Origin of the sequence: Mesorhizobium sp. M0626 (assembly GCF_040320665.1) — a bacterium.
GTDB lineage: Bacteria > Pseudomonadota > Alphaproteobacteria > Rhizobiales > Rhizobiaceae > Mesorhizobium.
The window spans coordinates 168,922-282,141 of sequence record NZ_JAMYQD010000002.1 but is presented as its reverse complement, the minus strand read 5'-3'; the positions used below and the strand labels follow the sequence as shown (position 1 = coordinate 282,141).

At 63.1% G+C, this 113,220-nt stretch carries 105 protein-coding genes, 1 other RNA gene and 3 pseudogenes (2 of these 109 cut by a window edge); 75 read left to right on the top strand and 34 right to left on the bottom strand.

The features are described from left to right. The 20 genes from rsmH to NKI37_RS03330 form a co-directional block, all read left to right on the top strand. Window positions 1–114, top strand: partial view of a 16S rRNA (cytosine(1402)-N(4))-methyltransferase RsmH gene (gene rsmH, locus NKI37_RS03425; RefSeq protein ID WP_023682143.1) — the end only. Its footprint begins 903 nt before the window's first position; the window shows 114 of its 1,017 coding nt (coding positions 904–1,017); its start codon lies beyond the left edge, outside the window; its stop codon occupies window positions 112–114. A gap of 4 nt (window positions 115–118) precedes the next feature. After that, window positions 119–511: a cell division protein FtsL gene (gene ftsL, locus NKI37_RS03420; protein ID WP_023682142.1), complete on the top strand. Its 393-nt coding sequence runs from the start codon at window positions 119–121 to the stop codon at window positions 509–511. Between the two features lie 14 nt (window positions 512–525). Further along, window positions 526–2,250, top strand: a complete 1,725-nt coding sequence (locus NKI37_RS03415) for a peptidoglycan D,D-transpeptidase FtsI family protein (protein WP_023690872.1) — start codon at window positions 526–528, stop codon at window positions 2,248–2,250. Window positions 2,251–2,304: 54 nt separating this feature from the next. Continuing rightward, window positions 2,305–3,759, top strand: coding sequence for a UDP-N-acetylmuramoyl-L-alanyl-D-glutamate--2,6-diaminopimelate ligase (locus NKI37_RS03410; protein ID WP_352794368.1), 1,455 nt, complete (start codon window positions 2,305–2,307; stop codon window positions 3,757–3,759). After that, window positions 3,756–5,189, top strand: a complete 1,434-nt coding sequence (locus NKI37_RS03405; protein WP_352790970.1) for a UDP-N-acetylmuramoylalanyl-D-glutamyl-2,6-diaminopimelate--D-alanyl-D-alanine ligase — start codon at window positions 3,756–3,758, stop codon at window positions 5,187–5,189. The genes NKI37_RS03410 and NKI37_RS03405 overlap by 4 nt, the downstream gene beginning before the upstream one ends. 18 nt (window positions 5,190–5,207) lie before the next feature. After that, window positions 5,208–6,290, top strand: coding sequence for a phospho-N-acetylmuramoyl-pentapeptide-transferase (mraY, locus tag NKI37_RS03400; RefSeq protein ID WP_023668273.1), 1,083 nt, complete (start codon window positions 5,208–5,210; stop codon window positions 6,288–6,290). 8 nt (window positions 6,291–6,298) lie between these two features. Continuing rightward, a complete protein-coding gene (gene murD, locus NKI37_RS03395; protein WP_023725358.1) occupies window positions 6,299–7,699 on the top strand; it encodes a UDP-N-acetylmuramoyl-L-alanine--D-glutamate ligase in 1,401 nt (466 codons plus the stop codon). After that, complete coding sequence (gene ftsW / locus NKI37_RS03390) at window positions 7,699–8,850, top strand: putative lipid II flippase FtsW (protein WP_023668275.1); 1,152 nt, start codon at window positions 7,699–7,701, stop codon at window positions 8,848–8,850. Before murD ends, ftsW begins: the two co-directional genes overlap by 1 nt. A gap of 1 nt (window position 8,851) precedes the next feature. After that, entirely contained in the window at window positions 8,852–9,976 is a 1,125-nt protein-coding gene (gene murG, locus NKI37_RS03385) for an undecaprenyldiphospho-muramoylpentapeptide beta-N-acetylglucosaminyltransferase (RefSeq protein ID WP_023705550.1), read from the top strand. Continuing rightward, the gene (gene murC, locus NKI37_RS03380) at window positions 9,976–11,382 is read left to right on the top strand and encodes a UDP-N-acetylmuramate--L-alanine ligase (protein ID WP_023668277.1); all 1,407 of its coding nucleotides are present in this window, start codon (window positions 9,976–9,978) and stop codon (window positions 11,380–11,382) included. Before murG ends, murC begins: the two co-directional genes overlap by 1 nt. Then, a complete protein-coding gene (gene murB / locus NKI37_RS03375) occupies window positions 11,379–12,344 on the top strand; it encodes a UDP-N-acetylmuramate dehydrogenase (protein WP_027050618.1) in 966 nt (321 codons plus the stop codon). The genes murC and murB overlap by 4 nt, the downstream gene beginning before the upstream one ends. A gap of 303 nt (window positions 12,345–12,647) precedes the next feature. Beyond that, complete coding sequence (locus NKI37_RS03370; RefSeq protein WP_023668279.1) at window positions 12,648–13,574, top strand: D-alanine--D-alanine ligase; 927 nt, start codon at window positions 12,648–12,650, stop codon at window positions 13,572–13,574. Further along, a complete protein-coding gene (locus tag NKI37_RS03365) occupies window positions 13,562–14,503 on the top strand; it encodes a cell division protein FtsQ/DivIB (protein WP_352790968.1) in 942 nt (313 codons plus the stop codon). The genes NKI37_RS03370 and NKI37_RS03365 overlap by 13 nt, the downstream gene beginning before the upstream one ends. Then, window positions 14,500–15,807, top strand: coding sequence for a cell division protein FtsA (gene ftsA, locus NKI37_RS03360; RefSeq protein WP_023682133.1), 1,308 nt, complete (start codon window positions 14,500–14,502; stop codon window positions 15,805–15,807). Before NKI37_RS03365 ends, ftsA begins: the two co-directional genes overlap by 4 nt. 66 nt (window positions 15,808–15,873) lie before the next feature. Further along, on the top strand, window positions 15,874–17,532 hold the full coding sequence (gene ftsZ / locus NKI37_RS03355) for a cell division protein FtsZ (RefSeq protein WP_023712437.1): 1,659 nt from the start codon (window positions 15,874–15,876) through the stop codon (window positions 17,530–17,532). A 271-nt stretch (window positions 17,533–17,803) separates the two neighbouring features. Beyond that, window positions 17,804–18,751: a UDP-3-O-acyl-N-acetylglucosamine deacetylase gene (gene lpxC, locus NKI37_RS03350; protein WP_023668283.1), complete on the top strand. Its 948-nt coding sequence runs from the start codon at window positions 17,804–17,806 to the stop codon at window positions 18,749–18,751. Window positions 18,752–19,013: 262 nt separating this feature from the next. Beyond that, window positions 19,014–19,883 (top strand): outer membrane protein assembly factor BamD, encoded by an 870-nt coding sequence (locus NKI37_RS03345; RefSeq protein WP_023668284.1) that lies wholly within the window; start codon window positions 19,014–19,016, stop codon window positions 19,881–19,883. Window positions 19,884–20,101: 218 nt separating this feature from the next. Beyond that, the gene (recN, locus tag NKI37_RS03340) at window positions 20,102–21,775 is read left to right on the top strand and encodes a DNA repair protein RecN (RefSeq protein WP_352522173.1); all 1,674 of its coding nucleotides are present in this window, start codon (window positions 20,102–20,104) and stop codon (window positions 21,773–21,775) included. 111 nt (window positions 21,776–21,886) lie between these two features. After that, window positions 21,887–24,091 (top strand): NAD-dependent DNA ligase LigA, encoded by a 2,205-nt coding sequence (gene ligA, locus NKI37_RS03335; protein ID WP_352790965.1) that lies wholly within the window; start codon window positions 21,887–21,889, stop codon window positions 24,089–24,091. Further along, entirely contained in the window at window positions 24,091–24,783 is a 693-nt protein-coding gene (locus NKI37_RS03330; RefSeq protein WP_023668287.1) for a DUF2461 domain-containing protein, read from the top strand. The genes ligA and NKI37_RS03330 overlap by 1 nt, the downstream gene beginning before the upstream one ends. Window positions 24,784–24,805: 22 nt before the next feature. On the opposite strand, the gene NKI37_RS03325 is transcribed toward NKI37_RS03330, so the two are convergent. After that, the gene (locus NKI37_RS03325; RefSeq protein ID WP_352761907.1) at window positions 24,806–25,564 is read right to left on the bottom strand and encodes an SDR family NAD(P)-dependent oxidoreductase; all 759 of its coding nucleotides are present in this window, start codon (window positions 25,562–25,564) and stop codon (window positions 24,806–24,808) included. A gap of 115 nt (window positions 25,565–25,679) precedes the next feature. On the opposite strand from NKI37_RS03325, the gene NKI37_RS03320 reads away from it, so the two are divergent. Further along, window positions 25,680–26,408 (top strand): AzlC family ABC transporter permease, encoded by a 729-nt coding sequence (locus NKI37_RS03320; RefSeq protein WP_023688041.1) that lies wholly within the window; start codon window positions 25,680–25,682, stop codon window positions 26,406–26,408. Then, window positions 26,405–26,701: an AzlD family protein gene (locus tag NKI37_RS03315; RefSeq protein ID WP_023688042.1), complete on the top strand. Its 297-nt coding sequence runs from the start codon at window positions 26,405–26,407 to the stop codon at window positions 26,699–26,701. The genes NKI37_RS03320 and NKI37_RS03315 overlap by 4 nt, the downstream gene beginning before the upstream one ends. A 155-nt stretch (window positions 26,702–26,856) precedes the next feature. Here NKI37_RS03315 and NKI37_RS03310 read toward each other — a convergent pair whose 3' ends face one another. From NKI37_RS03310 to NKI37_RS03300, 3 genes are all read right to left on the bottom strand, one after another. Beyond that, window positions 26,857–28,701, bottom strand: a complete 1,845-nt coding sequence (locus NKI37_RS03310; RefSeq protein ID WP_023688043.1) for an aminopeptidase P family protein — start codon at window positions 28,699–28,701, stop codon at window positions 26,857–26,859. 104 nt (window positions 28,702–28,805) lie between these two features. Further along, complete coding sequence (locus NKI37_RS03305) at window positions 28,806–29,678, bottom strand: 50S ribosomal protein L11 methyltransferase (protein ID WP_352790963.1); 873 nt, start codon at window positions 29,676–29,678, stop codon at window positions 28,806–28,808. Window positions 29,679–29,760: 82 nt separating this feature from the next. Continuing rightward, window positions 29,761–30,336, bottom strand: coding sequence for an SCO family protein (locus NKI37_RS03300; RefSeq protein WP_023682124.1), 576 nt, complete (start codon window positions 30,334–30,336; stop codon window positions 29,761–29,763). Between the two features lie 181 nt (window positions 30,337–30,517). Between NKI37_RS03300 and NKI37_RS03295 the strand changes: the two genes are divergently transcribed. The 4 genes from NKI37_RS03295 (at window position 30,518) to NKI37_RS03280 (ending at window position 32,580) form a co-directional block, all read left to right on the top strand. Continuing rightward, a complete protein-coding gene (locus tag NKI37_RS03295) occupies window positions 30,518–31,036 on the top strand; it encodes a CreA family protein (protein WP_352790961.1) in 519 nt (172 codons plus the stop codon). Window positions 31,037–31,127: 91 nt separating this feature from the next. Beyond that, complete coding sequence (locus tag NKI37_RS03290) at window positions 31,128–31,769, top strand: DapH/DapD/GlmU-related protein (RefSeq protein ID WP_023688044.1); 642 nt, start codon at window positions 31,128–31,130, stop codon at window positions 31,767–31,769. Window positions 31,770–31,919: 150 nt separating this feature from the next. Continuing rightward, on the top strand, window positions 31,920–32,102 hold the full coding sequence (locus NKI37_RS03285; protein WP_023688045.1) for a hypothetical protein: 183 nt from the start codon (window positions 31,920–31,922) through the stop codon (window positions 32,100–32,102). Window positions 32,103–32,148: 46 nt separating this feature from the next. After that, complete coding sequence (locus tag NKI37_RS03280) at window positions 32,149–32,580, top strand: low affinity iron permease family protein (protein WP_027050613.1); 432 nt, start codon at window positions 32,149–32,151, stop codon at window positions 32,578–32,580. 26 nt (window positions 32,581–32,606) lie between these two features. On the opposite strand, the gene NKI37_RS03275 is transcribed toward NKI37_RS03280, so the two are convergent. Further along, complete coding sequence (locus tag NKI37_RS03275; RefSeq protein WP_352794366.1) at window positions 32,607–33,473, bottom strand: SDR family NAD(P)-dependent oxidoreductase; 867 nt, start codon at window positions 33,471–33,473, stop codon at window positions 32,607–32,609. Between the two features lie 131 nt (window positions 33,474–33,604). On the opposite strand from NKI37_RS03275, the gene NKI37_RS03270 reads away from it, so the two are divergent. After that, entirely contained in the window at window positions 33,605–33,886 is a 282-nt protein-coding gene (locus NKI37_RS03270; protein ID WP_352790957.1) for a hypothetical protein, read from the top strand. 12 nt (window positions 33,887–33,898) lie between these two features. Here the strand turns inward: NKI37_RS03270 and NKI37_RS03265 are convergent, their stop codons facing one another. Beyond that, a complete protein-coding gene (locus NKI37_RS03265) occupies window positions 33,899–34,474 on the bottom strand; it encodes a TMEM175 family protein (protein ID WP_023668299.1) in 576 nt (191 codons plus the stop codon). 153 nt (window positions 34,475–34,627) lie between these two features. Here NKI37_RS03265 and NKI37_RS03260 point away from each other — a divergent pair, with 153 nt between their 5' ends. Beyond that, window positions 34,628–35,836 (top strand): MFS transporter, encoded by a 1,209-nt coding sequence (locus NKI37_RS03260; RefSeq protein WP_352790955.1) that lies wholly within the window; start codon window positions 34,628–34,630, stop codon window positions 35,834–35,836. Window positions 35,837–35,839: 3 nt separating this feature from the next. Here NKI37_RS03260 and NKI37_RS03255 read toward each other — a convergent pair whose 3' ends face one another. Beyond that, window positions 35,840–37,309, bottom strand: a complete 1,470-nt coding sequence (locus NKI37_RS03255) for an MATE family efflux transporter (protein ID WP_023817958.1) — start codon at window positions 37,307–37,309, stop codon at window positions 35,840–35,842. Between the two features lie 176 nt (window positions 37,310–37,485). On the opposite strand from NKI37_RS03255, the gene NKI37_RS03250 reads away from it, so the two are divergent. Continuing rightward, entirely contained in the window at window positions 37,486–38,280 is a 795-nt protein-coding gene (locus NKI37_RS03250; protein ID WP_023705536.1) for a L,D-transpeptidase, read from the top strand. 78 nt (window positions 38,281–38,358) lie between these two features. On the opposite strand, the gene NKI37_RS03245 is transcribed toward NKI37_RS03250, so the two are convergent. Both NKI37_RS03245 and NKI37_RS03240 read right to left on the bottom strand, forming a co-directional pair. Continuing rightward, the gene (locus NKI37_RS03245; protein ID WP_352791783.1) at window positions 38,359–39,834 is read right to left on the bottom strand and encodes an esterase-like activity of phytase family protein; all 1,476 of its coding nucleotides are present in this window, start codon (window positions 39,832–39,834) and stop codon (window positions 38,359–38,361) included. Between the two features lie 161 nt (window positions 39,835–39,995). Then, the gene (locus NKI37_RS03240; RefSeq protein WP_023746909.1) at window positions 39,996–41,021 is read right to left on the bottom strand and encodes a LacI family DNA-binding transcriptional regulator; all 1,026 of its coding nucleotides are present in this window, start codon (window positions 41,019–41,021) and stop codon (window positions 39,996–39,998) included. Between the two features lie 195 nt (window positions 41,022–41,216). On the opposite strand from NKI37_RS03240, the gene NKI37_RS03235 reads away from it, so the two are divergent. The 5 genes from NKI37_RS03235 (at window position 41,217) to NKI37_RS03215 (ending at window position 46,204) form a co-directional block, all read left to right on the top strand. After that, complete coding sequence (locus NKI37_RS03235) at window positions 41,217–42,248, top strand: Gfo/Idh/MocA family protein (protein WP_023833898.1); 1,032 nt, start codon at window positions 41,217–41,219, stop codon at window positions 42,246–42,248. Continuing rightward, window positions 42,245–43,153 carry a sugar phosphate isomerase/epimerase family protein gene (locus NKI37_RS03230; protein WP_027050609.1) on the top strand — a complete coding sequence of 303 codons (909 nt, stop codon included), beginning with the start codon at window positions 42,245–42,247 and terminating at the stop codon, window positions 43,151–43,153. Before NKI37_RS03235 ends, NKI37_RS03230 begins: the two co-directional genes overlap by 4 nt. A gap of 116 nt (window positions 43,154–43,269) precedes the next feature. After that, window positions 43,270–44,283: a substrate-binding domain-containing protein gene (locus tag NKI37_RS03225; RefSeq protein ID WP_027050608.1), complete on the top strand. Its 1,014-nt coding sequence runs from the start codon at window positions 43,270–43,272 to the stop codon at window positions 44,281–44,283. A gap of 86 nt (window positions 44,284–44,369) precedes the next feature. Further along, a complete protein-coding gene (locus tag NKI37_RS03220) occupies window positions 44,370–45,167 on the top strand; it encodes an ATP-binding cassette domain-containing protein (RefSeq protein ID WP_023668308.1) in 798 nt (265 codons plus the stop codon). Then, window positions 45,164–46,204: an ABC transporter permease gene (locus NKI37_RS03215; protein ID WP_023668309.1), complete on the top strand. Its 1,041-nt coding sequence runs from the start codon at window positions 45,164–45,166 to the stop codon at window positions 46,202–46,204. The genes NKI37_RS03220 and NKI37_RS03215 overlap by 4 nt, the downstream gene beginning before the upstream one ends. A 12-nt stretch (window positions 46,205–46,216) precedes the next feature. Here the strand turns inward: NKI37_RS03215 and NKI37_RS03210 are convergent, their stop codons facing one another. The 3 genes from NKI37_RS03210 to NKI37_RS03200 all read right to left on the bottom strand — a co-directional run bounded on the left by NKI37_RS03210 (window position 46,217) and on the right by NKI37_RS03200 (window position 50,425). Continuing rightward, window positions 46,217–46,543 carry a hypothetical protein gene (locus NKI37_RS03210; RefSeq protein WP_352791787.1) on the bottom strand — a complete coding sequence of 109 codons (327 nt, stop codon included), beginning with the start codon at window positions 46,541–46,543 and terminating at the stop codon, window positions 46,217–46,219. Between the two features lie 435 nt (window positions 46,544–46,978). Then, window positions 46,979–47,467, bottom strand: a complete 489-nt coding sequence (locus NKI37_RS03205; protein ID WP_352791789.1) for a Panacea domain-containing protein — start codon at window positions 47,465–47,467, stop codon at window positions 46,979–46,981. A gap of 54 nt (window positions 47,468–47,521) precedes the next feature. Next, entirely contained in the window at window positions 47,522–50,425 is a 2,904-nt protein-coding gene (locus NKI37_RS03200; protein ID WP_352794365.1) for an ATP-dependent helicase, read from the bottom strand. A gap of 284 nt (window positions 50,426–50,709) precedes the next feature. Between NKI37_RS03200 and NKI37_RS03195 the strand changes: the two genes are divergently transcribed. Continuing rightward, window positions 50,710–53,022 (top strand): glucose/quinate/shikimate family membrane-bound PQQ-dependent dehydrogenase, encoded by a 2,313-nt coding sequence (locus NKI37_RS03195; RefSeq protein WP_023682110.1) that lies wholly within the window; start codon window positions 50,710–50,712, stop codon window positions 53,020–53,022. A gap of 12 nt (window positions 53,023–53,034) precedes the next feature. On the opposite strand, the gene NKI37_RS03190 is transcribed toward NKI37_RS03195, so the two are convergent. Further along, entirely contained in the window at window positions 53,035–53,535 is a 501-nt protein-coding gene (locus tag NKI37_RS03190; RefSeq protein ID WP_155923825.1) for a hypothetical protein, read from the bottom strand. Window positions 53,536–53,671: 136 nt separating this feature from the next. Between NKI37_RS03190 and NKI37_RS03185 the strand changes: the two genes are divergently transcribed. Next, complete coding sequence (locus NKI37_RS03185) at window positions 53,672–54,583, top strand: dienelactone hydrolase family protein (protein ID WP_023714756.1); 912 nt, start codon at window positions 53,672–53,674, stop codon at window positions 54,581–54,583. Between the two features lie 3 nt (window positions 54,584–54,586). Here NKI37_RS03185 and NKI37_RS03180 read toward each other — a convergent pair whose 3' ends face one another. The 4 genes from NKI37_RS03180 to NKI37_RS03165 form a co-directional block, all read right to left on the bottom strand. Beyond that, the gene (locus tag NKI37_RS03180) at window positions 54,587–55,036 is read right to left on the bottom strand and encodes a response regulator (protein ID WP_023668313.1); all 450 of its coding nucleotides are present in this window, start codon (window positions 55,034–55,036) and stop codon (window positions 54,587–54,589) included. Then, entirely contained in the window at window positions 55,033–56,181 is a 1,149-nt protein-coding gene (locus NKI37_RS03175) for a histidine kinase dimerization/phosphoacceptor domain -containing protein (protein WP_023668314.1), read from the bottom strand. Before NKI37_RS03175 ends, NKI37_RS03180 begins: the two co-directional genes overlap by 4 nt. Before the next feature lie 259 nt (window positions 56,182–56,440). Further along, complete coding sequence (locus tag NKI37_RS03170) at window positions 56,441–56,638, bottom strand: hypothetical protein (protein WP_013531006.1); 198 nt, start codon at window positions 56,636–56,638, stop codon at window positions 56,441–56,443. A 146-nt stretch (window positions 56,639–56,784) separates the two neighbouring features. Beyond that, on the bottom strand, window positions 56,785–57,270 hold the full coding sequence (locus NKI37_RS03165) for a thioesterase family protein (RefSeq protein WP_023714755.1): 486 nt from the start codon (window positions 57,268–57,270) through the stop codon (window positions 56,785–56,787). 223 nt (window positions 57,271–57,493) lie between these two features. On the opposite strand from NKI37_RS03165, the gene NKI37_RS03160 reads away from it, so the two are divergent. From NKI37_RS03160 to NKI37_RS03145, 4 genes and pseudogenes are all read left to right on the top strand, one after another. Next, window positions 57,494–58,903 (top strand): FAD-binding oxidoreductase, encoded by a 1,410-nt coding sequence (locus NKI37_RS03160; protein ID WP_023714754.1) that lies wholly within the window; start codon window positions 57,494–57,496, stop codon window positions 58,901–58,903. Between the two features lie 65 nt (window positions 58,904–58,968). After that, complete coding sequence (locus tag NKI37_RS03155) at window positions 58,969–59,403, top strand: hypothetical protein (RefSeq protein ID WP_155927131.1); 435 nt, start codon at window positions 58,969–58,971, stop codon at window positions 59,401–59,403. A 157-nt stretch (window positions 59,404–59,560) separates the two neighbouring features. Beyond that, on the top strand, window positions 59,561–63,514 hold the full coding sequence (locus NKI37_RS03150; protein WP_352790008.1) for an AsmA family protein: 3,954 nt from the start codon (window positions 59,561–59,563) through the stop codon (window positions 63,512–63,514). Window positions 63,515–63,667: 153 nt separating this feature from the next. After that, window positions 63,668–64,303 (top strand): annotated as a pseudogene (locus NKI37_RS03145) (CBS domain-containing protein); the annotation flags it as partial. On the opposite strand, the gene NKI37_RS03140 reads toward NKI37_RS03145, so the two are convergent. The 4 genes from NKI37_RS03140 to NKI37_RS03125 form a co-directional block, all read right to left on the bottom strand. Continuing rightward, window positions 64,300–64,527: a ribbon-helix-helix domain-containing protein gene (locus NKI37_RS03140; protein ID WP_023729323.1), complete on the bottom strand. Its 228-nt coding sequence runs from the start codon at window positions 64,525–64,527 to the stop codon at window positions 64,300–64,302. The pseudogene NKI37_RS03145 and the gene NKI37_RS03140 sit on opposite strands and share 4 nt — an antisense overlap. A gap of 13 nt (window positions 64,528–64,540) precedes the next feature. Continuing rightward, entirely contained in the window at window positions 64,541–64,735 is a 195-nt protein-coding gene (locus NKI37_RS03135; protein WP_023667420.1) for a DUF4169 family protein, read from the bottom strand. An 18-nt stretch (window positions 64,736–64,753) separates the two neighbouring features. Next, complete coding sequence (locus NKI37_RS03130) at window positions 64,754–65,299, bottom strand: SspB family protein (protein ID WP_023667419.1); 546 nt, start codon at window positions 65,297–65,299, stop codon at window positions 64,754–64,756. A 130-nt stretch (window positions 65,300–65,429) separates the two neighbouring features. After that, the gene (locus tag NKI37_RS03125) at window positions 65,430–66,113 is read right to left on the bottom strand and encodes a TetR/AcrR family transcriptional regulator (RefSeq protein WP_023668320.1); all 684 of its coding nucleotides are present in this window, start codon (window positions 66,111–66,113) and stop codon (window positions 65,430–65,432) included. 187 nt (window positions 66,114–66,300) lie between these two features. Between NKI37_RS03125 and NKI37_RS03120 the strand changes: the two genes are divergently transcribed. Beyond that, window positions 66,301–67,506: a multidrug effflux MFS transporter gene (locus tag NKI37_RS03120; RefSeq protein WP_023682099.1), complete on the top strand. Its 1,206-nt coding sequence runs from the start codon at window positions 66,301–66,303 to the stop codon at window positions 67,504–67,506. 211 nt (window positions 67,507–67,717) lie between these two features. Here NKI37_RS03120 and ssrA read toward each other — a convergent pair. After that, window positions 67,718–68,076, bottom strand: a transfer-messenger RNA (tmRNA) gene (ssrA, locus tag NKI37_RS03115). A 168-nt stretch (window positions 68,077–68,244) separates the two neighbouring features. Between ssrA and NKI37_RS03110 the strand changes: the two genes are divergently transcribed. Then, on the top strand, window positions 68,245–68,556 hold the full coding sequence (locus NKI37_RS03110) for a DUF2853 family protein (protein WP_023668323.1): 312 nt from the start codon (window positions 68,245–68,247) through the stop codon (window positions 68,554–68,556). Window positions 68,557–68,897: 341 nt separating this feature from the next. Continuing rightward, complete coding sequence (locus NKI37_RS03105; RefSeq protein WP_023733849.1) at window positions 68,898–69,692, top strand: thymidylate synthase; 795 nt, start codon at window positions 68,898–68,900, stop codon at window positions 69,690–69,692. 28 nt (window positions 69,693–69,720) lie between these two features. Here NKI37_RS03105 and NKI37_RS03100 read toward each other — a convergent pair. After that, window positions 69,721–69,918 (bottom strand): annotated as a pseudogene (locus tag NKI37_RS03100) (TOBE domain-containing protein). Window positions 69,919–70,074: 156 nt separating this feature from the next. Here NKI37_RS03100 and modA point away from each other — a divergent pair. From modA to NKI37_RS03080, 4 genes are all read left to right on the top strand, one after another. Further along, on the top strand, window positions 70,075–70,872 hold the full coding sequence (gene modA / locus NKI37_RS03095) for a molybdate ABC transporter substrate-binding protein (protein WP_352741349.1): 798 nt from the start codon (window positions 70,075–70,077) through the stop codon (window positions 70,870–70,872). Between the two features lie 15 nt (window positions 70,873–70,887). Further along, a complete protein-coding gene (gene modB / locus NKI37_RS03090; RefSeq protein ID WP_023667413.1) occupies window positions 70,888–71,592 on the top strand; it encodes a molybdate ABC transporter permease subunit in 705 nt (234 codons plus the stop codon). Further along, window positions 71,589–72,701 (top strand): molybdenum ABC transporter ATP-binding protein, encoded by a 1,113-nt coding sequence (modC, locus tag NKI37_RS03085; protein ID WP_352790005.1) that lies wholly within the window; start codon window positions 71,589–71,591, stop codon window positions 72,699–72,701. The genes modB and modC overlap by 4 nt, the downstream gene beginning before the upstream one ends. Window positions 72,702–72,770: 69 nt before the next feature. Then, the gene (locus tag NKI37_RS03080; protein ID WP_023667411.1) at window positions 72,771–73,112 is read left to right on the top strand and encodes a winged helix-turn-helix domain-containing protein; all 342 of its coding nucleotides are present in this window, start codon (window positions 72,771–72,773) and stop codon (window positions 73,110–73,112) included. Between the two features lie 202 nt (window positions 73,113–73,314). Here the strand turns inward: NKI37_RS03080 and cobF are convergent, their stop codons facing one another. After that, window positions 73,315–74,088 (bottom strand): precorrin-6A synthase (deacetylating), encoded by a 774-nt coding sequence (gene cobF, locus NKI37_RS03075; RefSeq protein WP_352790002.1) that lies wholly within the window; start codon window positions 74,086–74,088, stop codon window positions 73,315–73,317. A gap of 147 nt (window positions 74,089–74,235) precedes the next feature. Between cobF and NKI37_RS03070 the strand changes: the two genes are divergently transcribed. The 6 genes from NKI37_RS03070 to NKI37_RS03045 all read left to right on the top strand — a co-directional run bounded on the left by NKI37_RS03070 (window position 74,236) and on the right by NKI37_RS03045 (window position 79,966). Next, window positions 74,236–75,258 carry a DUF4424 domain-containing protein gene (locus tag NKI37_RS03070; protein WP_352789999.1) on the top strand — a complete coding sequence of 341 codons (1,023 nt, stop codon included), beginning with the start codon at window positions 74,236–74,238 and terminating at the stop codon, window positions 75,256–75,258. Further along, window positions 75,258–75,776 (top strand): dihydrofolate reductase, encoded by a 519-nt coding sequence (locus NKI37_RS03065; RefSeq protein WP_352789996.1) that lies wholly within the window; start codon window positions 75,258–75,260, stop codon window positions 75,774–75,776. The genes NKI37_RS03070 and NKI37_RS03065 overlap by 1 nt, the downstream gene beginning before the upstream one ends. Window positions 75,777–75,921: 145 nt before the next feature. After that, on the top strand, window positions 75,922–77,043 hold the full coding sequence (hflK, locus tag NKI37_RS03060) for an FtsH protease activity modulator HflK (protein WP_023714743.1): 1,122 nt from the start codon (window positions 75,922–75,924) through the stop codon (window positions 77,041–77,043). Next, window positions 77,043–78,020 (top strand): protease modulator HflC, encoded by a 978-nt coding sequence (gene hflC / locus NKI37_RS03055; protein ID WP_023682089.1) that lies wholly within the window; start codon window positions 77,043–77,045, stop codon window positions 78,018–78,020. The genes hflK and hflC overlap by 1 nt, the downstream gene beginning before the upstream one ends. Window positions 78,021–78,024: 4 nt before the next feature. Continuing rightward, window positions 78,025–78,210 (top strand): DUF2065 domain-containing protein, encoded by a 186-nt coding sequence (locus tag NKI37_RS03050; protein ID WP_023668333.1) that lies wholly within the window; start codon window positions 78,025–78,027, stop codon window positions 78,208–78,210. 238 nt (window positions 78,211–78,448) lie between these two features. After that, window positions 78,449–79,966, top strand: coding sequence for a DegQ family serine endoprotease (locus NKI37_RS03045; RefSeq protein WP_023682088.1), 1,518 nt, complete (start codon window positions 78,449–78,451; stop codon window positions 79,964–79,966). A 43-nt stretch (window positions 79,967–80,009) separates the two neighbouring features. Here NKI37_RS03045 and NKI37_RS03040 read toward each other — a convergent pair. Together NKI37_RS03040 and serB are read right to left on the bottom strand one after the other, a co-directional pair. Then, window positions 80,010–80,581 (bottom strand): annotated as a pseudogene (locus tag NKI37_RS03040) (GNAT family N-acetyltransferase). Further along, window positions 80,578–81,465 (bottom strand): phosphoserine phosphatase SerB, encoded by an 888-nt coding sequence (gene serB / locus NKI37_RS03035; protein ID WP_352789994.1) that lies wholly within the window; start codon window positions 81,463–81,465, stop codon window positions 80,578–80,580. Before serB ends, NKI37_RS03040 begins: the two are co-directional and overlap by 4 nt. On the opposite strand from serB, the gene miaA reads away from it, so the two are divergent. Both miaA and NKI37_RS03025 read left to right on the top strand, forming a co-directional pair. After that, window positions 81,455–82,438 carry a tRNA (adenosine(37)-N6)-dimethylallyltransferase MiaA gene (gene miaA, locus NKI37_RS03030; RefSeq protein WP_352789992.1) on the top strand — a complete coding sequence of 328 codons (984 nt, stop codon included), beginning with the start codon at window positions 81,455–81,457 and terminating at the stop codon, window positions 82,436–82,438. The genes serB and miaA overlap by 11 nt on opposite strands. A 131-nt stretch (window positions 82,439–82,569) precedes the next feature. Next, window positions 82,570–83,361 (top strand): GGDEF domain-containing protein, encoded by a 792-nt coding sequence (locus tag NKI37_RS03025; protein WP_023690907.1) that lies wholly within the window; start codon window positions 82,570–82,572, stop codon window positions 83,359–83,361. A 225-nt stretch (window positions 83,362–83,586) separates the two neighbouring features. Here NKI37_RS03025 and NKI37_RS03020 read toward each other — a convergent pair whose 3' ends face one another. Further along, complete coding sequence (locus NKI37_RS03020; protein WP_023668338.1) at window positions 83,587–85,419, bottom strand: ATP-binding protein; 1,833 nt, start codon at window positions 85,417–85,419, stop codon at window positions 83,587–83,589. 152 nt (window positions 85,420–85,571) lie between these two features. On the opposite strand from NKI37_RS03020, the gene NKI37_RS03015 reads away from it, so the two are divergent. The 3 genes from NKI37_RS03015 to NKI37_RS03005 are packed head-to-tail and all read left to right on the top strand — an operon-like array spanning window position 85,572 to window position 86,988. Continuing rightward, the gene (locus NKI37_RS03015) at window positions 85,572–86,138 is read left to right on the top strand and encodes a helix-turn-helix domain-containing protein (protein WP_023668339.1); all 567 of its coding nucleotides are present in this window, start codon (window positions 85,572–85,574) and stop codon (window positions 86,136–86,138) included. Window positions 86,139–86,142: 4 nt separating this feature from the next. Then, entirely contained in the window at window positions 86,143–86,451 is a 309-nt protein-coding gene (locus tag NKI37_RS03010) for a hypothetical protein (RefSeq protein WP_352789989.1), read from the top strand. A gap of 15 nt (window positions 86,452–86,466) precedes the next feature. Beyond that, window positions 86,467–86,988, top strand: a complete 522-nt coding sequence (locus tag NKI37_RS03005) for a GNAT family N-acetyltransferase (RefSeq protein WP_023712474.1) — start codon at window positions 86,467–86,469, stop codon at window positions 86,986–86,988. Here the strand turns inward: NKI37_RS03005 and NKI37_RS03000 are convergent. Further along, window positions 86,985–88,787 carry an NAD(P)-binding domain-containing protein gene (locus NKI37_RS03000; protein WP_352789986.1) on the bottom strand — a complete coding sequence of 601 codons (1,803 nt, stop codon included), beginning with the start codon at window positions 88,785–88,787 and terminating at the stop codon, window positions 86,985–86,987. The two genes, NKI37_RS03005 and NKI37_RS03000, sit on opposite strands and share 4 nt — an antisense overlap. A 138-nt stretch (window positions 88,788–88,925) precedes the next feature. Further along, window positions 88,926–89,816: a LysR family transcriptional regulator gene (locus NKI37_RS02995; protein WP_023805523.1), complete on the bottom strand. Its 891-nt coding sequence runs from the start codon at window positions 89,814–89,816 to the stop codon at window positions 88,926–88,928. A 121-nt stretch (window positions 89,817–89,937) separates the two neighbouring features. On the opposite strand from NKI37_RS02995, the gene tmpA reads away from it, so the two are divergent. From tmpA to NKI37_RS02980, 3 genes are all read left to right on the top strand, one after another. Further along, entirely contained in the window at window positions 89,938–91,089 is a 1,152-nt protein-coding gene (gene tmpA, locus NKI37_RS02990) for a 2-trimethylaminoethylphosphonate dioxygenase (RefSeq protein ID WP_023805522.1), read from the top strand. After that, complete coding sequence (gene tmpB, locus NKI37_RS02985) at window positions 91,086–91,670, top strand: (R)-1-hydroxy-2-trimethylaminoethylphosphonate oxygenase (RefSeq protein ID WP_023805521.1); 585 nt, start codon at window positions 91,086–91,088, stop codon at window positions 91,668–91,670. The genes tmpA and tmpB overlap by 4 nt, the downstream gene beginning before the upstream one ends. A gap of 393 nt (window positions 91,671–92,063) precedes the next feature. Next, entirely contained in the window at window positions 92,064–92,492 is a 429-nt protein-coding gene (locus tag NKI37_RS02980) for a hypothetical protein (RefSeq protein ID WP_023750905.1), read from the top strand. Window positions 92,493–92,541: 49 nt separating this feature from the next. Here the strand turns inward: NKI37_RS02980 and NKI37_RS02975 are convergent, their stop codons facing one another. The 3 genes from NKI37_RS02975 to NKI37_RS02965 form a co-directional block, all read right to left on the bottom strand. Further along, window positions 92,542–93,189, bottom strand: a complete 648-nt coding sequence (locus NKI37_RS02975; protein ID WP_023805520.1) for a response regulator — start codon at window positions 93,187–93,189, stop codon at window positions 92,542–92,544. Further along, window positions 93,186–94,577 (bottom strand): sensor histidine kinase, encoded by a 1,392-nt coding sequence (locus tag NKI37_RS02970; protein ID WP_023690914.1) that lies wholly within the window; start codon window positions 94,575–94,577, stop codon window positions 93,186–93,188. Before NKI37_RS02970 ends, NKI37_RS02975 begins: the two co-directional genes overlap by 4 nt. A gap of 164 nt (window positions 94,578–94,741) precedes the next feature. Further along, window positions 94,742–95,044, bottom strand: coding sequence for a DUF1236 domain-containing protein (locus tag NKI37_RS02965; RefSeq protein ID WP_023731684.1), 303 nt, complete (start codon window positions 95,042–95,044; stop codon window positions 94,742–94,744). A gap of 583 nt (window positions 95,045–95,627) precedes the next feature. Between NKI37_RS02965 and NKI37_RS02960 the strand changes: the two genes are divergently transcribed. The 3 genes from NKI37_RS02960 (at window position 95,628) to ilvN (ending at window position 99,372) form a co-directional block, all read left to right on the top strand. After that, window positions 95,628–96,590 carry a DUF1236 domain-containing protein gene (locus NKI37_RS02960; RefSeq protein WP_023668350.1) on the top strand — a complete coding sequence of 321 codons (963 nt, stop codon included), beginning with the start codon at window positions 95,628–95,630 and terminating at the stop codon, window positions 96,588–96,590. 331 nt (window positions 96,591–96,921) lie between these two features. Next, entirely contained in the window at window positions 96,922–98,718 is a 1,797-nt protein-coding gene (locus tag NKI37_RS02955) for an acetolactate synthase 3 large subunit (RefSeq protein ID WP_023668351.1), read from the top strand. An 81-nt stretch (window positions 98,719–98,799) separates the two neighbouring features. Continuing rightward, window positions 98,800–99,372, top strand: a complete 573-nt coding sequence (ilvN, locus tag NKI37_RS02950; RefSeq protein WP_023668352.1) for an acetolactate synthase small subunit — start codon at window positions 98,800–98,802, stop codon at window positions 99,370–99,372. 11 nt (window positions 99,373–99,383) lie between these two features. On the opposite strand, the gene NKI37_RS02945 is transcribed toward ilvN, so the two are convergent. Continuing rightward, on the bottom strand, window positions 99,384–99,764 hold the full coding sequence (locus NKI37_RS02945; RefSeq protein WP_023702997.1) for a metalloregulator ArsR/SmtB family transcription factor: 381 nt from the start codon (window positions 99,762–99,764) through the stop codon (window positions 99,384–99,386). A gap of 156 nt (window positions 99,765–99,920) precedes the next feature. On the opposite strand from NKI37_RS02945, the gene NKI37_RS02940 reads away from it, so the two are divergent. From NKI37_RS02940 to NKI37_RS02905, 8 genes are all read left to right on the top strand, one after another. Further along, a complete protein-coding gene (locus tag NKI37_RS02940) occupies window positions 99,921–100,877 on the top strand; it encodes an acyl-CoA desaturase (RefSeq protein ID WP_023714739.1) in 957 nt (318 codons plus the stop codon). Window positions 100,878–101,000: 123 nt separating this feature from the next. Next, window positions 101,001–101,597: a LysE family translocator gene (locus NKI37_RS02935; protein ID WP_023688075.1), complete on the top strand. Its 597-nt coding sequence runs from the start codon at window positions 101,001–101,003 to the stop codon at window positions 101,595–101,597. A 225-nt stretch (window positions 101,598–101,822) separates the two neighbouring features. After that, window positions 101,823–103,112, top strand: coding sequence for an efflux RND transporter periplasmic adaptor subunit (locus NKI37_RS02930; RefSeq protein ID WP_023688076.1), 1,290 nt, complete (start codon window positions 101,823–101,825; stop codon window positions 103,110–103,112). Next, a complete protein-coding gene (locus tag NKI37_RS02925) occupies window positions 103,109–106,270 on the top strand; it encodes an efflux RND transporter permease subunit (protein ID WP_352789981.1) in 3,162 nt (1,053 codons plus the stop codon). The genes NKI37_RS02930 and NKI37_RS02925 overlap by 4 nt, the downstream gene beginning before the upstream one ends. A gap of 65 nt (window positions 106,271–106,335) precedes the next feature. After that, window positions 106,336–106,959 (top strand): nitrile hydratase subunit alpha, encoded by a 624-nt coding sequence (gene nthA / locus NKI37_RS02920; RefSeq protein WP_023690920.1) that lies wholly within the window; start codon window positions 106,336–106,338, stop codon window positions 106,957–106,959. After that, window positions 106,956–107,615: a nitrile hydratase subunit beta gene (nthB, locus tag NKI37_RS02915; RefSeq protein ID WP_023690921.1), complete on the top strand. Its 660-nt coding sequence runs from the start codon at window positions 106,956–106,958 to the stop codon at window positions 107,613–107,615. The genes nthA and nthB overlap by 4 nt, the downstream gene beginning before the upstream one ends. Beyond that, a complete protein-coding gene (locus NKI37_RS02910; RefSeq protein WP_023690922.1) occupies window positions 107,602–107,976 on the top strand; it encodes a nitrile hydratase accessory protein in 375 nt (124 codons plus the stop codon). The genes nthB and NKI37_RS02910 overlap by 14 nt, the downstream gene beginning before the upstream one ends. Before the next feature lie 583 nt (window positions 107,977–108,559). Further along, complete coding sequence (locus tag NKI37_RS02905) at window positions 108,560–109,687, top strand: ATP-dependent DNA helicase (RefSeq protein WP_023668361.1); 1,128 nt, start codon at window positions 108,560–108,562, stop codon at window positions 109,685–109,687. Window positions 109,688–109,721: 34 nt separating this feature from the next. Here the strand turns inward: NKI37_RS02905 and NKI37_RS02900 are convergent, their stop codons facing one another. After that, window positions 109,722–110,141: a SpoIIAA family protein gene (locus NKI37_RS02900; protein WP_023690925.1), complete on the bottom strand. Its 420-nt coding sequence runs from the start codon at window positions 110,139–110,141 to the stop codon at window positions 109,722–109,724. A gap of 112 nt (window positions 110,142–110,253) precedes the next feature. Between NKI37_RS02900 and NKI37_RS02895 the strand changes: the two genes are divergently transcribed. From NKI37_RS02895 to NKI37_RS02885, 3 genes are all read left to right on the top strand, one after another. Then, the gene (locus NKI37_RS02895) at window positions 110,254–110,994 is read left to right on the top strand and encodes a pyridoxine 5'-phosphate synthase (protein WP_023753499.1); all 741 of its coding nucleotides are present in this window, start codon (window positions 110,254–110,256) and stop codon (window positions 110,992–110,994) included. A 77-nt stretch (window positions 110,995–111,071) separates the two neighbouring features. Further along, the gene (locus NKI37_RS02890) at window positions 111,072–112,985 is read left to right on the top strand and encodes a potassium transporter Kup (RefSeq protein ID WP_023823130.1); all 1,914 of its coding nucleotides are present in this window, start codon (window positions 111,072–111,074) and stop codon (window positions 112,983–112,985) included. Window positions 112,986–113,020: 35 nt separating this feature from the next. Then, window positions 113,021–113,220: the 5' portion of an SDR family oxidoreductase gene (locus tag NKI37_RS02885; protein ID WP_352668956.1), read on the top strand. Its footprint extends 841 nt past the window's final position; 200 of the gene's 1,041 nt are visible here — the first part of the coding sequence; the start codon lies at window positions 113,021–113,023; the stop codon falls past the right edge of the window.

The following is a 113,220-nucleotide window of genomic DNA, read 5'->3' as shown; positions in this document are numbered from 1 at the left end:
CGCTCGGCCAGGCTGCGTACCGCCATCCGCACCGAGGCGCCGGCGCGCGCCGGTGATCTCACCATTTTCGGCCTTCCAAAGCTTCCCGGCATCCAGGCGCCGCGAGAGAGGTGAATACGTGTTTCGAACCAGCGACATAGTCCTGATCGCCGTCATGGTCTCGGCCGCGGCCCTGACCTACAAGGCCAAGCGCGAGGCCGAGGAACAGCTGGCTTCGGTGCAGAAGATCGAGGCGCAGATCCGCTATGAGGAGGACACGATCGACCTGCTCAAGGCCGACTGGAGCCTGCTGACCCAGCCGTCGCGCCTGCAGAAGCTGGCTGAAATCTACAAATCGCAGCTCGCACTCGAGCCGGTCAATGCGCGGCAGATCGTCGGGCTCGACGACCTGCCGGCAAAACCGCTCAACATCGAGGACCTGTCGTCGCAACGGCTTGGCGGCATGGCCGACAATTCCGGCAAAGGACCAGCCGACAAGGATCCCGTGGTCACCGGAGCCATCGTCCAATGATCGCTGGATTTCCAATGCGCGCCAAACTTCCGTCGGTCGGCAAATTGCTGAAGCGCCGCGCACGGACCGGCGAGGACGGCTCCATCGTGGTCGAAGGCGCGCGCAAGGCGACCGGCGGCAAGGCCAAGACCCGCATCGTGATGACGATGGCGGTGTTCTTCGGCATCTATTCGACCATCGCCGGGCGGCTGGTCTATCTCGGTTTCCAGTCCCCCGACATGTCGAATGGGCCGCAAAGCCGGGTGACGGCGTCGCGTCCCGACATCGTCGACCGCAACGGCGAGGTGCTGGCGACCGACATCAAGACGGCATCGCTGTTTGCCGAGCCGCGCCGCATCGTCGATGCCGACGAGGCGATCGAAAAGCTGTCGACCATTCTGCCAGATATCGACCCCGAGCAGACCTATCACAAGCTGAAGAGCGGCGCCGGCTTCGTCTGGCTGCAGCGGCAGCTGACACCCAAGCAGCAGGCCGACATCATGCAGCTCGGCATTCCCGGCATCGGCTTTCGCACCGAAAAGCGCCGCTTCTATCCTGCCGGCGTGACCTCGTCCTACATTGTCGGCCTCACCAACATCGACAATCAGGGCATCTCCGGCATGGAGAAGTACATTGACGAGCAGGGCCTGAGCGACCTGCAGGCCTCAGGCTTGGCGATCGCCAAGGATCTGAAGCCGGTTCAGCTGTCGATCGACCTGCGCGTCCAGCATGTGGTGCGCGACGAGATTGCCGCCGGCCTCGAGCGCTATCGCGCCATGGGCGCCGGCGCAGTCGTGCTCAACATCAAGACCGGCGAAGTGGTGGCGATGGCCTCGGTGCCGGATTTCGATCCGAACAATCCCTTCAATGCGCAGGACAAGGATCGGCTGAACCGCATGTCGGCCGGCCTCTACGAGATGGGATCGACCTTCAAGAGCTTCACCTCGGCCATGGCACTCGATTCCGGCAAGGCGAATATGAACAGCCGTTTCGACGCCTCGCACCCAATCCGGGTCGGCCATCAGGCCATCCACGATTTCCACGGCAAGAACCGCGTGCTGTCATTGCCGGAGGTGTTCCTTTACTCCTCCAATATCGGATCGGCGCGTGAGGCCGAAATGGTCGGCATCGAGGGGCACCGCGAATTCCTGCATCGCCTTGGCCTTCTGGACAGGATGCAGACCGAACTGCCTGAGGTCGCGCGCCCGACCGAACCGAAGGTCTGGAAGCAGGTCAACTCCTTCACCATCGCCTTCGGCCATGGCGTGTCGACGACGCCGCTGCAGGCGGCCGTCGGCTGCGCGGCGCTGATGCAGGGCTATTTGATCCCGCCGACTTTCCTGGTCCGCAGCGAGCAGGATGCCATGGCGGCGGCCAAGAGAGTGGTCAGCGAAAAGACTGTGGAGGGCATGCGCTACCTCTATACGCTCAATGCCGAGAAGGGCTCGGCCAGAAACGCCAGGGCCCCCGGCTACCGCGTTGGCGGCAAGACCGGAACCGCCGAGAAGGTCATCAATGGCCGCTACTCGAAGGAACTGAATTTCAACACCTTCGTCGCCGCCTTCCCGATGGACGATCCGCAATATCTGGTGTTTACGATCGCTGACGCTCCGCACCCGGAAAAGCCAGGAATGACCGACGTTGCCGCCAACAATGCGGGTGTCATGGCCGGAAACATCATCAGGCGGGCAGCCGCCATGCTTGGCGTGAAGCCAGATTTCAGCCATGAAAATGGCGCAACGCTGGTTTCCTATCAGTGATTCTTAGGGCGCGCCGGCAACTGCGCGCCATTTTGTTGAGATAAACGGGGTTCGATGCACCTGAGAGATTTAGCCGGTATCCTGCCTGTCGAGGGAACATCTTCCCGCGATGTGGAGGTAACCGGGATTTCGTCGGATTCCCGCACGGTCAAGACCGGCGCGGTCTTTTTCGCGCTCGCCGGCAGCAAGGCGGATGGTTCGGCCTATGCCGCCGATGCGGCAAAGCGCGGCGCAGCGGCGGTTGTCGTTGGCAACGCCAGCGCCGTTTCCGGCCTGTCCGTCCCGGTGCTCAGCGTCGACGACCCACGCCTGGCGCTGGCGCTGAGCGCGGCACGTTTCTTCGGCAGCCAGCCGGAGACCATGGTCGCGGTTACCGGCACCGCAGGCAAGACCTCGGTCGCCGCCTTCACCAGGCAGATCTGGGAGCAGGCCGGCTTTGCCGCCGCGTCCATTGGCACCACCGGCGTGGTGGCGCCGGGCCGCAACGATTACGGTTCGCTGACCACGCCCGATCCGGTGGCTTTGCACCAGTTGCTCAAGGAATTGGCGGAGGCCGGCGTCACACACGCCTCGATGGAGGCTTCCAGCCATGGTCTCGACCAGCGCCGTCTCGATGGCGTCAAGCTCGCCGCGGGCGGTTTCACCAATCTCGGCCGCGACCATATGGACTATCATCCGACGGTCGAGGACTACCATCGCGCCAAATTGCGCCTGTTCGACACGCTGCTGCCGAAAGGCGCGCCGGCGGTCATCTTTGCCGACGATCCGTGGTCGGCGCCGACCATCCAGGCTGCGCAGGCCGCGGGGCTCAATGTGCTGACTGTCGGCCGCCATGGCGATTTCCTGCGCCTGAAGCGGGTCGAGCACGAGCGCCACCGCCAGCGCGCCGAGGTCGAAGCTGACGGCGTGCTCTACGAGATCGACCTGCCGCTCGCCGGCGACTTCCAGATCGCCAATGCCCTGGTTTCGGCCGGGCTGGCCATTTCCACCGGAACGCCGGTCGCCAAAGCTTTGATGGCGTTGGAGAAACTTCAGGGGGCACCGGGACGGCTCGACCTTGTCGGCGCCACCGCCAATGGCGCGCCCGTCTATGTCGACTATGCCCACAAGCCGGATGCGCTGGAAAATGTACTGGCCGCCGTGCGCCCATTCACCACCGGGCGCGTCATCGTCGTGTTCGGCTGCGGCGGCGACCGCGACCGGGGCAAGCGGCCGATCATGGGCGAGATCGCCACGCGGCTCGCCGATGTCGTCATCGTCACCGACGACAATCCGCGCTCGGAAGTGCCGGAAACGATCCGTGCCGCGATCCTGGCGGCCGCGCCCGGCGCCATTGAAATCGGCGACCGCCGCAAGGCGATCCACGAAGCGGTCGCCATGCTGAAAGCGGGCGATACGCTGATCGTTGCCGGCAAGGGCCATGAAGAGGGCCAGACCACCGGCGCCGAGACTTTTCCGTTCTCCGACCACGAAGAAGTCCGCTCGGCGCTGCGGGAGCGGGCCGCATGAGCGTGCTCTGGACTTCCGAGGCGCTGGTCGACGCCATGGGCGGTCGGCCGCTCGGGCCGATGCCGGAGGGAATTTCGGGGATCTCGATCGACAGCCGCAGCCTGCAGCCGGGCGACGCCTTCTTCGCCATCAAGGGCGAGGCGATGGACGGCCATGACTTCGCGACCGCGGCGATCAAGGCCGGCGCCGGCGTGCTGGTCGTTGCTGAGGGCAAGTTGCCGTCGCTCGGGCGGCTGACGGCGCCGATGATCGTGGTGCAGGACGTGCTGGCGGCGCTGGAAAAACTCGGTGTCGCCGCCCGCGCGCGTTCCAGCGCAAAAATCATCGCGGTGACCGGATCGGCCGGCAAGACCACCACCAAGGAGGCGCTGCGTCATGTGCTGTCGGCCGTCGGCACGGTGCATGTTTCGGCGCAGTCCTTCAACAATCATTGGGGCGTGCCGCTGACGCTGGCGCGCATGCCGGATAATTGCAACTATGCTGTGTTCGAGATCGGCATGAACCATCCCGGCGAGATCCGGCCGTTGGTCAAGATGGTCCGGCCGCATGTCGCCATCGTCACGATGATTGCCGCGGCGCATCTCGGCTTCTTTAGAAATCTCGACGAGATCGCCAAGGCCAAGGCCGAGATTTTCGAAGGCATCGAGCCCGGCGGTGCGGCCTTGCTCAACCGCGACGATGCGCGCTGGAAGCTGCTCGACAAGATGGCGCGGACCGCCGGCGTCGAACATGTCTTTGGCTTCGGTGAGAATGCACGGTCGACCTACAAGCTGACCAAATGCGAGCTGCATGCCGATCATTCCGACATCACCGCCAGGATCGGCGGGCAGGATGTAGTTGCCCGGATCGGCGCGCCCGGCCGCCACATGGTGCAGAATGTGCTCGCCGTTCTTGGCGCGGCGCATCTCGTTGAAGCTGACATCGCAAAGGTGGCGGAAGCGCTGGCCGATCTCTCTGCGGAGCGTGGCCGCGGCAAGCGCCATATGCTTCGCCACCCCAAGGGACCGATCACACTGATCGACGAGAGCTACAACGCCAATCCGGCCTCGATGGCTGCTGCCATGGCGCTGCTCAACGCGACGCCTGTCACGGGCGAGGGCCGGCGCATCGCCGTGCTCGGCGACATGCTCGAGCTCGGCGACCATTCGGCCAAGCTCCATGCAGCCCTTGCCGAGTTGATCGTCGGCACCGGCACAAACACGGTCTTTCTCGGCGGTCCGGAAATGCGGGCGCTGGCAGACATCCTGCCCGACGAGATCAAAACGGAATACCGCGCCGGCGCCGAGGAATTGAAGCCGCTGCTTTTGTCGACGCTGAAGGCCGGCGACGTGGTGATGATCAAATCGTCGAAAGGCATCGGCTTTTCAAAGCTGGTCGAGGCCTTGCTCGGCAAATATCCGGCGGAAGCCGCAGGCACGAAACAGAACTAGTCCGGGGAACGGAATCGTATGTTTACATTGCTCGTCGATTTTGCGGACAAGGTCTCGGTCTTCAATGTCTTCCGCTACATAACTTTCCGCACCGGCGGTGCGCTGATCACCTCGGCGCTGATCGTCTTCATCTTCGGGCCGACCATCATCAATTCGCTTAGGCTGCGGCAAGGCAAGGGCCAGCCGATCCGCGCCGATGGCCCGCAGACGCATTTCAAGAAGGCCGGCACGCCGACGATGGGCGGGCTGATGATCCTGTGCGGCATCGTCGGCTCGTCGCTTCTATGGGCGAACCTCTCCTCGATCTATGTCTGGGTGGTGCTCTTGGTGACGCTGGGCTTCGGTTCGATCGGCTTTTACGACGACTATCTCAAGGTAACCAAGCAGTCGCATCTCGGCTTTTCCGGCAAGGCGCGGCTGGCGTTGGAATTCGTCATCGCCGGCATCGCCGCCTGGGCGATCATGCATAATGGCCAGGCGCCGTTCTCGTCGTCGCTGACTTTCCCCTTTGCCAAGGAATTCATCATCAATCTCGGCTGGTTCTTCGTGCCGTTCTCCTGCTTCGTCATTGTCGGCGCCGGCAATGCGGTGAATTTGACCGATGGCCTCGACGGGCTGGCGATCGTGCCGATCATGATTGCGGCGGCATCCTTTGGCGTCATCGCCTACCTCTCCGGCAATGCGGTGTTCGCCGAATATCTGCAGATCCATTTCGTGCCCGGCACCGGCGAGCTGGCTGTCGTGCTTGGCGCCGTCATCGGCGCCGGCCTCGGCTTCCTCTGGTTCAACGCCCCGCCGGCGGCGATCTTCATGGGCGACACCGGTTCGCTGGCCATGGGTGGCCTGATCGGCACGGTCGCGGTCGCCACCAAGCACGAGATCGTGCTGGTCATCGTCGGCGGATTGTTCGTCGTGGAAATCCTGTCGGTCATCATCCAGGTCGGCTACTTCAAGATGACCGGCAAGCGCGTCTTCCTGATGGCGCCTATCCATCATCATTTCGAAAAGCTCGGCTGGACCGAAAGCCAGGTGGTGATCCGCTTCTGGATCATCGCCGTCATCCTGGCGCTGGTCGGCCTGTCGACCCTCAAGCTGAGATAGGAACCCGCTTGATCCCCGCCGCATCCTTTTCGGGCAAACGCGTTTCGCTCTTCGGGCTCGGTGGCTCGGGGATCGCCACGGCGCGCGCGCTGATCGAGGGCGGCGCCGACGTGCTGGCGTGGGACGACAATCCCGATAGCGTCGCCAAGGCCGCTGACCAAGGCATTGCGACCGCCGATCTGCGCGGCGCCGACTGGTCGAAATTCTCAGCCTTCGTGCTCTCGCCCGGCGTGCCGCTGACGCATCCCAAGCCGCACTGGACGGTGGAGTTGGCGCGTGGCTCCGGCGTCGAGGTGATCGGCGATATCGAATTGTTCTGCCGCGAGCGGATTGCGCGCGCGCCTGATGCGCCGTTCATCGCTATCACCGGCACCAACGGCAAGTCGACGACCACGGCGCTGACCGCGCATATCCTCAAATCGGCAGGGCGCGACACGCAAATGGGCGGCAATATCGGCCGGGCCATCATGACGCTCGATCCACCGCAGGCTGACCGGGACTATGTCGTCGAGTGTTCGTCCTACCAGATCGATCTCGCGCCCTCGATCAACCCGACGGCCGGCATCCTGCTCAACCTGACGCCCGACCATCTCGACCGCCACGGCACCATGCAGCACTACGCTTCGATCAAGGAGCGGCTGGTCGCCGGCAGCGAGACAGCCATTGTCGGCGTCGACGATAGCTGGTGCGCGCAGATCGCCGACCGGCTGGAGAGGGCGGGCCGACAGGTGATCCGCATCTCCAAGCGGCTGCCGCTGACCGACGGTTATTTCGCCGATGGCTCCGATCTGATGGAAGCCGTGCATGGCCGTTACAGCCGCGTCGCCTTCCTCGAAGGCATCGGTTCGTTGCGCGGCCAGCACAATGCGCAGAACGCGCTTGCCGCCGTCGCCGCCTGCCTCAGGGTCGGCTTGAGCCTCGGCGAGATCCAGGCGGGACTGGAAAGCTTTCCCGGGTTGGCGCATCGCATGGAGCAGGTCGGCCGCAAGGATCATGTGCTGTTCGTCAACGATTCCAAGGCGACCAATGCCGATGCGGCGGCACCCGCGCTGTCGAGCTTCCCGCGCATCTACTGGATCGCCGGCGGACTGCCCAAGGAAGGCGGGATCGAGCCGCTGCGCGGTTTCTTCCCGCGCATCGCCAAGGCCTATCTGATCGGCGAGGCGGCGCCCGCGTTCTCGGCGACGCTTGGTGAAGCCGTGCCTTATGAAATCTCGGGCACGCTGGCCGCCGCGGTCGACCATGCCGCGAAAGACGCGGCCAAGGATGACAACGGCGAGGTCGTGGTGCTGCTGTCTCCGGCCTGCGCCAGTTTCGACCAGTTCAAGAATTTCGAAGTTCGCGGCGAAGCCTTCAGGCAAGCTGCGAATGCTATCGAGGGTGTCAAACCCATCGGAGGGGCACGATAATGCAAAGCCGTCTCGACAAAAGCCCGGTTGCAACCTGGTGGTGGACGATCGATCGCTGGTTCCTGGCGGCGTTCCTGTCGCTGATGGGGCTTGGCATTGTCTTGTCCTTTGCGGCAAGCCCGGCGGTGGCCGAGCGCATCGGCCTCGACAGTTTCCACTTTGCCACCAGGCAGATCATCTTCACCGTGCCGGCGCTCGGCGTGATGCTGGCGGTGTCCTTCCTGGAATCGCGGCAGATCCGGCGCATGGCGCTGATCATCCTGGGCATCATGCTGGTGCTGATGGTGGCCGTGCTCTATATCGGCGTCGAGGTGAAAGGCGCGCGGCGCTGGGTGTCGTTTGTCGGCATGTCGATCCAGCCGTCGGAATTCCTGAAACCCGCTTTCGTCATCGTCTGCGCCTGGCTGTTCGCCGAACACAAGCGCCAGCCCGACATTCCGGGCAATTTGTTTGCCATGCTGCTACTGATCCTGGTCATCTCGCTTCTGGTGGCGCAGCCCGATCTCGGCCAGACCATGCTGGTGACCGGCACCTGGGGCGTCATGTTCTTCATGGCCGGCCTGCCATGGCTATGGATCATCGCGCTTGGCGCCACCGGCGCCGGCGGCCTGTTTGCCGCCTATACGGTGTTCCCGCACGTCGCCGCCCGCATCGACAAATTCCTGACCGGCGAAGGCGACACGTTCCAGGTCGACATGGGCCGCGAGGCGCTGATCAACGGCCACTGGTTCGGCGTCGGCCCGGGCGAGGGCACGGTCAAGCGGGTCATTCCCGACGCGCATGCCGATTTCGTGTTTTCGGTCGCCGGCGAAGAGTTCGGGCTGATCATGTGCTTCTTCATCATGTCGATCTTCGCCTTCATCGTGCTGCGCGGCTTGAGCACGGCATTGAAGGAACATGATGATTTCACCCGCTACGCCGTCGGCGGTCTCGTCACCGTGTTCGGCCTGCAGTCGGTCATCAACATGTGCGTCAACCTGCAACTGATGCCGGCCAAGGGCATGACGCTGCCTTTCATCTCCTATGGCGGCTCCTCGCAGATCGCCATTGCCATCTCGATGGGCATGGTGCTGGCGCTGACGCGCAAGCGACCGGAAAAGCGCAAGCAGATGGGCTTTGCCCTGTCGCAGCGCGCCCTGCCGGCGGAGTGATATGGCGCGGGGTGTCATCCTTCTCGCGGCTGGCGGAACCGGCGGACATCTGTTTCCGGCCGAGGCGCTGGCGCATGAGCTGATCGAGCGCGGCTGGGGCGTGCATCTGGCGACGGACGACCGCGCCGAGCGCTTTGCCGGCCATTTCCCGGCCGCCGCCATCCATCCGATCCAGTCGGCGACGATGGGCTCGAAAAACCCCGCCGCTCTGCTCGGAGCGTTCTGGAAGATCTGGCGCGGCGTGCGCCAGGCCTCTGCCGTCATCGCCAGGATCAAGCCTGATGCGGTCGTCGGCTTTGGCGGTTATCCGACCTTGCCACCGCTCTATGCCGCGACGCGGCGCAAGCTGCCGACGCTGATCCATGAGCAGAACGCAGTGATGGGCCGCGCCAACCGGGCGCTGTCCGGGCGTGTCGATGCGATTGCCGGCGGCTTCCTGCCGCAAGATGAAAGTGCCACAGGCGCCAAGACGGTGACGACAGGCAATCCGGTCAGGCCGCCAATCCTGGAGGCGGCCAAGACGCCCTACACCGCATCCAAAGGGGCGGATCCGTTCAGGCTCCTGGTGTTCGGCGGCAGCCAGGGCGCGCAGTTCTTTTCCGACGCCATGCCGACGGCGATCGCACTTCTGCCGGAGGCGCAGCGCAAGCGGCTGGTGATCACCCAGCAGGCCCGCGCCGACGACGTGGCGCGGGTGAAGGCCGGCTATGCGGCACTCGGCGTCCATGTCGAGGTCTCGCCCTTCTTCACCGACATGGCACAGCGCATGGGCGCGGCGCATCTGGTGATCTCGCGCTCCGGCGCCTCGACGGTTTCGGAGATCGCCGTCATCGGCCGGCCGGCGCTGCTGGTGCCTTATCCCTATGCGCTGGATCACGATCAGGCGGCGAACGCAGCCGCCCTTGCCGCGGCGGGCGGCGGCGAGGTGCATCCGCAATCGTCACTGTCGCCGGAGCGCATCGCGGCTCTCATTGGCGGGCTGATGGACACTCCCGAGCGGCTGACGGCCATGGCTGCCGGAGCGAAGTCGGCTGGCCGGCCGAACGCGGCACGGTTGCTCGCTGATCTCACAGAGGCTATTGCGTCCAGAAAAACCGTTTCGGATTTCAGGAAAGGGACGCATTGATGAAGATGCCGCAGACCATCGGCCTTGTGCATTTCATCGGCATTGGCGGCATCGGCATGAGCGGCATCGCCGAGGTTCTGCACAATCTCGGCTACAAGGTGCAGGGTTCGGACCAGGCCGACAGCGCCAATGTCCAGCGGCTGCGCGACAAGGGCATCGAATGCTTTGTCGGCCACAAGGCCGAGAATATCGGCGCGGCCGAAGTGGTGGTCGTCTCCACCGCGATCAAGAAATCCAATCCCGAGCTGAAGGCCGCGCGCGAAAAACTGCTGCCGATCGTGCGCCGGGCCGAGATGCTGGCCGAACTGATGCGCTTCCGCCAGGCGGTCGCGATCGGTGGCACGCATGGCAAGACCACAACCACGTCGATGGTGGCGACGCTGCTCGATGCCGGCGGGCTCGACCCGACGGTGATCAATGGCGGCATCATCAATGCCTATGGCACCAATGCCCGTATGGGCGATGGCGAGTGGATGGTGGTCGAAGCCGACGAAAGCGACGGCACCTTCCTCAAGCTGCCGGCCGAGATCGCCGTCGTCACAAACATCGATCCCGAGCATCTGGACCATTATGGCAGTTTCGACAAGGTGCGCGAGGCGTTCCGGCAATTCGTCGAGAACGTGCCGTTCTACGGTTTTGGGGTGATGTGCACCGACCATCCGGAAGTACAGGCGCTGGTCAGCCGCATCGAGGACCGCCGCGTCATCACCTATGGCGAGAACGCGCAGGCCGATGTGCGTTTCACCAACCACCGGATGGCCGGTGCCGTCTCGGCATTCGACGTGGTGATCCGCGACCGCAAGACCGGCGGCCAGACGACCATATCGGATCTGCGGCTGCCGATGCCCGGCCGCCACAACGTCTCCAACGCCACCGCCGCAATTGCGGTCGCGCATGAACTCGGCCTATCGGCCGAAGCGATCAAGAAAGGGCTGTCGTCCTTTGCCGGCGTCAAGCGGCGCTTCACCCACACCGGCTCGTGGAACGGCGTCGACATCTTCGACGATTACGGCCACCACCCGGTCGAGATCACGGCGGTGTTGAAAGCGGCGCGCAGCGCCACCAAGGGCCGCGTCATCGCCATTGCGCAGCCGCACCGCTTCACCCGGCTGCACGATCTGTTCGACGAGTTTTCGGTCTGTTTCAACGATGCCGACACGGTGATGGTGGCGCCGGTCTATGCGGCGGGCGAGGAGCCGATCGACGGCGTGACCTCGGAGGCGCTGGTGTCGCGCATCCGCTCCGGGGGCCATCGCGATGCGCGCTACGTCGAAACCCCTGCCGCGATTTCGCCCGTCATCCGCGCGTTGGCGAAACCGGGCGACTTCGTCATCTTCCTGGGCGCCGGCAACATCACCCAATGGGCCTATGCGCTGCCTGGGGAACTCGGCGGTACCGTCTCATGATGCGCGGCCAGGACCTGCTCGACAAACTTGGCGACCGGCTTGCCGGCCTGCGCGGCCGCATCACGCCCAATGCCGAGATGGACAAGATCACCTGGTTCCGCGCCGGCGGTCTGGCGGACGCCCTGTTCCAGCCGGCCGACGAGGAGGATCTGGCTGCCTTCCTGCGCGCCGTGCCGGAGGACATCCCGCTCACCATCGTCGGTGTCGGCTCCAACCTCCTGGTGCGCGACGGCGGCATTCCGGGTTTCGTCATCCGGCTTTCGGCCAAGGGCTTTGGCGAAGCCGAGGTGGTTTCGCCGACCGTCATCAAGGCCGGTGCTGCGACGCCCGACAAGCGCGTCGCGGCCGTCGCTTATGAGGCCGGTATTGGCGGCTTTCATTTCTATCACGGCATTCCCGGCGCCATCGGCGGGGCGCTGAGGATGAATGCCGGCGCCAATGGCGTCGAGACGCGGGAACGTGTCGTCGAGGTTCGGGCGCTCGACCGCAAGGGCAATCTCCACACCCTCAGCAATGAAGACATGGGCTATGCCTATCGTCACTCGGCCGCACCTGCCGGGCTGATCTTCACCTCCGCCGTTTTCGAAGGTGTTCTGGAAGACCAGGAGGCGATCAAGGCGGCCATGGACGCCGTCCAGACGCATCGCGAGACGGTGCAGCCGATCCGCGAGAAGACCGGCGGCTCGACCTTCAAGAATCCGGAAGGCACCTCGGCCTGGAAGGAAATCGACAAGGCCGGCTGCCGCGGGCTGATGATCGGCGGCGCGCAGATGTCGCCGATGCACTGCAACTTCATGATCAACACCGGAACAGCGACCGGATACGACCTCGAATATCTCGGCGAGACGGTGCGCGCCCGCGTGCTTGAAAATTCAGGCATCCGCCTGCAGTGGGAAATCAAGCGGCTCGGCAATTTCCGCCCCGGCCATGCCGTGCAGGAATTCCTCGGACAGCTTCTTTAGCGCAAGCTGAAGTTCATGTAATGCTTGAACTTCAAACGGTCTGAAACAACAGCGCCACCGTTGCTCCAAAGACTCACAACACGCTTTTTCCGGCCGTTTTCGCGGAAAGTGAATCTGTCGGAATCATAAGCACTTGCCAGCGAATCAACTCTCTGATTCTCTGCCTTAAAGCGTTTCCTGATTTGAGTCGTTCGACGCGTCGACCGCGTTTTCCGTCTGGGGGGGCAACCTGCCGGGAGACTCGGACTCAATCTGGTCGCTGAATGCGTGGTTGCGGGCCCGCCGTGAGAGGGATGACGGGATATGAAGAACAAGCATGTGGCTGTCCTCCTGGGCGGATTCTCGTCCGAGCGGCCCGTGTCTCTGTCTTCGGGAAAGGCGTGTGCGGATGCGCTTGAGAATGAAGGCTACCAGGTTACCCGCGTCGATGTTGCGCGCGATGTCGGCGCCGTGCTCACCGAACTCAAGCCCGATGTCGTCTTCAACGCACTGCACGGCCCGTTCGGTGAAGACGGCACCATCCAGGGCATCCTCGAATATCTGGCCATTCCCTACACCCATTCGGGCGTGCTCGCCTCGGCGCTCGCCATGAACAAGGAGCAAGCCAAGAAGGTCGCCAAGGCTGCCGGCATCGCGGTGGCGGAATCGAAGGTTGCCAGCCGCTTTGCCATCCAGAACAAGCATCCGATGAAGCCGCCCTACGTGGTCAAGCCGGTCAATGAAGGCTCAAGCTTCGGCGTCGTCATCGTGCATGAAGGGCAGTCGCATCCGCCGCAGGTCATCGGCTCGTCCGAATGGAAATATGGCGAGACCGTCATGGTCGAGCGCTACATCCATGGGCGCGAGCTGACCTGCGCCGTCATGGGCGACGTGGCGCTCGGCGTCTGCGAGATCATTCCGACCGGCCATTCCTTCTACGACTATGATTCAAAATACGTCGCCGGCGGATCAAAACACGAAATCCCTGCTAAAATTTCATCAAATATTTACCAAAAAATACAGACACTGGCGCTCAAGGCACATCTGGCTATCGGCTGCCGGGGCGTTTCCCGATCGGACTTCCGCTATGACGACCGTCACTCCGAAAACGGCGAGATTGTCTGGCTCGAGATCAACACTCAGCCGGGCATGACGCCGACGTCTTTGGTGCCTGAAATCGCTGCCCAGGCCGGGCACTCGTTTGGCGAATTGTTGAGTTGGATGGTGGAGGACGCTTCGTGTCTGCGTTGAAATGGGGGCAGGACAAGGGCAGGGGCGGCGCCGGGCCGGCGCTGTTCGGCATGCCGTTGTCGTTCGACCATTTCGTGCTGCCGCGCGTGCTGCGCCGGCCGGTGCGCGTGCTGGCGCGCCTGGGCGGCGGCGACTTCGTCGCGCCGCGCTTTTCCGCGGCCATCCTGTCGGCTTCGCTCATTGCATCAAGCAGCCTCTATGGCGCCATTCTCGGCGGTCATGCCGACGACATCGTCCAGAGCATCACCGCCCGGACCGGCTTTGCCGTCGACCAGATCAAGGTGGTCGGCAACCGCCAGACTTCGGAGATCGACATACTGGACCGGCTCGAGCTCGACGGCTGGACGTCACTGATCGGCTTCGATGCCGAGGCCGCGCGTGAACGTATTGATACCTTGCCCTGGGTCGAAGTGGCGGCGGTGCGCAAGGTCTATCCACATACGCTGGAAGTGCGTGTCGAGGAGCGCGAGCCCTTCGCGCTCTGGCAGCAGGGCGCGGAGCTTTCGGTCGTCGAACGCTCCGGCGCGGTGATCGCGCCGTTCTCCGGCGGCAAGCAGGCGCTGCTGCCGCTGATCATCGGCACCGACGCACCGGCCAAGGCGCCCGACTTCGTGGCCAAGATCAAGAAATTTCCCGAGCTCGCGGCTCGGGTCAAAGGCTATATCCGCATCGGCGAACGGCGTTGGGACCTGAAGCTGGAAAACGGCATCACGATCAAGCTGCCCGAGGATGGCGAGGATCAGGCGATTGCCGACCTGGTTCGGATGGACCACGATAACGGCCTTCTGACGCGCGATATCGCCGCCGTCGACATGCGCATCTCCGATCGCCTGGTGGTGCAGCTGACGCCGGAAGCGGCGACGCAGCGCCAGGCCGCGCTCAATGAAAAGCCGCAAAATCTGAAGCGCAAGTCGGGGACGAAGATATGAGCTGGCTTGGCGGCAACAGCGATGCCTCTTCGCGGCGTTCCGGCACGCTCACAGTGCTGGATGTCGGCTCGAGCAAGGTTTGCTGCGTGGTGGCGAAACTGAAGCCGCGCGAGGACGGCAAGCTGTTGCGCGGCCGCTCGCACCGCATCCAGGTGATCGGCATCGGCCACCAGAAATCGCAAGGCGTGAAGTCGGGCGTGGTCGTCGATCTCGACCGCGCGGAGCACGCCATTCGCCTGTCCGTCGACGCAGCCGAACGCATGGCGGGACTGACCGTGGATTCGCTGATCGTCAACATGACGGCCGGCCGGCTGAAGAGCGAAACCTATTCGGCCACCATCAATCTCGGTGGCCATCAGGCCGACGAAGCCGACATCAAGCGCGTGCTTGCCGCCGGCGCCAAGCAGGCGCTCAAGGCCGAACGCGACGTGATCCATTCGCTGCCCGTCGGCTTTTCGCTGGACTCCGAGCGCGGCGTGCGCGATCCGCGCGGCATGGTCGGCGACCAACTCGGCGTCGATATGCATGTACTGACGGGCGATGCCGCGCCGCTGCGCAATCTGGAGCTCTGCATCAACCGCTCGCATCTTTCGGTCGAGCGCATGGTGGCGACGCCCTATGCCAGCGGGCTTGCGGCCCTGGTCGACGACGAACTGGAAATGGGTGCGGCCTGCATCGACATGGGCGGCGGCACGACGACCATCTCGGTGTTTTCGGAAGGCAAATTCGTCCACGCCGATGCCATTGCCATCGGCGGCAATCATGTGACGCTCGATATGGCCAAGGGCCTGTCGACCTCGCTCGACGCCGCGGAGCGGCTGAAGGTGATGCATGGTTCGGCGCTGCCTGGCAGTGCCGACGATCGCGACCTGGTCTCGATCCAGCCGATCGGCGAAGACGGCGAGATGCCGCTGCAGATCCCGCGCTCGGTGATGACGCGCGTCATCCGCGCCCGCATCGACGAGACGCTGGAACTGTTGCGCGACCGGCTGAACAAGTCGGGCTACGGCAATGCCGTGGGAAAACGCGTCGTGCTGACCGGCGGCGCCAGCCAGCTTGCGGGTCTCCCCGAGGCGGCGCGCCGCATTCTGGGACGCAATGTGCGCATCGGACGCCCGCTCGGCGTGGCGGGCCTGCCGGAAGCTGCCAAGGGGCCGGCTTTCTCGACGGCGGTCGGGCTGCTGATCTATCCGCAGATGGCGAGCTTCGAGAGCCATCCGGCGAAAGGAATTTCCGGTCTCAGGATGACCGGGACGGGCGGAAAACTGCATCGCATGAGTCAGTGGTTGAGAGACAGTTTCTAATTGACGGGGACAGCCCCATAGGCGGCCGCGGCGGCGAAGCGGCGGGAAAGGCAAAGGACGGAGACAATGACGATCAATCTGCAAAAGCCGGACATCACCGAGCTCAAGCCGCGGATCACCGTATTCGGTGTCGGCGGCGGCGGCGGCAATGCCGTCAACAACATGATCACCGCGGGCTTGCGCGGTGTCGAGTTCGTCGTGGCCAACACCGATGCACAGGCGCTGACCATGTCGAAGGCCGAGCGGCTGATCCAGCTCGGCGCGCATGTCACCGAGGGGCTCGGCGCCGGCTCGCAGCCTGAAGTGGGCCGTGCGGCGGCGGAAGAGTGCATCGATGAGATCATCGATCATCTCTCCAACACCCATATGTGCTTCGTCACCGCCGGTATGGGTGGCGGCACCGGAACCGGTGCGGCTCCCGTGGTTGCCCGCGCGGCGCGCGAACGGGGTATCCTCACCGTCGGCGTCGTCACCAAGCCGTTCCATTTCGAAGGCCAGCGCCGCATGAAGACGGCGGATCTCGGCATCGAGGAGCTGCAGAAATGTGTCGATACCCTGATCGTCATCCCCAACCAGAACCTGTTCCGGCTGGCCAATGACAAGACCACCTTTGCCGACGCCTTCGCCATGGCCGACCAGGTTCTCTACTCCGGTGTTGCCTGCATCACCGACCTGATGGTCAAGGAAGGTCTGATCAATCTCGACTTCGCCGACGTGCGTTCGGTGATGCGCGAAATGGGCAAGGCGATGATGGGCACCGGCGAAGCTTCGGGCGAGGGCCGCGCGATGGCCGCCGCCGAGGCGGCGATCGCCAATCCGTTGCTCGACGAGACCTCGATGAGGGGCGCCAAGGGCCTGCTGATCTCGATCACCGGCGGCCGCGACCTAACCCTGTTCGAAGTCGACGAGGCCGCGACCCGCATCCGCGAGGAAGTCGATCAGGACGCCAACATCATCCTCGGCGCCACCTTCGACGAGGAACTCGAAGGCGTCATCCGCGTCTCGGTGGTCGCCACCGGCATCGACAAATCGGCAGCTGAAATTGCCGCGGCGCCGATCTCGATCCGGGCCGTGCCGCCGCAGCAGAAGCCGGTCAGCCGCCCAGCGGCTCCGGGGGCGGAAGGCCGTCCGGCACCGGTCCAGCAGCAGACCTATGAGCAGCGCGCGGCCGATCCGGTGGCCGAGGCGATCCAACTTGCCGAGGCCAATGCGGCGGCAATGGCTCGTCCGACGCCGATGGCCCAGGCGGAAGATTTCCGCCCGCAGAGCAAGATCTTCCAGGCCCCGCCTGCCCAGCCGCAGCCTGTCGTGCAGCAGGTGATGCAACCGGCGCCGATGCGGGAAATGCCGCAGCCGGTGGCTGCCGCACCGCAGCGCATGCCGCGGGTGGAGGATTTTCCGCCGGTTGTGCGGGCCGAGGTGGAAGCCAAGGGCCGTCCGGCCGACCATGAAAACAGCGGGCCGATGGGGCTGCTCAAGCGGCTGACCAACGGACTGACGCGCCGCGAAGAAGAGCCGGCCCGGTTGCAGCCGGCACAGCCGCGCGAACCGAAACTGCGCCAGGCGGCGCCGGAAATGCGCCGCCTTGCCAGCCAGGATCCGCAGCTTTACGCGCCGCGCCGCGGCCAGCTCGACGATCAGGGCCGGTTGACGCCGCAGACCAGGTCGACCCAGGAAGACGACCAGCTGGAGATACCGGCTTTCCTGCGCCGCCAGGCCAACTGAGCCGTTAACGGTATGTAACACTTGTTAACAGGCAGACGAGAGGTTGTCTGCCTGTTAACGTTTAAAGGGGTTTAATAACAAGGCGTTACGATGTGACGCTCAAGGTCTGTCGCGGTTACACAGAGTAAGAAACCGTGATTTGGAGTCTCCCTGACAGACCATTATCTTTGCCGCAGCACTTTCGGTGTGCTGGGATTCGGGGAAGTGGCCCTGCCTGCCGATAAAAAAGAGCCGCGCCTTTTGGGTTAAAGCGGACTTAGGCGTTTGGGCTATGGGGTTTGTCTTGCAAGACTATCAGACGACACTGAAATCGCGTGCAACGCTGACCGGTACCGGCGTTCACAGCGGCAAACCGGTCACCGTCAATTTCCTCCCTGCGGACGCCGACACCGGCGTGCTCTTCCACCTTTCGAACGGAAGCGAGAGCCGCGAGTTCCGCGCGCTGGTTGCTGAAGTCGGCGCGACCGATCTCTGCACCATGCTCGGCGATCCGGCAGGCGAGCATATCGCCACCGTCGAACATCTGATGGCGACGCTTTTCGGGCTCGGCATCGACAACATCGTCATCGAGATCGACGGTCATGAGGTTCCGATCCTCGATGGCAGTGCGGTGGCGTTCGTGGAAGCCATCGACCAAGCCGGCATCGAGACGCTGGCGGTCAAGCGCCGCTACATCAGGGTGGTCAAGCCCGTCCGCATCGAGAATGGCGCGTCCTGGGCCGAGTTCAGGCCCTATAGCGGCACGCGCTTCGAGGTCGAGATCGATTTCGAAAGCCCGGCGATCGGCCGCCAGCTATTCGCCTCCGACATCAACCCCGACATCTTTCGCCAGGATATCGCGCGCGCCCGCACCTTCGGCTTCATGAAGGATGTCGAGCGGCTGTGGGCGGCCGGCTATGCGCTGGGCTCCTCGCTGGAGAACTCGCTGGTGATCGGCGACGACAACCGGGTGATCAACATGGGCGGCCTGCGCTACCCCAACGAGTTCGCTCGCCACAAGACGATGGACGCGATGGGCGATCTGGCGCTGGCCGGCGCCCGTTTCATCGGTTGTTTCCGCTCCTATCGCGGCGGTCACCGGATGAATGCGGCTGCTTTGCGGCGGCTTCTGTCCGACCGTTCGGCCTTCGAGGTCGTCGAGACCACGCGCCGCGAGCGCGGCCGCACCGCCGAGATGAGCGCCGTCACCGGCCCTGTCTTTGCACCTTGGGTGATCTGATTCTTAACGTATTTCTGGCTTTCTGAACGCTGGCCGGTGTTGCACGGATGCATCACCGGCCGTGAAAGTGCATAGCTTTCCGGGCAACACCAAGCCGCCACAAAAATGTGCGATTGGCTAGACATAGCGTTGCTGGGCAAGGCAGTTATGGTTTATGGCTGCTGCCGTCTGTTAGGCGCATGTCGCTCAAAAGTGGGGATCAGTTTTGAGGGAACGCCATGCGAAAGGCATTGAACTAACGCCGAAAGGGCGCAATCCAATCATGTTCTTCAAGCGAGTTGGTCAATCGAAAGCGCCGTATCGGGCTGTTTTCCTGGCGCTTTCGGTGGTTGTGCCATCGCTGTTCCTCTCGGCCTGCATGTCGTCCGAGAAAGACGTCGACCTGTCGACCTATGTCGACCAGACCGAACCGGCCGACGTCCTTTACAATCAAGGCCTTGCCAATCTCAATGCCGGCCGCCTGGATGAGGCGAGCAAGAAGTTCGACGCCGTCGACCGCCAGCACCCCTATTCGGAATTCGCCCGAAAGTCGATGGTGATGGGCGCCTTCGCCGACTACCGCGCCGGCCGTTATGACGAAGCGATCGGCTCGGCAAAGCGCTATCTGACGCTTTATCCGTCGACCGACGACGCGGCTTACGCCCAGTATATTATCGGGCTGAGCTACTACAAGCAGATCAAGGACGTCACCCAGGATCAGAAGGAAGCACGCCAGACCGTGCAGACGATGCAGGATCTGGTGACGCGCTGGCCGACGTCGGAATATGTCGACGACGCCAAGGAAAAGATCCGTTTCGCCAACGACCAGCTGGCCGGCAAAGAGATGCAGATCGGCCGCTATTATCTCGAGCGGCGCGAATACATTGCTGCCGTCAAGCGCTTCCGCAACGTTGTCGAGAACTATTCCAACACCCGCCATGTCGAAGAGGCGCTGGCGCGTCTGGCCGAAAGCTACTACGCGATGGGCTTGACCTCGGAAGCGCAAACCGCCGCTGCTGTGCTCGGCACCAATTATCCCGACAGCCAATGGTACAAGGATACCTACAAGCTGTTGCAGAGCAACGGGCTTGAGCCGCGCGAGAATGCCGGATCGTGGATATCCAAGGCCGGCAAGCTGATCACCGGCGCCTGACGCCCGAGCATCGACTGAGGCGGAACGCGCTTTTCGGATTGATCCGACGCTCAAACAAAAAGATAGTGCGGCGCTGCGACTCCATCGGTCGCATGCCGCTTCACAGCGGTTCAGTGGTTTGATTGAGGCGCTGAACCGTCCTAACTTTTTGTTCTACGCAATTCCGGACGGAAAACCGCTACGCACTTTTCCTGGAATTGCTTGAGGTCCGGGTTCTGATGCTTTCCAGACTGTCGATCCGCGATATCGTCCTGATCGAGAAGCTGGATATCGACTTCCAGCCCGGCCTTTCCGTGCTGACCGGTGAAACCGGCGCCGGCAAATCCATCCTGCTCGACGCGCTGTCGCTGGCGCTTGGCGCGCGCGGCGACGCCTCGCTGGTGCGCCACGGTGCTGCCCAGGGCCAGGTAATTGCCGTCTTCGATGTGCCGCGCAACCACCCGGTGCGCGCGCTGCTGGCCGAAAACGCCATCGAGGATGACGGCGACATCATCCTGCGCCGGCTGCAGACCGCGGATGGCCGCACCCGTGTCTTCGTCAACGACCAGCCGTCCAGCGTCACCCTGATGCGCGACATCGGCCACGCGCTGGTCGAGATCCACGGCCAACATGACGAGCGCGCTCTGGTCGATCCCGGCGCCCATCGCGAATTGCTGGACAGTTTTGGCGGCCATCTGGGCGCTGCCCGCGCGACCGGCGAGGCTTGGCGCTATTGGCGCGACGCCGAGCAGGAGTTTGCCAGGCACCGCGCCAAGGTCGAGGCAGCGGCGCGCGAGGCCGATTATCTCAGGGCCTCGGTGGCGGAACTGGCAAAGCTCGATCCGCAGCCCGGCGAAGAGACGCAACTGGCCGAATTGCGCGCCACGATGATGCGGGCCGAAAAGATCGCCTCGGAAATACACGATGCGCAGGATGTGCTGTCAGGCCCGTCCTCGCCACTGCCGCAACTGGCCAGTTTGCTCAGGCGCCTGCAGCGCAAGGCCAGCGAAGCGCCGGGCCTGCTCGAGGATGTGGTGAAGTCGCTGGATGAGGCGATGCTGTCGCTGGATGCCGCGCAATCGGGCGTCGAGGCGGCATTGCGCGCCACCGAATACGACCCGCAGCGGCTGGAGAAGGCGGAGGAGCGGCTGTTTTCGCTGCGTGCGGCCTCACGCAAGCACAGTGTGGCCGTCGACGATCTGGCGCAACTGCGCGACACCATGTCCGCCGATCTCGCCGATCTCGATGCCGGCGAGGGGCGCCTGCATCTCTTGGAAAAGCAGGCCTCAGCGGCGCGCGAAGCCTACGATATTTCCGCAGCCCAGCTCTCCGCGCTTCGCCACGCCGCGGCGGTCGGTCTGACCAAGGCTGTGATGGCCGAACTGCCGGCGCTGAAGCTCGAACGGGCCGAGTTCATCGTTGAACTGGCCAGCGATGGCGAGAACCGCATGGAAGAGGGCATCGACCAGGTCGAGTTCTGGGTGCGCACCAATCCCGGTACCAGGCCCGGCCCGATGATGAAGGTCGCTTCCGGCGGCGAGCTGTCGCGCTTCCTGCTGGCGCTCAAGGTGGCGCTGGCCGACCGTGGCTCGGCGCCGACATTGGTCTTCGACGAGATCGACACCGGCGTCGGCGGCGCCGTGGCCGATGCGATCGGCCAAAGGCTGGCCAGGCTGTCGAAGCGCGTGCAGGTGCTGTCGGTCACGCATGCTCCGCAAGTGGCGGCGCGCGCGGCAACGCATTTCCTGATTTCCAAATCCGGTGGCACCGACAGGGTCGCCACCGGCATTGCCGAGATGGACCGGGCGGCGCGCCAGGAAGAGATTGCGCGCATGCTGGCCGGCGCCACCATCACCGAAGAGGCGCGCGCAGCCGCCGAACGGCTGCTACGCGAGAATATTGCTGCAGCGTAGTCGTCGCAAGGCTTTCGGACTGAGTCAGGATATGGCTCCATCCCGCTGTTCAGGAATGCTTTTTCCGAAATCCTGATTTATGGTGTCGCGCCACTGTCCAGGGACCGCTGCATGTCTGAAAAACCAGTCGAATCGTTGAGCGAAAGCGAAGCCGCGGATGAGCTCCAGCGGCTGGCCGAGGAGATCGCCGGTCATGACAGGCGCTATCATGCCGAGGACGCGCCGACGATTACGGACGCGGAATATGACGCGCTGCGGCGGCGCAACCTTGCCATCGAGGAGCGGTTTCCCGGTCTGGTACGCGAGGATTCGCCCTCGCTGCGGGTCGGCGCCGCGCCGGCGGAAGGCTTTGCCAAGGTGCGCCATGCGGTGCCGATGCTCAGCCTCGCCAAGGCCTACACAGACGAGGACGTCACCGATTTCATCGAGCGTGGCCGGCGCTTCTTCGACCGCGACAAGGATCTCGACATCGCGTTTACGGCCGAGCCGAAGATCGACGGCCTGTCGGCGTCGCTGCGCTATGAACGCGGTGTGTTCGTGCAGGGTGCTACGCGTGGCGACGGCGCTGTCGGCGAAGACATCACCGCCAATCTCAGGACCATCGCCGACATCCCAGCCAAGCTGAAAGGATCGGGCTGGCCCGAGACCATCGAGATCCGCGGCGAAGTCTACATGACCTATGCGGAATTCGAGGCACTGAAGGCCCGCTCGGCGGCGGTGGGCGGCCAGGACTATGTCAATCCGCGCAACACGGCAGCGGGCTCCTTGCGACAGAAGGATGCGTCCGTCACCGCCAGCCGCAATCTTAAATTTTTTGCCTATGCCTGGGGCTACACGACAGCGGATCCGGCGCCGACCCAATACGATTCGGTGCAGAAATTCGCCGAATGGGGGTTCAAGGTCAGCCCGCTGATGGTGCGGGCGAAGTCTGTCGAGGAGCTGATCGCGCACTACCACAAGATCGAGGAGCTGCGTTCGTCGCTCGGCTACGACATCGACGGTGTCGTCTACAAGGTCGACCAGCTGGAATTGCAGCGTCGCTGGGGCTTTGTCACCGGTGAGCCGCGCTGGGCCGTTGCGCACAAATTCCCGGCCGAACAGGCGATGACGATGGTGCAGAAGATCGACATCCAGGTCGGCCGTACCGGCACGCTGGCGCCGGTGGCGCGGCTGGCGCCCGTCACGGTCGGCGGCGTGGTGGTCGAAAACGTCACGCTGCACAATGAGGACTACATCAAGGGCTTCGACAGCAACGGCCTGCCGATTCGCGACGGCATCGATGTCCGCATCGGTGACACGGTTGTCATACAACGGGCGGGCGATGTCATTCCGCAGATCGTCAGCGTGGTCGTCGACAAGCGGCCGGCTGATGCGGTGCCTTACGAATTCCCGCACATTTGTCCGGTCTGCGGCTCGCCGGCGACGCGCGAAATCAACGAAAAGACCGGCAAGGAGGATTCGCGCCGGCGCTGCACCGGCGAGCTGATCTGCGCCGCCCAGGCCGTGGAACGGCTGCGTCATTTCGTGTCGCGCGGCGCGCTCGACATCGAGGGGCTGGGCGCCGAGAATATCGACCTGTTCTTCAATTCGGGACTGGTCAAGACCGCCGCCGATATCTTTACCCTGAGGGATCGCCGCCCGGCCGTCACCAGGGCGCTGGCCGAGCGGCGCGAGGAGCAGGCGCGGCTGCGCGAGGCGGCATCGGGCAAGGCGCGCAAGAATGTGCGCGGTGTCGAGGACCGCAATTATGAAGGTCTCGACAAGCTGTTCGCGGCCATCGATTCGCGCCGCCAGCCGGAGCTCGACCGCTTCATCTTCGCACTCGGCATCCGCCATATCGGCGAAACGACGGCGGCCGTGCTTGCCCGGACGTTTTCGACCATCGAGGAGCTGATCCGCGTCGGCAAGGAAACGGCGGCGGCTGAGGATCCGCACAGCGTCTTCCCCTCCATCAACGGCATTGGCGATACAGTGATCGATGCGTTGCGCGATTTCTTCGGCAATGAACGCAATGACGACGTGCTCGACAGACTGCTCGAACAGGTCAAGCCGAAGCCGTATGTCGTCACCGTGTCGACCGACAGCGAGGTTGCCGGCAAGACCATCGTCTTCACCGGCACGCTGGAAAAGATGACACGCTCCGAAGCCAAGGCGATGGCCGAACGGCTCGGCGCCAAGGTGGCGGGTTCGGTGTCGGCGAAGACCGATCTGCTGGTGGCCGGGCCGGGCGCCGGCTCCAAACTGAAGCAGGCCAGCGAACTCGGCGTCGAAGTCATCGACGAGGACACCTGGCTGCAAAGGGTCGGCAAGGCGTGATGGCCGGTTCGTTCAAAGGGTTCGGGCAAAAAGCCATCCCGTTCCTCAAGGCGCTCGACTTCCACCAGAGCCGCGAATGGTTCCAGGAAAACCGCGCGCTTTACGACAGCGAGTTGCATGAGCCGTTCTGCGATCTGGTCGAGACGCTGACCGAGCGCTTCGCGGCGGCGGGTCTGGGCTTGCGCGGAGACCGCAAGAAATCGCTGTTTCGCATCAACCGCGACGTGCGCTTCGCCAAGGACAAACGGCCCTACAACCAGCATTTGTCGGCCATGCTGTCACCGGATGGCACCAAGATGGAGCAGGGCGTGTTCTTCGTCTATGTCGGGATCGACCGCTGCTTTGCCGATGTCGCCTGGTGGAATCCGGAGCCGTCCCTGCTGCTGGCGATGCGCAAGGCGATCATCGCCCGGCCGGCCGACTTCCGAAAACTGCTTTCAACCCTTAGGAAAAACGGCTTCGAACTCGAAACCGAGGGCCGCATGAAGCGCACGCCGCGCGGCTTCGAGCAGGTCAACGAACCCGATCTTGTCGACGCCATCCGCAACCGGCACTTCTATGTCCAGCACATGATCGATCCGGCTGGAATTCACGCGCCGACGCTGGTCGACGAGCTTGTCGATTTCGCCTTGCGCGCCAAGCCGCTGCTCGACTGGGGCAGGGCGATCCAGGGCACGGCACCGCGGAGCTAAATCAGCCCCGCGCGCTGCACGGCTACATCCGCATCAAAAGACCGCCGTCGACTGCCAGTTCGATGCCGGTGATGTAGCTTGCCGCATCGGAAAGCAGGAAGAGCGTGGCATTGGCCATGTCCTGCGGCGTGCCGATGCGGCCGAGCGGCGCATAATTGGCAACGGCCGCGCGTTTCTCCTCGGTATCCCAGCGCGCCTGCAACGGCGTCAACGCCATGCCCGGGCAGATCGAATTGGAGCGGATGCCATCGCCCGCCAACTGCATGGCGAGCGACTTCGACAGCGCACAGACGCCGGCCTTCGATGCCTGGTAGGCATCCTGCGGGGTCGGATCGCCGCGATACCACTGGATGGTGGAGAAGTGCACCATGGCGCCGCCGCGTCCGCCGGCCCGCATATGGGGAACCACCGCCCGCGCGGTGTGGACGAAGGATTTCAGATTGATGTTGAAGACCTGGTCCCAGACATCGAGGTCCATCTCGAGGGCCGATTTGTCGCGACCGAACCAGAGCACGCCTGCGACATTGGCGAGATAATCGATGCCGCCGCGCTTGCGGCCCGCGGCATTGATGGTCTGCTCGACAAAGGCGGCGTCGGTAAGGTCGCCCTGGGCAAAGGTGAGCCGGTCGTCATAGGCGGCAAGCGACGCCGGACGCGGCTTGACGTCGATGGCGGTGACCGAGGCGCCGGCCTCGAGCAGCGCCAGCGAGATCGCCTCGCCCATGCCGCCACCGGCGCCGGTGACGACTGCGTGCCTGCCGGTGAAATCATAAGCGATCATCCGAACCCCTTACCTGTTTTTACAACATCAGTTTCGCTGATTTGTTGGCTCAAGCGAATTCGTCTGACTTTTCAAACGCCGGCTCCTACATAGCAGCGCGAGATGGGAATGTGACATGTCGGCAGAGACCTTAAGCGAAAATTCCGTGGCCAGCGACTTCTGGGACGGCGTGCGGCTGTCGATGCCGGTGGTTGTCGCCGCGGCGCCATTTGGGCTGCTGTTCGGCGCCATCGCCGTCGACAACGGCTTTTCCGTTCTCGAAGCTTTCTTGATGAGCGCGCTGATCTTCGGCGGCGCCAGCCAGATGGTCGGCATCGAATTGTTCGGCCAGCATGTCGCGCCATGGCTGATCGTGCTGTCGATCTTCGCGGTAAACTTCCGTCACGTGCTTTACTCCGCCAGCATCGGCCGGCGAATCGCGCACTGGCCGGTTATCAGCCAAGCGCTGGGCTATTTCGTGCTCACCGATCCGCAGTTCGCGGTGGCGGAGCGCAAGGCCGAAGCCGGCGAGACCGTTGGCTTTGCCTGGTATATGGGCCTTGGCCTGCCGGTGTATGTGTTCTGGGGGATCGAAAGCGCGCTGGGCGCGGTTTTCGGCAAGCTGATCCCCGACACGCATGCGCTCGGCATCGATTTCCTGCTGCCGATCTATTTCCTCGGGCTGGTCATGGGCTTTCGCAAGCGGCCGCTCTGGCTGCCGGTGGTGATCGCCAGCGCCGCCGCGTCGATCATTGCCTACCAAACTGTGGGATCGCCCTGGCACGTCTCCGTCGGCGCCGCTGCCGGCGTGCTTCTGGCCGTCATCCTGCCGCCGCACCATAGCGGCGTGGAGGCAAAACGATGAGCGCGACTTTGTGGATCATCATTGCCGGCGCGCTCGCCACCTATCTCACCCGCGTCGGCGGCCATCTGGTGATCTCGCGTTTCGACCACATCCATCCACGCGTCGAGGCCGGCTTGAACGCAGTGCCGGCGGCGGTGCTGACGACGCTGGTGGCGCCCGCCGCACTCAGCGCCGGACCGGCGGAATGGGCGGCACTGGTCGTCGCCGCTGTGGTCTCGCTGCGCGGCGGCCTGATGGCGATGTTTCTGGCCGGGGCGGTGGTGCTGATCCTCGCCCGGCAGTTTGTGGCATAGGGCGCCTGCGCGCGGAACAGTTTCGAACTGTCGGCGCCGCCGCTCATTGCCCTGCCGGGCGTTCGTCACTCGAAAAGCCAAGCAATTGGCTTTTCGTCCGCTTCGCGGACCGCTCCTCACCTCCCCGTATAGTGACGGGGAGAAAGAAGCTCATTTCAGATCTTGGCATCATGCGGCAGTGGTGCCGTCGCCTTCTCCAGCCAGGCCAGCGTCTCGCCGTCGAGCATCGGGCCGATCTCGGCCAGCACCCAGGCATGGTAAATATCCAGCCAGTGCAACTCCTCGCGCGTCAACAGGTCGGTGCGGATCAGCCTGATATCGATCGGCGCCAGCGTCAGCGTCTCGAAACCGTGCATGGCGATGTCGCCGCCCTCCACCTGTTCAGCCGGTGTCACCAGGATCAGGTTCTCGATGCGGATGCCGTAGGAGCCTTCCTTGTAATAGCCGGGCTCGTTGGACAGCATCATGCCGGCCATCAGCTTTTCGGTGCCGGTGCGGGCGATGCGCTGCGGCCCTTCATGCACGGCCAGATAGGAGCCGACGCCGTGGCCGGTGCCGTGGGCAAAGTCGCAGCCATGCTTCCACAGCGCCATGCGCGCCACCGCGTCGATCTCCGAGCCGCGCGTGCCGGCGGGAAAGCGCAGCGTGGAAATGCCGATCATGCCCTTCAACACCAGCGTGAAGCGCTCGCGCATCTCCTCGGTCGGCTGGCCGATCGGCACGGTGCGGGTGATGTCGGTGGTGCCATCCTGATACTGGGCACCGGAATCGAGCAGGAACAGCTCGCCGTTTGCCAGCTCGCGGTTGGTGGCGCGCGAGACGCGGTAGTGCATGATGGCGCCGTTCGGGCCGCTGCCGGAAATGGTGTCGAAGGAGACGTCGCGCAGCGGCATCTGCGTTTCCTCGCCGGTCTGCCGGCGCACCTCCTCCAGCTTGGTGACAACGGTTATTTCGTCGAGCGTGCCCGGCTTCTGCCGTTCCAGCCAGCACAGCAGTTTCGCCACCGCCGCCCCGTCTCGGCGGTGCGCGGCGCGGCTGCCGGCGATTTCCGCCTGGTTCTTGGTGGCGCGCGGAATGCGGGCGGGATCGGCTGCTGAAACAAATGTGCCGCCATTGTCCTCGACCAGCATTCTCAGCTTTTCCGCCGCCAGTACCGGATCGAGCGCGATCTTGGCGCCGCCCTTGGCAAGGGCTGCGACCGCCGCCTCGAATTCGCCGGGCTCGTACAGATCGGCGAGTTGGGTGAGATAGGCGGCAACCGTGCGCGAAAACTTGCGCTGGTCCATGAACAGCTGGTGCTTGCCATCTGCTGCAAGGATCGCAAAGCCGAGCGCCAGCGGGGTGTGCGGCACGTCGCCGCCACGGATGTTGAAGGCCCAGGCGATCGAGGAGGGGTCGGTGAGCACGGCGTGTGACGCGCCCTCCTTGCCGATTACCGCCGCCAGCCGCGCCAGCTTGTCCTTGGCGAGTTCCCCGGCAAAGCCGATCGGGTGGATTTCGACTGGCGCCACGGGCGGCGCCGGCTGATCCTTCCAGATGATGTCGATCGGGTTCCTGTCGAGCGGCACCAGCGTCGCGCCGGATTGCTCGGCCGAGGTTTTCAGCGCCTTGACCTCAGCGATCGTGTGCAGCCAGGGGTCGAAGCCAAGCCTGGCGCCCTTGCCGAGATTGTCCTTGATCCAGGAGGCCGGCGGGTTGTCGACCAGGCTCTCGTTTGCAAAAATGTCGAGATCGACTTCGTGGCGCACTTGCAAGGTATAGCGGCCATCGACGAACATGAAGGCGCGGTCACGCTGCACAAGTGCTACGCCGGCCGAGCCGCTGAAGCCGGTCAACCATTTCAGCCGCGCCGAGCGATCGGCGACATACTCGCCCTGGTGCTCGTCCGCGCGCGGCACAAGGAAACCGTCGAGGCCATTATCCGCCAGCCATCGCCGTAGCAACGTCACGCGCGGCTTGCCGACGCTGGGGTCGCCTGCGGAATCGAAGGTCTGGAACATGGTATGCCTCCTGTATCGGGCGCGACCGTAGCGCATGACCCGGAAAACCGGAATCGATTTTCGCCAATCGCAACAGGCTCGGATTGTCCAAAGCGCGTTGCGTCTCAGTGCTTGAGGTGGATCGTCACCCAGCCTTCGCGGTGCAAGGTCCTGACATGGCGGAAATTCTGGCCGACATAGGCCGAGATCACCGCATTGCACTGGCGCTCGAGGATGCCGGACAGCACGATCGAGCCGCCGAGGCTGATGTGCCTCGCCATCTCAGGCGCCAGCCGCATCAGCGGCCGCGCCAATATGTTGGCGACGATGAGGTCGAAAGGCGCGCGCTTGCCGAAGATCGGGTGGTGGAAGCCGGGCGCCGTCACCGTTTCGACCAGTGCCTTGACGTGGTTGAGGCCGGCGTTGGCGGCGGCGACCCTGACGGCGATCGGATCGATGTCGGTCGCCAGCACCGGAATATGCGCCAGTTTGGCGACGGCGATCGCCAGCACCGCGCTGCCGGTGCCGAGGTCGAGGGCATTCCTGGGACGTTCGCGGCGCACGACCCGTTCCAGCATTTCGAGGCAGCCGGCAGTGGTCCCGTGATGGCCGGTGCCGAAGGCAAGGCCGGCCTCGATCTCGATGGCGAGTTCGCCGCTGTGGCGCTTCCGGCGGTCATGCGCGCCATGGACGAAGAAACGTCCGGCGCGCACCGGTTTCAGTCCCTCCAGCGAGCGCGCCACCCAGTCGATGTCGGGCAGAACCTCGCGCTCGATCGGCTTCGACAGGGACAGTCCGGCAAGGCTGTCCCTTAGCCGCGCCTCAACCGCGTCGACATTGCCGTCGGTGTAGAGCGAAACCTCGTAGATGTCGCGGTCTTCATCGACTTCGAGCACGGCGATCGGCAGGCCTTCATCCTCGAAAGCTGGCTCGAGCGCGGCAAAGATGCGGTCGGCCTCGATCTTCCCAGCGATGAAGTGGAGCCTGGTCTGACCCATCAGCTGTTCTCTTGCTTGAGCATGATCTCTGGACAACACTTTTCTGTCCGAGAAAACCGGATTCCACATTTCGGGATCATGCCTAGCCTGCCGCCAGCCGCTTCAGCTTGGCGATCGCGGTATCGGCGCTTTCGCCATAGGCTATGGTGCCCGAAAACTCGCCCTTGGCGTTGAGCAGCAGCGCGGAGGCGGTGTGGTCCATCGTGTAATCGCCGTCGCCGGTGTCGACCTTCTTCCAGTAGATGTTGAAGGACTTCGCCATGGCGTGCACCTTGTCGGGATCGCCCGATATGCCGACGATGCGGTCGGAGAAATTGCTGACGTAAGTGTTCATCACCGGCGGCGTGTCGCGCTCTGGATCGACGGTAACGAAGTAGGCGTTGAGGTTCTTGCCGTCGTCGCCCAGCGCCTTCAGCCAGCCGGCCATTTCGAACAAAGTGGTCGGGCAGACTTCCGGGCAATGGGTGAAGCCGAAGAAGACGATGCTGGGTTTTCCCCTGAAGGCGGCTTCGGTGATTGGCGCGCCTTTCTGGTCGACCAGCGTGAATGGCGCACCATACGGCTCGCCACCATAATGGCCGCGATAGAAGTCAAAGGTGAGCCAGCCGATGCCCGCCGCCATCAGAACCAGAATGCCGACCAGAATTGAACGCATCATCAGGAAGTGTCCGTCGCAGAAATCGAGCGCCGGATCGGCGCTCCTGTTGGCGAGCAGTCTTAGCCGGTCGCAGGGAGCAAGGCAAAGATGCCGCGTTGCCGCAACCGGGCTGGACGCTACCTTGCAAACAGCTGGCCCTTATCCCACCTGAGAGCGGCAAACCGAACCTGAGGAGGCTCCCTTGCAAAGACGGACTGGGCAGAGACGGATTGGGCAGAAACTGATCGGCGGCGCGCTGGCCGCATGCATTGCCCTTGGCGCCGGTGCCGCCGCGGCAGAGGAGGTCGGCAAGGTCGGCGTCGATTGGGTCGGCAACGACATCATCGTCGAGGCGATCAAGGACCCCAAGATCGACGGCGTGACCTGCCATGTCTCCTATTTCGACCGCAGCGTCATCGACCGGCTGCACAAGGGCAACTGGTTCGAGAATCCGTCTGATTCCTCGATCTCCTGCCGCCAGACCGGGCCGATCACCATCGGCGACATCGACATGAGCGAGGGCGGCGAAGAGGTGTTCAAGCAAGGCATCAGCCTGATCTGGAAGAAGCAGGTGGTGAACCGCATCTACGACAAGAAGAACGAGACGCTGATCTATCTCTCGCATTCGCGCCAGGTGCAGGACGGCTCGGCGAAAATGTCGGTGACGACCGTGCCGCTGTTCGGCCAGAACGTGGTGTGGACCGGCGGCAAGCCGAAATAGCCGGTCGGAGCCGACGCAAGATCGACCCGCCTGCGGGCCCGACGGCGACGCGACAATTGCTTCCGCAATTGCGCGGGGGTAAATCCGCCAGATGGACCGTACCGAAAACCTCGTCCTGAAAGATCCGGAGCCGCGCATCCATCCGACCGCGGAGCTGAAAGCGTGCAAGCTTGGCCGCTATGCCTCGATCGGCGAACGGGTGGTGCTGCGCGAGGTCAATGTCGGCGATTTCTCCTATTTCGAGCGCCACGCCGAGGCGATCTACACGACGATCGGAAAATTCTGCTCGATCGCCGCCAACAGCCGCATCAATGCCTTGGAGCATCCGATCGAGCGGATCACGCAGCACAAGCTCAGCTACCGGCCGAACGAGTATTTCCGCTGGCTGGGCGTCGACGCGGCGTTCCGCGCGCGGCGGCAGGCCAAGGCGGTCGGCATCGGCAACGATGTCTGGATCGGCCATGGCGCCGTCATCATGCCCGGCATCAGCATCGGGAATGGCGCGATCGTCGGCGCCAATTCGGTGGTGACGCGGAATGTACCGGCCTACACAATCGTCGCCGGCGTACCGGCGAAGCCGTTGCGCATGCGCTTTCCCTCCGAGATCGCGGCGCGGATCGAAAGCCTCGCCTGGTGGGACTGGCCGCCGGAGAAACTCGCCAAAGCGGTTCCCGACATGCAGGCCTTGCCGATTGAGGATTTCCTCGATCGCTGGGAGCAAGAGCATTCCTGAGAGCTCGCCGCGCGTGCGCGGTTTCATCGACTGGCTGGCCGAAATCCTGGCGCCAAAATTCTGAACGGCACGTGTCGGGAAGAGTTCCGCCGGTCTGCGGCAACGCAACGAACCCCTTCCGCCATGCGGGGGTGGCGCAGCGGAAGGGGCTTGGAGACAAATCCGCGTGAAGCGGAACGAACAGGTTTTGGCCTGCATGGCGACTATGGCAACAAACCGATAAGGCGGCTTTTCACGGCGCTGCGCCTTTGGCGTGCATTCAATTGCATCAAGGATGCCATCTGCGACAGGGAACCGGAAGCGGCTGCCGGTTGTTTATTGTTGGAGCGATGAATGCGGCCTTGGTCAGTTTATCGCGCTTGAGCCGTCGAGGATGTGAATGATCGAAAAGCTGTTTACCAGAATCGCCAACACCGTTTCGCACTTGGCGGGCCTGCCGCCGACTTTCATCGCCTGCTGCGCCATCGTTATCGTCTGGGCGGTAAGCGGGCCATTCTTCGGCTTTTCCGATACGTGGCAGCTCGTCATCAACACGGGAACGACGATCATCACCTTTCTGATGGTGTTCCTGATCCAGAACACCCAGAACCGCGACGGCGCCGCGGTTCAGGCCAAGCTCGACGAACTGATCCGCGTCAGCGAGGGCCACAATCATTTCATCGGCATCGAGCACCTGACCGAATCCGAGGTCGAGGAGATCAGAGACAAATGCGAGCGGGCGGCAAAACGCCATGACCACGAGCTCGCCGAACTCGCGGCCAAGAAGGCCGTCGCGCAAAAGCGCACCGCGAAAAAACGCGCGGCCGCCTGACTCTCGGCTTTGCCTGAGTTCGACGATCAGTTTCCCATAAAGGCCGCGAAAGCGTCCTTATGGTCGGGGTGCCAGCGCGAGAGAGCAGGCCGGTTCTCGATGATGTCGCCGATCGCCCAGGCCATGCGCTTTTCATCGGTCGGCCGCATCACCTCATTGTCGGGGCACAGGATGTAGAAGTCCCCACGCGCCAGCGAAGCCAGCATGAAGTCGACCACCTGCTCGCCGGTCCAGGCGCCAGCGGGTTTTTCGACCGCTCCTTCGGTGAGGCCGGTGAAGGTGAAGCCGGGAATGAGAAGATGCGCCGCGACCTTCGCGCCCGGCTCGTTGCGCAATGCGTGCGCCAGCCCTTCGGTGAACGTCTTCAATGCCGATTTGGAGACGTTGTAGGCGAGATTGCCGGGTGGCGTGGTGATGCCTTGCTTGGAGCCGGTGTTGATGATCAGGCCAGGCTCTCCGGAGGCCAGCATGGCCGGAGCGAAGGCATCGACGCCATGTACGACACCCCAGAAATTGATGTCGATCAGCCGCTTCCAGGCGTCGCCGTTCTCCCACGGTTTTCCCGGATTGTTGCCGACGCCGGCATTGTTCATCAGCAGCGATACGGCGCCGAAAGCGGCATGCGTCTTTTCCGCCAGCCGGCCGAGTTCGTCGGCCTTCGACACGTCGGTGGCGACGGCAAGCGCGGCATTCTCGCCGGTGATCGCGGCGACTGCCTGGCGGGCCGCATCGAGGCGCGCGCCGCCAATGTCGGCCAGCACCAGTCTCATGCCCATAGCCGCCAGCCTTTTGGCGGCGGCAAGCCCGATGCCGCTGGCGCCCCCGGTGACGACGGCGACGTTGCCTCGGCTGAGGGCGGGCAAAGCGGATTGGATTTCGGCGTCGGAGGTCATGATCTTTTTCCTAGGGTTCGGGTGGCGCCGAACTTAGCGCGGGACGCGCATCGTGCAAGGCCGTCCCGCGTGTTCGGGTTGACCGCATCAACGGCGGCCGTGCATGCTGCGGCCGAACAGGAGACTGCCGATTGACCGACTGGGTTGCGATCCTGAAGGAGCAGGCCGCCACCGGCGACCAGATGGGCCGCGAGGTGCCGCAGATGCTTGCCAATCCGGACATAAGCGAAGCGCAGGTGAAGACCTTGTTTTCGGCACTCGAAAAACAGGCCGAGTTCGTCGAGAAATTGCGCATGGCGCTGGAAAAATTCGGCCATGATTTTTCGATCATCAAGGCGGCCGAGCGGCTGGAGGAGCGCTATGCCGACCTTGCGGCGTCGGTTGCCGAAAAGCTGAAGGCGATGCGCAAGTAGAGACGTCCTACGCTACTTTTCCAGCACCCGCGAAAAACGCGTGTCCGGCACGAACCAGACGGCGGCCACCAGCACGAAGATCGCAACGCCGATCCATTGGTTGACGAAGGCAAGCGGGACGGCTGCGGCGTAGAGGGCCACCGAGATCTTGCCCTTGCGGTCATTGCCCAGCGCCTTGGCGAAGGCGGTGTCGTTGCCGTGCAAATGGTGCAGCTTGGTGGCGAGAAAGGTGTAGGCGACCGCGCACAGCACCAGGTCGATGCCATAGACCGCGACGGGGACGGGCGCGAAATGGTTCTCGCCCATGAAGGCCGTCGTTGCCGGCATCAGCGACAACCAGAACAGAAGGTTGAGGTTGGCCCACAGCACGCGGCCGTCGACCCTTTGGACGGTGTGGAACATGTTGTGCAGATTGTTCCAGTAGATGCCGACATTGATGAACGACAAGACATAGCTGAAAAAGATCGGCCACAGCGGCAGAAGCGCTGAAAAATCCTGGCCATGCGGCACTTTCAGCTCCAGCACCATGATGGTGATGATGATGGCGACCACCCCATCGGTGAATGCTTCGACTCTACCTTTTCCCATGGATTCTCCCTCTCGATGGAAAGACGTTAAGCGAGGACTTCGGGCAAGACCATCCTGACAAGGTTGTCAGGATGAAGTTCGGCGCGTGGAACGGCCATCCTTACATGGACGTTGGGGCGCAATTGGGCGTTGGGCGATTGGCCGGAGGTTGCCATGACCAGCTATGCCGAGACCACGACGCGCGACAACGGACTCGATGGCCGGCCCGCGATGGCCGCGGTTGCCGCCATGATCGCCGCGCTGTTCGCCGGCAGCACGGTGCTGACGCCGCTTTACGTCATCTACAAGCAGGCCTTCGGTTTCTCGCAGATCACGCTGACGCTGGTCTACGCCGTCTATGTCGTCGGCAATCTCGGCGCATTGCTGATGTTCGGGCGCTTGTCCGACGGCATTGGCCGCCGTCCTGCGGCGCTGGCGTCGATGGCCATAGCGGTGGTCAGCGCGGTGGTGTTCCTGCTGGCCGAGAATGTAGCATGGCTCGATGTCGCCCGCATATTGAGCGGCCTTGGCATCGGCGTCGGCGCGGGAACCGGCACGGCCTGGCTTGCCGAATTGATCGAAGGTAAGGACAAATCGCGCGCGGCAATCATCGCCACCAGCACCAACTTCGTTGGCCTTGGCCTCGGCGCGCTGGCATCGGGCCTGCTCGCCGAATATGCGCCCTGGCCGTTGAGACTAACGTTTGCGGTCTATCTTGCCTTGCTGGTGGTGGTGACGCTGCTGATCTGGCGTACCCGCGAAACCGTGTCCCGGCCGGGCAGGCTGACCGACGTTTCGTTGCGGCCACGGCTATCGGTGCCGAGCGATATCCGCGCTGCCTTCGTGGCGCCGGCGGTCACCGGTTTCGGCGCCATGGCGCTGGTCGGCTTCTATGCAGCCCTGGCGCCGAGCATCCTGGCGCAGCAGCTGCATGTGGCCAACCATGCCGAGGCCGGCGCGCTGTTCTTCGAACTGTCGATCGTTGCGGCCGCGACCATTCTGGCCACGACCCGACTGTCCAGTCGCGCCGGCATGCTGGCCGCGCCGGCGCTGATGATCCCTGCGGTGGGGCTGGTGGTTGCGGCGCAGTTTTTCGCCTCGATGTCGCTGATGATTGCCGCCACCGCTCTGTGCGGCGTGGCGGCTGCGCTCGGCTATCGCGGCGGCCTGCAGGTGGTGAACCAGATCGCACCTGCCGAGCGTCGCGCCGAATTGGTGTCGGCATTCTTCATCTGCTGCTTCTGCGGCAATGCGCTGCCGGTGATCGGCATTGGGCTGCTGTCGAGTTGGGCCACTCCGACGACGGCAAGCCTGGCCTTCGCCGGCATGATCACGCTGTTCTCGGTCGTAGCGTTGGGGTTCGGCGTCAAATATGCACGCTGAGCCTCACCCGTTTGGCGTCCCGGCCATGTTTGCCCGTCCGCGCGGGATGCCGAGGCCTGTGTCCGGCGGCTCGCCGGCGGCAGGCCGATCCTCGATCATGTGCATGGTGCGCCAGCGGCCGAAGCGGTAGTAGGCGGCGGCCAGCACCAGCGAGGTGATCGATCCCGCCGGAAAGCTCCACCACAGCGCCTCCTCGCCGATCACGCCGCGCATGAAATAGGCAAAGCCGGTGCGCACGACCAGCACCGAGATCACCAGAATGATCAGCGGCGGCATCACGGCACCGGTGGCGCGCACGGTGGCGAACAGCACGATGGTGACGCCGAACAGGATGAACGACCAGGACGCCACCTTGTTGATGTGGGCTGCAATGTCGATTGCGGTGCTGTCGCGGCTAAGGAACAGGCCGAGCACCGGCCTGTCGAAGAGGAACAGCAGCGCCACCAGGGCGCCGGTGAGCACCAGGTTGAAGCCGACGCCGGACGCCGCGATGCGACCGATGCGGTCCCAGCGCCCGGCGCCGACATTCTGGGCCGCCATCGACGAGACTGCGGCTCCGATCGCCAGTGCAGGCATCTGGATATAGGTCCACAGCTGCGCTGCGATGCCGTAGGCGGCGGCGACCTGCGAGCCGTAGGAGTTGACGATGCCCATGACGGTCAGCGCCGCCGCCGAAATGACGATCATCTGCAGGCCCATCGGCACGCCCTTGAAGACGACGATCCTGAGCAGCGCCGGATCCGGCCGCAGCAGAGCGAGGTTGGCGCCGGCGAGCCGCAGCGGATGCTTTCTGGCATAAAGCACGACGAGGATGGCGATCACGCTCACTGTCTGGCCGATCAGCGTCGAGGTGGCGGAGCCGGCGATGCCGAGCTCGGGGAAGGGGCCGATGCCGCGAATGAGCAGCGGATTGAGGATGATGTCGAGCACGACGGCGAGCGCCATGAAGAAGAATGGCGTGCGCGAATCACCCGCACCGCGCAGCACCGTCATGACGAAGGACAGAAGATTCATCATCGGCACGGCGACGAAGATGATACGCAGATAGGAGCGCGCCAGCGGCAGCGCATCGGGCGGGGTGCCCAGTGTGTTGAGGATGGCGTCGACCCAGATCCAGCCGCAGACGGCGAAGATAGCCGAGACGAGGAAGAAGAAGCTGGCGCTGGTGCCGACGATGCGCCGCGCCTCGGGCAGGTCGCGGGCGCCGACCGATTGCGCCACCAGGATGGTCGCGGCCATGCCGATCCCGAACACGGTGCCGAGAATCAGGAACAGCACCAGATTGGCGTTTGAGGTCGCCGTCAGCGCCGATTCACCGAGGAAGCGGCCGACCCAGACGGCGTTGATCGAACCGTTGAGCGACTGCAGCACATTGGAACCGAGCACCGGAAGCGCGAACAACAGCAGCGTGCGAGGGATTGGGCCGCTGGTGAGATCGCCGGTGCGCCGGCGCGGTGGTATTTTTTCGTCCATGGGCTGTTCGGCGAAGGTTCATCTCAAAGTCCGCCCGGCAATGATCGCCGATTTAACGGACAAGGTCGATGCGGCATCGGAACATCAAGCTTAACGCGGCTGAGGCGATCAGGTTCTCAAAGCTTGCGTAATGGGCTATGGGTCATCGCCGCGAGGGGCCGCAAACCGGGGGGATCATGTCCGACAATCCATTATTTTCCGAGCGCCTGAATAGGCGCGCGTTTCTGGGAGCATCCGCTTTGGGTGCCGCTGCCATGGCACTTTCGGCCTGCACAACCACTGATGTGGCAGTACCGCCGACGCCGGCGCCGGCACCCGCACCCGAGCCCGCTTTCGGCGATGCCGCCACCATGTATTCGGCGCGCGTCGATGAGGGCTTTTCATTGCCGGCAATCCCCGTGGCCAAGCTCGATCCGAAGTTCGTGCGCCAGATCGTGGACGATCCGACCGGCGAAAAACCCGGCACGATCGTCGTCGATACATCCGAGCATTTTCTCTATCTGGTGCGCGACGGCGGCAAGGCAATGCGCTATGGCGTCAGCCTCGGCAAGGCCGGGTTTGGCTGGACCGGCAGCGCCGTGATCCAGGCGCGCAAGAAATGGCCGGTGTGGACGCCGCCGCCGGAAATGATCCAGCGCCGGCCGGAACTGGCGAAATATAAGGACGGCATGCCGCCGGGACCGCAGAGCCCGCTCGGCGCGCGTGCGCTCTATCTGTTCCGCGACGGCAAGGACACGATGTACCGGCTGCACGGCACGCCGGAATGGGATTCCATCGGCAAGAACGCGTCGTCGGGCTGCGTGCGCTTCATGAACCAGGACATCATCGACCTCTACAGCCGGGTCAACGGCGTAGCCCAGGTCTATGTGCGCCCGAACCTGTCGGCCGCGGGCAAGATCATGGCTGTGTCGAGCCGGACCGCCGAGCCGATCGATGCCGGCGTGCCAAGGGATGCGGAGATTTTGAAATAGGTGCCTTCACGGCATCGCTGATCGCCGACAGACGGTTAGAGGCGGACGCGCCGGGCGCGTCCGCCTTTCCGTATACGGCTACTTGTTGGCGAGGCCCGGAAGCGTGACCTGATAGACCAGGAACATGGTGTCGACATCGGCGCCGTCGTCGGCCTTGTAGGGCGCGCCGACCTGAAAACCGTCTTGGGTGAGAAAATCGTTATCGTTGCCGACGAACAGGAAATAGTCGTCGGGCAGCGCCGGATCGAGCAGGCTGACCACAGACATTGCTTCCCACTTCTCCGAGAGATTGTTCTTGTCGTTCGGCTTGCCGTCATGCAGACCGAAACGGCCGAGTTCCTTGTTGTCGTTGATGTCGATGAACGGCGTCAGCTTGGCCGGCGTCACCGAGGGGTCGAGCACGCCCTTGGGCGCCAGCGGCTTGTCGGCGGCATCGAAGGCGCCGCCGGCAATGTCGGTGGCGCCAGAGACGTCGACGACGAAAATCTGGCGCAGCAGCGAAGTATCGCCCTTCACCCCCTGGCCGTTTCCGCTGTCGCGCGCCAGCATCAGGAAGGTCTTGTCGGACAGCGCCACGATTTCGCTCTGCGCGGCGACCTTGGTCTTGTCCTTGGCGTCCTTGAACACCGGCAGCGGCACGGCATATTCATGCACCAGCTTGAGATGGGCCGGGTCGGAGGCGTCGTAGACCAGCGCGCGGGTGTTCTGGCGCGTCGCGGGCGAATCGCCGCCATCCTGGCGGGGCGCCGACTGCAGCACAGCGATCAGCGACTTGCCGTCCGGCGTCAGCGCCATGCCTTCGAGGCCTTGATTGTTCTGGCGGCCGGTTTCGGGATCCTTCGGATCGGGTTCGGCTGCACCGGGGCCCGGATTGTCGGAGGCGAAGTTCGGCGCGCCCTTGCGCATCGGCACCAAAGCGGCGGGCGGCTGCGTTGCCGACAACAGATGGCCGTCGGCCGAGAAGCGGTAGATGTTGGGGCCGTATTCGTCAGAGATGAACATGGTGCCGTCGGGCAGCCGCGCGATCGCCTCATTGTCGAGCGCCAGCTTGCCATTGGCCTCGGGCAGGATCGGCAGGTCGCCATTGGCCGCGCGCACGCCGTTGAGCGGATCGAGGCCGGTGGCGTCAGCGCCCTTGTCGTCGGTGAGGAGCAGGGAATCGGCAAGCGTCGCCTTGACGCCTGTCTGTTCCTGGCCGGAGGTGGGCGTGGCGCCTAGTGCTACCGGCGTGAACTCGATGCGAATAGTGTTGAGGCGCGGCCGGTAATCGGTGGTGCCGACGACATTGTAGCCACGGTCCGGCAGCAACCAGAGCGAGCCCTTGTAGCCGTCCGCGCCACGGGTCCAGCTTGCGGCGTCGATCGACATGCCGGAGCCGGAGCCGAAGGTCTCGCCGAACTTGTCCTTCTGATCGGCCGGGATGCGGCCGACGCCGACCAGGCCCTTGTTGACGAAGCCACCAACGGTGGCTGTGCTGTCGGCAAGGGCAGGGGTCAGGGCGGTAAACAGCGCCAGCGCGGCGCCGAGCGACACGGTTCGGTGCGAGATTTTCATGGAGATCCTCTTTGTGACAAGCCTTGAGCGGCGCAAAGGGGCCACCGCATCGCATCGACGATGTCGCCCTCTCGCAAAGCGGTCTAGGACGCGAACATGATACTTGCGTGACAGAGCGGGCCTCTTCCTTCTCCCTTGTGGGAGAAGGGAGAGACGCACTATCAATCGCTGTCGCGGGCGATCAGCTCCAGCGGCCAGACTTCGCGGATGATGCGCGGACCTTCCGGGCCGGCAAAGGCGGGAAGCGAGGCCAGCAACATTTCGGCCAGCCGCCGGCCCATCGGCTCCAGCGACGGACGGAAGGCGGTCAGCGCCGGCGAGAAATAACGGCAGAGCGGCGTGTCGACGATGACGATCACCGCGATGTCGTGGCCGGGCCTGATGCCCATCTCGGCCAGTGCTTTGCAGCCGCCGAGCGCCATTGCGTCATTGTTGAAGATGATGGCTGTGGGCCGGTCCTTGGAGAGCATCACGCGCGGCGTCACCTGGTAGCCTCCGGCCTCGTTGATGAAGCCGTCGGCGATCAGGCCGGGGTCGACTTCGATACCATGCCGCTTCAGCGCCTTGCGGTAGCCGTCGAGGAACAGGTAGCCGAAGTTGAGATCAAGCGAAGGGCGGATGGCGGCAATGCGGCGGTGGCCGCGCGCGACCAGCCGGTCGACGGCTTCATCACCCGCCCTCTCGAAATCGATATCGAGCGAAGGATAGGTGTCGTCGCCGGATTGACTTCGGCCAAGCGTGGCGAAGGGAAAGCCGGCCTTGCTGAGATAGTCGATCCGATCGTCTTCCCGCCGTGTGTTGGCCAACACGACCGCGTCGGCCCGGCGCGTCTCAACCACTCGGCGCAGCCTGTCCTGCTGATATTGACCGGGCTCACCCATGACGACCATCAGATCCAGGCCATACTCGGCAAGCCGGCCTTGCAGACCGATCAGGAACGGGATGAAGAACGGTTCGCCATATTGCTGGTCCCCCGGATGCGGTTGCAGCATGAAGGCGATCGAATGGGTGGCGCCTTGCCGCAGGCTGCGGCCGGACTGGTTGGGCGAATAGTTCAGCTGCTTGGCGGCGGCGAGCACGCGCTGGCGGGTGTCGGCATTGACGTCGGCGCGGCCGTTCAGCGCCCGCGACACGGTGCCGATCGAAATGTTCAGGTGACGCGCGAGGTCATGGATGCTGGACGCCAAGGACTTCTCTCCCCCGACCCTTGGCTAGCACCGGCTGCCGCTCAGGCCAAGGCTTCGGGATGATTTTCGCGGACAGCCGATTGACATTCTAGGCCATCGGGTGTGTTCTCGTAAACGTTTACGGAAAAACGTTTACGGTGGTGCCGTCAATGCCGTGACATTCGGTCTGGAGGGGCCGGACGGGAGGAATGCCGGATGATGAATGCCGTCCTCGTCGGCTGTGGAGCGATGAGCAAGGCCTGGCTCGATGCCGCGAGGCAGATCGACGGGCTGGCCATTGTCGGCTTGGTCGATCTCGACGCCGAACGGGCGAAGGCGAGGGCGCGCGAATACGGGCTTGACGGCGCCGTCATCGGCACCAGCTTGGATGCGGTGCTCGACCAGACCAGGCCGGACGCGGTGTTCGATGTCGTGGTTCCCGCCGCCCGGCGCGACGTCGCCTTTGCCGCCTTTGCCCATAATTGCCATCTGCTGACGGAAAAGCCGCTGGCCGATACTCCAGAAAATGCGCGCGCCATCGTCGATGCCGCACGTAACGCGGGGCGTATCCATGCGGTCGTGCAGAACCGCCGCTACGTCGCCAATGTCCGGCGCATCAGGCGCTTTCTCGACTCCGGCGCCATCGGCAAGCCAACCAGCATCCATGCCGATTTCTTCGTCGCGCCGCATTTCGGCGGCTTCCGCGAGGAGATGGCGCATGTGCTTTTGCTCGACATGGCGATCCATACTTTCGACGCCGCCCGCTACATGGTCGGCGGCGATCCCGCCGGCGTCTTTTGCCAGGAATGGGAGCCGGCGAATTCCTGGTACCGGCAGGGATCGTCGGCCAGCGCTATCTTCGATCTCGGCGGCGGCAAGGTGTTCACCTATGCAGGCTCTTGGTGCGCGGCGGGCTTCCGCACCAGCTGGGAGAGCACGTGGCGCATCGTCGCCGAGCACGGCAGCCTGGTCTGGGACGGCGAGGACGGACTGAAGGCCGAGGTTGTGTTGTCGGTCCGCGATGGCCTGTTCGACCTGACCCAGCCCATCACAGTACCGCCGCTCGATTCCGCCGACCGCGTCGGCGGTCATCTCGGCATCATCAAGGATTTCATCCACGCCATCGAGACCGGCAGCGAGCCGGAAACCCGTGGCAGCGACAACATCAAAAGCCTGGCCATGGTTTTTGGCGCCATCGAAAGCGCCGAGACCGGACGGCGCGTCGCAATCACACAGGAAGCATCATGATGCCAAACCCGCTTCTCGACATCCGGATCGGCACCATGGTGCGGGCCAATCTCGAAGACCCGGCCGCCTACATCAAAGAGATTCTGCCGCTCGGCTTCGAGAGCATCCAGCCCTTCTTCTGGCAGACGCTGGGCGGCAAGGATTTGGCGCGGCTCGCCGGTGAGATTGGCGAGGCGATGGGCGATGCCGATGTCGCCGTGTCGTCGATCGGCGTGTTCGGCAATCCGCTGGAGGATGGCGAGGTCGATCGCGGCGTGCTCGCGGCCTGGGAAACCGTCATCGACAATGCGCATCTGTTCGGCGCTTCGATCGTCAGCGGCTTCACCGGACGTCTGCGTGGCAAGAAGCTGACAGACAGCCTGCCGCGCTTCCGTGAGGTTTGGGGTCCGCTGGCCAGGCGCGCCGCAGACAAGGGCGTGCGCATCGCCTTCGAGAATTGCGCGATGGATGGCAACTGGGCGGCCGGCGACTGGAACATCGCCCACAATCCCGATGCCTGGGAGTTGATGTTCAACGAATTGCCCGACGACAATCTCGGCCTCGAATGGGAGCCCTGCCATCAGCTGGTCTATCTCATCGACCCGATGCCGCAGATCCGCAAATGGGCGCCGCGCATCTTCCATGTCCACGGCAAGGACGCGACGGTGCGCTGGGATGTGATCCGCGAGCACGGCGTGTTCGGCAAGCTGCCCTTCGTGCAGATGCGCACGCCCGGTTTTGGCGACAGCGACTGGACGCGGGTGATCAGCGAATTGCGGCTGGCCGGTTACAAGGGCGCCATCGACATCGAGGGCTGGCACGACCCGGTCTATCGCGGCGACCTCGAAATCACAGGCCAGGTGCGCGGGCTGGAATACCTCAAGCAATGCCGGGGAGGAGCGACCTACCTGCCGAACCCGGCGTGACCGAGGGCCGGTGGGAGGAGCCGGCCTGACAGATTGCCAAGCACTGCCGACAAGCACTGCCGAAAAGCGAATGACGAAACCCCTCGGCTCACCGAGGACAAAAGGGAGGAACGTGCATGAGCATCGCAATGAGAACGACACTTCTGCGCTCGACCGTCGTGGCCGCCGCCACGGCGCTATGCGCCGCCATCTTCACTCTGCCGGCGCAGGCGCTCGACGCCCAGTGGTGCAAGGATGTCCACATCCGCTTTTTCGTCGGCGGCGCCGAAGGCGACGCTTTCGGTACCATCGTCTATAATGGCGCCAAGCAGGCGGCGTCCGATCTCGGGCCGAAGGTCGACTATATCTTCTCGCAGTGGGACGTCGAGAAGATGGTGCAGCAATTGCGCGAGGCCGTCGCCGTGAAGCCAAACGGCATTGCCATGATGGGCCATCCGGGCGACGCCGCGATCATGCCGCTGGCCGAACAGGCGCATAAGGACGGCATCAAGATGATGTACCAGAACGTGCCGGTGCCGAAGGTGGTGGACGCGTTCGGCGGCGGTTATGTCGGCGCCCAGCAGGAGCAGCAGGGCCGCGCGCTCGGCGCTGAAGCGTTCAAGCTCGGCAAGCTCAAGTCCGGCGACAAGGCGATCATGATCGGTCCGTTCGAGAACGAGGCCCGCGGCGCGCGCGAGCGCGGCACCGTGGCCGCGCTGAAGGAAGCCGGCGTCGAGGTCATCCAGCTGTCCTCGCCGCCGAGCGGCGAATGGGCGTCCGACCCCAATCTGGCGATCCCGGTGATCACGGCGGCACTGCTCAACAATCCCGATGTGAAGGCGGTCGGCTATCCCGGCGGCCAGATGCTGGGCAACGTCGCCACCTACATGCAGGCGGCGGGACGCAAACCCGGCGACATCTTCAACTTCGGCTTCGACACCAGCCCGCAGATCGTCGAGGCGTTCAAGGGCGGCTGGGTGCAGCTGACGGCTGATCAGCAGCCGTTTCTGCAAGGCTATCTGCCGATCCTCAGCCTTTGCCAGCAGGTGGTGCTGGGCCTGGCGCCGATGAATGTCGACACCGGGGCGGGCTTCGTCACGCCGCAGAATTACGAGATCGTCGCCGAGCTCGCCAAGCAGGCGCTGCGCTGACCTCCCAAACTGCCGGCTGGGCGCAAGCCCGGCCGGCAGGACCGCCGGCACCAGGCCGGGATGATACCACAGGAGCGAGGATCGCCATGGCCGAACGCATCATCGAACTGCGCGACATCAGCAAATCCTATGGCCAGGTCTATGCGCTGGGCGGGGTCAATCTCTCGGTCGACCGCGGCGAGGTGGTTGGCTTGATCGGTGACAATGGCGCCGGCAAATCGACGCTGATCAAGATCCTGTCCGGCGTCGTCAAGCCGACCAGCGGCGAGATCCTGGTGCGCGGCAAGCCGGTGACCGGCTGGAGTGCGGCACGCTCGCGCGACGCCGGCATCGAGACGGTTTTCCAGGACCGGGCGCTGGCCGTGCAGCAGACCATCGTGCGCAACATCTTCATGGGCCGCGAACTCACCGGCTTCATGGGCTTTCTGAAGGTCAATAAAGAGATAGAGGAGGCGAGCCGGCTGATGCGCGAGATCGGCTTTACCTCGAAAGTGTTCACGCCGCATTCGATCGTCGGCCAGCTCTCCGGCGGCGAACGCCAGGGCGTGGCGATCGCGCGCGCCATCTACAAGCAGGCGGAGCTGATCATCCTCGACGAGCCGACGACGGCGCTGTCGCTGACCGAGACCGCCAAGGTCTTCCATTTCGTGCGCCAGGTGCGGGCGAGCGGGCGCTCGATCCTGTTCATCGGCCACAACATCCATCACGTCTTCGACATCGCCGACCGCTTCGTTGTGATTGACCGCGGCAAGGTGGCGCTGACCGCCGATCGCACCGAGGTCAAGTCGGCCGAAGAGCTGATCAACTTCATGGAAGACGTTGCGCATCCCGGCGGATTGCCGGGGCTGCACGAGGCCGGCGACGCGGAGAGGGCAGCACGATGAGCAAGACCATGGAACCCGATCTGCAGAGCCCTCTTGGCGGCAAGGCGGCCCGACCTGAGTGGAAGCACCCGTCCGACCACTGGCTGCGCGGTTTCGTCATCGACAACCGCGCAGCGCTCGGCACGCTCGCCGTGTTCATCATCATGATGGCGGCGTTCCTGATCGCCAACCCAACCGTGTTCACCACCTGGTATCTCTACAGATCCGTGCTGACCACGCTGCCCGTTGCGCTGTTCGTGGTGGTGCCGCTGGTCTTCGTCGTCACCTGCGGCGAGATCGACCTGTCGTTTCCCGCAACCATGGGCTTTGCCTCCTGGGTGTTCGCGCTGGTGGTGCAGGCCGGCTACGATCCGTTTCTCGGCATCGCAGCGGCGATTCTCACCGGCACGCTGCTCGGCTTTCTCGTCGGATCCCTGGTCGTTTATGGCGGGCTGTCGTCGCTGATCGCCACCCTCGGCATGAATTTCCTGCTGCGGGGACTGATCCAGATCATCAACGAGGGCAGATCGACGGCATTGACCGGTCTCAGCGACAGCTGGGCGTACACCATCTTCTCCGGTCAGGTGTGGGGTTTTCCGGTACAGGTCTTCTGGGCACTCGCCTTCGTCATTTTGTCGGCAATGCTCTACAACCGGCACCGCTTCGGCGCGCAGGTGAGGGTCGTCGGCGACAACCCCGACAGCGCCCAGCAAATGGGCATCGACGTCAAGCGTGTGCGGGTGAAAGTGTTCATCTTCACCGGCATCGGGGCCGCGATCGCCGGCACGTTTTCGGTGATGATCAACTTCACCTGGTGGCCGACCGCGGGCGACGGCTATCTCTTGCCGGTGCTGGCTTCGGTGTTCGTCGGCGGCACGCCGACCTGGGGCGGCATCGGCACGGTTGCCGGCGGCGCCATCGGCGCGGTCACCGTGTCGTTCATCCAGACCGGCGTGGTGGCGGCGGGCTTGAGCGGCTTCTACGTCCAGTTCTTCAACGGCCTGATCATCATCCTGTCGCTGTTGGGGCACAAGTGGAACCAGGCGCGGTACAGGTAGCTCGGCCGCATTCTACCGCCAGTCGAACAGCGGTGTATCGCCCAACGGCTTCTCTTCAACAGCCGGAGCTTCGGCCTGTTCTTTCCGATGTGCTGCTTCTAGAATAATTTTCGCGTCTTCTAGCGCCAACAGAAATTCATCGAGGCACTCGCGTAATTCATTTCTTGAGAGAAGCTCGAAGTCACCGCGATTCCACACGATAGGCTGGCGTTTCGCTGAATCGCCTTTTCCTACTTTTGGGAAGCAGAGAAATTCGCCAGGCGATTTCCTAAAATCGGTTAGCGAAAACACAGCATCCTCAAAAATCGTGGCGAGCAAACGCATCTGCCAGATGGTCAACGGGAAGTTTGCCCAACCCACTGTAAAGATGGGAACCTGAAGTCCATTCTCAACGATGGTTATGAGGGGCTTCACGGGAACGACAAGCCCCTTACCAACTCGAAATGGTTCAATTATTTCGTCAAAACACGGCTTGCCGAAGTAGCCTCTTTTTTCATCGTAGTCATAAAACGCCTCAACCTACTCGCCGACAATACCACGGCTATTTGCGCGTCCCTTCGACATTGCCGCAATTAACGCCGTGCGCCGATCGAGCCCATAGACAATTCGGTCTCGAATAATCGGCGAGGCGGCAGAATACGTAGTCGTTGGAAAACCGGTCACAAACCTAACGAGTTCTTTCGTCGTTCGGGCGCGATCCGGGAAAACATATCGGACCCAGTTGTGAGCGTAGGGAGGCCTGCTAAGTTTGCTTATCTGCATGAGCGTTCCTCATTAGTGCCGGGTTTGACGTAAGAAATATCGCTGGATGAGATCATCTGATATCTCCATCCCAGGATTGCTCCTCCCCGAGGCATTATACACTAGGTCCCACGGCCCACCTTTTTCGTGAGACATATTCACAAGTTTTGTCGCCCCCAAACGCATGTACTTATCGATTATCGGATACAGAAAATCTGCGTCATTTGCACCTATCGTTTCGTATACAGGCACTCTCTTCAAAGACATTAAGTCTAGCTTTGTAGCCCTGGTATTGATATCGGCCGATCCAAAAGATTTAAATTCAGAATATATTTCTCTAATTACTGGTCCATAGTCCCATGCTTCTATCTTTGCCTCAATTAGTGGCGATCCAAAGTTAGCGAGATATGTGGAATGCAAGAAATATATTATCTTGTTGATCTCAAGATTTGTGATTCCGAGCCCCTCGGCGTCCGCACGATCGAGCACCAAATTTGCAATATATCGTGAGTCGTAAGCCATTCAGTGAATTGTACCCTATTTGTTCCTCAAAAACAGACAATTTTTTGGGCAACCTCACACCGCAGCGACGAACCCGTCCAGCACGCGTTTCTGGCCGGCCTTGTCGAAGTCGATGGTCAGCTTGTTGCCTTCGATGTTGGAAATGTTGCCGTTGCCGAATTTCTGGTGGAAGACGCGGTCGCCGACACTAAAGGCTGACGGCGTGTCGGCGACGGATTTGGCGACCAGTTCGCCGTCGATGGTGCGGCCTTTGACCGAGGTGCGGCCGGCGCCATAACCGCTGTCGGTCTCGCCATAGCCGATGCGCTCGACCTGATGGCCGGAGCGCGAGCCCCAGTTGCGGTCGGTGGCCTCGGTGCGGTTGGCCTGCGCGCGCTGCCAGCCGGGCGTGGCATAGGTGTTGGAAAAGGCGCCGGATTTTTCCGCGCCGACATTGTCAAAGCGCGAGGCGCCGTAGGGGTTCTGCCGTCCTGCGCCCTGGCCGCCACGGCCCGACGCGAACGAACCGCCGCCATAGGAATTGCCGTAGCCGCCGTAGGAATTGCCGCTTTCGGCGACCTCGACATGGGCTTCCGGCAGTTCGTCCAGAAAGCGCGACGGGATGGTCGACTGCCACAGGCCGTGGATGCGGCGGTTGGAGACGAACCACAGATGCAGGTTCTTCTTGGCCCGGGTCAGGCCGACATAGGCGAGACGGCGCTCTTCCTCCAGGCCGGAGCGGCCGCCTTCGTCCAGCGCGCGCTGGTGCGGAAACAGGCCTTCCTCCCAGCCGGGGAGGAACACGGTCTCGAATTCGAGGCCCTTGGCCGAATGCAGCGTCATGATGTTGACGGCGTCAAGCTCGGCGTTCTGCTCGGCGTCCATGACCAGCGCGACATGCTCGAGGAAGGAGCGCAGCGATTCGTACTCCTCCATCGAGCGGATAAGCTCTTTCAGGTTTTCCAGCCGGCCCGGCGCCTCGACCGAGCGGTCGTTCTTCCACATGTCGGTGTAGCCGCTCTCCTCCAGAATGGTCTCGGCGAGTTCGGTGTGCGGCGTGGTTTCCAGCGCCTTCTGCCAGCGCTCGAAATTGGCCGCCACTTCGCGCAAGGCCGCGCGGGGCTTGGGCTTCAGCTCGTCGCTTTCTGCGAGCTTGGCGGCTGCCTCCAGCATCGGGATGCGCAAGCTCCGCGCCGTGTCGTGGATCTGGCGGATGGTGGCTTCACCCAGGCCGCGCTTGGGGACATTGACGATGCGCTCGAAGGCGAGGTCGTCGGCGCCCTGCGCGATGACGCGGAAGAAGGCCAGCGCATCGCGGATTTCCATGCGCTCATAAAAACGCGGGCCGCCGATGACGCGGTAATTGAGGCCGAGCGTGACGAAGCGGTCTTCGAATTCGCGCATCTGGAAGGAGGCGCGGACCAGGATGGCCATGTCGTTCAGCTTGTGCTTGGCACGCTGGTAGGTCTCGATGGTTTCGCCGACGGCGCGGGCTTCCTCCTCGGAATCCCAAGCGGCGTGAACATGCACCTTCTCGTCGTCCTCGGCGACCTTCTCGGTGAACAGCGTCTTGCCGAAGCGGCCCTCATTGTGGGCGATGAGGTGCGAGGCAGTGCCGAGGATGTGCGCGGTCGAGCGATAATTGCGCTCCAGCCGGATGATGGTGGCGCCGGGAAAATCCTTGTCGAAGCGCAGGATGTTGTCGACCTCGGCGCCACGCCAGCCATAGATGGACTGGTCGTCGTCGCCGACGCAGCAGATGTTGACTTTGTTTTCGCTCACGGGCCGTTCCGCGCCTGCCGGCGCAGGCCCTCCGCCCCCTCTTTTTTGCGCGCCTTCGGCGTCGCGGGAGTCGCCTCGCAACGGCTCGGACGCCTGGTCGGGCTTGCGGCCTTCGGCCGAGCGCGCTTTACCCTCCCCTGGATGGGGAGGGTCGCCGCGAAGCGGCGGGGGGGGGTGGCTGGCGCCGGCGCGGGGGCCCCCCCCCCCCCGGGGGGGGGGGGGGGGCGCGCGCGCCCCCCCGGGCGGGGGGGGGGGTGGGGTGGGGGGGGCGGGGGGCCCCGGGGCGACCCCCCCCGGGCGGCGGGGGCGCACCCCCCCCCCCGCGCGTATCGCGGGGGCGACCTCCCCCATCGAGGGGGAGGTAGGTCTTTGCGCCAGGAGCCGCAGCCACATGTATTGCGCGGTGTTGGTGTCCTGGTACTCGTCGACGAGGATGTATTTGAAGCGCTTGTGGTAGTCCTTCAGCACGTCCGGATTGGCGCGGAAGATGCGGATAGGGTGGCAGAGCAGATCGCCGAAGTCGCAGGCGTTCAGCGTCTTCAGCCGCTCCTGATAGGCCTTGTAGAGTTCCCGGCCCTTGCCGTTGGCGAAGCTGCGCGCGTCGCCCTCGGCAATGTCGGCGGGGCCTTGGCCCTTGTTCTTCCAGCCGTCGATCATCTGCGCGAACTGCTTGGCCGGCCAGCGCTTGTCGTCGAGGCCTTCGGCCTGGATCAGCTGCTTGATCAGCCGTACGACATCGTCGGTGTCGAGGATGGTGAAATCGGATTTGAGCCCGGCCAGCTCAGCGTGGCGGCGCAAGAGCTTGACGCCGATGGAGTGGAAGGTGCCGAGCCACGGCATGCCCTCGACGGCTTCGCCGACGAGATGGCCGATGCGCTGCTTCATCTCGCGCGCGGCCTTGTTGGTGAAGGTCACCGCCAGGATCTGCGAGGGGAAAGCCCTGCCGGTGGCCAGGATATGGGCGATGCGGGTGGTCAGCACGCGGGTCTTGCCGGTGCCGGCGCCGGCCAGCACCAGGACCGGGCCTTCGGTGGTTTCCACCGCCAGCCGCTGCTCGGGGTTGAGGCCGTTGAGATAATCGGGCGCGCTGTTGGGGCCGCTGCGGGCCGCCATGGCGCGCGCAGCTATGCCCGACGGGGCTGCGGGCCGCGCATTGGGTTCGTCAAAAAAGGGCATGTCTTCCGCAAAGCCGGACATCTCCCCCGAATGTAGTGATTCGGGAGCGAAAGACCAGAAGTGTCTACGTTTTGTTCTGGTTTGAAAGTGAGATTCTGGGGCGCAGTGCGAATTTCATCGTCCCGACGCCCGACAATGTCGTGGAGGTGCTGCAGCGTGGGAGCGGAATGAAGTCGAGCGTTTGCTCTCGCCTTATGCTGGCAGGGCCAGCTTGACACACGCGGCCTGGGGGAGAAAGCTGGCGACAGGGCAGGGGCGGCTGCCCGTGAGGCGCTGCAAAGCGCATCAGTCGAAGGAGTATCGTCTTGGCTGTCGTCATCACCTCCCTCATCCTGTTCCTCATCGGCCTCGCACTTGGCGGCGGCGGCGTCTGGCTCGCGATGCTGGGCGGCAGCTGGTACTATGTCGTCACCGGTCTCGCCTTCCTCATCGCCGCATGGCTGCTCTTCCGGCGCAAATCGACGGCGCTCTGGCTCTACGCGGCGATCGTGCTCGGCACGCTGGCCTGGGCGGTGTGGGAAATCGGCTTCGACTGGTGGGAACTCGGACCGCGCGGCGGCATCATCGTGCTTCTGGCGCTGTGGCTGCTGACGCCTTGGGCAAGGCGGGGCCTGATCGGCCCCGACGCGCGCGCGCCGCTCATTCTGGCCGTGCTCGCATCGCTCGCCGTCGCCGGTTATTCGATGACGGCCGATCCCAAGGACATCGCCGGCGACCTCAGCGCCGACAAGGTGACGCCGACTGCCGATCTCGGCGGCAATGTGCCTCCGGGCGAATGGCATTTCTACGGCCGTACGCAATTTGGCCAGCGCTATTCGCCGCTCGACCAGATCACGCCCGACAATGTCGCCAAATTGCAGCCGGCCTGGATCTACCAGACCGGCGACGTGAAAGGGCCGGACGATGTCGGCGAAACCACCTACCAGGTGACGCCGCTGAAGGTGGGCGATGCGCTCTATATCTGCACGCCGCACAATTTCGCCATCGCCATCGATGCCGCCACCGGCAAGGAGAAATGGCGTTTCGATCCCAAGATCAAGCTCGACAAGGACCGCCAGCACCAGACCTGCCGCGGCGTGTCCTATTATGCCGATGCCAAGATCGCCGCCGGCCAGCCTTGCGCGACGCGCGTCTATCTGCCGACCTCGGATGCGCGGCTGATCGCGCTCGACGCCGCCAACGGCCAGGTCTGCCCGTCCTTCGCCGAAGCCGGCACGCTCAATTTGTTGACCAACATGCCGTATCCGAAGTCGGGCTATTATTACTCGACCTCGGCGCCGCTGATTGCGGGCGGCAAGATCATCATCGGCGGCGCGGTCAACGACAATTATTCGACGCAAGAGCCGTCCGGCGTCATCCGGGCCTTCGACGTCGACACCGGCGCCCTGGTGTGGAACTGGGATTCCGGCAATCCGGACCAGACAACGCCGCTGGCGGCAGGCCAGACCTACACCCACAACTCGCCCAACATGTGGTCGACGGCAAGCGCCGACGAGAAGCTCGGCCTGCTCTATGTGCCGCTCGGCAACCAGACGCCGGACCAGCTCGGGATGGGCCGCAGCGCCAATGTCGAGAAGTTTTCCTCCTCGATCACCGCGCTCGATCTGGCCACCGGACAAGTGCGCTGGGTGCGGCAGACCGTGCATCACGACCTCTGGGACATGGATGTGCCGGCACAGCCGACCCTGGTCGACATCACCACCGCTGCCGGCGTCGTTCCGGGCCTGGTTGGACCGACCAAGCAGGGCGACCTCTACGTGCTCGACCGGCGCAGCGGCGAGCCGATCATCCCGATCAAGGAAGTGCCGGCGCCGGGCGGCGCTGTCGAGGGCGATCACACGTCGCCGACGCAGCCGGTCTCGGATCTCTCCTTCAATCCGAGGCCGCTGACCGGCGCCGACATGTGGGGCATCACCATGTTCGACCAGCTGGCCTGCCGGATCGAATTCCAGGGCCTGCGCTACGAGGGCCGCTACACCCCGCCATCGGTGCAGGGGTCGCTGGTCTATCCCGGTAATTTCGGCACATTCAACTGGGGCGGCGTCGCCGTCGATCCGGTGCGGCAGGTGATGTTCGGCATGCCGACCTATCTGGCGTTCAAATCGCAGCTCATTCCGCGCGACCAGGTGCCGCCGCCGGATGAGGGGCGCGGCAGCGAGCAGGGGCTGAACCGCAATGAGGGCGCACCCTATGCGGTGGTGATGGGGCCGTTCCTGTCGCCGCTCGGCGTGCCCTGCCAGGCGCCGCCATGGGGCTATGTGGCGGGAGCGGACCTCAGAACCGGCAAGATCGCCTACAAGCACCGCAACGGCACCGTCTACGACATGACGCCGTTGCCCTTGCCGCTGAAGGTCGGTGTTCCCGGCATTGGCGGGCCGATGATCACCGCCGGCGGCGTCGTCTTCCTGGGCGCGGCGGTCGACGACTATCTGCGCGCCTATGACCTGACATCGGGCAAGCAGCTTTGGCAGGCCAGGCTGCCGGCCGGTGGGCAGTCGACGCCGATGACCTACACCGTCGCCGACGGCCGCCAGTTCGTGGTCATCGTCGCCGGCGGCCATGGCTCGGTCGGCACCAAGCCCGGCGACTATGTGATGGCCTATACGCTGCCGAAGTAGCAGCGATGTGACTTAGGTAAGTGATCGGCCCGGCAGATATTCTGTCGCGCCGCCCCTCATCTGCCTGCCGGCATCTATACGGGGAGAAGTGCCCGGCAGGGCGATGAGGGCAGCAGCAGCCTTGGTCAGCTTGCGTAAGAGATGGCCTTTGAGGCTGGGCACGGAGCCCAGTACTTCATTGGTTAGCTGCGGCCCTGTTTCGGCCTGCTGGATCAGCGTGGTGCCGGCCGACGCCGGTCGACGCGGACCTTCACCATCCGAGCGGCGGCTGCGGCAGCAGCGGAGCGCATTGCCAGCAAGGCAGCAACAGCAAGCACGAGCGCGCTTGCAAGGATCGGAGTAGACAAGGTCATGGCGTTGTTCCTTCTCGTCGGGCTCGCCGCTACGAGCGAGACCATCATCAGCTTCCTTCCATATTGTGGCGGCACCATCGACATTCTCTGAAATGACCAAAATGTGATGGGCGCGTTCGGCGGGGCGGCCGCATCGTTCGATGGCGCAAGCGTCACCCATCCGAGACTGGACCGTGCGAGCTTCCACCCTATCTTGATCCGCGAGGTAATCCCGGAATGACGGCAAGTCATCCCGGAGTGACCCGCAAGGTCATTCCGGAGTGACCGTGAGGTCATCTCCTAACGAGGAGCACGCCATGACGAAACCCATCGCCGAAGCCGCTACGCCTGCCGTCAAAGGCCCTGCCATCACCCAGGCGATGATCGATGCCTATGACGAATACACGCATCTGACGCTCGACCGCCGCCGCTTCATGGAGCAACTGACCAGGCTTGCCGGATCGGGCGCGGCGGCGGCCGCGATCGCGCCGCTGCTTGCGGCGAATTCGGCGCAGGCGGCAATCGTCGCCGACAACGATCCGCGCGTGAAGGCTGAAGATATCACCTATTCCGGCAGCAGCGGTGAGATGAAGGGCTATCTGGTCAGGCCGGCGGACCAGTCCGGCAAGCTCGGCACCGTCATCGTGGTGCATGAGAACAGGGGGCTCAACCCGCATATCAAGGATGTGGCGCGGCGCGTTGCGCTGGAGGGGTTCGTGGCGCTGGCGCCGGATTTCCTGTCGCCGCTCGGCGGCACGCCCGCCGACGAGGACAAGGCGCGCGACATGTTCACCAAGCTCGACGCCAGCCAGGTCACCGCCGATGGTGTGGCGACCATCGCCTATCTCAAGGGCGAGAAGGACGGCAACGGCAAGGTCGGTGCTGTCGGCTTCTGCTGGGGCGGCGGCACGGTCAACAATCTGGCGGTCAACGCGCCCGATCTCGCCGCCGGCGTCGCCTACTACGGCATGCAGCCGAAGGCCGAGGATGTGGCGAAGATCAAGGCGGCGCTGTTGCTGCACTATGCCGGCCTGGACGAGCGCATCGACGCCGGCATCGAAGCCTACAAGAAGGCGCTCGACGCCGCCCATGTCGAATACACGCTCTATGTCTATGACGGCGTCAACCATGCCTTCAACAACGACACCTCGGCCGCGCGCTACGACAAGAAGGCAGCCGATCTCGCCTGGGGCAGGACGATCGCTTTCCTCAAGGAGAAGCTGGCGTAGGCTTCAGGCCGCGGACGACGCCCATACGCTCTCATAGGCCGGCGACAGCGTAAAGCCGGCCGGCAGCACCGAGACCGGGGGCGGACGCCGCACGCCCTCCTGCAGATAGCGCAACGCCGAAACCAGTCCGTTCATCGTGTAGGGCTTGGCGATGACGCCGATCGCGCCGGCGAAATGGTCGGGGATGCGTTTTGGATTGGCGGTCATGAACACCACCATGGAACGGTTACCCTCGCGGATATGCTCGGCAACCTCGACCCCGGTCGGCCCGTCGGCGAGGTGGATATCGACAAAGGCAATATCGGCATCGGCGGTATCAATCATACCTCTTGCTTCGGCCAACGATGTCGCCCAACCCACAACGCTGTGGCCGGCTTCCTCGACGAGGCTTTCCAGTTCCATCGCCAGCAACGCCTCATCCTCGACGATCAGGACCTTGAGCGGTTCGTTCATGACAGCTTCCCTTTCTGCTGCGGTTCGTTCGGCATCGAGATGACGACCTTTGTGCCCGGGCCGGCGTCGCGCCATTCGATGTCGGCATGCAACTGACGGGCAAGCGACTTGATCAGCCGCATGCCGAAAGAAGCATCGCCACTGGCCTCGGCCATGCCGACGCCGTCATCGGAAACCTCGATGTTGAAGTGGCCGTCGGGCTGGCTCATCTTGATGCCGATGCGCCCCGCGGTGGTGCCGTCCGGCTTTTCCTTGAAGGCATGCTTCAGCGCGTTGGTGACAAGCTCATTGACCATCAAGGCAACAGGCGTGGCTTTTTCGGCCGGAATGACGATGGGTTCGAGGTCCAGCGTCGGCTTGATCTCGGCGCGCCCCGATGCGGTCAGCAGGTCGGTGACCAGATCCCTGGCGAAATCCGAGACATCGAAGCGGCTGACATCCTTTGACTGGTAGAGACGGCGATGCACAGTGCTCAGCGCCTCGATGCGCTCCAGCATGGTGGTCAGGGATCGCTTCGTCGCTTCATCCTTGATTGCCCGGCTTTGCATGATGATCAGCGAGGAGATCATCTGCAGGTTGTTTTTCACCCGATGGTCGACCTCGTGCAGCAGCGTGGTCTGCGCCTCAAGGGCGGCCTCAAGCTCGCGTGTGCGTTCCTTGACAGCCTTTTCAAAACGGTTCTTGTCGGCGGTGATGCGATCCTCCGAGCGCTTGCGATCCGAGACGTCGAGCTGTGAGGCAAAGAAGAACAGGAGTTCGCCTTTGTCGTTGGAAACCGGGCTGATGTAGAGCGCATTCCAGAACGTCGAGCCGTCCTTGCGGTAGTTCAACAGATCGATGGCGATATCGGTTCCCGCTGCTATCGCGTCGCGCACGCTAGCCACAGCTGCCTTGTCTGTCTCTGGCCCCTGCAGGAAGCGGCAGTTCTTGCCCATGACCTCGTCGCGCTCGTAGCCGGTCAGGCGCAGGAACGCGTCATTGGCAAAGACGATCGGATTGTCCGCCTGACGGGGATCGGTGATGACCATCGACATGCGGGTGGCGCGGATGGCGGCCGCGAACGGATCGCCCTTGCCGTGCTCGGCATGCAGATTGTCCGTCATGTGCCATGCGTCGGCCGGTTCCCTGGTCCTTTTCCAGTCCATGCTTTCACTCCAAGCCGTTTTTCAGGGGTCACAACGGCTTAGACGTGGAATTGGTTCAATCTTGATCTTCTTGTCGCAGGCAGCCATTTGCGGAACCGAATCGCCGGTTCCACAACGGATTGAAATAAATGGGTTTGAAGGTTGTCGGATGTAGCCGATTCGCTGAAAGCAGGGCTGGCGCCGACCTATAGAAATGATCAGATCGCAATTGTCCGTGGCGGCGCTCGCCGGTGGCGGCTTTCTCAGAACAGCGGAAACATCAGGCGTGGCCACGCTTCATGCGCGCCTGCTTCAGGATGGCGCGCCAGCGGATCATGTCGAAGGGGATAGGCTCGTTGTTGTTGGCGATGTGGAAGATCTCGTTGTTGACGTTCTTCAACGAGCGCCAGAAATCATAGTCGGTGATGCGCGGATCGGCAGCCAGCCTGTCCACCTCGACCTTAATGTCGGTTTTCATGCACGTTCCTCGAACCGCCTGTTGCCCGCCGCCCGCGTCACAACTCGCATGGCACCGTTCTCAAACGGTCAGCTGAGTCGTTCAATGGCCCAAATGGCTTGTTCACGTTAAAACCTTGGTAAGGTTAACGCGGGCGCGGCAGCGCTTCAAGCGGTCCTGCGGCGAATACCGATCGAACGGCCGGCGCGCTCGGGCATCGGCAGTGCAGAATGGGCGGCGCGCATGGCTTCCACCTTGGCCTGCACATCGGCGGGGAAGGGCGCGACTTTCGGCCCGGACATGTCGACATGCAGCGACAGGGTTTCGGAGGTGGCGGCAAGCCAGCCATCGACATGGCGGATTTCCTGGTAGGCCCGCAGCCGCTTGTCGTCGTGATCGATCAGCTGGAAGGATACGACGACCTTGTGTTCGAGGTGCAGTTCCTGGACATAGCAAACATGGACTTCGGCCGTGTAGATGGTCAGGCGCCGCTCTTTGACATAGTCCAGCCCCATGCCCATCGCCTCGAACGCCTCATCCGACCAGCGGTCGAACAACACGTTGTAATAGGCCATGTTGAGATGGCCGTTGTAGTCGATCCAGTCCTTCTCGATGTCCATCGGTTTGGAAACGAAGGGGGCAGGGATGGGCATGGAAACTTCCTTGTTCTGGTGCTGGACCGAGTTCAGGGGCTGGACAGGGCGTGGACGCTGAGACTAGAGCGGTTCACCGTCTCGCGGAAACGGTGAACCGCTTTAGTTTTTGTTTTGACGCAATCCCGGACGGAAAACCGCTTCACACTTTTCCTGGAATTGCGTCATGTGCATCCATAATCGCATAACAAGCGTGGACGCTGGTCCATTCGCGGAGGAATTCATGGCTCTGAGCGACCTAAATCCGGTCGAACGCAACGAGGAAGGCATCGCCGTCGTGCTCGGCATTCTCAAGCAGCAGCTCGGCGAACGCTTCCAGACCGGCGCGGCGATCCGCTCGCAGCATGCGCACACCACCACCTATATTCCGACGCAGGCGCCGGACGGTGTCGCCTTCCCGGAGACGACGGACGAGGTGCAGGAGATCGTGCGCGCCTGCGCCGCGCACCGCGTGCCGGTCATCGCCTTCGGCGTCGGTTCCTCGCTGGAGGGCCACACCAACGCGCCGGGCGGCGGCATCTCGGTCGACACCTCGCGCATGAACCGCATCCTGGCGGTCAACCCGGAGGATCTCGACTGCACGGTCGAGCCTGGCGTAACGCGCGAGGATTTGAATCGGCACCTGCGCGATACCGGCCTGTTCTTCCCCATCGATCCCGGCGCCAATGCCTCGCTCGGCGGCATGGCGGCAACGCGGGCCTCCGGCACCAATGCGGTGCGCTACGGCACGATGCGCGAGAACGTGCTGTCGCTGACAGCTGTCATGGCTGATGGCGAGACGGTGACGACCGGCAAGCGGGCGAAGAAGAGCTCGGCCGGCTACGATCTGACGCGGCTTCTGGTCGGCTCGGAAGGCACGCTCGGCATCATCACCTCGCTGACCTTGAAGCTGCAAGGCATTCCGCAGGCGATCTCCGGCGGCGTCTGCCCGTTTCCGAGCCTCGAGGCAGCTTGCAACGCGGTGATCGCGACCATCCAGATGGGCATTCCGGTGGCGCGCATCGAACTGGTGAATGGACTGCAGATGCGGGCGATGAAGAATTACTCGAAGCTCGATTACCCCGAGAGCCCGTGCCTGTTCGTCGAGTTCCACGGCAGCGATGCCGGTGTCGCCGAACAGGCCGAAACCTTCGGTGCCATTGCTGAAGACAATGGCGGCGGGCCATTCCTTTGGACCAGCGTCGCCGAGGAGCGCACGAAACTCTGGAAAGCCAGGCACGATGCTTATTGGGCGTCGCTGACGCTACGGCCGGGCGCCAAGGGCCTTTCGACCGATGTCTGCGTGCCGATCTCGCGGCTGGCCGAATGCGTTGCCGAAACCGAGGCCGACATTGCCGAGATGGGCCTGGTTGCGCCGATCGTCGGCCATGCCGGCGACGGCAATTTCCATGTGCTGGTGCTGATGGATGTCAACGACCCCAAAGAGATCGCGCTGGCGGAGAAATTCGTCTCGCGGCTGAACATGCGGGCGATCGCCATGGACGGCACCTGCACCGGCGAACACGGCATCGGCCAGGGCAAGATCGGCTTCCTGCGCCATGAGCTCGGCCATGGTGTCGACATCATGCGCTCCATAAAAAAAGCGCTCGACCCGCAAGACATCATGAACCCAGGCAAGATATTACCTGCATAGCCGAAATGTGAGGAGCGGCAATGGATACCCTGATTATAAGGGCATCGCTTGGCAAGACACTGTTATTGCTGTCGGCCAGCCTCTTCTTTGTCCTGGCCTGCGCTTTCCTGATTTATGTCTCCGAGGACGGCGACACCGCCGGCCTTTGGTGGTGCGTGGCCTTTTTCGGGCTGGTCGCGTTGGTGTTTGCCTGGCAGCTTGTGCGGCCGCAGATTCTGGTGCTGAACGGACAAGGTTTCAGTCTCGGCGGAGGCCTTGTTCGATCGCCCAACCTGGTCCCCTGGAAGAATATCGAAAGCTTCTTCGTCGTCCATCGCCGGCGCAGGATAGGCGATATGATCGGGTACAATTTCGCACCGGGGGTCAAGAAAAGCTCCGTCATGGGCAGCGTGACCAAAAGCCTCGGCGCCGAAGCCGCATTACCGCAGGGCTGGACATTGTCGCCTGAGGAGATGGTGGTGCTGCTGAACGAATATCGCCGACGGGCCATGGCAGGATAGTCTCTTGCGCACAGGCCGGACCGCGGTCAAAGGCGTCCAAAAATCTCTGCTCTTCCAGATACATCAGAGATCAAGCAACTCTGGATGAATTGCCTCTTTATCGACACGCTGATGCGGGTAGAGTGCGGCTGACTTTCAATCAACCCGTTCGGAGCTGATGCTCGCACGCCTGTTCGTGATCTTCGGTGGCTTGTTTGTGCTGGTGCTGGTTGCGGCGCTGGTGGTGCCGTATTTTGTCGATTGGACCGGGTACCGCGCCCAATTCGAGCGCGAGGCGAGCGCCATTCTCGGCCGCAAGGTGACGGTGCAAGGCGACGCCACGGCGCGGCTGTTGCCGTTCCCCTCGGTGACCTTCTCAAACGTCACGGTCGCCGGCGGCCCCGGCGGCCAGCCGGCAATGACCGTCGAGACCTTTTCGATGGACGCGGAACTGGCGCCGTTCCTGCGCGGCGAAGTGCTGATTTTCGACATGCGGCTGGTGCATCCGAAGGCGACGATCGACATCGCCGATAACGGCACGGTCGACTGGGCGATACGGCCGTCCTCGCCCTTCGATCTCAACCAGATCTCGATCGAGAAGCTCACGGTGACGGAGGGAGAAATTGCGCTCCGCCATGCCGCAGGCGGGCGCAGCCATCTGATTTCCGAGATCAATTCGACCATCTCTGCCAAGTCGCTGGCCGGGCCGTGGCGCATGGACGGAACGTTGCTGCTCGACGGACTGCGTTCGACGGTTGCGGCTTCGACCGGCAAGGCCGAAGGCAGCGGCCAGATGCGGCTGAGGCTCAAGGTCGATCCCGATGCCTATCCACTGGTCATCGAAACCGACGGCAATGCAGGCATCGTCAATGGGGCTGCCGTCTATTCCGGCCAGTTCAAGATTTCCGGCAACGACAAGAATTCGGCTACGCTGCGCGGCAGCGATGGTGAGGTTGTCGAGATCAATACGGGCAAGGTCAGCGCCGGCAAGCCCGATCCGGGCTTCCGGCTGAACGGCAAGTTCTCGCTTGATCACCAGAAGCTCGGCGTCGACGAATTCCGCTTCGAGACCGGGCCGCTCGACAATCCCTACACAGCCGACGGCAAGGCTTCGGTCGATCTCGGCCTTAGGCCGAACTTCGCCATCGAGGCCAATGGCGCGCAGGTGCAACTGGACGAGGCGGTGGGCGCTGAGAAGGGCGCCGGCCTGACGCTGGACCAGCGCATTGCCGGAATCGAGCAGGCGCTGCTCGAACTGCCGAAGCCGAGCATCCCCGGCACTGTCGAGGTCAAGCTGCCGGCGGTGGTGGCCGGCGACACCACGGTGCGCGACGTGCATCTCTCGGCCGAGCCGGTCGAGGGCGGCTGGTCGGTGAAATCGCTGGCCGCGACCTTGCCCGGGCGCACGACGCTGGAAGCCAGCGGCATGCTCAGCGTCGAAGATCATTTCGGTTTCAGCGGCTCCATGCTGCTGGCGGTGGCGCAGCCTTCCGGCTTTGCTGCCTGGTTGTCGAAAGATGTCGACGAGGCGATCCGCCGGCTGCCGGCCGCCGGCTTCAAGGCCAAGGTGGAGCTGTCGGAGAAGCGCCAGGCGTTCAGCGATCTCGAACTGATCCTCGGCAAGTCGAAGTTCACCGGCCGCATCGATTCCAACCAGCCCGACGACGCCAAGTCCTCGGTGCTGATGCGGCTCGAGGGCGGCGAACTCGATGTCGACGGGCTGACGGCCTTCGCCTCGATCTTCGTCAGCCACAAGGGCGCCAACCGCTTTTCCGACCGTGACCTCGATTTTCAGATCAAGGCAGGGCCGGTCAATGCCGGCGGGCTCACCGCCGACACGGTCGATACCGCGCTCCGGCTCCGCGACGGGCTGCTCGAAATCGACCGGCTGTCGATTGGCGGCCTTGCCGGCGCCTCGATCAGCGCCACCGGCCGGATCAAGGATTTTCCCGCAAGCCCGACCGGCAAGCTCGATGCCTCGGTGGTCGCCGTCGATCTGAAGCCGCTGATCGACATTGCCGCGCAACACTATCCCGACAATCTGATGCTGAAGGGACTGGCTGGCCGCACGGCCGCCTATCCTGAACTGTTCCAGGACGCGCGCGTCCATCTGGTGGCGAGCGCCGCCGACAATGGCGACGGCACCACCGGGCTGGCGGTGAGCGGACAAGGCAAGGCCGGCGGTTCGGGCTTTTCGGCGTCGCTGTCGGGCAAGGGGGCCGTAGGCCAGTTGCTTGACGCGCCGGTGACGCTGACCTTCAACGCCAAAAATCCCGACGCCACGGCGCTGCTGGCGCTCTACGGCCTGCCGGCGCTGCCGCTCGGCATGCTCGGCCAGGCAAGCACCGATATTTCGGCGAAAGGCACGCTCGGCGGCGGCCTGGCGACGAGCTTCAATTTCGCCGCCGACGACTTCAAGGCGACGTTCGACGGCACCGTTGCTCAGACGCCGCAAGGCGCCACCGCCAAGGGCAAGATCGGCCTCGACGCCTCCGACATCGAGCCTTGGCTGATGACGACCGGCGCCGGCCTGCCGGGCATGGGAACGGGCACCTCGACCTCGCTCAGCGCGGATGCCGATTTCGGCAGTGGCCTGCTGGTGTTGAGCGGTCTCAGCGGATCCATCAACGAGTCGGAGATTTCGGGCGACGTCAACATCGATGCGAAGCAGGGGCTGCCGCATTTTGCCGGTGCGCTGGCGCTCGACGAACTGGACCTCGACCCGATTGCGGTTGCGCTGTTCGGTGACCAGTCGTTCCTCAGCAGCAACGCGAACTGGCCGACGGCGCCATTCAGCCAGAAATCCAGCCTGCCGTTCAGCGCCGATCTCGATCTGACGACGGCGACGCTTGCCGCCGGACCGCTGGCGACAGCCTATGATGCGTCGCTGTCGTTGAAACTGGACCAGGAAGGCATCCGCGTTTCGGACCTGAAGGCAAAACTGCTCGGCGGCGCGCTCACCGGATTGTTCGAGTTGAAGAACACAGACGGCACGGGGCTGTTCTCCGGCCAGATGAGGCTTGCCGGCGCCGACCTGGCGACTGTGCTGCCGGCTGCCGGATTGAGTGGCAACGGCGATTTCTCGACAGGGCTGTCGACCAGCGGCAAATCGGTCGACGCGATGATTGCCGCACTCTCCGGCTCGGGCACGGCGGCGCTGAAAGGCCTCACCATTGCCGGCGTCAATCCCGATGCCTTCGGCGCGTTGATTGCCAAGGCCGATGCGATCGGGCGCGACATCGACGTGGCCAAGACCGCGGGCTTTGCACCTGAGATCGCTGGCGACGGCAGCTTTGCTGCCGGCGATGCCGACATCGCCTTCACGGTCGCCGGCGGCACGTTGCGGGCACCACCGATCAAATTCGAAAACCAGGCGGCGACGCTGTCTGCCGACATCACGGCCGACCTCAACACCGGCACCGTCGCCACCAAGGGCGCTGTCACCTACAAGCCTGGCGACGAGGCGCTGATCGGCTCCGATCCGACGGTCAATTTCAGCGTCGATGGGCCGTTCGGGGCGCTGAAGAAGCAGTTCGACAGCGAGCCGCTGGCGCAATTTTTGACCCAGCGCGCGCTGGAAAAGGAGCAGCAGCGGGTCGAGGCTATGCAGGCCGCACTGCTCGAGAAGCAGCGGCTGCGGCGCGAGGTGCGCTACTACGCCGCCCTGCAGACCGAGCGCGACAACGCCGCCGAGGAATTGCGCAAGCAGGAGGAAGCGGCACGGCTCAAAGCCGAGGCCGACGCCAAGGCGAAGGCACAGGCCGATGCGAAGGCACAGGACGAAGCGGATGCCAAGGCCAAGGCGGATGCCGAAGCAAAGGCCGATGCCGATGCGAAAGCGCAGGCAGAGGCTGACGCAAAGGCCAAGGCAGATGCGGACGCGAAAGCCCAGGCGGAAGAGCAGGCTGCCGAAGACGCCGCCAAGGCCGAGGACGAACGGAAGAAGGCCGAACAGGCTCGGATCGCTTCGCAGGAAAAAGCCAGGCTGGAGGCCGAGCGCAAGGCTCAGGAGCAGGCGCCGAAGGTCGACCGCTCACTTCCCGGTGTCAGTGACGGTTCGGCCCCGGCGCCGCCGAAGCCCAGGACAAATCCGTTCTCCGTCGACAATCTGCTGAAGTCGCTGGGCAATTAGGCACCCGCATCGCCGACGGCACCGGTCCGCGACTTGCGGACTATTGCTTGTGACGGGTCAGCAGGCGTCCCAGCATCGGTTCGATGCGCTTGAGCTCATCGAGATGCGCGGCGGACAATTCGGCAAGACGGTCTTCGGCGTGTTCGGTCAAGCTTTGCGGTCGAACTCACCGGCAACACCCATGTGCTGGTGCCGTTGATCGCCGCTTGCGCGGCCGCTCACGCCGTCACCGTGCTGTTGATGAAGCGGTCGATCCTGACGGAAAAGATTGCCAGGCGAGGGCATCATCTGGTTCGAGAATATCGTGTCGATCCGTTCGCGCTCACCAGGGTGCGCGAGGTCATGACCGCGCAGGTGGAGAGCGTGCCGGCGACGATGACGCTCCATGGCGCAGCCGCCTTCCTGACCGCGCCCCAGACGCGGCATCCGAGCTTTCCCGTCGTCAGCGAAGACGGCCAGGTGCTTGGCGTCATCGATCCGCCGGCGATCCTGCGCTGGAGGCGCGCGGGCGAGCACCGCACCACGACGCTTGGCGAATTGCTTGCCGGCGGCAAGCTCACGCTTGCCTATCCGGACGAGTATCTCGAGGGGCTTTCCGACAAGCTGCTGATGGCCAATGTCTCGCATCTGCCGGTTGTCGCGCGCGAGGACGCGCGGCTGGTCGGCTATGTCGGCTGGAAAGATCTGATGCGCGTCCGGTCGAAGAAGCTTGCCGAGGAATGTGATCGCTCGACGCTCCTGGGATTTGGCACCCGCCGCAAGAAACAGGACGCGGTCATAAAGGCCTAAGAAGTTCTGGCGTCGCGCTTGGCCCAGTCCAGCACGTGGAGCCTGAGCGCCGAGGACAGGTTGGCATCGCGCGGTCTTGTTTCGTCGATTTCGGCGACCAGGGCAGCAAGCGTCAGCTTGCGCGCGGCGGCGATGGCGAGGAGATCGTCGTAAAAGGGTTTTTCGAGGGAATAGCTGGTGCGATGGCCGCGGATGGTCACGGAGCGTTTTTCGACCGGGCTCACCGCAGGCGGTCCATCAATCGCCCTGGTCTTCCGGGCGTTCGCGGCGGTGGCCGGCGACGAATTTTTCGGCCTTGTCCGATGTCAGACGGTCACGAGTTCTTTCGGCTTTGGAACGGCCGTGCAGAGCGCGGTTCTCGCCGGCGAGCTTTTCCTTTTCGGTGCGCGCCTTCTGCTTGCGGACCTGGCGAAGGTTGACGATTTCGCCCATGTCGCGCCGACCGTCCCGCTACTTCTTGCGGAAGGCGTCGAGCGACACGACGTCGGCGCCCTTGCCGGCGGCGGCATCGGCCACGGCGGGCTTTTTCTCCGCCTCAGTGGCAGCTGCCTTCTTCTCGGCCTTCGGCTTTTTCTCGGAGACGATAGCCAAAGGCTCGGCAGCCGGCTGGGCGGCTGCATCGTCTTCCGCCGGGACGTCGGTCTTAACGTCGAATTCGAGTTCGAAATTGACCGATGGGTCGTAGAAGCCGCGTACGGCCGAGAACGGGATTTCCAGCTTCTCCGGCACGTCGGAGAAGGACAGCCCGACCTCGAAGCCGGTATCGGTCACCTTGAGGTCCCAATACTGGAACTGGATGACGATGGTCATCTGTTCGGGATAGCGCTCGCGCAGCCTGGAGGACACCCGCACGCCCGGCGCGCCGGTCAGGAATGTGATGAAGAAATGATGATTGCCGGGAAGGCCGGTGCGCGCGACTTCGGCCAGGACCTTGCGCATGACGCCGCGCAATGCCTCCTGGGCCAGAATGTCGTAGCGGATGTGGTCGTCGGCCATGTGCTGGTCGGGTTCCGTTGAATCGTCCGCATAGCTGTAATCAAGCTTGAGCGCGGCGTAAACCGGATATAGATCGCTGATGCGCCGAAGCGAAGCCCGTAACGGACGATTTGATCGCCTGCTTTGGCGTTCAGGCGCTGGCCAGCTGTTTTTCCACCGCTGCCGCTGATCTGCGCTTGCCGAAGGCGCGCAGGAATGTGCGCACGCCGTGGGTCGCGGATTGCAGCACTTCATCTTCCGACGGCATGCCGCCTAGCATGAAGGTGGTCTGCAGTTCGGCGTTGGCTAGCGCCAGGAACTGGCGTGCGGCGACATCGGGATCGTCGACCGCGAGATGACCGGCATGGGCGAGGCGGGCAAAACGGGCGGCAAGTGCCGGCCAAGTCCGGCCCGGCCCCTGGTCGCGCCATTCGGCGAAGAGCTCGGGATAGCGCTCGCCTTCGGTCTGGATCAGCTTGCGCAGGAAGCGTCCGTCGCGGTTGCAGATGCAGTTCTGATTCATGCGCACGGCAAAGCCAATCAGGTCGGCTTCCAGATCCTTCGGCTGGTCTGGGAAAGAGGCGAAGGTGGCGAAGATGCCGGCATTGCAGCGCTCCGTCAGATCGCGCACCACAGCCATGAAGAGCTTTTCCTTGTCGCGGTGGTGATTATAGATGGTCTGGCGCGACACGCCGGCCTCCACCGCGATCAGGTCGATATTCGCGCCGGCAAAGCCTTCCCGGCAAAAGACCGAAGCCGCCGCATCGATAATCGACATACGCTTGGCCTCGTGGCCGCGTGGCGGGAAAATGTCAGGAGAAACGGCAAGCTTCATAGAAATCTATATAGAGGTGATTGACGAATTAGACAAGGCTGTCTAAATTTGTGGACACAATAAATGGGAATTCGCTCCGTAGAGACGAATAATCTCGCTCTGAGCCGTCGGATTTCAACGGGATGGAACGTCCTAGGGTTAGTCGTCGCGTTGGCGGCGCCAACCAGACTTGAAAGAAGCCTTTATCATGAGTCCCAAATTCCTCCGCATCGCGGTCGTGCTCGGCCTGTTGTCCGCTATCGGCCCCTTCGCCATCGACATGTATCTGCCGGCGTTGCCTTCGATCGGCGAAGATCTGCATGCCGGCACCGCCGCCGTTCAGATGAGCCTTTTGATCTTCTTCCTGTCGATGGGCTTCGGCCAGATCGTCGTCGGACCGATCTCCGACATGGTCGGCCGCAAGCTGCCGCTTTACGGCGGCCTTGCGCTGTTCATGGTCGGCGGCATTGGTTCGGCCATGAGCCCGACCATCGAATGGCTGATCGCCTTCCGCTTCCTGCAGGGGCTGGGCGCCAGCGCCGGCATGGCGGTGCCGCGCGCCATCGTGCGCGACCTGCACACCGGCACCGAAGCCGCCAAGCTGATGTCGCTGCTGATGCTGGTGTTTTCGGTGTCGCCGATCCTGGCGCCGCTGACCGGCAGCCAGATCATCGAGAATTTCGGCTGGCGCGCCGTGTTCTGGACGGTGACGGGCGCGGCCCTGCTGGCCACCATTCTGCTGGCGACCTCGCTGAAGGAGACGCGGCCGGCGGAAGAACGCGTCGGTTCCTCCTTCGGAACCGCACTCGCCGGCTATCGCTTCCTCATGGGTGACCGCAATTTCCTCGGCCTGGTGGCGATCGCCGGCTTCGGCATCGCCAGCTTCTTCGTCTACCTCTCGAGTTCGTCCTTCATCCTGATCGACCATTACGGGCTGTCGCCTTCCGTCTACAGCGTGTTCTTCTCGATCAATGCGGTGGCCTTCATCGGCATGTCGCAACTGACGGGGATGCTGTCGGAGCGCTTCGGGCTGAAGCGCGTCGTCTGGGTGGCGGTAACCGGCTATGCCACGACGATGGTTGTGCTGTTCGCAGTCATGGCAACCGGCGTCGACCGGCTCGATGTTATGGCGGCACTGCTGTTCGTCGGCTACGGCTTCCTTGGCCTGGTCATCCCGACGACGTCGGTGCTGGCCATGGAAGAGCATGGCGAGATCGCCGGCACGGCCTCGGCGCTGATGGGCACGCTGCACTTCGCCATCGGTGCGCTGGCGATGGGCGTCGCCGGCATCTTCTTCGACGGCACCCCGCTGCCCATGGTGGCCGGCATCACGCTCTGCGCGGTGATCTCGTTCACGCTGGCCAAACTGACGCTTGGCCGCTCGCGCGAAGCCGTTGAAGCGCCGGCCGAGTAAGCTGACCGCAATCGACCGGAAAGGCCGGGTCATCCCGGCCTTTTTCACGTCTGGGGTAATCCGGCCCCGGCCAGAACCACGGCCTTCGACCGACGCCGGCGGCAAATTGCACCAGCTCATGGCTCAATTTGTGTAGGCTTCGCGGCCCATCGTCATGCGAAATCCGGCCAGCGGCAGCCGGCATTGAGCGTACGATATCGAGGAGGGGAGAAGTGGAGGTTTCTGTTGCCAGGTACCTCCGAACCCCGCCTAGAAGTGCGAACCTCTAGGGCTTGATTTGAAGCTATCGCACCGCTTACGCGGCGAGACGTGCTTCCGCATAGTTGTCATTTGCAACTACAGGTTTAGCCCGATGACGGTGGTACCATGCCGGGCAAAAGTACGATCTTTACACCTTCGTCGATCCTATTTCGCCCCCAGCAACAGCCGCTCTGATCACAGAGCGGTTCTTGGTGGAGGCGCCGGGTACCGCCCCCGGGTCCGAACGGCTTATTACATCGCCCATTTATCGCCATAGTCGGTCAAGCCGACAAAACGAATATAGGGGGGCGGCGCACAAAATGAAAGGCCGCAATGGCACTTCTTGGCCGCACCAAACTGCGGCGCCGAGGGTTGACTCGCGCGCGGTCTCAACCGAAGCTTTGCGATGGTGAGGAGCATCGACATAGCGCACAAGTTGCGGCAGCGCGCCACAGCCCTCATCGATCGGATCCCGTGGCGCCGACATGGGGAAATTTGATGGCCGATTATCTCGCAGACGTGAAGAAATACGACGCCGCCGCAAATGCCGATGTGGTTGCCAAGATTGTGAAACATCTGGGCATCGCGCTGCGCAACCGCGATTCCTCGCTGGTATCCTGCACCGACCCCAAGGAATTGGAGCGCGTCAAGACCAACTGGGTTGCCAAGAAACTCGGCGTGACCGACGGGGCGAAAGCCGACTCAGCGATCGAGAAGACCTGCAAGGCGTTGGCCGCCGACAGCTCCAAGAGCCGCGTGACTTTCTACTATCTGGTCGCCAAGGATCTGGGCAAGCTCGGCTCTTTGTAGAGATTATTGCCGATAGGCAGAGCGCGCGTTTGATTTTGCTCCTCACCGTAGGTCAGCACCGCCCCTCATTGCCCTGCCGGGCATTTCTCCCCGTATAGTGACGGGGAGAAAGGGCTGACCGCAGCCTTGGCTCTCTCTCTCGAACAAGCTTGTGATTGGCGAAACCGCTGATGACTGCGCCCCTCTCCCCGTCCCTATACGAGGAGAGGATGCCGGCAGGCAGGTGAGGGGCAGCGCCACCTCTTGAGAGATGGGGCAAGCCGCGTTCTGGTCCCTTTTGCTGTGTTCGGTCGGCGGCCAGTCGGTTATGGTGGCGGTAACCCCGAATCGAGGCGAAGCCGATGCGCCAGTATCTCGACCTTTTGCAGCATGTGCTGGACAATGGCGCCGATCGTGGCGACCGCACGGGCACCGGCACGCGTGGGGTGTTCGGGTACCAGATGCGCTTCGACCTGTCGCGCGGCTTTCCCGTCACCACCACCAAGAAGCTGCATCTGAAGTCGATCATCCATGAACTCCTGTGGTTCCTGGCCGGCGACACCAACATCAAATACCTTAGAGATCATGGCGTTTCGATCTGGGACGAATGGGCCGACGAGAATGGCGATCTCGGCCCGGTCTATGGCAAGCAGTGGCGCTCTTGGCCGGATGGCCGTGGCGGGTCGATCGACCAGATTGCCAATGTTCTGAAGGAGATACGCAGGAATCCGAATTCACGCCGGCTGATCGTTTCGGCGTGGAACCCGGCCGAAGTGGAGGCGATGGCGCTGCCGCCCTGCCACTGCCTGTTCCAGTTCTACGTCTCGGACGGCAAGCTGTCCTGCCAGCTCTACCAGCGCTCGGCCGACATTTTTCTCGGCGTACCCTTCAACATCGCTTCCTACGCGCTGCTGACCCTGATGGTGGCGCAGGTGACCGGGCTGAAGCCCGGCGAGTTCGTCCATACGCTGGGCGATGCGCATCTCTATTCCAACCATTTCGAGCAGGCGCGCGAGCAATTGCGGCGCACACCCAAGGCGCTGCCGACGCTGTGGATCAATCCGGAGGTGAAGGACCTGTTCGCCTTCCGCTTCGAGGATTTCCGGCTGGAAAACTATTTTGCCGACGCGTCGATCAAGGCGCCGATCGCGGTCTGATCCGTCCACCGTCAATCAATTCCGACCCTCAATCGATGTCGACCATGACGTCGGTTGCCTTGATCATGGCATAGGCTGCTTGCCTTTTTCGAGCTTGAGATCGGCAACGGCCTCGTTGGTGATCGAAGCGTGACGACGGAGCCGGCGACATCACCGCGGACAGGCGAGGTGCTTTGACGATCTCGACGATCGTTCCCTTGAGGATGTTGCGGGCGCTGATCTTCATCGGAGTTCCTTTCCGGGTTTCGGTGCACGTCCAAACCAGAACAATCGATGCCGAACATACGCTTTCGCAGGAGGCGGCCTTCCCTTGTTATATTCATCCAGATATATCGGTCGGCAGGAGTCGAGCCAGCAGATTTCAAGCCCAGGGAGAGTTTTCATGTTGGGGCACAAAGGTTTTGGTATGAGGGCAATCGCGATTGGCGGCTTTGCCGCAGCTCTGATGGCCGCGATGCCGGCGGCTCACGCGGGAGACAAGGTGATCGTGTTTGCCGCAGCCAGCCTCAAGGACGGGCTCGACGCCGTCACCAAGGCCTGCGAAGCCGATGTCGGTGAAGCGGCGACCGTCTCCTACGCCGCGAGCTCGGCCCTGGCCAAGCAGATCGAACTCGGGGCGCCCGCCGATGTGTTCATCTCGGCCGACCTCGACTGGATGAAATATCTCTCCGACAAGAAACTGACCAAGCCGGACACCGAGGTGAAACTGCTCGGCAACCAGATCGTGCTGGTGGCGCCGAAGGATTCCAAGGTCGAAACCAGGATCGAGAAAGGCTTCGACCTCGCCAAGCTGGTTGGCGACGGCAGGCTCGCCATGGGCGACGTCAAGGCGGTGCCGGCCGGCAAATACGGCAAGGCGGCACTTGAATCGCTCGGCGTCTGGTCGTCGGTCGAAGGCAAGGTGGCGCAGGCTGAGAATGTGCGCGCCGCGCTGAAGCTGGTTTCAACGGGCGAGGCCGCGCTCGGCATCGTCTATGCCACCGACGCGCATGCCGACAAGGGCGTCAAGGTGGTCGGCACCTTCCCGGAGGATTCGCACCCGCCGATCATCTATCCGGTTGCCCAGACCACCGATTCGAAGGACAAGGATACGCCGGCCTTCCTGAAGTGCCTGCAGTCCGCCAAGGCGGCGGAACTGTTTAGGGATCAGGGTTTCACCGTGCTCACGCCGAGCAATTAAGGTAGCGGCTGACGCATGAACTGGCTGCTGGACCTCACTCCCGACGAATGGAATGCGGTCCGGCTGTCGATCAAGGTGGCGACGGTGGCGATGCTGTTCAGCCTGCCGCCGGGCATCTTGATGGCGCTTTTGCTGGCCCGCGGAAAATTCTGGGGCAAGACGCTGCTCAACGGTGTGGTTCACCTGCCATTGATCCTGCCGCCGGTGGTGACAGGTTATCTCTTGCTGCTTACCTTCGGCCGGCGCGGGCCGGCGGGAGCGTTCCTGGCCGAGCATTTCGGCATCGTCTTCTCGTTTCGCTGGACCGGCGCCGCACTGGCCTGCGGTATCATGGGCTTTCCCCTGATGGTGCGGGCGATCCGGCTGTCGATCGAGGCGGTCGACCGCAAAATGGAGGCAGCGGCGGGAACGCTCGGCGCCAACCCGATTTGGGTCTTCGCCACCATCACGCTGCCGCTGATCCTGCCCGGGCTGATCGCCGGCTCGATCCTGTCCTTCGCCAAGGCGATGGGCGAGTTCGGCGCCACGATCACCTTCGTCTCCAACATTCCCAACGAGACGCAGACGCTGCCTTCGGCGATCTACACCTTCACGCAGGTGCCTGGCGGCGATGACGGGGCGCTCAGGCTGACGCTGATCTCCATCGTCATCTCGATGGCCGCATTGGTCGCCTCGGAAGTGCTGGCGCGGCGCGTCGGCCGGCGGATGGACATCGAATGAGCGTGCTGGTGGACATCAGCCATCGGCTCGGCGGTTTCGCCGTCGACGCGCGTTTCGAAAGCGCCGGGCGGCTGACGGCGCTGTTCGGGCCATCGGGCTCCGGCAAGACGACGCTGATCAACGTGATCGCCGGCCTGATCCGGCCGACCAAGGGCCGTATCGCGGTCGACGGCTGTGTGCTGGTCGACACCGATGCCGGCATTTTCGTGCCGAAGCACAAGCGCCGGATCGGCATGGTGTTCCAGGACGCGCGGCTGTTTCCGCATATGAGCGTGGCCGGCAATCTGCGCTATGGCCGCTGGTTCACGCCACCGGCGGAGCGCTATGCGGATATCGACGCGGTCGTCGAACTGCTCGGCATCGGTCCTCTGCTCGACCGGCGACCGGCAAAGCTCTCGGGCGGCGAAAAGCAGCGCGTGGCGATCGGCCGGGCGCTGCTTGCCAGCCCGAAACTGCTGTTGATGGACGAGCCGCTGGCCTCGCTCGACGATGCGCGCAAAGCCGAGATCCTGCCCTATATCGAGCGGCTGCGCGACGAGACGAAGATCCCGATCGTCTATGTCAGCCATTCCGTCGCCGAAGTGGCGCGGCTGGCCAGCGACGTGGTGGTGATGGCGCAAGGCAAGGTCGCAGCCTCCGGTCCGACCGGCGCGATAATGCAACGGCTCGAATTGCTGCCGGCGGAGGAACGCGGCGAGGGCGGCGCGGTGCTCGACACCAAGGTGCTGCGCCATGATGAGATCTTCGGGATGACCGTGCTCGGCTCGGCGGCGGGCGAAATCCGGGTGCCGCTTCTGGCGGTCTCGGTCGGCGCGCCTGTGCGCATCCGAATCCGCGCCCGCGACGTGATGATCGCCACCGAACAGCCGAAAGGTCTCAGTGCGCTCAACATCCTGCCGGGCGCCATCGTCACAATCGGCTCGGGCGAGGGGCCGACGGTCGAAATCGGCATCGACTGCAATGGCGCAACCGTGCTTGCGCGCATTACCGAACAATCCAGGCAGGTACTGAACCTTCAACTCGGCGGCAAGGTCTTCGCGGTGATCAAGACGGTCAGTTTCGACCGTGCCAACACCGGCGCCGGGCTGCCGGCCGAAGCGGATGGCTGATAACCGCTATATCGTTTTGGAATAGCGCTATGGGTCGAGAGGGGCTAGTGTGACTGTGGAGGACAAGAGATGCCGTCGCTGAGCCTGCGGATAAATCTCGATCCGGACGGGCGCATAGGTCCGGGCAAGATCGAATTGCTGGAGCAGATCGCCACTTTCGGCTCGATCTCGGCTGCGGCACGCGGCATGGAGATGTCCTACAAGCACGCCTGGGATTTGGTGGAAGATATGAACCGTGTGTTCGGCAAGCCACTGGTCGCGGCGCAGACCGGCGGCAAAAAGGGCGGCGGCGCACAGCTGACCTCAGTTGGCCTTGCAGTTGTCAGCCGTTTTCGCGCTATCGAGCGCGCTGCGGCGGCAGCGGCGGCCACGCATATGGACGCCTTGCAGGCGGAGATCGATGCTGGGTGAGGGTTGAAGCTTGCGATCCGTCACACCCCCCTCTGTCCTGCCGGACATCTCCCCCGCAAGGGGGGAGATCAGCTAGCCCGTAGACGGGCGCTAATCTGTTAGGCGATTGGCGAAATCCTCCGTGACGGCCAATCTCCCCACTAGAGGGGGAGATGTCCGGCAGGACAGAGGGGGGCGCGAAGGAACTCGACCTTTGAGCGCGCTATTCCTCGGGCTCTCCTGCTTTACGCAGCAGATAGGTGTCCATGATCCAGCCCTTTCTTTTCCGGGCTTCTTCTCTCGTCCTCTCAATCTCCTCGCCGACATCACCCAGGCGACCGGAAACGATGATCTCGTCCGGTGTGCCGAGATAGGCGCCCCAATGGATGATCAGATCCTTGTCTGCCAGCGTGTTGAAGGCGCATTTGCCGTCGAGCATGACCACGGCGCTGCCGGCATAGTGCGGCATGCCTTGTTCGGCGAGGCGGCGGCCGGTGGTGATCAGCACGGGGTCGCCGATGCGGTTCAGCGCCATCTTGTGGCCGGCGGCGAGCGCCTGGACGGCGGTGATGCCGGGAATGACCTCCAATTCGAATGCGACATTGCCTCTGAGCCGTACGCGCTTGAGAATGCGCAGCGCGCTGTCATAGAGCGAGGGGTCGCCCCAGATCAGGAAGGCGCCGCAGCCGTCCTCGGCAAGTTCGTCGCGGACCAGGCTCTCATAGATCTGGGCGATGGCCTCGTGCCAGTCATCGACGGTCGAGCGATAGGAAGGCGCCGGCTCGGCGCGCACCGGCACGTCGAACTCGACGCGGCGCGATTTCGGATTGCTGACGAAACGGTCGCAGATATGGCGGCGCAATTCGGCAAGGTCGTTCTTCTTCGCCCCCTTGTCGGGGATAAACAGGACGTCCGCCCGGTTTAGGCCTGATATGGCCTGCACGGTCATATGGTCCGGATTGCCGGCGCCGATGCCGATGACGAGAAGCTTGCGCATGACGCGAACTCCTGCCCGATCGAAACCTGTTAGTCCAGACCGCCGATTGGCGTGTCCAGACACTGTGGCGTCCTGCTGGGAGACGGAAGGCTTTGAAACGCCACATTGAAACGGCTAGGGTCGCGGCATTCTTGGCGAGGGGCTTCGATGTTGCAATATGTTCTGTCCGTAGCGCTGGCGCTTTTAGCCGTGCCCGCGCTGGCCAATGATACGACCGCCGAACTCGGCACAGGTGGCCTGATCCTGTCGCGTAGCGACGCGGTGTCGATGCAAAGCGAGGATCTCTATATCTCGCCGGAAAAGATCACGGTCGACTACGTCTTCCACAACAACACCGACAAGGATGTAAATGCCATCGTCGCTTTTCCGCTGCCGGACATCGAAGGCAATCCGGAGGAAATGCCGGCCATCCCGGAAAACCAGAGCGACAATTTCCTTGGCTTCGAGGTGACGATCGACGGAGCGCCGGCAAAGCCGCAGCTCGAGCAGAAAGTGTTCGCTGTCGGCATCGATATCGGCGCCGATCTGAAGGCGCAGAACGTGCCGTTCAATCCGTTCGGCGATGCGGCCAAGGCGGCCCTGGCGAAGCTGCCGAAAACGGTTGCCGAGGATTGGGAAAACCGCGGCATCATCATCGAGGATACGGGCAGCGACGGTACCGAGGCGAACAAGGTCTATACGCCGTGGTGGCAGTTGCGCTCGACCTATTGGTGGCGCTCGACATTTCCGGCCAACAAGGATGTCCATGTCTCGCACCGCTACAAACCGAGCGTCGGCGGCACGTCATCGGTCAGTTTCTTCTATGACGGCAAGTTCTCCGAGGGCAGCCAATATACAAGCTACAAGACCCGGTTCTGCATGGACGACGCGTTCGAGGATGCGGTGCGCAAGGCGGCCAAGGACGATCCGGACGGTTATCCCAAGTTTTACGAGAACCGTATCGCTTATATCCTGACCACCGGCGGCAACTGGGCCAATGGCAGCATCGGCAAGTTCAAGCTAACCGTCGACAAGGGAAATCCGAAAGCGCTGATCTCGTTTTGCGGCGACAATGTCAAGAAGGTCGGGCCGACGACCTTCGAGACGGCGGCGCAGGATCTCTATCCCGAGCACAACATCGACATATTGCTTTTGGATCCGTCGGATGACGGCGCCGGGGGAGCCAACTGATGGACGTCGCGATCTATGTCGCCATTGCGCAGAACGGCGTCATCGGGCGCGACGGCGGCTTACCGTGGCGGCTGTCCACCGATCTCAAGCGCTTCAAGGCCGATACGATGGGCAAGCCCGTCATCATGGGCCGCAAGACTTATGAAGGCATCGGCAGGCCGCTGCCGGGCCGATTGAACATCGTGGTGACCCGCGACAAGGCCTGGCGCGCCGAGGGCATAGAGGTGGCGCACTCGCTGGAGGCAGCGATCCAGCTGGCCACGGTGCGCGGGCGTTGCATGGCCGGCGTCGACGAAATCTGCATCATCGGCGGCGGCGAGATCTATGCGCAGGCGCTGCCGCTGGCAGACCGGCTGCACGTCACCCATGTGCTGGCGGCGGTCGATGGCGACGCGCATTTTCCCGACATGGATCCGGATTTGTGGCGCCTTGTCAGCGCTCAGGACGTTCCGGCCGGTGAAAAGGACAGCCATGCGACGCGCTATTCGGTTTACGAGCGACGCCGCGGCGTGCATTGAGACGATAAAAGGGTCGCGAACGTCCAAAACGGACATGCTCGGCAGCGGATCGCGTTGAAAGCGCATCGCGGCATCCCTATAGAAGAACAACTGGATTTTGCGCCGCAACGCCGGCGCCGAGGGAATTCCAAGCGAAAGGACATTCATGCCCTGGAACGACAAGAGCGGCGGTGGCGGCGGCCCATGGGGCGGCGGCGGCGGCAACAATCAGGGACCCTGGGGGCAGGGACCCAAGGGGCCCAGCGGCCCGCCGGGGTCACCTCCCGATCTCGAAGACATCATCCGCCGCGGCCAGGACCGGCTGCGGCGCGCGCTGCCCGGTGGCGGCGGCGCCAGCCCGGCCGTGTTTGCGCTGATCGCAGCGGCTCTGATCGTGCTGTGGGCGTTCAAGGCGGTCTACACCGTGCAGCCGGACGAGGTTGCGGTCGAGCTGCGCTTCGGCAAGCCGAAGGCGGAGCTGTCGCAGCCGGGTCTGCATTTCCATTGGTGGCCGGTCGAAACCGTCGAGACGGCCAACATCGCCGAACAACTCGTCGATATCGGTGGTGGCGGCGCGACGAGCGGCAACTCGTCGGGGCTGATGCTTACCGGCGACCAGAACATCGTCAACGTCCAGTTTTCGGTGGCCTATCAGGTCTCCGATCCCCGGGCCTATCTGTTCGACGTCTCCGACCCAGAAGGCATGCTGCAGCAGGTCGCAGAGAGCGCCATGCGCGAAGCGGTCGGCCGGCGACCGGCCCAGGACATCTTCCGCGACGACCGTCAGGGCATTGCGGCGTCGGTGCGTGAAATCATCCAGACGACGCTGGACGGCTACAAGGCCGGCCTGAACGTCAACGCAGTTTCGATCGAGGACGCGGCGCCGCCGCGTGAAGTGGCCGACGCGTTCGACGAAGTGCAGCGCGCTGAGCAGGACGAAGACAAGTTCGTCGAGCAGGCCAACCAGTATTCCAACCAGAAGCTCGGCCAGGCGCGTGGCGCCGCGGCGCAGATCCGCGAGGACGCGGCAGCCTACAAGAACCGTGTCGTCCAGGAAGCCGAAGGTGAGGCGCAGCGCTTCATCTCGGTCTATGACGAATACGCCAAGGCGCCCGATGTGACGCGCCGGCGGCTTTATCTGGAAACGATGGAAAAGGTGCTGAAGGATTCCAACAAGGTCATCGTCGAACAGGGCAATGGACAAGGCGTCGTTCCCTATCTGCCGCTGCCGGCACTGCAGCCGAAGGCGCCGGCGCCTGCCGGCGCGACCACGGGAGGAGCCCAGTGATGGCCAATCGTCTTCCCATCATCGCGGTCATCGCGGCCGTGCTTCTGTTCCTGCTCTACTCCTCGGTCTTCGTGGTCAACGCGCGCCAGCAGGCGCTCGTGCTGCGGTTCGGCGAGATCGTCGACGTCAAGAATGAACCCGGCATCTATTTCAAGGCGCCTTTCGCCTTCTTCGACGCAGACAGCGTGCAGTTGATCGAAAACAGGGTGCTGCGCTTCGATCTCGATAACATCCGCGTCCAGGTTTCGGGCGGCAAGTTCTACGAGGTCGACGCTTTCATCGCGTACCGCATCTCGGATCCGCGCGTGTTCCGCTCAGCCGTGTCCGGTCAGATCACACTGGCCGAAGCACGACTGAGGACGCGTCTCGATGCGGCGCTGCGCCGTGTCTACGGTCTGCGCGACTTCGAGGCGGCGCTTTCGGAAGAGCGGGCCGTGATGATGCGCGAAGTGCGCGATCAGCTTCGGCCCGACGCCACCTCGCTCGGCCTGCAGATCGAGGATGTGCGCATCCGCCGAACCGATCTGACGGCCGAGGTTTCGCAGCAGACCTTCGACCGCATGAAGGCCGAACGTTTGGCCGAGGCCGAACGGCTGAGGGCACGCGGCAAAGAGGCCGCGCAGCGCATCACCGCCCGCGCCGACCGCGAAGTGGTGGAAATCGTCGCCGAAGCGCGCAAGGAATCGGAAATCCTGCGTGGTGAAGGTGAAGCCCAGCGCAGCGCGACCTTTGCCGACGCCTACAAACGCGATCCGGCGTTCTTCGACTTCTACCGGTCGATGAATGCCTATGGCACGGCGCTGGACAACTCCGGGACGACGATGGTGCTGTCGCCGAACTCGGAGTTCTTCCGCTTCTTCCGCAATCCGGACGGGACGGACGCGAAGCCGGCGGCGCCTGCGGCTCCGGCGACGGCACCTGCCGCGCCGGCGACGGCACCTGCCGCGCCGGCTGCACAACCTGCACCCGCCCAGTAGGGCGGTGCAGGATTTCCTTGCGGCCATAGGCCTGGTCCTCGTTGTCGAGGGCCTGGTCTATGGCGGCTTTCCCGGCCTTGCCAAACGTCTTGCCGGCGAAGTGCTGTCGACGCCGGAAATTGCGCTGCGCATCGTCGGGCTGGTGGCGATCGCCATCGGCGTCGGCATCGTCTGGTTGGTGCGTGGCTGAGGACCGCTGATCTGCAATTCCAGGAAAGTGTGAGCGGTTTTCCGTCCGGAATTGCGTAAAAGCAAAGGGATTGAACGGTTCGCCGTTTCCGCGAAACGGCGAACCGCTCTAAGGTGTAACGGAGGATTTATCCTCCTGATGTGGCCATAGCCGCAAACGTGCCGTATTTCTTGCCAACATGACGCGACGCGGCGTTTTGCCGAAGCGCTTTTTCTTTTCAGATTCCGGGAGGCTTTCGATGACATCCAACACCCTTCTGCGCGCGGCGCGGCGGACGTTCATCGCAGGTGCTGCGGCACTTATGGTCGGCGCGCTTGCCGTTCCGGCTTTCGTGACGCCGACGGTGGCCGCGGACGGACCGGCTTCGGTTGCCGACCTCGCCGAAGGCCTGCTCGGTGCGGTGGTCAACATCTCGACCTCGCAGACCGTGAAGGGCACGGAAGGTCCGGGCGCGGTGCCGATGCCGCAGCTGCCCGAGGGTTCGCCGTTCCAGGATTTCTTCGACGACTTCTTCAAGAACCGTGGCGGCGACAAGGATGGCGGCGCGCAAAAAGTGCAGTCGCTGGGCTCCGGCTTCGTAGTCGACGCCGAGCAAGGCATTGTCGTCACCAACAACCACGTCATCGCCGATGCAGACGATATCGAGGTGAATTTCTCCGACGGCGTGACGCTCAAGGCGACGCTGGTCGGCACCGACACCAAGACCGACGTGGCGGTGCTCAAGGTCGACCCGAAGGGCCACAAGCTGACGGCGGTGAAGTTCGGCGATTCCAACAAGATGCGCGTCGGCGACTGGGTGATGGCGATCGGCAATCCGTTCGGCCTTGGCGGCACGGTGACGGTCGGCATCGTCTCGGCCCGCAACCGCGACATCAATTCCGGCCCCTACGACGACTTCATCCAGACCGACGCCGCCATCAACCGCGGCAATTCCGGCGGGCCGCTGTTCAACAGCCTGGGCGAGGTCATCGGTATCAACACGGCGATCATCTCGCCGTCGGGCGGCTCGATCGGCATCGGTTTCTCCATCCCCTCGCAGCTTGCCTCGGGCGTCGTCGACCAGCTGCGCCAGTTCGGCGAGACCCGTCGCGGCTGGCTCGGCGTGCGCATCCAGCCGGTGACCGACGACATCGCCGAGAGCCTCGGCATGGCGACCGCCAAGGGCGCGCTGGTGGCCGGCGTCATCAAGGGCGGACCGGTCGACAACGGCACAATTCTCGCCGGCGACGTCATCATCAAGTTCGATGGCAAGGACATCCATGAAATGCGCGACCTGCCGCGCGTCGTGGCGGAAAGCCCGGTCGGCAAGGCGGTCGACGTGATCATCGTGCGCAAGGGCGTCGAGCAGACGGTGAAGGTGACGCTCGGCCGGCTTGAGGACGGCGAGAAGGTCGCTGCCGGTGAGGACGGCACTACCGATGAGGACAAGGGCGGCGACAAGGCGCCCGCGGTCTCCACGGCCTCGGTGCTCGGCATGACCGTCGGCGAGCTCAATGACGACACACGGAAAAAATTCGGCATCGCGGCCGACGTCTCCGGCGTCGTCATCACCGACGTCACCAAGGATTCGGCCGCCGCCGAGCGCGGCATCCAGGCCGGCGAGGTGATCACCGAAATCGCCCAGGAATCGGTCGCGACCCCGAAGGACGTGATGGACCGGATCGGCGCGCTGAAGGAGCAGGGCCGCAAGAATGCGCTCTTGATGCTGGCGTCCAAGACAGGCGAGTTGCGCTTCGTGACGATCCGGATGGATTGAGTCCGGAAAGCCCCATAACCGATTGTCTTCAGGGAAAGGGCGGCTAGCGAGCCGCCCTTTTTCGTGCCTGCCAGTCCGTGCGTGACAGTTTGTAGAGGACATGCCGCTTGAGGTGCGGGTGGCTGTCAGGGATGGATGGGTGGTCGAAATCGCGAGCCGGGTCAGGGCTCATGCCAAGACGCTCCATGACGGCCGTCGAGCGGCGGTTGGCTGCGACGGCGAAGGAGACGATCTCGTCGCGGTCAAGCGTTTCGAAGCCAAAGGCGAGCCAGGCTTCGGAGGCCTCCGTGACATAGCCCTTGCGCCAGAATTCCGGCGCCAACCGCCAGCCGATCTCGATCGTATCGGAAGGCAGGGACGGCACGTGATCGGTCTTTAAGAGACCGACGAAGCCGATGCATTCCCCAGTCGCGGCGATCTCGGCGGCGGCAAAACCAAAGCCGTCCTCGGCGATCCAGCCCCGAAACTCGTCCATCTTGGCATCCGTCTCGGCGCGGTCGCGGCGGAACGGAAAGAATTCCATCACCCGCTCGTCCGAATTGATGCGGTGGAAGAGTTCGCGGTCGCGGTCTTCCCAGTTGCGCAGATGAGGCGCTCGGTGCGCATCGGTTTCATTGGGCGAACTCTTCCTGGCGGTAGCCCTGGAGATAAAGCAGCGCGGTGAGATCGCCATGGTCGATGCGGACCTTGGCTTCGGCAGCAACGGCCGGCTTGGCGTGGAGCGCGACACCGGTGCCGGCCAGGCGGATCATGTCGAGGTCGTTGGCGCCGTCGCCGACCGCAATCGCATCGAATGGCGTCAGGCCGAGGCGGGCCGAGATATCGTTCAGCGCATCGGCCTTGGCGGCGCGGCCGAGGATCGGCTCGGCGACCAGGCCGGCAAAGCGCCCGTTCTCCTCGATCAGGCGGTTGGCACGGTTTTCCTCGAAGCCGAGCATGGCGGCGACACGGCTGGTGAAGACGTCGAAGCCGCCGGAGACAAGCGCCGTCCAGGCGCCATTGGCGCGCATCGTCTGCACCAGAGCGCGGCCGCCCGACGCCAGCGTCAGGCGGTTCGCGATGATGCGGTCGACGACGGCGGCATCGAGGCCTTTCAGCAGCGCCACGCGTTCACGCAGCGACGGCTCGAAAGCGATCTCGCCGTTCATCGAGCGTGCCGTGATGGCGGCAACGCGGTCCTTGACGCCGATCTCGTCGGCGAGTTCGTCGATGCATTCCTGGTCGATCATGGTTGAATCCATATCGGCAAGCAGGATTGTCTTGCGGCGGCTTTCGGCCTGCTGAACGATCACGTCGACCGGCTCTGAACCAAGTGCTGTGCGCAAGGCCGCACTTGCCTCAGCGGCTTCTGCCCCCTCGGGCAACACCAGATCGCAGGCGACGCCTTCGCCCAGCCAGCGAACAGCGCTTGCGCCGACCGACCGTGAGGCCATATTCGCAAGCGAGGCCGACATCGCGCGGCGGACGGGGTGAGACACAAGCGTGGCAATGAGCGGCATCGAGACTTCCAAGCAGCTAGGCGAGGGCGGGCAGGCGGGCGAGGGCCGCGTGAAGAACGCGATCCTGATAGCCGGGCCGACCGCCAGCGGCAAGTCGGCGCTGGCGCTCGATCTCGCCGAACGCAAGGGCGGTGTCATCGTCAACACCGATTCCATGCAAGGCTACTCGGTGCTCGACGTGCTGACGGCGCGGCCGAATGCCGCCGATCTCGCCCGCGCGCCGCACTTTCTCTATGGCCACGTGCATCCCTCCACCGCCTATTCCACCGGCGCCTGGCTGCGCGACGTGATGAAGCTGATCGATGACGGCACGCTCGCCCGACAGCCCGACGCCGCCGCCTTTGAACGTCCGGTGATTTTCGTCGGCGGCACCGGGCTCTATTTTCGCGCACTTGCCGAGGGCATTTCGGAAATGCCCGACATTCCGCAGCAGGTACGCGACCGCTGGCGCTACGAGTTAAAGGAGCAAGGCGCAGCCAAGCTGCACCGCATCCTGATGCATGAGGATTCGGCGGTCGCCATGCAGCTGAAGCCGACCGACGGCCAGCGCATCGTGCGGGCGCTGGAGGTGCTCGATGCATCCGGCCGCTCCATCCTCGAATGGCAGGCAGCGCGCGGCCGGCCGCTGATCGACCGCGACAGCGCTCGGTTCTTCGTTATCGAGCCGGACCGCGCCGCCCTTGTCGAGCGGATCGAAACAAGGTTCGACCGCATGCTCGATCTCGGCGCGCTCGATGAGGTCAAACGGCTTGCGGCGCTTGGCCTCGATCCCGAGCTGCCGGCGATGAAGGCGATCGGCGTTCGCGAACTTTCGGCCGCCATGGCCGGTGACATCAGCTTTCCTCAGGCCATCGAGCGCTGCAAGGCAGCGACGCGGCAATATGCCAAACGGCAAACGACGTGGTTTCGCCATCAGCTGGGACCGGAATGGCTGAGATTGCGGCCCGGCGACGGCCTGCAAGCCGTGATTTGATTTTCGTGCTGCTAATACAATTAAAGAAACAGAAGTAGGAATGAACATTCCCGCTCCGGTTGTCTGGATTAACCGTCCGTAAGGCGCCGGCATGCCATAGATCCGGGGGGTACTTTTCCAACGGGGAGCAGATGCGTTTCCACAAGGCGGAATCCGCATTTTTCGTCTTTATTTTCGTGATCCTGGCCGCAGGCCTGGTGACGCTTTATGCCTATGGTCAATTGCAGTCCATCGCGGTCGGTCACGATACGACTTCCCGGGTCGAGAGGATCGCTTATCTCAACACGCTGCTGTTTGTCACCGGGGTGCTGCTGGCGACAGCGCTGTTCTTCGGCGTGTTCTTCATCTACCCGTTGATCCGTAGGCAGGCGACGGAAGAGGGCAAGCTGCGCGCCATGACGGTTTCGCTCAGCGCCCGCTCGGAAACGCTGCAGCATGCGGCATTGACCGACGGCCTTACCGGCATGCAGAACCGGCGCTATTTCGACGATGCGCTGAAGGAATATCTCGAGGAATTCCGCCGCATCGAAAAGCCCGTCGGGCTGATGATCCTCGACCTCGATCATTTCAAGCAGGTCAACGACACGCATGGCCACGATGTCGGCGACGAGGTGCTGAGGGCAGTCGCCAATTGCCTCAAAGGCATGACGCGCTATCACGACGTGGTGGCGCGGCTCGGCGGCGAAGAGTTCGCCGTTGTCACCCCCAACATGGACGCGGAGTTGTTGGGGAAGTTCGCCGAACGCATCCGCAAGGCGATTGCCAACATGTCGGTGCTGTCGGGCAATGTCCGCCTCAAGATCACCACCAGCGTCGGTCTTGCCGTCTGGGATCGGAAGGAAACGGCCGAGGAATTCTACCGCCGCGCCGACCGCCAGCTCTACGAGGCGAAGAGGCAAGGCCGCAACCGCGTCTGCGCCTAAAATCCCGAAGAAGAATTCATGAGGCCGGTTGCCTGACGTGGCTTTCTCGACTTCCGGTGCTCACGGACTAAATGTCCGCTCCGCTCCGGCTTCTCGAAAGCCACGCCATTCAATCCGGCCTGATGAATTCCCTTTCGGGATTTTGCCCAAGCGGGCCAACGAAGCCGAGCCCTGGCGCTCCGGCGGCTTCTCAATTGGCCGGCAAAAAAGTCGCTACGCTGAAGGTCAATCGTTCTGCGGGCGCATGCCGAAGGTTGTGGGCTTGAGGCCGTAGCGCAGGTCGAAATCGTCGTCGGGCTGGACGCGCTGGGCGGTGGCCGGCTTGCGGTAATCGGGATCGCCGGCCTGGCGGCCGGAGTCCACGACCTCGGCGAAGGCCATCTGCTGCTGCGGCTTCGGGACGTTGCGCAGCCGCTCGACGATGGCGGCGAGATCGACGTCGTTGCCGTCCTGCGAGAACTCGTCCTGCTCTCGCTTGGCGGTGCCGGGGATCAGGTTCTCCGCCAGTTTTTCGAACTTCAGCCGCATGGTCGTCGCCACGCCTTCACCGAAGGCGATGGCTTCGCGCTGGCCCATGGAGGACAGAAAGGCCAGCGTCGAGGCGGAGGAATCGGCGATCGCCGAGCGGATGATCGCCTGGTCCTGCTCATTGGCCAGCCGCATGGCGAAGAAGGTCGAGCATTGCGACAGGATGGTCGGATCGAGTTCACCCGGGCGCTGGGTGACGACGCCGAGATAGCAGCCATATTTGCGGCCTTCCTTGGCGATGCGCGACAGTGCATGCCTTGTCGGGGCGAAGCCAAGGCGTGGATCGGCCGGCATATAGCGGTGTGCTTCCTCGCACAGCAGCAACAGCTTCAGCCGGCCCTCGCTCCACAGCGCAAGGTCGAAGGCGAGCCGAGCCAGCACCGAACAGACGGAGTTGACCACTTCGGACGGCATGCCGGCCATCTCGAAGCAGGTCACCGGGCGGCCATGATGCGGCACACGGAAAATATTGCCGATCGTCTCGTGGATCGTGTCCTCGATTAGCCGCGAATTGAACATGAAGCGATAGCGCGGGTCGGACGCGGCGGACTCGATGCGCGTCTTCAGCGATTTCAGCGTCGGGCGGTCGTTCTTGCTTTCCAAGAGGCCCATGCGCTCGTCGATCTGCTTGATGAGATCGACCATGCGGTAGGGCACCGGCGTGTCGGCGGTCAGCGCATCGCTGCCGCGGCGCACGTAAGAGCCTGAATTGGGATTGCGATAGAGGTTCTTGGCGGCGGGGATCAGGTCGCGCAGGACATCGACTTCTTCCGGCACGACCTCTCGGCCGCGAAACAGCACTTCGGCGAATTCTTCGAGCCTGAACATCCAGAACGGCAGATCAAGCGTCTTGGAATCGACCCGGACGCAGAACTCAGGCAGGGATGCCGCGAATTCATTGTGCGGATCGAGAATGAGGATTCGCAGATCGGGCCGGGCGGCGATCGATTTGCGCAGCAGCAGCGAGATGGCGGTGGATTTGCCGACGCCGGTTGTGCCGACAACGGCAAAATGGCGCGCCAGCGTGTCGTCGATGGCGATGTTGGCGTCGATCGACTCATCCTGCGACAGCGTACCGATGGTGATCGAATGACGCCCGGCGAGATCGTAGACCGCCTGCAGATCACGGGTACGGATGCGGTGCGCTATGGCGCCGATATGAGGATAGGTGGTGATGCCGCGGTCGAACACCGGTTTGGCCCCCGGTTCGGCGCCGTCGCGCACTTCGCCGATCAGCTCGACGCTGACCTCGATGGGGTTTTGTCCCTCATTGCTCCAGGCGCGATCCGACTTGCCGATTTCGTAGACCAGACCAACGGTGCGCGATGTCCCGAGATTGATGGAGATCATCTTGCCGACGGTCCACAGGCCGGTGACCGCGCCTTCGATGTCGTCGGCATAGGCGCTGATGGTGGCGCGCGCACCGTCGCACTGCACGACGTTGCCGAGAATGCGCTTGTCGCTCTGCTCTGCGCGGCGGCGCTCCTGCGAGGTCGGTTCGCCGACGGAGGCTTCGCGCTCGACAAACATACGATCCGATCCCCATTCTCGTGGAGCCTCGATCCTACACAGACGGGGTTAAGGTGGCGTGATGCGGGATGGTGTAGCAGGGGTTAACCCGTCAGCGAAAATTCAACCGGCCGGCCTCTTTTCCGAATCCAAATATTCGATATATTGGACGAATGACTGATATAGCGAATGACATGTCGGCCACGATAGGCAGACGAATCCACGCCGAAAGAGCCTTGCGGGACTGGTCGTTGGCCGACCTGGCGAACCGCTCCGGCGTCTCCAAAGCCATGCTCAGCACTATCGAGCGCGGCATGACCAGCCCGACGGCCGCGCTGCTGGTGCGCATCGCCGCTGCTTTCGGCATGACGCTGTCGACGCTGATAGCACGCGCCGAGCAGCAAGGTGGCGGCCTGCTGCGCGAGAGTGAGCAGCCGGTATGGCGCGACCCCGGTACGGGCTATGTCCGTCGGCATCTGTCGCCGGTTTCCGACACGCCGCTCGAATTGATCCGGGTGCAACTGCCGGCTGGCGCCAGTGTGAGTTTCCCGGCGGCGTCCTATGCCTTCATCAAGCAGCAGATGTGGCTGATCTCCGGGCGACTTGAGTTCACCGAGGGTGATATGGTGCATAGTCTCGAGCCCGGCGACTGCCTGGCGCTCGGCGCGCCGTCGGACTGCACGTTCCATGCCGTCGGACCGCAGCCGGCCGACTATCTGGTTGCGCTGGTCAGGGGCTGAAATCGTGGCAAGACGTCCCAAGCGCTCCGACAATGGCGGACCGCCGCTCGATGATTACAAGGGCCCGCCATGGGGCAAGGGCGATCCCTACATCTTCCTGGCCTGGCAGGCAGCGCATGCCAAGGCGTGGAAGGCGCCAAGCCGTGACGTGATGCTGATGCGCATGGAAAAGGCCGAGCGGCTTGGCCTGACCTATGAGGAATACACGCTCGAAATCCTCGAACGCGGGCTGCATCTGCAGCCGAAAGACACCGATCGCATCGCCGCGATCAAGGCGAGACGAAAGCGGCGCCGCGTCGCGCGTCTGAATTAGCAAGGGAAAGTGCAGGTGAGTCCCATCGAAATCAGGTCGCTGACTGCGGGAACACGCGACATGCTGGCCGACCTCCTGATCGAGACGGTCGCGGACGGCGGCTCCGTCAGCTTCATGCATCCCTTATCCAGGCAAGCGGCGGAAACTTTCTGGAGCAACTCGTTGGTGGCAGCAGAGAGAGGTGAAAGAGCGGTGCTGGGTGCATGGAAGGGCGAGGTTCTGGTCGGCACCGTGACCGTGCTGCTCGACTTTCCTGATAATCAGCCGCACCGGGCCGAGATCGCCAAGCTGATGACCCGCGTCGAACACCGCGGCAAAGGCATAGCGAGCCGGCTGATGCGGGCGGCAGAAACGCTCGCCGTCGAGAAAGGCCGCACGCTTCTGGTGCTGGACACCGCAACCGAGGAGGGCGCTTCCGGCCTTTACGAAAAACTCGGCTTCACGCTCACTGGCGAAATACCGGACTTTGCCTTGAAGCCCCATGGCGGGCTGACCGGCACGCTCATCTACTGGAAGCGCATCGGCGGCGCTGCCTAAGCCTTGTGATGAACCTCTTGCAGCGCGTAGACCGGCGTCGCGATGCCTTCCATGCGCGCCTTCAGCTGCAGCGCCAGGAACTGGGAGTAATGGCGCGACTGGTGCAAATTGCCGCCATGGAACCACAGCGCCTCCTGCTGCGTCGGCTTCCACATGTTGCGCAGCTCGCCTTCCCAGGGGCCTGGGTCCTTGGTGGTGTTGGAGCCGAGGCCCCAGCATTTGCCGACCTTGTCCGCGACCTCCCGTGAGATCAAATCAGCCGCCCAGCCATTCATCGAACCGTAGCCGGTGGCGTAGACGATGAGATCGGCCGGCAGTTCCGATCCATCGCTGAGCAGGACCGAATGCTCCTTGATCTCCTTCACCTCGACGCCGCTCTTCAATTTGATCGAGCCGTCGATGATCAGGTCGGAGGCGCCGACATCGATGTAATAGCCCGAGCCGCGTCTCAGATACTTCATGAACAGGCCGGAGCCATCGTCGCCCCAGTCGAGCATGAAGCCCGCCTTCTCAAGGCCCTTGTAGAATTTGTCGTCGCGCTTCTTCATCTCGGCATAGGCCGGGATCTGGAATTCGTGCAGGATCTTGTAGGGCAGCGAGGCAAAGACGAGGTCGGCCTTGGCGGTGGTCATGCCGCTCGCGACCGCCTTTTCCGAATAGAGCGAGCCCAGCCCGATCTCCATCAGCGTGTCGGACTTGACGATATGCGTGGTCGAGCGCTGTACCATGGTGACGTCGGCGCCGGCCTCCCAAAGGGCTGCTGCAATGTCGTGGGCGGAGTTGTTCGAGCCGATGACGACAGCTTGTCTGCCGACATAGGCATCGGGTCCCGGGTGTTTCGAGGAGTGATGCTGGTCGCCCTTGAAGCTTTCCATGCCCTTGAAGTTCGGCATGTTGGCCTTGCCGGATTGCCCGGTGGCCAGCACCAGTTGCTTCGGCTTGAGCGTGATGTCCTTGCCGTCGCGGCGCACGACAACGGTCCATTCCTTTTTCTTGTCGTCATAAACGGCGCTCTTGGCCTCGGTCGATGACCAGTAATTCAGCTCCATCACCTTGGCGTACATTTCCAGCCAATCGCCGATCTTGTCCTTGGGTGCGAACACGGGCCAGTTCCTGGGGAAGTCGATATAGGGCAGATGGTCGTACCAGACGGGGTCGTGCAGGCAGAGCGACTTGTAGCGCTTGCGCCAGCTGTCACCGGCACGCTCGTTCTTCTCGACGATGATGGTGGGCACGCCGAGCTGCCGCAGCCGGGCGCCGAGCGCGATCCCGCCCTGGCCGCCGCCGATGATCAGCGTGTAGGGCTGCGTCTTGAAGCCGAGTTCGGCGGCTTCCTTCTCGCGCTCCTCCTTCCAGGTCGGGCGGTTCTTGCCATGGCCGTGCTTGGCGCCGAGCGGGCGGTCGAAACCGGCCGGCTCCTCATGGCCCTTCAGCTCGACCATGGTGGTGAGCAGCGTCCAGATCTTCCCGTCCTTCAGCCGGATGTGGCCGAAGCCGCGCGCGACAGACGTTTCGAAACTGATCCAGCCGTCGAGCATGCCATCCTTTTCAGTGGCGTCCTCGCCCTTGGCGATCGCCCAGTTCGATGGGTTGGTTTTGGCCAGCTGGCTCACCAGCATGTCGCGCACCTGGTCACGGCCTTCCATGGTCTTGATGTTCCAGGTGAAGCTGACGAGATCGCGCCAAAAACAATCCTCCTGAAAGCAGGCGACCGCCTTGTCGATGTCGCCGGCGGCGAGTGCCGCGCCGAAGCGATCGAGCAGGTCGGAAAGCTTCTTGTTGGGGGCCTTGTCGAGCATTGAATTTCCTCCGCGATTTTTCCTGGCCGCCTGTAGCGAGCGGAACCCTGCCGAAGCTTGACGTCCGGCCTGGCGCAGTATCGCGACAAATTATGCGCCGCGTCACGTCGTCCAATAGTTTGCCGCGTATTCAGGGGCTTATCGGGAAATCGGGACGCCGAAGACCGTTGCGAACCAGCGGCGGACCGCTTCTTCGGCCGGGCTCAGATGCGCGCCCGAAGGTGCGGTCAGATAGTGGCCGGCACCGCTCGACAGCGTAAAGCCGGACAGGGTGACGAGAGATCCTTCGCGCAGTGCCGCGTCGGCCAACGGTCGCGATCCCAGCACCATGCCGGCGCCGTGCTTCGCCGCCTCCAGTGCGGTAACGAAACTGTCGAATTTGTGCGTGGGCCCGAGCGCCGGCTTCATCCGGGCGACGGCGAACCACTCGCCCCACATTTCCCGCGCGCCGACCACTGTAAGTCTCGGCAATCCTGTCCAATCCTTGGCCTTGGCGATATTTGGCGACGCCATCGGCGTCAAGGTTTCGCGGGTGAGGCGGTCGGCCTGCCGTCCGGCAAAGGAGCCGGAGCCAATGCCGAATCGGATGTCGAGACCCACAAAGCGCTCGCCGTAATCGGCCGGTGTGTGGATGGTCTCGATCTGCAGCTGGACGAAGGGCAGGTCCTTGGCCATTTGCGGCAGCTTTGGCGCGATCATCAGCACAGCAAACGAGATCGGCGAGCGTATCGTCACGCTCTGGACGGTCTTGGGTTCGAACAGCTCGCGCGTGCTGTTGGCGATCACGGCAAAGGCCGATTGCAGATGCGGCAGGTAGGCGGCACCCTCCGGCGTCAATTCGACGCCGCGCGCCAGGCGGATGAACAGCGGCTGCTTCAACCGCTCCTCGAGAGAACGGATGTGCTGGCTGACCGCAGCCTGGGTCAGGCCAAGCTCGGCCGCGGCGGCGGTGAAATTCGACAGCCGCGCGGCGGCCTCGAAACTCCGCAGCCAGTCAAGCGGGGGCAAGGGCAGGGTTGTTTCAGTCATAAACCGTTTAGGGCCTTTGGCTGCAAAATGATAATTTGAGTTATGCCTTCGACATCATCACGATGCAATCGGAAACCCTGCGGAGTTGGCTGCGGGGCGCAGCGGACAGGAACGGATCCCCATGCTTAGCCAGGCGCTGATCGGCGACGAAGGAAGAACGATCGACCTCGGGTGGAAGGACGGCGCGCGCACTCGCTTTCACGCAGTGTGGTTGCGCGACAATGCGCTCGACGACAAGACGCGCAGCGCCGGCAACGGCCAGCGGCTGATCACCATTCTCGACATTCCCGCGCAGACATGGATCGGCGCAGCCGCGATCAAGGGCGATGCGCTTGAAGTCAGTTTCGAACCGGAGGGAAAGACGGTGCGCTTTCCTGCGGCATGGCTGAGCGCCAATGCCTATGACCGCGATGCCGCCCGACAGCCCGGCTGGACAGGCGAGGGCACCGTGCGATGGACCAGGGCCTCTATGCAGAATTCGGTGCCGCGCGCCGGCTATCTCGCTGCCAGCCGCGACCGCGCCGTCTTGCGGCAATGGCTGTCGGCGGTGAAGACCTACGGCTTCGCGGTGATGGACGATTTGCCGCCCGAATCCGGGGCGCTGTGCAAAGTGTCCGATCTGTTCGGCTATATCAGGGAGACCAATTACGGCCGATGGTTCGAGGTGCGCGCCGAGGTCAATCCAACCAATCTGGCCTACACCAATCTTGGCCTGCAGGCGCATACCGACAATCCCTATCGCGATCCGGTGCCGACCTTGCAGATCCTGTCCTGCATCGAAAACACCGTGGAGGGCGGCGAATCCAGCGTCGTCGATGGTTTTGCCGTGGCGGCCGCGCTGCAGGCAGAAAACCCCGAAGGCTTCCGGCTGTTGAGTTCATACCCGGCGCGTTTCGAATATGCGGGGTCGTCGGGCGTGCGATTGCAGGCCAAACGGCCGATGATCGAGCTCGGGCCGGATGGCGAACTCATCGCCATCCGTTTCAACAACCGCTCGCTGGCGCCGACCGTCGATGTGCCGTTCGCGGAGATGGAGGCCTACTACGCCGCCTATCGCCGGTTTGCCGAACTGATCGAGGATCCTTCCTTCGAAGTCACCTTCAGGCTCGAGGCAGGCCAGGCCTTCATCGTCGATAACACCCGCGTCATGCATGCCCGCAAGCAATTCTCCGGCGCCGGCAAGCGCTGGCTGCAGGGCTGCTACGCCGACAAGGATGGCCTTTTGTCGACGCTGTCGGCGATCGAACACAGCTTCAAGGAGGCTGCGGAATGAGCGGCCAGGATTTGAACGCGGGCAACATCGTCGAATTCATCGCCGATATTTTCGAACGCCGAGGGGCGGAATCCTATCTCGGCGAACCCGTCACCATGTCGGAGCACATGTTGCAGGGCGCCTGGTTCGCCGAAAAGGACGGCGCGCCCGATGTGCTGGTGGCGGCAGCACTGCTGCACGATATCGGCCACTACACCAGCGAGTTCGGCACCTATTCGCCCGACGATGTCGAGGACAAGCATCATGACGAAGCCGGCGGCGAGGTGCTGGCGCCGTTCTTTCCACCGGTGATCGTCGAATGCGTCAGGCTGCATGTCGCGGCCAAGCGCTACCTCTGCGCTACCGACCCGACCTATTTCGGCAGGCTGTCGCAGGCCTCGGTCCACACGCTGTCGCTGCAAGGCGGGCCGATGAATGCCGAAGAGGTGGCCGAGTTCCGCAAGAACCCGTTCCACGAGGAAGCGGTTCGGGTCCGCATCTGGGACGAGGCCGGCAAGATCGCCAACATGAAGACCCGGGCATTTCGCGACTACATGCCGCTGCTGCAACGGGTTGTCCGCGACTTCGCCAATCGCGTCTGACCATAGTCCGGGGGAGGAACGGCATGTGCTACCGCTTCGACGGCGAGCATGCGCAAACTGTATGCCGGAGATCTGCCGCAAGAGTCTGCGTGCCGCAGGCGCTCGCGCCTCGCTGCCGATCCCTACCGGTGACGAGCCTTGTCACCGCGGATTTTATTGCGACATCCGTCGGCGCGGCCCAAGATCAGTAGGTCAGACTTCGGTGTATATTTGACTCAGACGAAGGTCTGAGAATCGAGCTGCAAGCACGAAAGGAGAGTTTCCTCAGCGTTTGTGAGCCGCAATTTTGGGCTGTTCATTCTTGAATACCGTGACACATCATGATGTGATGCTGGCATGAATGGAGCAAGGCAGCCCCTGTTTTCATCCGTGCGTCGCCGGGCGTACTTTAGCTTGCGCGTATTCGCGGCGGTTGCGGTGGCGATGCCGGTGCTTGGTCTGCGGTTGAGCCATGTCGACGGCTACAAGATCGAATTCGCCGCTGCCAGCGCCAAGAGCGGAAACAATGGCAATGGTAACGGTGGTGGCAACGGTAGTGGTAACGGTAATGGCTCAGGCGGCAACGCCGGGAATGGCAACGCCAACGGAAAGGGAAAAAATGGTGCCGGCGACAACGCCCCCGGTAGCCAAGCTCCCAGTAGCCAAGTCAATGCCGCTGGCGACACGGTGACGGTACAGGGCGCCAAAATCCAGGTCGTGCATCGCGATGGATTCAGCGAAAGCATCGAGGCCGGCCGCTTCACTATGAAGGATCCGCTTGGAAGGACAATTGTCGAACGCGCCGTAAGGGCCTCCGACATTGCTCGTCTGAAAGGGCTGTGACTGTTGGTTCGCCAACCAGCATCCGACCTTCAGACAAGCCCCGATCTCCCTATACAAGACCCGTTTTGGGCGCGTGCATAAGAATGGCTGCTTCGGTGCGGTTTCGCACCCTTAGCTTTTGAAATATCCGAGTCATGTGGTGTTTTACCGTTTTCTCCTGCAGGTTGAGACGTTTGGCGACTTCTTTATTGCTCAGTCCTTCGCCTACCAAAGAGATTATCCCAAGCTCGCGTCCCGAGAGATTGGCAACGAGATCGGTTGTGCGCTTTTCCGGCCGGATCAGTTCATTCAAAAGCTGCGCTGACAGGGTCGGCGAAACATATTTTTTTCCTGCGGCTATATAAGTCAGCACCTCGGCCAGCGATGCCGCCCCAATCCCTTTCAGCACATATCCGCGTACGCCCAGCCTGAGCGCCGTTGCCAAATCGGCGTTCGCCTCCGAGACGGTGAGCATGACGATCTTGCAGTCAGGCTGAGTTGCAAGAATATTTTCCGCTGCCGCCAGACCCCCTCCCGGCAAACTGATGTCTAGCAGCAATATGTCGGGATTTGCCAAGGCCGCAAGCTGTTCGGCATCCGTCGCGGTTTCGCCCGCACCAACGACTTCGAAGCCGCCGATTTCGGCGAGGCTGCGAGCCACACCCTCGCGAAACAGCGGATGATCATCAACAATGGCAATCCTTATGGGAGCGGTCATTTCTGGTCCTCGATGTTGAGCGTTATGGTCAGCCGGGTCCCCCTGGGGCTCGAAAAGGTCTCGAAGTGACCTCCGATACTTTCGATACGTTCCCTCATACCGGCGAGTCCAAGTCCTTCACACGATCCCGACTGGAATCCAGGGCCGTGATCAAGCACTTGAATGAGGAGCTTGCCCTGCGTCACTCTCGCCTTGACAGCCTGCCCCTTGCCCAGACCGTGTCGCCAGGCATTGTTCAGCCCCTCCTGCGCGAAGCGAAAGATGCTTATTTTCTCGGACGTCCCCAGGTCGGGCAGGCGAGATGGCAGTGAAAGCGATACGGAGGAGGCCGTCCGGCGTTCATGTTCGGCAACCGCAAGCCGCAATATCTCCGCGACTGTCGAAGCTTCGATCTGTGGCAGCACGAGGCCGGTGCAGATGGCGCGGATCTCCCGCATCGCCTCGTCCAACGTATGATGGATATCGGCGATCTCGGTCTTCCGGTGGCTTGGGGATGCGGCGGGATCGAGCAGCAGAGGGCTGTCCATGCGCAGCGCAGCCAGTGCGACCAGCTGAGCTGGACCGTCATGCAAATCAGACCCGATGCGACGCAAGTAACGCTCGTTGATTGCCGTTGCGCGGCGCGACGCCTGCTGGACGCGCTCCCGCAAAGCGGAATTCTGCTCCAAAAGCAACTGAAGTTCGGCCACTTGTGTCTCAAGCGCTGAACGCTGCGTTTCGATAGTGCTGCTGCCGCGAAGCACGATTCCCGAGAGCATCGCCAAGGCGACCGCGGTCGCGCCAGCCACGAGCAGCCAGCTCGACCATAGTGCCGAGTTTAAAGTGCCCTGAAGATCGTCGGCTATCTCGTAGAACTCGGAAACGGCCACAACATCGCCCGACCACGGCTCTCGAACCGGATTGTAGATCTCGAGCAGCGAGGCGGTGGGGCTCTTGCGTTCCTTCCTTTCATTTTCGTCCAGATCATTGAATTGCGCCACCACGTTTCCACCGAACGCATGCAGCAAGTTCGCATTTGGCTCGAAGGTCTGGCCGATAAGAGCCGCGTCTTTGGCGTACAGCACCTTGCCATCACGCCGCCAAAGCACGAAGGACGCCAGTTTTTTTCCGAGAGCACCCTGGTCCAGGGTTTCATCGAGTGCCCGTTTAACGGTGTCGCTGAGCTGCTGGCTTTTGCGCATGTCCGGCAGGATTGGCGCGATGACACTGTCGACGTAAAGCGCGGTCGTGCTTGCAGAGTTGCGGATCACTCCATCTCGTATTTGCGAGGTGACCCATAGGCCGACGACCAGCATCAGCGACAGCAGCCCAATGCTTCCGACTATGATGAACTGCCAAGCCAACGATAGCCTGTTCCAGTTTTGATAGAGACTATCAATGTAGCGCACGTCTCAACCGACCCCGCGAGCTTTGGCCGTGCCAAAATGCCTAAGCCATCCTACATCTAGAACGGTCGATGGTGCGAGCAAGCGCCAGGTTGAATTGCTGGGGAAACCGCCAATTCAGGGCATGATCCCACCGCCACCCGCGGGGAACGGCGGTGGGATCAGCGTTACTGTATGATCTTGACGATCTTCCGCGTGCCGGGGTCGACCAGCACGGTTCGCCCGTCGACCACAACGTAGCGATACTTGACGCTCGGCACTTCATGCAGTTCCACCGTGTCGGGAATGGCGGTCCCCACGTTCAATTCGACACCTGGAATCTTCACCGACGCAAGGGGCTGCTTTTTCACGTATTCGCGCACAACCGTTTCCTGCTCCGGCGCGATGATGACGTCTTGAGCAGCAACTACGCCGGCGCTCGCGAGCAGCAAGAATCCGGCAATTGCGGTCGACTGGTACATGGTCGTCATGATTCTCTCCTTCATGCGAGCAACGCTCATGCATCTTGCGCGAGCTCGATTCCGATACGGGTGGTGTTGATGAGGTTGATGCACACACCGGGAGCCGAACGGGCTTTTCGCGGCTGCGTTCCCGTGTGGGGCTTCGGTCCGGGCGTCATCGGGCCAATGGACGATAGGGGGAGGGACCAAAGTCTGGTGCCAGGCTGTAGAGGTCCTAGAGCCTCCTCAAGGCGGAACACAGGGTTCTCGGCATCGTTGAGATCAGCACTTGTGGGAGGCGTTAATGGACAACAGCGTCCATCAGGCACGATGGTTGCTCTTGCCTGTTTTCGGGGTAGCCATCCTGGTCATGACGACGGGAGTACTTCTAAGCTTGTGAGGCTGGTGTCATCGCTATGGGATCACAAGCTCAGGAAAAAACAAAATGTTGCGTTGCATTAATTGTTTGATGCAATTTGTAGGTGATTGTTGCAAATTACTGCCAACATTCATTGGTCTTCTTAGAAGCCCGATTTTATTCACAAAATGTGGAACAAAGTATTTTTGGCAGAGTTGGCTAGGCTGAGGGACCGACTCTTTAAGGAGAAAGCAGATGAAACATGTGTTGATCACGAGCATGATTGCGCTTGGCGTCGGGTGCGGCGCCGCGATCGCCCAGACCCAGGCCGTGCAGCCGAGCGGTGGCGACAACTGCGCCGCCGGCGCGGCCGATTGCCAGAAGGGCGGCAAGGCCGGCGAACAGGCGCAAGGCAAGATGAAGTCACAGACCGATCAGAATGCACAGGGCCAGGCTGGCGCCACGACCGATCAGCAGGCTCAGGGCAAAGCCAAGCTCAAGACGGATGAACAGGCACAGGGCAAGGCCGGGACCAGTACCGAGCAGAATGCTCAGGGTCAGGCCGGCGCCACGACCGATCAGCAGGCTCAGGGCAAGGCCAAGCTCAAGACGGATGAACAGGCCCAGGGCAAGGCCGGGACCAGCACCGAGCAGAATGCTCAGGGCCAGACCGGCACCAGCACCGAGAAGCAGGCTCAGGGCAAGGCCAAGCTCAAGACGGATGAACAGGCCCAAGGCAAGGCCGGGACCAGCACCGAGCAGAACGCTCAGGGCCAGACCGGCACCAGCACCGAGAAGCAGGCTCAGGGCAAAGCCGGGACCAGCACCGAGCAGAACGCTCAGGGCCAGACCGGCACCAGCACGGACCAGCAGGCCCAGGGCAAGGCCGGGACCACCACCGAGCAGAACGCTCAGGGCAACACAAACGTTCAGACCGACCAGGGCAATACGGCCTCGATCAACAACGTGACAGTCGAGCAGAAGACGCAGGTCACGCAGATCATCCACGAGACCAGGGTTGAGCCGGTGAAGAACGTCGACTTCGACATTTCGGTCGGCATCGAGGTGCCGCGGCACAAAGTGCGCCTGCACCGTCTGCCGGCGCGCATTGTCAAGATCGTCCCGGCTTACGAATCCTATGAGTACTTCGTGCTGGCCGACGGGCGCATCGTCATCGTCGACCCGGATACGTACAAGATCGTGCTGATCCTGACGTGACACGGCAGTGACTCTTGTTCCCGGCGCGGTGCGATTGAGGGGTATCGTATGCGCCGCGGTGGCCCGCCGACCAGAGGCGGCGGGCCACTTGCTTTGTCTTTCGCATCGCGCGTTTTTCCCGTTGACACCTTGCCTTTCACCCTCGTAGTGTCCGCCACGATGAAAAAGGCACTCATTCTCGTAGGAAAGCGCGTGGGCAAGGCGGTGTAACCGCCGGGCGAAAACCTCCCATGCGCAACACACAGGCTCCCATCGGGGGCCTTTTTTATTGCCCGAAACACGACTAAACGACCAGCAATCGCCTCATGGCTAGAAGTACGGGACCAGACCGATGAGCAACGGACAGAACGAACGGCGCGAAATGCCAAACAGGGAAATGACTGGCGCCGAAATGGTGGTGCAGGCGCTGAAGGACAATGGCGTCAAGCATGTCTTCGGTTATCCCGGCGGCGCGGTGCTTCCGATCTATGACGAAATCTTCCAGCAGGACGAGGTCGAGCACATCCTCGTCCGCCACGAGCAAGGCGCAGGGCATGCGGCCGAAGGCTATGCCCGCTCGACCGGCAAGGCCGGCGTCATGCTGGTGACCTCCGGCCCGGGCGCCACCAATGCGGTGACGCCGCTGCAGGATGCGCTGATGGATTCGATCCCGCTGGTCTGCCTGACCGGGCAGGTGCCGACTTCGCTGATCGGCTCCGACGCGTTCCAGGAGTGCGACACGGTCGGCATCACGCGCCCCTGCACCAAGCACAACTGGCTGGTGAAGGACGTCAACGAATTGGCCGCCACCATCCATGAGGCCTTCCATGTCGCGACGACCGGCCGCCCCGGCCCGGTGGTGGTCGACATTCCGAAGGATGTGCAGTTCGCCAAAGGCATCTATGTGCCGCCGCAGGCGGCGCCGCGCACCAGCTACCAGCCGAAGGTCCAGGGCGACCTGGAAAAGATCAAGGCCGCCGTCGAACTGATGGCCAGCGCCAAGAAGCCGATCATCTATTCGGGCGGCGGCGTCATCAACTCCGGTCCGGAGGCCAGCCATCTTCTGCGCGAACTGGTCGACCTCACCGGCTTCCCGATCACCTCGACGCTGATGGGCCTCGGCGCGTATCCGGCATCGGGCAAGAACTGGATGGGCATGCTGGGCATGCACGGCACTTATGAAGCCAATATGGCGATGCATGATTGCGACGTGATGATCTGCATCGGCGCGCGCTTCGACGACCGCATCACCGGACGGCTGACCGCCTTCTCGCCCAACTCGAAGAAGATCCACATCGACATCGATCCATCGTCGATCAACAAGAACGTGCACACGGAAGTGCCCATCATCGGCGATGTCGGCCGGGTGCTGGAGGACATGGTGCGGCTGTGGCGGGCGAGCGCCAAGGCCGACAAGAAGGCGCTCCATCCCTGGTGGGAGCAGATCGCCAAATGGCGCGCGCGTGACTCGCTCGCGTTCAAGATGAACCACGATGTGATCATGCCGCAATATGCCATCCAGCGGCTCTACGAACTGACCAAGGACATGGACACCTACATCACCACCGAGGTCGGCCAGCACCAGATGTGGGCGGCGCAGCACTATCATTTCGAGAAGCCGAACCGCTGGATGACGTCGGGCGGGTTGGGCACGATGGGCTACGGTCTGCCGGCTGCGCTCGGCGTGCAGATCGCGCACCCGGACGCGCTGGTCATCGACATCGCAGGCGACGCCTCGGTGCAGATGACCATGCAGGAGATGAGCGCGGCGGTGCAGCACAATGCGCCGATCAAGATCTTCATCCTCAACAACCAGTATATGGGCATGGTGCGTCAGTGGCAGCAGCTGCTGCACGGCAACCGCCTGTCGCATTCCTATACCGAAGCGATGCCCGACTTCGTCAAGCTGGCTGACGCCTATGGCGGCCACGGCATTCGTTGCGAGAAGCCGGACGAGTTGGACGATGCGATCAAGGAGATGATCGCGGTGAAGAAGCCGGTGCTGTTCGATTGCCGGGTGGCGACGCTCGCCAACTGCTTCCCGATGATCCCGTCGGGCAAGGCGCATAATGAAATGCTCCTGCCCGACGAGGCGACCGACGAAGCCGTGGCCAACGCCATCGACGCCAAGGGCAGGGAACTGGTCTAGGTCCAAGCCGGGGCAGGGCTGTCGCGAGAAGCCGTGCGCAAACAGAGAATTAGCTCAAAGTCTGAAAACGAGATTCATGTCATGAACGCACAGCTTCAACCGACCGGCTCCGCCTATTTCATCGCCAAGGAAACGGAAAAGCCGGAGAACCACACGCTCTCCGTTCTGGTCGACAATGAGCCCGGCGTGCTTGCCCGGGTCATCGGCCTGTTTTCCGGCCGCGGTTATAACATCGAGAGCCTCACCGTCTCCGAGACCGAACACGAGAAGCACCTGTCACGCATCACCATCGTGACGCGCGGCACGCCGCATGTGCTGGAGCAGATCAAGCATCAGCTCGAACGCATCGTACCGGTGCATCGCGTCGTCGATCTCACCGTGCGCTCGCACGAGTTCGGCCAGGAGCGGCCGCTGGAACGCGAGTTGGCGCTGGTCAAGGTCGCCGGCACCGGCGAAGCCCGCGTCGAGGCGCTGCGTCTGGCGGACGCTTTTCGCGCTTCGGTCATCGACGCCAACACCGAGCACTTCATCTTCGAGATTACCGGCAAGGGTTCGAAGCTCGACCAGTTCATCGCCATCATGAAGCCGCTCGGCCTGGTCGAGATCTGCCGCACCGGCGTGGCGGCGATGAACCGCGGCCCGCAAGGGATGTAGTCTCAGTCCAACTATTTTACCGGCTTGGGATCGACCTTGCCGCTCGCCAGATTCTTACTCTCCCTTTTGATCGGGCGCGATACCGGACAGACGTCCTGGACGAAGCCGTTCAGCGTGTTAACCAGATTGTTCTGGACCAGCGAGTAGCGGATGAATTGTCCCTGCCGCTCTCTGGCGATGAGGCCGGCCGTCTCCAGGATGCTCAGATGCTGCGAGATCGACGGCTTCGACATGTCGAAGCGCGCCGCGATCTCGCCCGCGGTCAGCGAGGAGTGGGCGAGATAGGCGAGGATCTTGCGCCTCGGCTGCGATGACAGCGCCTCGAACACGCGCTGTATGGCGCTGCTTGCCCCGATAGCCGTGTCGCCATCCGCTGCATTGTCTTCGATCACCGCCTGCCTCTGTCGTTTCGCTTCCGGTATTTAGTCTATTGCCTAAATACCTAAATCGGAATAGTAGATAGTTAGCTTATTGCCTAAATAAGCGCCGGCGCGCCGGAAGGCAAGGCTCTTTGGTCCGGAAATGTTTCCTGCAGAGGAGGGGTACCGATGAAGACCATATCCACAGGCAGAATGATCTCGCAGCCCTTGAGCGATGCCGAAGATGGCGAGGTCGTCTGGATGCCGGCCAAGTCGATCTGGGTCGGTGCGATGACGCTGATTGCGTTGGTGTTCGGGCCGCTGACCTTCAGCTGGAGCGCTTTCGCCCTGTTCGTAGCGACGACGGCGGTGACGATCTGCGCCGGACACTCGGTCGGCATGCATCGCCTGCTCATCCATCGCTCGTTCAAGGTTCACATCTGGCTCAAACACGCGCTGGTCTATCTCGGCACGCTCGTCGGCATGGCCGGTCCGTTCGGCATGATCTATGCGCATGACATACGAGACTGGGCGCAGCGCCAGACGGCTTGTCACGACCTGCACGCCCACCGCCGGCCTTTCTTCACCGACGCTTTCTGGCAAATGCATTGCGCCGTAGCGTTGCGCAATCCGCCTGACTTCGTCATCGAGCCGTCGATCAGAAACGACCGCTTCTACAAATTCGTCGAGCGGACCTGGATGCTGCAGCAACTGCCGTGGGCGATCCTTTTCTTGCTCCTCGGCGGGTGGAGCTGGGTGGTCTGGGGCATTGCGGTGCGTATCTCCGTGTCGCTGACCGGGCATTGGCTGGTCGGGCATTTCGCACATCGCAGCGGGCAGCAGGGCTGGCGCGTCGATGGCGTTGCCGTGCAGGGCTACAACCTGCCGCGTTTCGGCCTGGTGACCTTTGGCGAGAGTTTCCACGGCAATCACCATGCGTTTCCCGAATCCGCAAAGCTCGGCCTGGAACGCGGGCAGATCGATCTCGGCTGGCTCTTCATCCGCATCCTGGCTGCCCTCGGCCTCGCGCATGGCGTGAAGCTTCCCGGGAACACGCCGAGGCGCAAAGGCCTGCGGCGTGTGGCTGGCCGTCAGGAGGCCGCCGCCGCTCCCAGCCTGTTGTCGGCGCGGGCCCACGGCAGGTAGACTGTGCCGGCCTGGCTGGCTCGGGATAGGCGGATCACGGCGGAGCGCTTTGGACCAATGGAATGAGGTTGCGTCCAGCGCTCTGTCGATTTAAGTCAGCATTGCTGACCTTTGTGAGCCGTCATGACCCTCGACGCTTTCCTTGCCCTTTTGGTCTACGCCTTCGTGACCTCGATCACGCCGGGGCCGAACAACCTCATGCTCTTGGCGTCGGGCGTGAATTTCGGCCTGGTCAGAACCATCCCGCATATGCTGGGCATCAGCATGGGTTTCCTGGTGCTGTTGCTTGCTGTCGGCTTTGGCCTGGGCGCGGTGCTTACGGCGTTTCCGGCCTTGCACACCGGATTGAAGATCGCCGGCGCTGCCTATCTGCTCTATCTCGCCTGGAAGATCGCCATGTCGCGCTCGCTGTCCAGCAAGGGTGAGACGGAGGCACGGCCGATGCGGTTCATCGAGGCAGCCGCATTCCAGTGGGTCAATGCGAAAGCCTGGGTGATGGCGATCACCGCCATGGCCGTCTACTCCAATCCGGACCACCCGTTCCTGTCGGTGGCGCTGATCGCGATCGCCTTCACCGTCGTCAACCTGCCGAGCGTCTCGATGTGGGCCGGTTTCGGCACAGCGCTGCGCGGGTTCCTGTCGGATCCGGTGCGGCTGAAATGGTTCAACATCGCCATGGGCGTGCTCTTGGCGGCGACGCTCTGGCCGATGCTGAAATAGACGCATCCCGCCTGAGATCTCAACCGCATCCTGGCTGGTTTTCCGACTGCTGAGCCGGCTGCATAGTCATTGTGCAGTGCACATTAAATCTTCGTAATGCCGTGTTTTGGCCCTTTTCCGACAAATGTGCGTCCTATCTACTTCGGCGAGATCGCGGCAAGGCGCCGTGATTGCGTAGAATGAGACCACCGGGTTCGGCGTGTCGGATCATAGGGCTTTTAGTCGATGCGCGGTAAAGTCGTTCTGGCGGTGGTGGTGGCAGCGGCCTGTGTCGCCGCGGCATGGGTCTATTTTTCGCCGGCGGCGATGAGCAGTCTGCAGCAGATGCTGCCGGGCGCCAGGCAGACGGCAGCGGCGGACAAGCCGGCTGGATCGGACAAGGCTTCGGCCGACAAGGCAGGGGGCAAATCCGGCGCCGGCGGCAATGCCGCCCGTTCGGCCTCGATCGTCTCGGCCACCGCGACAACGGCCGATTTTCCGATCCGCCGTTACGCCATCGGCTTCGTGTCGTCGCCGGCCGTGGTCAACATCAACGCCCGCGTGTCCAGCCAGATCGTATCGATCGACGTCAAGGACGGCCAGATGGTGAAGGCCGGCGACCTGCTGTTCTCGCTCGACGACAGGGCGCTCAAGGCGCAGCTTGCCAAGGATCAGGCGACGCTCGCCAAGGACCAGGCGCTGCTAACCAGTTCGGGCTCCGACCTTCAGCGCGCCAAGGATCTCGTCGCCAAGCAGGCCGGCACGCAGCAGACTTACGATCAGGCGGTGGCGGCGCAAAAGGCTGCCGCGGCGACGGTCGATGCCGACAAGGCGACGATCGACGCCGACAATGTCCAGCTCGGCTTTGCCAGCATCAAGGCGCCGATTGCCGGCCGGCTGGGCGCGGTCAACGTTTCGGTCGGTGACCTCGTCACCTTGAGCAACGGCAACTCGAGCACGGCCACGCCGCTGGTGACGATCACCGAGATGGATCCGCTGCAAGTCAACTTCAACCTGCCGGAGAGCAACCTGGCGCTGCTGCACAAGGCGCTGGCCAACCCGCAGCAAGGCGCGGTGACGCTGACCAAGGATGGCGATCCGACGCCGATCGGCAACGGCACGCTCGACTTCGTCGATTCCAGCGTCGACACCGCGTCCGGCACCATCGCGACACGGGCGAGCATTCCCAACGCCGATCTTTCACTGTGGCCCGGCCAATATGTGAATGTCGTGCTCGACGCTGGCATCATGCCGCAGATGACATCCATCCCGACCGTTGCCGTGCAGCCCAGCCAAAAGGGACCGTTCGTCTATGTCGTCAAGCCCGACAACACGGTCGAGATGCGACCGGTGCAGGTGGCGCTGACCGAAGGCGAAAACAGCGCCATCAGCGAGGGCGTCAAATCAGGCGAGAAGGTGGTGGTCGAGGGCCAGACCAGGCTGAAGGACGGCGCCGCCATTCACGAAGGCAAGGCGGCCGGCGGTGATCAAGCTGCTCCCAAGGTCGCCGAGGCCGGCAAGGCGGCTGCCCAATGATTTCCGAATTCTGCATACGCAGGCCTGTCGCCACGCTGCTGATGTCGTTCGCCCTCGTGCTGGGCGGGCTGTTCGCCTACAAGTTCCTGCCGGTGGCGGCGCTGCCGAGCGCCGAATTCCCGGTCGTCAACGTCTCGGCCACCCTGGCCGGCGCTTCGCCCGAAACCATGGCCACTTCGGTGGCGACGCCGCTGATCAAGCAGTTCGCCACCATTGCCGGCATCGATTCGATCTCGACCAGCAATTCGCTGGGACGCACCTCGATCGCCATCCAGTTCGTGCTCAACAGGGATATCGACGCTGCCGCCGCCGATGTGCAGGCAGCGATCGCGCGCACGCAGCGCCAGCTGCCGCCCGAGATGACGGCGCCGCCGAGCTATCGCAAGGTCAATCCGGCCGACGCGCCGATCCTTTTGATGTCGCTGGTCAGCGACACGGTTCCGCTCACCGACCTCGACGCCTTCGCCGAAAACGTCATCTCGCCCTCGCTGTCGACCATCGACGGCGTGGCGCAGGTGTCGATCTTCGGCCAGCAGAAATATGCGGTGCGCGTGCAGATCGATCCGACCGCACTTGCCGCGCGCGGCATTTCGATCGATCAGCTGCAGACGGCGATCGCCTCGGCCAACTCAAACACGCCGCTTGGCGTGTTGCAGAACGACAAGCAGCAGCTGACCATCACGGCCAATACGCAGCTCACCGATGCCGCCGGGTTCTCCAACCTCATCATCGCCACCAAGAACGGCCATCCGGTGCGGCTGGGCGAGGTGACCCGCGTCATCGACTCGGTCGAGACCACGACGACTGCAAGCTGGTATGACGGCACGCGCGCCATCATCCTGGCGGTGCAGCGCCAGCCCGACGCCAACACCGTCGACGTCGTCGACAAGGTCAAGGCGATGCTGCCGTCGTTCAAGGACCAAATGCCGGCCGCCGCCGACATCAAGCTGCTCAACGACCGTTCGACCTCGATCCGCCAGGCCGTCGACGACGTCCAGTTCACGCTGCTTCTGACGATCGCTTTGGTGGTGACGGTGATCTTCGTCTTCCTGCGCCGGGTGACCGCAACCATCATTCCGGCCGTGGCGGTGCCGATCTCGCTGATCGCGACGCTCGGCGCCATGTTCCTGTTCGGCTTTTCCATCGACAACATCTCGCTGATGGGACTGACGCTCGCAGTCGGCCTCGTCGTCGACGACGCCATCGTCATGCTGGAAAACATCTTTCGCCACATGGAGGAGGACGGTCTCTCGGCCTTCGATGCCTCGCTGAAGGGCGCGCGCGAAATCGGCTTCACCATCATCTCGATCTCGATCTCGCTGGTGGCGGTGTTCATCCCCGTGCTTCTAATGGGCGGCGTCATCGGCCGCATCTTCAACGAATTCGCCGTCGTGGTGACGGTCGCGATCCTTGCCTCGATGTTCGTCTCGCTGACGCTGACGCCGATGCTGTGCTCAAGGCTGCTGTCGGTGACCAAGGCCGATCGCGACAAGCACGCCCCCGGCCACAAGCAGGACTTCGTCACCCGCGGCTATGATCGGCTTCTGACATTCTGCCTGCGCCACACTTTCCTGGTGTTCCTCGTTTTTGTCGGCACGGCGGCAGGGTCGGTGTGGCTGATCGAAGTCTCGCCGAAAGGCTTTTTCCCGCAAGAGGATATCGGCCAGATCTCGGTGACGACGATCGCCAGGCAGGACATCTCCTACGACGCCATGGTCAAGCTGCAGAACCAGGCGGCAAGTGTCTTCTCGCGTTCGCCCTATGTCTCGCATGTGGCCTGGTCAGCCGGCGGCGGCAACAATGCGCTGAACCAGGGCCAGCTCTATGTGCAGCTGAAGGACAAGAGCCAGCGCCCCGACATCGATAAGGTGCTGTCGGATCTGCGGCGGCAGCTGGCCGTCGTGCCGGGGATCGATGCCTATATGCAGCCGGTGCAGAACCTGCGACTTGGCGCGCGTTCTTCCGCCAGCGCCTACCAGCTCGTCGTTCAGGGCCTCGATACCGGCCTGACCGACACATGGGCGCAAAAGCTCAACGATGCGATGGCGGCCGATCATGCGAATTTCACCGACGTCACCAGCGATCTGCAGAACAATTCATTGCAGGCGACGCTGGTGGTCGATCGCGACAAGGCGGCGTCGCTCGGCATCGACACCGACACGCTGCGCTCCAGTCTCTATGGCGGCTTCGGCACGGAGCAGGTCTCGACGATCTTCGGCTCGGCCGACAGCTACGAAGTCATCATGGAGCTCGATCCCAACATCGAATGGTCGCCCGAGCGCATGCTGGCCATCCAGGTCAGGACGGCAAGCGGCAGCCTGGTGCCGCTCGGCGCCTTTGCCCGCGTCGACCGCACTGCCGGCGCGCTGACGGTCAACCAGCTCGGCCAGCTGCCGGCGGTGACCATCTCCTACAACCTGCCGCAAGGCGTGGCGCTGGGCGACAGCACGGCCCGCATCGCCGCGCTGAAGGAGCAGATCGGCATGCCGCCGGCGATTTCGACCAGCTTTGCCGGCACCGCCAAGACCTTCCAGGATTCGCTGGCCAATCAGGGCCTGCTGATCGGCGGCGCCGTTCTGACCATCTATATCGTACTCGGCATCCTCTATGAGAGCTTTATCCATCCGCTGACCATTCTGACCGGCCTGCCTTCGGCGGTGCTGGGCGCGGTGGTCGCGCTGCGCTTTGCCGGCATGGACCTGTCGGTGATCGCGGTGATCGGCATCCTGATGCTGATCGGCATCGTCAAGAAGAACGGCATCATGATGGTCGACGTCGCGCTGGAGCTGCGACGAGAAGGCATGTCGGCCAAGGAATCCATACACAAGGCGTGCCTGATGCGTTTCAGGCCGATCATGATGACGACGTTGGCGGCGCTGATGGGCACGTTCCCGATCGCGCTCGGCACCGGCGCCAGTGCTGAGCTGCGCCAGCCGCTCGGTGTCGCGGTGGTTGGCGGTCTCCTGGCGTCGCAGGCGCTGACGCTGTTCGTCACCCCTGTCATCTATGTCTATTTCGAGAATTTCTCCGGCTGGCTGGTGAGCTTCTTCTCTTGGAAAAAGAACAGGCCGGAGCTGCATGCGGTCGAGAGCGGCGAGCAGGCCTCGCTGTTCGCTCCCGAGGATCGGCTCGAGCCGCAAAGGGCCGCCGCCGAATAGGCGATAGCCCGTGGCCCAAGCTGTCATGCTTGCGGCCGCGTGCCGCCGATCCTAATCTGAGGGTCATGTCCCATGATCATGACCACGACAATGAGCTCGACCCATTTGCGGCGCGCGTGCGCGCGCTGGAGACCATCCTCACCGAAAAAGGCCTGATCGATCCGGCGGCGATCGACGTCATCGTCGACACCTACGAGACCAAGATCGGGCCGCGCAACGGCGCCAGGGCGGTGGCGAAAGCCTGGAGCGATCCGGCCTTTGCCGAGTGGCTGAAGCGCGACGCGACTGCGGCGATCACCTCGCTGGGCTACACCGGCCGCCAGGGCGAGCACATGCAGGCGGTGTTCAACACGGACGAGACGCACAACCTCGTCGTCTGCACGCTGTGCTCCTGCTATCCGTGGTCGGTGCTCGGCCTGCCGCCGGTCTGGTACAAGGCGCCGCCCTATCGCTCGCGCGCCGTGATCGATCCGCGCGGCGTGCTGGAGGAGTTCGGGCTGACCTTGCCGGCGGAGAAAAACATCCGCGTCTGGGATTCGACTGCCGAACTGCGCTATCTCGTGGTGCCGATGCGGCCTGACGGTACCGAAGGCTGGAGTGAGGACCAACTCGCCGAACTGGTCAGCCGCGATGCGATGATCGGCACGGCGGTGGCCAAAGAACCCGGGACAAAGAAGGTACCGGCATGAACGGGCCGCAGGATCTCGGTGGGCAGATGGGTTTCGGGCCGGTCGCGCCCGAAAAGGACGAACCGTATTTTCATGCGGATTGGGAGAGGCGGGCGCTCGGCGTGACGCTGACTGCCGGCGCCATGGGCGCGTGGAACATCGACGAGAGCCGGCACGCCAGGGAATCGCTGCATCCGGCCGTCTATTATTCCTCAAGCTACTACCAGATATGGATCAAAGCGCTCGAGGTGCTGCTGAAGCGCCATGGCTTCGTCAGCGAGCGCGATCTGACGGAAGGTCGGGCGGTCGATCCGGCGGCGACGCCCAAAAGGGTGTTGAAGGCCGAAAACGTTCCGGCGGTGCTGGCCAAGGGCAGTCCCTGCGACCGGCCGGTCGAGACGGCGCCGCGCTTCAAGGCCGGCGACCCGGTGCGGACAAGGAATTTCAATCCCACCGCCCACACGAGGCTGCCGCGTTATGCGCGCGGCAAGCACGGAGTTGTCGAGGCCGTGCGTGACGGTTTTGTGTTCCCCGACAGCAACGCGCATGGCAACGGTGAAAACCCGCAATGGGTCTATACCGTGGTCTTCGATGGCTCGGAAATCTGGGGCGAGGGCGCCGACCCGACGCTGACCGTCTCGATCGATGCCTGGGAGAGCTATCTTGAGCCGGCCTGAAGGTGCACTGCCGGCGGGTCTGGACGAACCGGTATTCGCCGAACCCTGGCAGGCCGAAGCCTTCGCCATGACGGTGGCGCTGCACGACAAGGGCCTGTTTTCCTGGGCCGAATGGGCCGATGCGCTGTCGGCGCAAGTGAACAAGCCGGGCGCCGCAAGCGATGGCCACGATTATTACGAGCATTGGCTGGCTGCGCTGGAGACGCTGCTGGCGGCCAAGGGCGTCGCGGGAAAAAGTGACGTCGACACGCTCGCCGCCGCCTGGGAACGCGCCGCGCATGCAACCCCGCACGGCAAGCCGATTTTGTTGGAGAACGATCCCGGGCCGACCAGAGGTAGCGGCGGCGGCGCGAACATATAGTCCGCCTGTGGTTGGTGTTTGAAATCTGGCGGCCGATGCAACTAATTTTCGACGACCATGCGTTCGTCGTCCCCATAGACAAACGCCTCAACGACGGCGAAGCGGCCACGGTTTTTGGAAATGGCGACGAAGTCGTTGTCACCCAAGTGGAGGATCACTTGCTCGTCGCTGATGGTACACGTCTATGGTTCTGGCATTTTCGTCACTCAGACAGGCCGTGACCTCGGTATATATCGCGAACCCTGCGTCATCCGACAAGGAGACAACGATGCCATAACCAGGTTCGCCGATTTCGATCTTCTTTATCGACTTTCCGATCAGCCTGTCTGCGAACGACCTCATCAATATCCTCGCTTATAGGTGTCTGCGCCGATCTGCATCTCGATCATGTCCGTGATAGTGGCATTGCCCGATCTAGGTTCAAATGCCTGAATTCAAATCGTTCGTTATCCGCTTGCATGTTCACTTTACGTTCGCATTTGCGCCTGCTAGTTTGTCCCGTTGAAGGTGAGGCAATCCCATCGTTTTAAGCGGTGTTAGCACCAAGCTTGTCTTTCTCTCGCGAATCCGGTCTGTCGAACCGATGGAATTCTCCCCCCAACAGGACGAGGCTCTGAAAGCGGTGGCGCGCTGGCTGAAAGAGGGCCGGCCGCAGGTCTTCCGGCTGTTCGGCTATGCCGGCACCGGCAAGACCACGCTGGCGCGCTATTTTGCCGAGCATGTCGACGGGCAGGTGCAGTTCGCCGCCTTCACCGGCAAGGCGGCGCAGGTGCTGCGTTCCAAGGGCGCGGTCAATGCTCGCACCATCCATTCGTTGATCTACCGGCCGAAGGGCGAGGAATCGGTGTCGGACGAGGTGACGGGCAAGACCTCGATGTCGCCGACCTTCTCGCTCAACCGGCAAAGCCCTATTTCACGGGCGAAGCTGGTGGTCATCGACGAATGCTCGATGGTCGACGAGCAGCTTGGCCGCGACCTTCTGAGTTTTGGCACGCCGATCCTGGTGCTTGGCGATCCGGCGCAGCTGCCGCCGATCTCGGGCGGCGGCTTTTTCACCGAGCATGAGCCGGATGTGCTCTTGACCGAAATCCACCGCCAGGCGCGCGACAATCCGATTATCCAGCTGGCGCTCGACGTGCGCGAGGGCCGCGAGTTCATGCGCGGCGACTACGGCACCGCGCAGGTCATCGGCAAGGAGGACGTCACCCAGGAGCTGGTGCTGAAGGCGGACCAGGTGTTGGTCGGCACCAACCGCACACGCCGCCGCTACAATCAGCGCCTGCGCGAGCTGAAGGGTTTCAATGCCGATTATCCGCAGGCCGGCGACAAGCTGGTCTGCCTGCGCAACGACCCCGCCAAGGGCCTGCTCAACGGTTCGCTGTGGAAGGTGATGACCTCGTCGCGCGAGACGGTGAAGCCGGGCATCAACCTTCTGGTCTCGCCCGAGGAGGACGATCCCGACCGCGGCGTCGCCAAGATCAAGCTGCTCAAGTCGGCTTTCGAGGATCCGGACGCCGATATCCCCTGGCAGCAGAAGAAGCGCTTTGACGATTTCGACTATGGCTACGCGCTGACCGTGCACAAGGCGCAGGGTTCGCAGTGGAACGACGTCGTGCTGTTCGACGAGAGCTGGGCGTTCAAGGAAACCCGCCAGCGCTGGCTTTATACCGCCATCACGCGGGCGGCAGAGCGGCTGACGATTGTTAGATAACTGGCGTTGGATAGCTGGCGTTAGATAGCCGGCGTCAGGTAGCAGCCGGCGCAGCAGGGCTGAGTGGCGTCGCACCCAGCCATTGCCAGGCATCCGCTTCGTCCTCGGCCGCGAAGTGCCTGAACTCGATGGGTGGCGAAGCCGGAAGGAAGTTCCGCGCATCCGCTATCCAGTCCGGCTCACCGATCGTCGCGCACCGGGCGATATGCTCTAGCGCATGAACCGTACCTTGTTTCAGCGTCTCGTCGTCCATATCGATCCAGTCGACGCCCTCATGGTCGACCAGCCGCACCAAGACGTCGATCCTCGGGTGCAGCGCGTAGGCAGCCTCCAGCAATCCGAACAGATTTTCGCCGTCGGCGGCCGATACATGGCCGACGACGTCGATGGCGAAAAGGTCCTCACGGTTGGTTTCGAGGCGGCGGATCGCGGGCACGGATTGGAGAAAATTCATTGGCTGGGTTCCCCCTTGCGAGCAGATGTCATCACTGGAACACCCGAAAGCCCCTGTCTGTTCCCATCAAAGGCAGTATAGATGCGCTGCACAAACAGCCGGACCTCACGCCATGCCCGCGAAACTCTCGGTCAATCTCAACGCCATCGCCATGCTGCGCAACCGCCGCGACCTGCCGTGGCCGAGCGTCACCGGGCTCGGCCGCCTGGCGCTGGCGGCCGGCGCGCACGGGCTGACGGTTCATCCGCGGCCCGACGAGCGCCACACCAGGCATTCCGACCTGCCGGAGATCCGGGCGCTGATCGACGACGAGTTTCCCAAGGCGGAATTCAACATCGAGGGCTACCCGACCGAGGATTTTCTGGCGCTTGTGGAAAGGCACCAGCCGGAGCAGGTGACGCTGGTGCCCGACGATCCGGCGCAGGCGACATCGGACCATGGCTGGAACTTTGCCGCCGAGGCGGCGTTCCTTATCCCGATCGTCAAGCGTCTGAAAAAAGGGGGCTTCCGCGTGTCGCTGTTTTCCGATCCGGATCCCACCGGCGTCAATGCCGCGCGCGACACCGGCGCCGACCGCATCGAGCTCTATACCGGGCCCTACGGCAGCTACCATTCCGATTCCGCCAAGGCGCGGAAGGAGCTGGAAAGATTGGGAAAAACCGCGGATGCCGCACTCGCCGCAGGGCTCCAGGTCAATGCCGGGCACGATCTGGTGGTGAACAACCTTCCGGCATTGGCAAAGCGCATTCCGGCATTGGCCGAAGTGTCTATCGGACACGGGTTGACAGCCGATGCGTTGGAGTATGGCATGGCCGCCACGGTGGGGCGGTTTCTGAAGGCTTGCGGTTGGTAGCGGTGGAAGGCTCGTGTCGAAGGTGATATCGCATGACAGCAAGCAAGGCGCACCGCGCGGTGATCGGGGAGTAGTCGATGGCTCTTTCCAGCATCGGTAGCGAGGCTGAACCCGTCGAACAACCGAACCACTCCCACACTGAACAGCACAGCACCAAAGTTCTGATGCTGGGCGCGCTTGGCGTCGTCTATGGCGATATCGGCACCAGCCCGATCTATGCCTTCCGCGAGGCGCTTCACGCTTCGCCTGGTACCGACACGCGCATAGATGTCCTGGGCGTGCTGTCGCTGATCGTCTGGGCGCTGACGATTATCGTCACCATAAAATACGTCGCTTTCGTGCTTCGCGCCGACAACAAGGGCGAGGGCGGCACGCTGTCCCTGATGGCGCTGGCGCGCAGCGCCTATCCAAAAGGCGCCAAGCTTATCCTCGGCATCGGACTTTGCGGGGCGTCGCTTTTTTTCGGAGACGCTATCATAACTCCGGCCATTTCCGTGCTGTCGGCAGTTGAGGGCCTGGAAGTGGTGACACCGACGCTGGAGGCCTATGTCGTTCCGATCACCTTGGTCATCCTGGCATTTCTGTTCTCCGTGCAGCGCTTCGGCACGGGGAAGGTGGCGGCAGTATTCGGGCCGGTGACGGCGCTATGGTTCCTGGCCATCGGCGTTTCCGGGCTCTACCACCTGATGGATGATCCTTCGGTGCTGTTGGCTATCAACCCGTATTATGCGATCGCCTACTTAGCCGGCACGCCGACCGCCGCTTTCGTGACCGTTGGTGCAGTGTTCCTGGCGGTAACGGGGGCCGAGGCGCTTTATGTCGACCTTGGACATTTCGGGCGCAAGCCGATCGTGCTCGCGTGGTTTTCCGTGGTGTTTCCTTGCCTGCTGCTCAACTACTTCGGCCAGGGCGCCTTTGTATTGGCGAATGGCGGCAGGCCGACCAATCCATTCTTCGAGATGTTGCCGGATTGGGCGCTGATGCCAATGGTCGGCTTGGCAACGGCCGCCACCGTGATCGCCAGTCAGGCGGTGATCTCGGGTGCTTTTTCGCTGGCACGTCAGGCAGTGCAACTCAACCTGCTGCCCCGCATCGAGGTGCAGCACACGTCCGAAATGCAGAGCGGCCAGATTTATATGCCGCGCGTCAACCTGCTCATCGCCCTGGGAGTGATGCTGCTGGTTGTCGGCTTCGGCAGCTCGAGTTCGCTGGCTTCCGCTTACGGAATTTCGGTGACCGGCGAGATGCTGATGACAACCATTCTGCTGTTCGTTGTCATGCGCAATTTGTGGAAATGGCAGCTTGGGCTCGCCCTGGCATTGGCGCTGCTGTTCGGCACCATCGACATGGGTTTCTTCCTGGCGAATGTCGTCAAGATCGTGGAAGGCGGATGGGTGTCAATATCCGTTGCCTGCCTCATGGGGCTGATCATGACCACCTGGATACGCGGCAGCCGCTATCTGTTCGACAAGACCCGGCGCAACGAAATCCCGCTCGATTTCCTCGCCGGCAATCTGCTGAAGAAGAAGCCGCAGCTGGTGTCCGGCACCGCCGTGTTCCTGACCAGCGATCCGCAAAGCGCGCCGACAGCGCTGATGCACAGCCTGAAGCACTACAAGGTGCTGCACGAGCAGAACGTCATTCTGTCGGTGGTCACCGCACCGCAGCCGCTGGTGCCCGACAGCGAGCGGGTCAAGATGGAGACAGTCAACGAGTTGTTCATGCGGGTGACGCTGACCTTCGGCTATATGGAGCAGCCCAACATTCCGCGCGCGCTGGCGATCTGCCGCAAGCAGGGCTGGAAGTTCGACATCATGACGACTTCGTTCTTCCTGTCGCGGCGCTCGCTCAAGGCATCGCCCAATTCCGGCATGCCGGTGTGGCAGGACAAGCTGTTCATCGGGCTCGCCCGCTCGGCGGCCGATGCGACGGAGTATTTCCAGATCCCGACCGGACGTGTGGTCGAGATCGGCACGCAGGTGGCGATCTGAGGGTCTCGAACGGATAAATCGTCGAGGAGGCTAATATGAGCGGCGAATTGGTGCTGGTCACCGGCGGGTCCGGCTTCCTCGGCGCTCACTGCATCCTCGAACTGTTGAAGGCCGGCTACCGCGTCCGCACCTCCGTGCGATCGGCCAGGCGCGAAGCCGATGTGCTCGCCATGCTCAAGGCAGGTGGCACGGAGCCCGGTGACGCCCTTTCATTCGCCCATGCCGATCTGATGGC

Excerpts from the sequence above, each read along its gene's own strand:
- NKI37_RS03415 (WP_023690872.1), top strand. The coding sequence starts at position 526 with ATGCGCGCCAAACTTCCGTCGGTCGGCAAATTGCTGAAGCGCCGCGCA.
- NKI37_RS03410 (WP_352794368.1), top strand. The coding sequence starts at position 2,305 with ATGCACCTGAGAGATTTAGCCGGTATCCTGCCTGTCGAGGGAACATCT.
- NKI37_RS03405 (WP_352790970.1), top strand. The coding sequence starts at position 3,756 with ATGAGCGTGCTCTGGACTTCCGAGGCGCTGGTCGACGCCATGGGCGGT.
- mraY (WP_023668273.1), top strand. The coding sequence starts at position 5,208 with ATGTTTACATTGCTCGTCGATTTTGCGGACAAGGTCTCGGTCTTCAAT.
- ftsW (WP_023668275.1), top strand. The coding sequence starts at position 7,699 with ATGCAAAGCCGTCTCGACAAAAGCCCGGTTGCAACCTGGTGGTGGACG.
- murG (WP_023705550.1), top strand. The coding sequence starts at position 8,852 with ATGGCGCGGGGTGTCATCCTTCTCGCGGCTGGCGGAACCGGCGGACAT.
- murC (WP_023668277.1), top strand. The coding sequence starts at position 9,976 with ATGAAGATGCCGCAGACCATCGGCCTTGTGCATTTCATCGGCATTGGC.
- murB (WP_027050618.1), top strand. The coding sequence starts at position 11,379 with ATGATGCGCGGCCAGGACCTGCTCGACAAACTTGGCGACCGGCTTGCC.
- NKI37_RS03370 (WP_023668279.1), top strand. The coding sequence starts at position 12,648 with ATGAAGAACAAGCATGTGGCTGTCCTCCTGGGCGGATTCTCGTCCGAG.
- ftsA (WP_023682133.1), top strand. The coding sequence starts at position 14,500 with ATGAGCTGGCTTGGCGGCAACAGCGATGCCTCTTCGCGGCGTTCCGGC.
- ftsZ (WP_023712437.1), top strand. The coding sequence starts at position 15,874 with ATGACGATCAATCTGCAAAAGCCGGACATCACCGAGCTCAAGCCGCGG.
- lpxC (WP_023668283.1), top strand. The coding sequence starts at position 17,804 with ATGGGGTTTGTCTTGCAAGACTATCAGACGACACTGAAATCGCGTGCA.
- NKI37_RS03345 (WP_023668284.1), top strand. The coding sequence starts at position 19,014 with ATGTTCTTCAAGCGAGTTGGTCAATCGAAAGCGCCGTATCGGGCTGTT.
- recN (WP_352522173.1), top strand. The coding sequence starts at position 20,102 with ATGCTTTCCAGACTGTCGATCCGCGATATCGTCCTGATCGAGAAGCTG.
- ligA (WP_352790965.1), top strand. The coding sequence starts at position 21,887 with ATGTCTGAAAAACCAGTCGAATCGTTGAGCGAAAGCGAAGCCGCGGAT.
- NKI37_RS03330 (WP_023668287.1), top strand. The coding sequence starts at position 24,091 with ATGGCCGGTTCGTTCAAAGGGTTCGGGCAAAAAGCCATCCCGTTCCTC.
- NKI37_RS03325 (WP_352761907.1), bottom strand. The coding sequence starts at position 25,564 with ATGATCGCTTATGATTTCACCGGCAGGCACGCAGTCGTCACCGGCGCC.
- NKI37_RS03320 (WP_023688041.1), top strand. The coding sequence starts at position 25,680 with ATGTCGGCAGAGACCTTAAGCGAAAATTCCGTGGCCAGCGACTTCTGG.
- NKI37_RS03315 (WP_023688042.1), top strand. The coding sequence starts at position 26,405 with ATGAGCGCGACTTTGTGGATCATCATTGCCGGCGCGCTCGCCACCTAT.
- NKI37_RS03310 (WP_023688043.1), bottom strand. The coding sequence starts at position 28,701 with ATGTTCCAGACCTTCGATTCCGCAGGCGACCCCAGCGTCGGCAAGCCG.
- NKI37_RS03305 (WP_352790963.1), bottom strand. The coding sequence starts at position 29,678 with ATGGGTCAGACCAGGCTCCACTTCATCGCTGGGAAGATCGAGGCCGAC.
- NKI37_RS03300 (WP_023682124.1), bottom strand. The coding sequence starts at position 30,336 with ATGATGCGTTCAATTCTGGTCGGCATTCTGGTTCTGATGGCGGCGGGC.
- NKI37_RS03290 (WP_023688044.1), top strand. The coding sequence starts at position 31,128 with ATGGACCGTACCGAAAACCTCGTCCTGAAAGATCCGGAGCCGCGCATC.
- NKI37_RS03280 (WP_027050613.1), top strand. The coding sequence starts at position 32,149 with ATGATCGAAAAGCTGTTTACCAGAATCGCCAACACCGTTTCGCACTTG.
- NKI37_RS03275 (WP_352794366.1), bottom strand. The coding sequence starts at position 33,473 with ATGACCTCCGACGCCGAAATCCAATCCGCTTTGCCCGCCCTCAGCCGA.
- NKI37_RS03265 (WP_023668299.1), bottom strand. The coding sequence starts at position 34,474 with ATGGGAAAAGGTAGAGTCGAAGCATTCACCGATGGGGTGGTCGCCATC.
- NKI37_RS03260 (WP_352790955.1), top strand. The coding sequence starts at position 34,628 with ATGACCAGCTATGCCGAGACCACGACGCGCGACAACGGACTCGATGGC.
- NKI37_RS03255 (WP_023817958.1), bottom strand. The coding sequence starts at position 37,309 with ATGGACGAAAAAATACCACCGCGCCGGCGCACCGGCGATCTCACCAGC.
- NKI37_RS03250 (WP_023705536.1), top strand. The coding sequence starts at position 37,486 with ATGTCCGACAATCCATTATTTTCCGAGCGCCTGAATAGGCGCGCGTTT.
- NKI37_RS03245 (WP_352791783.1), bottom strand. The coding sequence starts at position 39,834 with ATGAAAATCTCGCACCGAACCGTGTCGCTCGGCGCCGCGCTGGCGCTG.
- NKI37_RS03235 (WP_023833898.1), top strand. The coding sequence starts at position 41,217 with ATGATGAATGCCGTCCTCGTCGGCTGTGGAGCGATGAGCAAGGCCTGG.
- NKI37_RS03230 (WP_027050609.1), top strand. The coding sequence starts at position 42,245 with ATGATGCCAAACCCGCTTCTCGACATCCGGATCGGCACCATGGTGCGG.
- NKI37_RS03225 (WP_027050608.1), top strand. The coding sequence starts at position 43,270 with ATGAGCATCGCAATGAGAACGACACTTCTGCGCTCGACCGTCGTGGCC.
- NKI37_RS03220 (WP_023668308.1), top strand. The coding sequence starts at position 44,370 with ATGGCCGAACGCATCATCGAACTGCGCGACATCAGCAAATCCTATGGC.
- NKI37_RS03215 (WP_023668309.1), top strand. The coding sequence starts at position 45,164 with ATGAGCAAGACCATGGAACCCGATCTGCAGAGCCCTCTTGGCGGCAAG.
- NKI37_RS03205 (WP_352791789.1), bottom strand. The coding sequence starts at position 47,467 with ATGGCTTACGACTCACGATATATTGCAAATTTGGTGCTCGATCGTGCG.
- NKI37_RS03200 (WP_352794365.1), bottom strand. The coding sequence starts at position 50,425 with ATGTCCGGCTTTGCGGAAGACATGCCCTTTTTTGACGAACCCAATGCG.
- NKI37_RS03190 (WP_155923825.1), bottom strand. The coding sequence starts at position 53,535 with ATGGGTGACGCTTGCGCCATCGAACGATGCGGCCGCCCCGCCGAACGC.
- NKI37_RS03185 (WP_023714756.1), top strand. The coding sequence starts at position 53,672 with ATGACGAAACCCATCGCCGAAGCCGCTACGCCTGCCGTCAAAGGCCCT.
- NKI37_RS03180 (WP_023668313.1), bottom strand. The coding sequence starts at position 55,036 with ATGAACGAACCGCTCAAGGTCCTGATCGTCGAGGATGAGGCGTTGCTG.
- NKI37_RS03175 (WP_023668314.1), bottom strand. The coding sequence starts at position 56,181 with ATGGACTGGAAAAGGACCAGGGAACCGGCCGACGCATGGCACATGACG.
- NKI37_RS03170 (WP_013531006.1), bottom strand. The coding sequence starts at position 56,638 with ATGAAAACCGACATTAAGGTCGAGGTGGACAGGCTGGCTGCCGATCCG.
- NKI37_RS03165 (WP_023714755.1), bottom strand. The coding sequence starts at position 57,270 with ATGCCCATCCCTGCCCCCTTCGTTTCCAAACCGATGGACATCGAGAAG.
- NKI37_RS03160 (WP_023714754.1), top strand. The coding sequence starts at position 57,494 with ATGGCTCTGAGCGACCTAAATCCGGTCGAACGCAACGAGGAAGGCATC.
- NKI37_RS03150 (WP_352790008.1), top strand. The coding sequence starts at position 59,561 with ATGCTCGCACGCCTGTTCGTGATCTTCGGTGGCTTGTTTGTGCTGGTG.
- NKI37_RS03135 (WP_023667420.1), bottom strand. The coding sequence starts at position 64,735 with ATGGGCGAAATCGTCAACCTTCGCCAGGTCCGCAAGCAGAAGGCGCGC.
- NKI37_RS03130 (WP_023667419.1), bottom strand. The coding sequence starts at position 65,299 with ATGGCCGACGACCACATCCGCTACGACATTCTGGCCCAGGAGGCATTG.
- NKI37_RS03125 (WP_023668320.1), bottom strand. The coding sequence starts at position 66,113 with ATGAAGCTTGCCGTTTCTCCTGACATTTTCCCGCCACGCGGCCACGAG.
- NKI37_RS03120 (WP_023682099.1), top strand. The coding sequence starts at position 66,301 with ATGAGTCCCAAATTCCTCCGCATCGCGGTCGTGCTCGGCCTGTTGTCC.
- NKI37_RS03110 (WP_023668323.1), top strand. The coding sequence starts at position 68,245 with ATGGCCGATTATCTCGCAGACGTGAAGAAATACGACGCCGCCGCAAAT.
- NKI37_RS03105 (WP_023733849.1), top strand. The coding sequence starts at position 68,898 with ATGCGCCAGTATCTCGACCTTTTGCAGCATGTGCTGGACAATGGCGCC.
- modA (WP_352741349.1), top strand. The coding sequence starts at position 70,075 with ATGTTGGGGCACAAAGGTTTTGGTATGAGGGCAATCGCGATTGGCGGC.
- modB (WP_023667413.1), top strand. The coding sequence starts at position 70,888 with ATGAACTGGCTGCTGGACCTCACTCCCGACGAATGGAATGCGGTCCGG.
- modC (WP_352790005.1), top strand. The coding sequence starts at position 71,589 with ATGAGCGTGCTGGTGGACATCAGCCATCGGCTCGGCGGTTTCGCCGTC.
- NKI37_RS03080 (WP_023667411.1), top strand. The coding sequence starts at position 72,771 with ATGCCGTCGCTGAGCCTGCGGATAAATCTCGATCCGGACGGGCGCATA.
- cobF (WP_352790002.1), bottom strand. The coding sequence starts at position 74,088 with ATGCGCAAGCTTCTCGTCATCGGCATCGGCGCCGGCAATCCGGACCAT.
- NKI37_RS03070 (WP_352789999.1), top strand. The coding sequence starts at position 74,236 with ATGTTGCAATATGTTCTGTCCGTAGCGCTGGCGCTTTTAGCCGTGCCC.
- NKI37_RS03065 (WP_352789996.1), top strand. The coding sequence starts at position 75,258 with ATGGACGTCGCGATCTATGTCGCCATTGCGCAGAACGGCGTCATCGGG.
- hflK (WP_023714743.1), top strand. The coding sequence starts at position 75,922 with ATGCCCTGGAACGACAAGAGCGGCGGTGGCGGCGGCCCATGGGGCGGC.
- hflC (WP_023682089.1), top strand. The coding sequence starts at position 77,043 with ATGGCCAATCGTCTTCCCATCATCGCGGTCATCGCGGCCGTGCTTCTG.
- NKI37_RS03045 (WP_023682088.1), top strand. The coding sequence starts at position 78,449 with ATGACATCCAACACCCTTCTGCGCGCGGCGCGGCGGACGTTCATCGCA.
- miaA (WP_352789992.1), top strand. The coding sequence starts at position 81,455 with ATGAGCGGCATCGAGACTTCCAAGCAGCTAGGCGAGGGCGGGCAGGCG.
- serB (WP_352789994.1), bottom strand. The coding sequence starts at position 81,465 with ATGCCGCTCATTGCCACGCTTGTGTCTCACCCCGTCCGCCGCGCGATG.
- NKI37_RS03025 (WP_023690907.1), top strand. The coding sequence starts at position 82,570 with ATGCGTTTCCACAAGGCGGAATCCGCATTTTTCGTCTTTATTTTCGTG.
- NKI37_RS03020 (WP_023668338.1), bottom strand. The coding sequence starts at position 85,419 with ATGTTTGTCGAGCGCGAAGCCTCCGTCGGCGAACCGACCTCGCAGGAG.
- NKI37_RS03015 (WP_023668339.1), top strand. The coding sequence starts at position 85,572 with ATGACTGATATAGCGAATGACATGTCGGCCACGATAGGCAGACGAATC.
- NKI37_RS03000 (WP_352789986.1), bottom strand. The coding sequence starts at position 88,787 with ATGCTCGACAAGGCCCCCAACAAGAAGCTTTCCGACCTGCTCGATCGC.
- NKI37_RS02995 (WP_023805523.1), bottom strand. The coding sequence starts at position 89,816 with ATGACTGAAACAACCCTGCCCTTGCCCCCGCTTGACTGGCTGCGGAGT.
- tmpA (WP_023805522.1), top strand. The coding sequence starts at position 89,938 with ATGCTTAGCCAGGCGCTGATCGGCGACGAAGGAAGAACGATCGACCTC.
- tmpB (WP_023805521.1), top strand. The coding sequence starts at position 91,086 with ATGAGCGGCCAGGATTTGAACGCGGGCAACATCGTCGAATTCATCGCC.
- NKI37_RS02975 (WP_023805520.1), bottom strand. The coding sequence starts at position 93,189 with ATGACCGCTCCCATAAGGATTGCCATTGTTGATGATCATCCGCTGTTT.
- NKI37_RS02965 (WP_023731684.1), bottom strand. The coding sequence starts at position 95,044 with ATGACGACCATGTACCAGTCGACCGCAATTGCCGGATTCTTGCTGCTC.
- NKI37_RS02960 (WP_023668350.1), top strand. The coding sequence starts at position 95,628 with ATGAAACATGTGTTGATCACGAGCATGATTGCGCTTGGCGTCGGGTGC.
- NKI37_RS02955 (WP_023668351.1), top strand. The coding sequence starts at position 96,922 with ATGAGCAACGGACAGAACGAACGGCGCGAAATGCCAAACAGGGAAATG.
- ilvN (WP_023668352.1), top strand. The coding sequence starts at position 98,800 with ATGAACGCACAGCTTCAACCGACCGGCTCCGCCTATTTCATCGCCAAG.
- NKI37_RS02940 (WP_023714739.1), top strand. The coding sequence starts at position 99,921 with ATGAAGACCATATCCACAGGCAGAATGATCTCGCAGCCCTTGAGCGAT.
- NKI37_RS02935 (WP_023688075.1), top strand. The coding sequence starts at position 101,001 with ATGACCCTCGACGCTTTCCTTGCCCTTTTGGTCTACGCCTTCGTGACC.
- NKI37_RS02930 (WP_023688076.1), top strand. The coding sequence starts at position 101,823 with ATGCGCGGTAAAGTCGTTCTGGCGGTGGTGGTGGCAGCGGCCTGTGTC.
- NKI37_RS02925 (WP_352789981.1), top strand. The coding sequence starts at position 103,109 with ATGATTTCCGAATTCTGCATACGCAGGCCTGTCGCCACGCTGCTGATG.
- nthA (WP_023690920.1), top strand. The coding sequence starts at position 106,336 with ATGTCCCATGATCATGACCACGACAATGAGCTCGACCCATTTGCGGCG.
- nthB (WP_023690921.1), top strand. The coding sequence starts at position 106,956 with ATGAACGGGCCGCAGGATCTCGGTGGGCAGATGGGTTTCGGGCCGGTC.
- NKI37_RS02905 (WP_023668361.1), top strand. The coding sequence starts at position 108,560 with ATGGAATTCTCCCCCCAACAGGACGAGGCTCTGAAAGCGGTGGCGCGC.
- NKI37_RS02900 (WP_023690925.1), bottom strand. The coding sequence starts at position 110,141 with ATGAATTTTCTCCAATCCGTGCCCGCGATCCGCCGCCTCGAAACCAAC.
- NKI37_RS02895 (WP_023753499.1), top strand. The coding sequence starts at position 110,254 with ATGCCCGCGAAACTCTCGGTCAATCTCAACGCCATCGCCATGCTGCGC.
- NKI37_RS02890 (WP_023823130.1), top strand. The coding sequence starts at position 111,072 with ATGGCTCTTTCCAGCATCGGTAGCGAGGCTGAACCCGTCGAACAACCG.